Below are 112510 nucleotides of genomic sequence, written 5' to 3' on the forward strand. Positions count from 1 at the left end.
GGATCGGCGGCGCATCAGGTCGGCGACGGTGTCGGCCAGGACCATGGGCTCGATGGGCTGCGGGACGACGGCGTCGGCCTTGGACCACTCGGCCAGCCAGCGGTCGTCGCGCCTGGCGATGATCAGGCAGACGGGCGGGCAGTCGTAGACCTCGTCCTTGGCCTGACGGGAGACGCCCATGCCGCCGGCGGGCTGGGTCTCGCCGTCGAGGACCGCCACGTCGATCTCGCCGGAGCCGAGCCACTGGTGGACCTTGGGCTCGGTGGCGCACTCGATGATCTCGACGAGGGGCACGTCGGCCGCCGGCCGCCGGCCGATCGCCTGGCGGACCTCGGCCCGGGTGGTGGCGTCGTCGCTGTAGACGAGGACCCTCATCGTGTCGTCGGTGCTCCCAGAGGACGTCACTGTCGCGCTCGCTATCGGTCGAAGCTGTATGGTCACCTGGATCGTACCGTTGCGCCGGGATGCAATCCCAGGCCACCGGGTCTGACAGGCGTTTTGTCCCAATTATCCCAGGTTGATGGCCGGTTTGTTCCTCCTAACGGGGGGTCGTTGGCCGGACCGAACACCGGAGCCGCAATAATGCTGCCCGTGGCGACAGCATCCGCAATAACTTCGACGACGACAGCACAGTCGTACCGGCGGCCGAACCTGGTCAGTGTCGGGACGATCGTCTGGCTGTCCTCTGAGCTCATGTTCTTCGCGGCGCTGTTCGCGATGTACTTCACCATCCGGTCGGTGAGCGAGGGGAAGGGCATCGAGTGGGGCCCTGCCTTCCTTCCTGCAGGCGTAGAGGCAGAAGGCGCTCACCTGAACATCCCGTTCGCGACGGTCAACACGATCATCCTGGTCCTGTCGAGTGTGACGTGCCAGCTGGGCGTGTGGGCCGCGGAGAAGGGGCAGGTCGGCAAGCTCCGCTTCTGGTACATCGTCAGCTTCCTGATGGGCGCGGTCTTCGTCGCCGGTCAGCTGTACGAGTACGGCGAGCTGGCGTCAGAGGGCGCGACCCTGTCCGCCAACGCTTACACCTCGGTGTTCTACCTGACGACGGGCTTCCACGGCCTGCACGTGACCGGTGGCCTGATCGCGTTCCTGTTCATGCTGGGACGCACGTACGCCGCGAAGCGCTTTACGCATGAGCAGGCCACCAGCGCGATCGTCGTGTCCTACTACTGGCACTTCGTAGACGTCGTCTGGATCGGTCTTTTCGCGACCATCTACATCATTCGTTAAGGAACGGGATCTCTGTGACTAGGATCACCGCTTGGCGGCGGCATCCCCTCGCGAGATACGCCGTCCTGATTTTGGCGTTGGCGCTGGTCGGGATGGTATACGCCGCCTTTGTCCAGGCGGGCAAGCCTGCCGACGCGGCGCTGGCGGCAGGCAAGGTCGACGACGTGGCCGAGGGCAAGAGCCTGTTCGTGGCCCACTGCTCGAGCTGCCACGGCATGAACGCGGAGGGCACCAACACCGCCCCCACGCTCGTCGGTGTCGGCGCCGCGGCGGTCGACTTCCAGATGAGCACCGGCCGCATGCCCGCCGGCAACCCCGGCCCGCAGGCGCCGCGCAAGCCCCTGGCCCACTGGGTCAACGAGGAGTCGACCCGTCAGGTCGCCGCCTACGTGCAGTCGCTCGGCGGCGGCCCGCAGGTCCCGGGCAAGGAGCAGGTCGACCCGAAGCTCGGCGACGCCGGCAAGGGCGGCGAGCTGTTCCGGGCCAACTGCATCCAGTGCCACAACTGGGCGGGCGCCGGCGGTGCCCTGACGCAGGGCAAGTACGCGCCCAACCTCAACGAGTCCTCACCGACGCAGATCTACGAGGCGATGGTCACCGGCCCGCAGGCGATGCCGGTCTTCAACGACTCGACGATCACGCCTGAGGAGAAGCGCAGCATGATCGCGTACATCACCCAGGTCCGCGAGCAGAAGGACCCCGGAGGGTTCGGCCTCGGGCGCATCGGCCCGGTCACCGAAGGTCTCGTAGCGTTCGTGGTAGGCATCGCCGCCCTAGCCCTCGCCGCCATCTGGATCACCGCGAAGAAGCGACAGAAGTCATGACAGACAACGAGCACGAGATCGAGCAGCCGGACGAACGCGTGCCCAAGCGCGTCATCGGCACTCCCGCGCCGGGCACGTCGATGCTGGGCGCCGCGGAGAAGGAAGACGTCGCCGACCGCGACGTCCCGGGCGTGACGCTGCAGGACGAGACGAAGGCCGGCAAGGCCGAGAAGATCGTGGCGCTCTGCTTCGCGATCACCTTCCTGGCCGGCATCGCCTTCCTCATCTCCTACGTGGTGTTCCAGGTCGGCAGCCCTGAGGCAACGGGGGTCTCCAACCTCGCCCTCGGCGGCACGCTGACCCTGGCCGTCCTCGGCCTCGCGGTCGGCATCGTGGTCTGGGTCCGCCAGATCATGCCGAAGTACGCGCTGGTCCAGGAGCGCCACACGATGGCCTCCGACGAGGACGACCGCGAGGTCGTCTCCGAGACGTTCCTGCAGGGCGCCAACGAGAGCGGCTTCGTCAAGCGCAAGCTGATGCGCCGCACGCTGCTGCTGGCCGCCGCGCCGCTCGGCCTGGTGCCGCTGGTGCTGCTGCGTGACCTCGACAACTCCAAGATGCCCGCCGCGAAGTTCAACAAGCTGCTGCGCCACACGGTCTGGGGTGAGAAGACCAAGGAGGGCAAGCCGCTGCGCCTGGTCGTCGAGGGCACCGGCCAGCCGATCCGCGCGGCCGACTTCAACTCGCCCGGCGGCATCCTGTCGGTGGTGCCCGAGGGGTACGAGCACGACCTCAACGCGCTCGCCAAGGCCACGCTGATCCTGATCAAGTTCCGTCCGGAGGAGCTCAAGAGCGGCGTCAAGCAGAACTGGACGCACGACGGCATCGTCGCCTACTCCAAGATCTGCACGCACGTCGGCTGCCCGGCGGCGCTCTACGAGCAGACCACCCACCACATCCTGTGCCCGTGCCACCAGTCGACCTTCGACGCGGCCGACGGTGCGAAGGTCATCTTCGGCCCGGCCGCCCGGCCGCTGCCGCAGCTGCCCATCACCGTCGACGGCGAGGGCTATCTGATCGCCCAGGGTGACTTCAACGTGCCCGTCGGTCCCAGCTACTGGGAGCGCGGCGACGCCGAGGCCGAGGCCCGTGAGAAGGGAGGCCAGGCATGAGCGACCTGAACGCCGTACCGAAGGCCATCGCCGGGCCGTCGACCTTCCTCGACGACCGTCTGGGCGGGGCGAACTTCCTCAAGCGCAACCTGCGCAAGATCTTCCCTGACCACTGGTCGTTCCTGCTGGGTGAGATCGCGCTCTACTCGTTCATCATCCTGCTGCTCACGGGTACGTTCCTGACGCTGTGGTTCAAGCCGAGCATGGGCGAGATCGCCTACGACGGCTCGTACGCGCCGCTCAAGGGCGTCATGATGTCGGAGGCCTACGCGTCGTCGCTGGAGATCAGCTTCGACGTCCGGGGTGGTCTGCTGATGAGGCAGATGCACCACTGGGCGGCCCTGCTCTTCGTGGCCGGCATGACGGTGCACATGCTGCGGGTGTTCTTCACCGGCGCCTACCGCAAGCCGCGCGAGCTCAACTGGATCATCGGCGTGCTGCTGCTGACCCTGGCGCTCGCCGAGGGCCTGACCGGCTACTCCCTCCCCGACGACCTGCTCTCCGGCGCCGGTCTGCGGATCACCGAGGGTGTGGCGATCTCGCTGCCGCTGGTGGGCACGTACATCACGTTCTTCCTGTTCGGCGGGGAGTATCCGGGCGAGGACGTCATCTCCCGGTTCTACTCCCTGCACATCCTGCTCATCCCGGGCATCCTGCTGGCGCTGGTCTCGGCCCACATGGTGCTCATGTGGGTGCAGAAGCACACGCAGATGCCGGGCAAGGGGCGCAACAACAAGAACGTGGTGGGCGCGCCGTTCTACCCGGCCTTCATGGCCAAGGCGGGCGCGTATTTCCTGTTCACGCTCGCCGTGGTGTCGGGGCTGGCGACGTTCGCCCAGATCAACCCGATCTGGCTGTTCGGGCCGTACACGCCGGCGGACATCTCCGCCGGTTCGCAGCCCGACTGGTACATGGGCTTCCTCGAAGGCTCGCTGCGGCTCATGCCGCCGTGGGAGTGGAACCTGTTCGGCACGGCCCACGCGGGCACGTTGCCGATGAGCGTGATCATCCCGGCGCTGGTGCCGATGGGCATCATCATGACCGGTCTCGCGCTCTACCCGTTCATCGAACGGTGGGTCACCGGGGACAACCGCGAGCACCACGTCGCCGACCGTCCGCGCAACAACCCCCACCGCACCGCGATCGGCATCTCGGCGATGACGTTCTACGGTGTGCTGTGGCTGCTCGGCGCCAACGACGAGATCTCGGCCAACTTCCACGTCAGCCTCAACTGGACGACGTACATCGGCCGGGTGCTGGTCTTCGTCGGGCCGGCGCTGGCCTACCTGATCACCTACCGCATGTGCCTCGGCCTGCAGCGCAGCGACGCCGCGGTCATCGGGCACGGTGTGGAGTCGGGTGTCATCAAGCGGCTGCCGCACGGTGAGTTCATCGAGGTGCACACGCCGGCGTCCGACGACCTCGAGGCCCACATGCGGGGCAAGGAGGCGGTGCCGGCCCTGCCCGTGGACGAGGACGCCTCCGGCATCCCGCCCAAGGGCATGCGCGGCCCGCTCGGCAAGCTCCGCGGCCGGATGTCCAAGGCGTACGGCGGGGAGAAGATCCCGCTCGACGACGGGCACCACGGCGAGCACGGGGAGCACGGCGAGCACGCCGCGATCGGTTCCGGCGACGACCGGAGCCTCACCCACTAGGGTTTCGTCTGATCGAGATCGGCCCGGACGGGGTTTCCCCGTCCGGGCCGATCCGCGTTCCGGGCCGCCTGCCGACGGCTCGCCTGCCGAGGACGGCTCGGCCCCGGGAACGCGTCGGGCCCGGCCGTGGGACGGCTCGGGCCCAGAAGACGGACACACAAAAACGGACGCCGGAAGACGGACGCGGAAGACGGACGCGGAAACGGACGCAGGCGCAGAAGCGGATGCGGGGACTTACGGGGAAATCTACGCGGGGACCGCGGGGATCTCGGGGATCGCCGGGGAGCGGGTCAGTCGGACTCGGGGAAGCCGATCGAGAAGGCGGCGTCGAGGTCGTGCCTGGAGTAGGTGCGGAAGGCGATGTGGGTCTCGGTGTGCTCGACGCCGTCGACCTTGTTGACCCGCCCGGGGATGACCTCGGCCACCTCCTCGTAGCGGGCGACCCTGACCATGGCGAGCAGATCCCATTCGCCGGTGATGGAGTAGACCTCGCTGACCCCGTCGATCTCGGCGATCGTCTGGGCGACCTCCGGGATCCGGTCTACCTCGGCCTTGATGTGGACGATTGCCGTGACCATGCATTAACTGTATCCGGTCATCGCAAAGGCCGTCCCTCTCGGTCGCGCCGCTGATCAAGCCCGCGGTAGGCCAGGTCGATGCGGGCCTTGTGGCGGGCGGCGCCCCGGGCGGGCATCGACCACACGCCGTCGACCTCGACCAGCCGCACGCCCGGCGACTCCAGCCAGCGCAGGATGCACTCGGTCTCCTCGGCGCTGGCCGCGTGCACCGGGCCGGGGCCCGGGATGACGGCCTCCGCCATCGCCTTGAGCGAGGCGACGAACGGCGTGGGATGGGCGCCCTTCGGCATCACGCCCGCCGCGGCCAGCCGGCCGTAGCGGACGACGTGGATGTCCCAGCCGCCGTCGAAGGCAGGGCTGGCGGCCACGAGCTCGGGGATGCGGGTGATGGCGCTCAGGCGCTGCATGCGGGCCGCCGCCCGGACGAACGCGGCCAGCCGGTCACGGTCGACGGACGCCTCCTCGTAGCGCTGCTCGACCGACAGGCGCTCCATGCGGGCCGACACGGCGGTGTAGACGAGCGAGGCGTCGGAGGTCATGGCCCGGCGGGCGCTCTCGACGTGCGCCGCGTACTCCTCCGGGCTCTCCTTGCCCGCGCAGGGCGCGCCGCAGCGGCCCATCTCGTGCAGGACGCAGGCGGCCCGGCGGGTGCGCAGGCTGATCGGCTGGGTGCACTGGCGCAGCGGCACGGCCTCGTGCAGGGCGATGCGGGCCTCGTCGGCCAGGCGGGAGCTGCTGAACGGGCCGAGGTAGGTGGCGTCGTCGTCCTTCAGCTCGCGCACGATCGACAGGCGGGGGAAGGGGCCGGCGGTGAGCTTGAGCCAGACCATCTTCTCCGGGAAGCGCGAGCGGCGGTTGTAGCGCGGCTTGGCGCCGCCGATCAGCCGCAGCTCCCTGACCTCGGCCTCCAGCCCGGTGGCGCAGACGACGTGGCGCACGCGCTCGGCGATGCCGATCATCTCGCGGATGCGCGGCCGGGTCTCGCCGGCCGTGAAGTAGGAGCGCACGCGGTTGCGCAGGTTGGTGCTCTTGCCGATGTAGAGCACCTCGCCGCGGTCGTCCTCGAAGAAGTAGACGCCGGGGGCGTGCGGGACGGACTCGGCCAGGTGGCGCTTGCGCTGCTGCTCCGGCGTGGGGGCGCGGACGAACGACTTCAGCTCTTCCAGCGTGTGGACCTGGAAGGAGCCGGCTCGCTCGATCAGCCCGTGGAGCACGTCGACGGTGGCCCTGGCGTCCTGCAGGGCGCGGTGGCACGGCTCGGTGGGGCTGCGGAAGAACCGGGCCAGGGTGGACAGCTTGGCGTTGGGCGTCTCGTCGCGGGTCAGCACCCGCCGGGCCAGGTCGACGGTGTCGACGACCGGATTGGCGGGCGGGGGGTAGCCGTGGGCGGCGCAGGCGGCCTTGACGAAGCGGGTGTCGAAGCCCGCGTTGTGGGCCACCAGCGTGGAGCCCTTGATGAACTCGAGGAAGCTCGGCAGCACCGCCTCGATGCGCGGGGCGGCCACCACCATGGCGTCGGTGATGCCGGTCAGCACCGAGATGAACGGCGGGATCGGCCTCCCGGGGTCGACCAGCGTGGAGAACTCGCCCAGCACCTCACCCGCCCGCACCTTGACCGCGCCGATCTCGGTGATCGAGTCTTCGGCCGGCGAGCCGCCGGTGGTCTCGAGGTCGAACACGACGAACGTGACGTCGCTCAGCGGGGTGCCGAGCTCGTCGAGGGTGCCTTGTACCGCGTCCACGTTCCAAGACCATAGAGAGGGGGACCGACAGTTACTCCGGCGGACCACGCCGAAGCGCGGGGAAAGAGGCCGGGAGGACAAGGGGGGGTGAACGGGAAACGTGCTCGAATAACCATCCTTCTTGATCCTTAGTTACCCTTCCCTTTATGTCCGCGGGAAGACTTGCCGGCCGCTACGCCCTGCTGCGCCCACTCGGCGCAGGCGGCATGGGGAAGGTGTGGCTGGCCAAGGACGAGATGCTCGACCGCGAGGTCGCGGTCAAGGAGCTCACCCTGCCCGAGGGCATGCCGCCCAAGGACCGCGCCGACGCGGTCACCAGGGCCGTGCGCGAGGCGCAGGCCACCGCCCGGCTGCGCCATCCCGGCATCGTGGCGCTGCACGACGTCATCGTCGAGCACGAGCGGCCGTGGCTGGTCATGGAGCTGCTGCGGGGCCGTACGCTGGCCGACACCGTGCGCGAGTTCGGCCCCATGCCCCCGGAGTACGCCGCCCGTGTCGGCGCCGACGTGCTGGAGGCGTTGCAGGCCGCCCACACGCAGGGGCTGCAGCACCGCGACGTGAAGCCGGGCAACGTGTTCATCACCGACAGCGGCAGGGTGGTGCTGACCGACTTCGGCATCGCCCGGCAGGAGGGCCAGTCCACGCTCACCGAGCAGGGGCGCATGATCGGCTCGCCCGGGTTCATCGCGCCCGAGCGGCTGGAGGGCGAGCCCGGCGGCCCGTCCAGCGACCTGTGGTCGCTCGGCGCGACCCTGTTCGTCGCCGTGACTGGCGGGAACGCCTACCCGGGCTCGGTCGCCGAGCGGGTAAGGGCGACCGTGACGCAGCCGGTGCCGCTCGCGCCTGGGCCGCTCGGGCCGCTGCTGGCGGCCATGATGGCACGCGATCCGGGCGCCCGTCCCGATCCGCGCAACGTCGTGCACGCGCTCAGGCAGGTGGCCGCGGGCGGCCGGCCGCCGGTCCTGGGGGCCGGCGAGCAGGCGACCGCGCCCCGCCGGGTGGGGCGGCGCGGGCGGCCGCTGCTGCTGTGGGGCGCGGTCGCGGCCGTGCTCGTGGTCGCCGCCGGGGCCACCGGCTTCGTCGTGCTGCGCGACGACGACGGGCCGCCGGCCGCGTTCACCGTGCCGATGGACGTGTGCACCCTGCTCACCCCGCAGGACGTCGGCGGCCTGCTGCGCACCCAGAGCCCGCCCAAGGCCCAGCCGGACAGCAACGAGGTGGGCCCGGAGTGCGGCTGGCCGGCCGCCGGCACCGGCGTCGGGCTGCAGGTGCAGAAGGACTCCGACACCGTCGATCCCTGGTCGATGACCGCAGCCACCGCCCGCACCCTGTTCCAGAACCAGAAGCGCTACTGGGCCAAGTACGACCAGATCGACTGGACCTGGCCCGAGATCGGCGTCAAGACCAACATGCGCTCCACGCGCACCACCGTCCATGACCTGGCGGGCCTCGGCGAGGAGGCGTTCGCGTTCGAGCTGAAGGGCAGGACCGGCCGCGTCCACTCGGCTCACGTCTACTACCGGATCGCCAACCTGGTGGTGGCCGTCCAGTACGCCACCCTGGCCGACAAGCCGACCGACGAGGACGTCCGGCAGGCGGCGATCAAGGCGGCACGGGCGAGCGAGCAGGCGTTGCGCCGTGCGAAGTGACCACTACCTGCTGGCCGGCCGTTACCGGCTGGTCGAGCAGCTCGGGCAGGGCGGCGCGGGCACCGTGTGGCGGGCGCTGGACGAGACGCTCGACCGCGAGGTCGCCGTCAAGCAGGTGCGGGTGCCGCCGGGGCTGAGCCCCCACCAGCGGGCCGAGTTCGCCGGCCGCGCCATCCACGAGGCCAGGTCGGCCGGACGCCTGCGCGACCCGGCCATCGTGCTCGTGCACGACGTGGTGCTCGACGGCGACCAGCCGTGGATCATCATGGACCTGGTCACCGGCCGGTCCCTGGACAAGGTGATCAGTGAGAACGGCCCGCTGCCGCCCCCGTACGCGGCCCGCATCGGGCTGCAGGTGCTGTCGGCGCTTGAGGTCGCGCACTCCCACGGCATCCTCCACCACGACGTCAAGCCGGCCAACATCCTGCTCGACGCCGACGGCTCGGCGATGCTGACCGACTTCGGCATCGCCGTCCCCCTGGGCGGTCAGGGCGAGGGCGCCGGCAGCGGCGGCTCGCCCGGCTACATGGCGCCCGAGCGGCTCAACGAGCAGGCGCCGGGCCCGGAGTCCGACCTGTGGTCGCTGGGCGCGAGCCTGTACACCGCCGTGGAGGGGCGGGCGCCGTTCGAGCGGCAGCTTCCCGCGGCGGTCGCGGCGGCGGTGCTGCTGCACGACCCGCCCTTCCCCGCGCGGGCGGGCCGCGAGTTCGGCGGGCTGCTCATGGCGATGCTGGCCAAGGAGCCCGCCGCCCGTCCCACGGCGGCCCAGGTCCGGCAGGTGCTCAGCGGCGCGCCGGTGCGCTCTGGCCCGGTCCCCGGGCGTCGCAGGCGGTGGTTGCTGCCGGTGGCCGTCGCGTCCGGCGTCGCGGTGCTCGGCGCCGGCTGGTACGCCGTGGACGCCCTGGCCGGTCAGCCGGAGACCGGCCGGTACGCCGCCGCCCCCGACCCCTGCCGCCTGCTGACCGACGCCCAGGCCGCCGAGCTGGCGCAGGGCGTCGTCCGGCGCAGCGCCACGCGGGACGGCGAGTGCCAGTGGGTCGCGGGGCTGGAGGAGCGGCGGGGCCGGCGGATCACCGTACGCACCTGGATCGAGAAGCCCGACGGTGACCTCGGCGGGCCGCAGGTGGCCGCGCGCCGGTTCACCAGCGAGAAGGGCACCAGGAACGCGGCGCAGGGCACCCGGGCGCGGGCGGCCGCCGGCGAGGTCGTCGACGTCGCGGGGGTGGGGGAGGCGGCGTTCGTGCAGAACCGGTTCCAGCTGTTGATGTCCTCCAGCACGGTCGGCCGGTCCGACAGCACCGTGCTCTTCCGTTCCAGCAACCTGCTCGGCGAGGTGGTCTGGCACCGTGACGAGGTGTCGGTGAAGACGCCGGTCGACAAGGAGACGGCCCTGCGGATCGCCCGGCTGGTCTCCGGGGCGCTGCCGGGATGACCGTCAGGCGTGCCGCAAGGGGCGTTTCGCCATGTCTCACCGCAAGTCAGGGCAACCTCAGGAGTCGCAGTGAATCCCGGTAGCGAGTACGAGCCGCCGACCACCCCTCATCCGGTGCCGGGCCGGCGGTTCGAGCCGCAGGGAAGGCCGCCGACGCCGCCGCCCGGTTCGCCCCCCGCGCCACAACCGGGCCCGCCGCCTCGCCCGCAGTCGGGTCCCCAGTCCGGTCCCCAGTCCGGTCCGCAGCCCGGCCAGCAGTGGGGGCCGCCGGTGGAGCCGCGGTGGGCGCCGCCGGGGTCGCCGCCCACCGGGCCGACCGGGCCGATGGGCGGGCCGCCGGGGCCGCCCGCCGGTCGGCCAGGACGCCGCCCGGCGTGGTTGCCGCCCACCCTCGCCGCGGCGCTCGTGGTGGTCGTGGCCGGCGGCGGCGTGGGGGCCTACCTGCTGCTGTCCGGCAAGGGCGGCGCCGGGACGGCCGCCGGGCCGTCGTCGTCGGCGGCGCGGTCCGTGGTGCCGGTCGCCGCCGCGCCCGGCCCGGACGCCTGCTCGATGCTGCCCGTGGACGAGGCCGAACGGCTGGCGCCCGGCGCGACGGTGACCAAGTCCTCCAGGGACTCCGACTACACGGTCGCCTTCACCTGCAACTGGCAGAACCAGCGCATCTCGTTCGGCGAGTTCTGGCGCAGCAGGGAGATCGACGTCAGGATCGAGCAGCACAAGGGCGAGGGCGCCAAGACCGGCCGCTCGATGGCCCAGAACTCCTACGAGACGGACTACCGCGGCGCCAAGTACGGCGCCACCGCCAAGCCCTCGCTAGACCCCGACGAGAAGGAGTACGTCTCCCCGGTCAAGGACGTCCCCGGCGTCGGTGAGGGCGCGTTCGCCCAGTACACCTGGCGGCGCGACGGCAAGCTGCTGTGGTACTCCTTCGGCCAGGCCCACGCCCAGGTCGGGGACATGACGATCCGGGTCAAGTTCCAGGCCGGGCAGCAGCGGAAGGACGCGCGGATCCTGTCCAACGAGAGCACCAGGTCCATCACCGAGGAGAACGCGATCCGCGAGGTCGGCGGCCTGATCGCGTACTTCGCCAAGGGCGTGGCCGCCTGGCAGGCGCAACATCCCGGCGTGCCGGCCAAGCCCGACCAGGCCGCGGCCACCCAGAGCCCGACCGCCCGCCCGACGCCCTCGCCCACGGAGCTGGCCGCCTTCCCGCCCGCCTGCCAGGCCGTCACGGAGGCCGTCACCCGCCTGGTGCCGAAGCCGGCCACGAGGGCGCGCGCCACCGAGTCGGGCAACGACGACGAGACCGAGTGCCGCTGGCTCAACCTCGACCTGCCGGGCACCGCCGGGAACGTCAGGATCCGCAGCATGCTGATCACCACCCACCGCTTCACCAACCGGGCGGGCGCGATCGACCCGGGTGCGGCCAAGGCGTACTACGCCGGTGAGTACGGCGGAGACAAGAACACCGCCGGATCGTCCATCGGCGGCATCACCTGGGGCGACCTGAGTGACATCAAGGGGCTCGGCGACCAGGCCTACGGCCAGTTCGTGCAGACCAGGCAGGGCGAGGTGTCGGCCTCCAGCGGCACGGTGATCGCGCGTACCGGCGCGCTGGTGGTCAGGGTCGACTACTCCGGCGCCGAGCGGCCGAAGAGCGAGCCGGCGAACTCGCCCAAGGTCCGGCTCATGCCGCGGAAGGAGGCACAGGACGGCGCGCTCGCCCTGGCACGGGCGTACCTGGCCGAGCTGGCCAAGCAGCCCGCCGGCAGCTGAGCCCGCGCGGCGGAGGTCAGGGCGCGGGCGTCAGGCGGGGGGCGTCAGGCGGTCCTCACCCGCACGTCACGCGGGGGCCTCGCGCAGCCGTTCGACGCGGATGCCGCGCAGGAGCAGCTCCGACACCACGCCCGCGACCAGCAGGCTGACCAGCAGGGCCGCGCCGACGACAAGGGCGACGGGCACCGCACCGACCTCGTGCGGCAGCGGCGGCGTGCCCGGCGGCACGGTGAACTGCGGGATGCGGCCCAGCGCCACCTTGGCCGCCGTCAGCCCGGCGGCGAGCCCGGCCAGCGTGCCGGCGGCCACCGTGATCACCTGCTCCAGCAGCAGCGCGACCCGCAGCGCCGCCACCCGCGCGCCCGACGCCTCCAGCGCGGCCAGCTCGTACCCGCGCCGCTTGGCGGCCGTGTGCAGGGCCAGCACGGTCCTGCCGAGCGCCAGCACCGCCGCCGACAGGGCGGCCACCAGCAGCAACAGCAGGGCCAGGCCCGGCCCCTGACCGGCGAACGAGGTGGCCAGCTCCGCGGCGCTGCGGCGGGAGATCACGCTCAGCCCCTGCGCGCGCAGGGCCGCCTCCAGCGAAGCGGTGTCGGACTCGCGGGTCCAGATCTGGTACTCGGCCTTGGCGTGCACGCCGTAGGACATCCTGTCGGCCTGTTCGAGGTCGACGAGCACGCCGGTGTCGGTCAGGCCGGGCGCGGCGGCCGCGGCGACGGCGGTGCGCACGCCCGAGGCGAACGCGCCGTCCAGGCCGGGCACGACCCGGCGGCCGACGTCGCCGACGGAGATCGCCGGCAGCACGGGCGCGTACGTGGCCGGGCGCAGCGTCTGGTTGCCCGTCATCGTGATCGCGAAGACGCCGTCCTGCTTGTCGGGGGCCTCGTCCACGCGCCAGGGCGGCTGCTTCAGGGTCCGCCAGCGGCCGCCCTCGCGCACGGAGACCTCGGTGACCGAGGTGCGCACGTAGGCGGCCTCGACGTACTGCTCGGGCGGGATCGCCTCGCCGCGGAAGGCGCGCAGCTCGCAGCCGCCGTCCCGGCAGGCGGGCGGCAGGTTCCACTCGTGGGCGCCGCCGCGCCCGGCGAGCGTCCCGAGCGGCAGCGAGGAGGGCCGCAGCTCGTCGCGCACACGCAGGGTGGCGAACAGGCGCACGTCCCAGCCCTTGGGCGGCCGGTCGTGCCGGACGGTCACCCGCAGCCGCTCGCCCTTCAGCCACATGCGCGCGGTGTCCGGGCCCGCCAGCGCGGCGGCGGCCCGGGCCATCGAGGTGCCGCCCGCCAGGCCGGGCTGCCAGTTGGCGACCGCGGCCAGCCGCGCCGCGTCGGCGGCCACGAGCTGCGGGGTGCCCGGCACCCTGATCACCGGGACGGCCCGCCGGCCGCCGGGATCGGCCGCCTCGACCGCCGCCCGCAGCCTGGTGGGCTCGACCGGCCTGACGGTCAGGGCGGTGGGCGCGCCGTTGTGGAACGTCGCCGTCTGCCGGTAGTCGCCCTGCGTCGCGCTCCAGGCCGACACCGCGAACGTGGCCAGCCCGAACGCCGCCCCCAGCACGATCACGCTGCCCGCGGCCACCGGCCCCCTGGCCACCTGGCGCAGCGCGAGGAACGGCCCGAGTCCGCCGTGCCGCCTGGTCAGCCCGAACAGCCGCCTGGCCAGTACCGGCAGCGCCCGGCTGGCCAGCAGCGCCACGCCGAGCGCGATCAGCCCGGGGACGGCCATCGCGGCCGAGCTCTGCTGCGAGGCGTCGGTGATCACGTTCGTGGCCAGCAGCTCGACCAGGCCGATCGCGGTGATCGCCAGCACCACGGAGTCCAGCAGCCAGCCACGCGCCGATCTGCGCGGGGTGCGCCGCCACTCCTCGGTGACCGGCCGTGTCGCGGTGCGCCAGGCCGCCGACGCCGCGGCCAGCACGCCGCCCAGCATGGCCGCCACGCCCGCCAGCACGGCCTCCGGGGGGAACTCGACGGGCACGCCCTTCGACAGCAGCGCGGCGATCACCGCGCCCGCCGCGGCCCGTCCGAGCAGCAGCCCGAGCGGGACGGCCAGGGCCAGCAGCAGCAGCGGCTCGGTCAGCGCGAAGCGCCACACCCGGGCCCGGCCGTGACCGCGCAGCCGGGCCAGCGCGATCTCCGGGCCGCGCGCCCTGACCAGGTCGCCCACGGTCTGGAACAACAACATCCAGCCGAGCCCGACGAGCTGGGCGATGACCAGCAGCGTCGGCACCCCGAGCGAGCCGGTGTTGGCGGTCATGCCCTTGAGCGTGTCGCCGACGCGGGAGAAGACGATGTCCTTGGAGCCCCGGCCGGCGGCCTCGGCGGCGGCCTGCGCGGCGGCCAGCGTGCCGAGGTCGGCGCCGGTCAGCCGGTCGACGTCGAGGTAGACGATGCCGTAGTCGGTCCAGCCGCCCGCGCCGTCGGCGGGGTTGACGTAGTCGCCCGAGCCGGCGACCGCGTAGCTGTCCTGCCTGGTCTGCGGGACGGTGAACAGCGGGTCCACCCGGTCCTCGGCGGCGGCCGGGCCGGGCGCGGAGAACAGCGGCCGGCCGAACCAGTAGGGGTCGTCGGGCGAGCCGGGACGGTAGACGCCGACCACGGTCAGCGGCATCGGCGTACGCCTGGCCTCGCCGAAGCCGCCGCGGACCAGCGAGGCCAGCCGCACCTGGCGGCCGATCCGGAAACCGGACACCTCGCTGGCCATCACCTCGCCGGAGGCGGCCGGGCAGCGGCCCTTGACCACCTTCAGGTGGGCGCACTGGCCGTCCTGCCACATCAGCGAGTACGAGCGGCGGTCGTTCAGCCCGCCGCTGGTGGTCTCCATGCCGTAGATCGGCGCGCCGGTGAGGCCGGCGTTCCCCACCATGCCGGTGAGCCTGGCCTCGATGACGCCGTCGTGGGTGGTGTAGCGCCAGCCGCGGCCCTCGACCGGCGCGGCGCGCAGGGCGTCGCGGACGATGGTGGTGCGGGCGGCGGCCGAGTAGATCGGCCCGACGGCCGCCGAGGCGATCGGCACGACCGCGATGAGCAGCACGATCAGCGACAACGCACGGCGTGCCCACAGGCCGCGCAGGATCACGACTCGGCCCTCCTGAGCGCGATGCCGTCCTCCAGGGGCTCGATCCTGGCCATCGAGCCCGGCGGCAGCAGGTGGTGGTACTCGGGCGGCACCTGCACCGCGCCCTCCCTGCCGACGACCACGAAGTCCTCCCCGCGCCTGCCCTCCGCGCCGACCCGGCCGTCCCTGATCGTCACCGTGCGGCTCAGCGCCTCGCTCACCGTGGTGTCGTGCGTGACCACGACGGCCGTGGTGCCGTCGAGGGCGGCGGCCCGCTTGATCAGCTCGACCACGGCCCGGCCCGTCCCGTCGTCGAGCTGGCTGGTGGGCTCGTCGGCGAGCAGCAGCCGGGGCTTGTTGGCCAGCGCCACGGCCAGGGCCAGCCGCTGCTGCTCGCCGCCCGACATGCGCCCGGCGGGCCGGTCGCCGGCCTCGCCCAGGCCGACGCGGGCCAGCAGGTCCCTGGCCCGGCGGCGGTCGCGGCGGACCGCCCGCTGGGCGAAGGCGACGTTCTGGGCGGCGCTGAGGTAGCCGATGAGGTTGCGCGCGGGGTTCTGCAGCATGACGCCGATGCGGGCGGCGCGTAATCGGTCGAGGCGGCGCTGGCCGAGCCGGCCCAGGTCGGTGCCGTCCAGCCAGAGGCGGCCGGCGCTCGGGCGCAGCAGGCCGGCCAGCAGCCAGAGCAGGGTCGACTTGCCCGCGCCGCTGGGGCCGAGCAGGGCCACGGTCTCGCCCTCGTCGATCATCAGGTCCACGTCGCGCAGGGCGACGACCTCGACGTCCTGGGCCTTGTAGATCTGCACGATCCCGTCGCACCGGACCACGCTCATGGACGGCTCCCGGAGTGGTGGCGCACGGCCGAGCGCAGCCGGATCACGCGGTCGCAGCGCTCGGCCACCTCGGGGTCGTGCGTGGCCAGGACGAGGGTGGTGCCGTCGCCGGTCACCGCGAGCAGCTCGTCCAGGACGAGCGCGCGATGCGTGGCGTCCTGCTCGGCCGTCGGCTCGTCGGCCAGCAGCACCCGCGGCCGCAGCGCCAGCGCCCTGGCCACCGCCACCCGCTGCTGCTGGCCGCCGGACAGCTCCTCGACCAGATGGTCGGCGAACTTGGCCACGCCCACCCGCGCCAGCGCCGCCGCGGCCAGGCCGACGGCCTCCTTCGGCGCGCGGCCCGCGGCCCGCAGGGCGACCTCGACGTTCTCGGCGGCCGTCAGCAGGCTGAGCAGGCCGTAGGACTGGAAGACCAGCGCCAGCTCGGCGCGCAGGGCGGGCTGCTCGTCGAGGGGCACGCCCCTGACCATCACCCGGCCCCCGGCTGGGGGCAGCAGCCCGGCCAGCGTGGTGAGCAGGGTGGTCTTGCCCGAGCCCGACGGGCCCATCAGCGCCACCCGCTCACCCGGAGCCAGCTCGAGGGTGAGGTCTTCGATGATCGTACGTCCGCCGGCGCGGCAACTCAGCGCGCGGCACGACAACGCCGGTCCTGGCACCACGCGGGGATCATCCTCCCGGCAGGCGATCTACGTCAACGGTCAACAGGGCTGCAACTCGGTTGCAAGCGCGACAAATAGCGTTATTGACAAGCAAGCCGCCGGGCCGCGCGATCACGCTTGTCCGCTACAGGGGCATGGGCAGCCGTGGTGGATCACGCGGCCTGCCGCCCGCCGTGCGGGCCGCCGGTCAGGAACGGCTCCAGCAGTCCCGGCACCGCCCGCGCCGCCAGGTCGAGCCCGTCGCCGCGGCCCACGTCCAGCACCTCGTAGTGGCCACCGCCCGCGGCCGTGCAGGCCGAGACGGTCAGCAGGCCCGAGCGCCGCTGGAAGAACGACTGCCGGAACGTCCAGCCGGTGATGCCGGCCCGGTCCAGCGCCACCGTACGGCGGACCAGCGCGCCGCGCCGCATGACCAGGTGCCGCGGGCCCAGCGCGTGACCGAGACCGCGCCGGCTCTCGGCGGCCAGCCACAACCCCGCCGGGAGCGCCAGGACGGGCGCCGCCCACACCCACGCGCGCGGCCACGACGCGGGCAGCAGCCACCAGGCGAGCCCCGCGCCCGCCGCCAGCACGAGCGTGGCCGCCAGCGCCCGCACGACCCGCCGCCGCCCGGCCGCCGCCGGATGCGCGGTCAACGACGTGCCCGCCGCGCCGATCCCCACGCCGATCCCCACGCCGATCCCCACGCCGCCCCTCGCGCCGGCGCCCGCCCCGGCTCCGGCGTCGGCCGTCGTGTTCGCGATCGCGGCGGCGACGCGGGCGGCCTCGGCGCGGGGGAGCGGCGGGGTGAGGGCGGCCACGTCCTCGGTCTCGTCCTCCGTCCTGGCCAGGCCGGTCGCGACGGCCTTGACCCGGGCGCCGCCGCCCAGCCGCAGCAGCAGCGGTTCGCTGATCTCGACGCCGCGCAGCCGCCGTTCCTCCAGGGTCAGCGAACGCGTGGTCAGCAGCCCGCGGCGCAGCCGGAGCCGGCCGGGTTCGCGTTCCAGGCGGTAGCGGCCCCAGGACTCGGCGTACAGCAGGAACGCGCCGAGCGCGCCGACGGCCGCGTTGAGCGCCAGGACCAGCGGGACCGCGAGCCACGGCTGCGCGCTCACCCAGCCCCACAGGCCGATCGCCGCCCAGTCGGTGAAGTCCTTGAGCCCGACGGCGCCGAGCCCCTTGTAGGCCGCGCCCAGGACCACCGCCGCCCCGGTGAACGTCCAGATCGACAGGGGCGCGTACCGGATCCACGACCAGCGCAGCTCGGCGAGGGGGCCGTCCTCGGGCGCGGGCGCTTCCTGGCGCAGCAGCGTGCGGCGCAGCATCTCGGCCGAGTGCCGGTCGAGGGCGTCCAGCACCAGCTCCGAGCCCTCGGCCGCGCGTTCGCCCGTGCCGACCCTGACCACGGTCAGGCCGAACGCCCGGCGCACCGGATCGGCGCGCAGGTCCACGCTGCGCACCCGGTCCAGCGGGACCGAGCGGTGCTGCCGGACGGTCACGCCCGAGCGCAGTTCGAGCCGGTCGGAGGTGAGCCGCCAGGCGGTCGTCCGCAGCCGGGCCGCCTCGTAGGCCACCGCCCCCGCCACGATCAGCACGGCGGCCCCCGCGCACGCCGCGACGACGCCGCCCGGTTCCCAGTCCTGGCCCACCAGGAACCGCGCCAGCGCGGCCACGGCGCCGGCCACGAACGCCAGCGACCTGGCGGCCGCGTTCCACAGGCCCCGGCCCGACAGCGGCTGCCAGCCGGTCACGTCGCGTCCCCGGGCGTCGCCTGGGTGCGCGCGGTGAGCCGTTCGGCCAGGTCGGCGGCGAGCCGGTGGTCCAGCGCCGTGATCCTGACGGCTCCGGCGGAGGAGGCGGTGGTCACCGTGACGTCGGCCAGCCCGAACAGCCGCTGCACCGGCCCCCGCTCGGTGTCGACCCGCTGGATCCGCGACATCGGCGCCACCTTCCACGTGTGCGTCAGCCACCCCTGGCGCACGTAGACCGCCTCCTCGGTGACCTCCCACCGCTGCACCCGGTAGGCCGCCCGCGGCTCGGCCAGCGCCACCAGCAGGCACGCCGCCGCGAACGCCCCCGCCGCCACCCCGAGCCCCGGCGTACGCGGCGTGAACACCAGGTACGCGCCCACGGCCGCCGCCGCCACGGGGACCGTGAGGACGAGCCACTGCACCGTCCACCACGCCACCGCCCGGCGGTCGGGACGGTGCCGCGGCGGTCGCAGCGCGGTCCCGCTCATCGCCCCTCCTCCGCCCGGCCGGCCGTCCTGCCGACCGCGCCGGCCACCGCGAGCAGCGCGAACCCGAGCACCCCGATCACGACGGCCGCGAAGACCTCGTAACCGTCGAGGAAGGGCAGCACGTTGACCACGAGCAGGCCGTGCGCCCACCGCCACCAGCCGAACAGGGTGTTGATCAGGCCGCCGATCCCCTGCAGGACCAGCAGCCAGCCGAACGCCTCCAGCACCGCTTTCATGCCCTCCACACTCGCCGCCGCGGCGGCCCGCCCGCCTCGGCCATCGGTCTGCGGCGACATCGACTTTGGTCGCTGTCGCCGGCTCCCGCGCAGGGCATAACCTCGACGAATGTGAGGGAACTGCGGGGGGAGGGCGATCCGGCCCTGGAATACCGGTGGGCGTTGCCGTCCACGCTGCTCGGCGACGGGCGCGGGGGCCGGATGCGGCGCTCGACCCTCGACTGGGTCTCCGACATCGCGCTGTTCCTGCTGGCCTGCGGCGTGACGTTCGTCAGCCTGGAGGAGATCCGGAACGAGCCCGAGCCGCTGCTGGCCGTCGAGCAGATCGTGGGGGCGCTGGCGTGCGCGGGGGTGTGGCTGCGGCGGCGCTGGCCGGTGGGGTTCGCGCTGGTGACGATCCTGCTGTCGTCCTATCTGGAGCTGGTCGGCGGGGCCTCGCTGGTGGCGCTGTTCACCGTGGCGGTGCACCGGCCGTTCAAGGTGTCGGGGCCGGTCACGCTGCTGGCGCTGGTCACCCTGGCCCCGTACGTGCTGCTGCGGCCCCAGGAGGACCTGACGCCGCTGTGGGGGGCGGCGTTCGGGGTCACGATCGTGCTGACCATCTACGCCTGGGGCATCGTCATCCGGGCCAGGCGGCAGCTCGTCTGGTCGCTCAGGCAGCGGGCCGAGACCGCCGCCGAGGACGCCAAGCGGCTCGAACGCGAGCGCATCGCCCGCGAGATGCACGACGTGCTGGCCCACCGCATCTCGATGCTCAGCCTGCACGCCGGGGCGCTGGAGTTCCGTCCCGACGCGCCCGCCGAGGACGTCGCCAGGGCCGCCGGGGCGATCAGGAGCAACGCCCACCTGGCGCTCCAGGACCTGCGCGAGGTGATCGGCGTGCTCCGCCACACCCCGCCGGGGGCCGCCGACCCGGTGCCCGACCGGCCGCAGCCGACGCTCGCCGACCTGCCCGCGCTGGTCGAGGAGTGCCGCCAGGCCGGCATGGACGTGCGCCTCGACCTGGACGCCGCCGACGGCGTCCCGGCCGGGGTGGGCCGCAACGTCTACCGCATCGTGCAGGAGGCCCTCACCAACGCGCGCAAGCACGCGGGCGGCGCGCCGGTGGCCGTGGCGGTGGCGGGGGAGCCGGCCGAGGGGGTCTCGGCCGAGGTGCGCAACCCGGTGTGGTCGCGGCACGGGCCGCGCATGCCGGGGGCGGGCGCCGGGCTCATCGGGCTGACCGAACGGGCCGAGCTGGCCGGTGGCCGGCTGGAGCACGGCGTGACCGACGGCGAGTTCCGGGTGCGCGCCTGGCTGCCGTGGCCGGGAGACAAGGACGGGGACGGACGTTGAACGACGGAGGGCCGATGGACGCGCCGATCAAGGTGCTGATCGTGGACGACGACGCGATGGTGCGGGCCGGGCTGTCGATGATCCTGGGCGGGGCCGCGGACATCGAGATCGTGGGCGAGGCGGCCGACGGGGCCGAGGTGCCGTCGCGGGTGGCCGAGCACCGGCCGCACATCGTCCTGATGGACATCCGCATGCCGGGCGTCGACGGGCTCACCGCGACCGAGGCGCTGCGCCGCACCGCTTCGCCGCCCGAGGTCGTGGTGCTGACCACGTTCCACGCCGACGCCCAGGTCGTGCGGGCGCTGCGCGCGGGGGCGGCCGGGTTCCTGCTGAAGGACATCCCGCCCGGCGACCTGGTCGGCGCCCTCAGGCGGGTGGCCGCGGGGGAGCCGATCCTGTCGCCGGCGGTGACCCGGCAGCTCATCTCGCACGTGTCCGACGGGGGCGGGCGCGACCGCACCGAGCGGGCGCGCGGGCTGCTCGGACGGCTGAGCGAGCGGGAGCGCGAGGTCGCGCTGGCCGTGGGGCAGGGCAGGTCGAACGCCGAGATCGGGCGGGAGCTGTTCATGAGCGTGCCCACGGTCAAGGCGCACGTCTCGCGCATCCTGACCAAGCTCGACCTGAACAACCGGGTGCAGATCGCGCTGCTGGTCTACGACGCTAGCGGGTGAGCAGCTCCTCGATGGCGGCCCGGTGGAGCACCAGGTCGTCGGGGTCGTCCGGCATGGGCTGCTCGCCGAAGTGGATCCTGCGCTGCCACACCCGGGCCATGATGATGCCGTGGCGGAGGGCGGCGTACATCTCGTAGAAGTCGAGATCGCGGGGCTCGTAGCCAGTTATTTCACGATATTTCTGGCAAACGTCGTCGCGGCGCATGAAGTCCGGCATGCCGGGCAGGCCCATCGTCACCGCGAGGTCCTGGAAGAAGCGGTGCAAAAAGATCATCCAGGAGACGTCCAGCTCGCGCGGGCCCACGGCGGCCATCTCCCAGTCGAGCACCGCCACCGGCGTGAAATCGCGGTACATCACGTTGCCGATCCTGGCGTCGCCCCAGGTCAGGACGTCGGGGCCGGGGTCGTCCGGCCAGTGTGAGCCGAGCCAGTCGAAGGCCCGCTCCAGCACGGGGATGGGCCGCGCGCCGTGCGCCCACCGGTAGTAGGCGCGCTGGGCCTCGACGTGCGCGCGCAGGCCGTCCGTGCCGCCCGGGGCGAGCGGGCCGAGCACCTCGACGTCCCGTCCGGTGTACGGCGTCTCGTGCAGCGCCGCCATGAGCCCGACGCTCGCGTCCTGCAGCCGCCGCCGGTCGCCGGGGGCGGCGTCGTGCAGCCAGCCTTCGAACGTGTACGGCATGACGTCCGGCGGCACGTCGCCCTCGGCCCGCTCCATGACGAAGAACGGCGTCCCGAGCGGCGCGGGGTCGGGCTCGAACCAGAGCGGCTTGGGCGCTGGGATCCCAGCTTTCTCCCTGGCCAGCCGCATGACCTCGAACTGGGCCCGCAGATCGTAGGCGGGGAACACCGGGACGGCTTCCTCCGCAGGTGCGAGCCTGGCCACGCACCGCCGCGTCCCGGCGGCCCAGGTGGCGGTGAAGAACAGGGTCTCGCTCGACATGCCGTTGCCGGAGGGCCGCGACAGCTCCGACACCGTGGCGTCCCCGCCGACCCGGCCGCGCAGCCAGCGGGACGCCCGCTCGCGCAGTTCCTCCAGGTCACGCGTGGACGTGCGCATCTGTTCCGTCACCGCTCACCTCCACGCCGAACCGCTGCCCCGGCTCAGTCGTATACCCCCTACCAAGCGCTTGTCTAGGTTCAAGGGACCGTTACGGTCAGGTACGCAAGAGCCGTACCCTTGTCTGAAAGGGCATGTCACGAAGGGACAAGTGGGATGAGTTCAGCGGGTGAAGGCCTGTCTCGCCCGCTTCCCGAGCAGGTGCGCCTCAATGTCGTCGACCTGGCCGCGCAGGTTCTCGGCACGATGCCCGCCGTCTCCGTGCCGCCGCCGCTGCGCGGCATCGCCAAGTTCGACCCGCGCAAGCGCGCCAAGCTGGGCAGCGCGCCGATCGCCGCGCAACTGGAGAACGACAAGAAGTTCCGCGAGCTGGTCGCAGAATCAGTCGCCGCCGGATGGCCCGAGCTGGTCGCCGCGCTGGCCGAGGGCAGTGTGCCGCCCGCCGCCGACCCCGTGCTGGTGGCTGCCGCAGCCTATCTCACCAGGCCGCCCGGCTGGGCGGAGATGATCGAAACCGCCCGCGCCGACCTTGAGCAGTCCGCCGTGGCGGCCGAGGGGTCCGAGCGCGAGGAGGCGGTGACGCGGCTGCGCGAGCAGCTCGCCGCCCAGAAGACCGCCGCCAAGGAGGAGGCCGACCGGCTGCGCGAGCAGATCAAGGCGGCCCGCGCCGAGAACTCCGACCTGCGGCGCAAGCTCCACGACGCCCGCGAGCGGGCCAAGGCCGCCACCCGCAGGGCCGAGGAGATGGAGCAGGCCGCCGACGACGCCCGGCACGCCGCCTCCACCGCCGGCAACGCGGGCGAGGCCGAGCTGCGCCGTCTGCGCGAGCGCCTGGCCGACGTGGAGAAGCAGCTCGAAGCCTCCCGCCGGGCCGCCCGCGAGGGTCGCAGCATCGAGGACGCCCGCGTCAGGGTGCTGCTCGACGCCCTCCAGGACGCCTCGGCCGGGCTGCGCAGGGAGCTGGCGCTGCCCACCACGATCAGCAGGCCCGCCGACTCTGTCGCGGCCAGCACCGGCGAGCGTCCGGGGGTGCGCGGCGTGCCCGCGCGGGCCCTGGCCGACGACGACCCGCAGCTGCTCGACCAGCTCCTGGCGCTGCCGCAGGTCCATCTGATCATCGACGGCTACAACGTCACGAAGACCGGCTACGGCACGCTCACCCTCGCCGACCAGCGCAACCGGCTGATGACCGGCCTCGGCGGGCTGGTCGCCCAGACCCGGGTCGAGGTGACGGTGGTCTTCGACGGCGCCGAGCTCAACGCGCCGGTGCAGGTGGTGGCGCCGCGCGGCGTGCGGGTGCTGTTCAGCGCGCCGGGGGAGATCGCCGACGACCTCATCCGCCAGCTCGTCCGGGCCGAGCCGCCCGGCCGGGCCATCGCCGTCGTCTCCTCCGACCGCGAGGTGGCCGAGTCCGTCCGCCGCATGGGCGCCAGACCGGTTCCGTCCGGTCTGCTGCTGCGCCGGCTGGGCCGCGCATAAGTTACGAATTAGCACTATTGGCGAGACCCCACCCGCCACTTCTGTACTATTTCGCCCCAGGTGTAATCCCTGGGAGGCGACGCTGTGAGGTTTGGCCGGGTGACGGTGGCCGCGGGTCTCGCGATCGGACTGATGACGGTCCCGATGGGTGCGGCGCTCGCTGATCCCAAGCCCACTCTCAAACAGGCCAAGGCCAAGCTCGAGAAGCTCAACGACAAGGCCGACAAGGTCGTCGACCGGTACAACACGGCGACCGAGAACTACAAGAAGGCCAAGGACGCCTACACCACGCTGAACGACCGCTACAAGCGCAAGCTGCAGACGGTCGCCGACCTGCGGGCCGAGATCATCAGGGCGGCGGTGGACTCGTACAAGATGGGCGGGGACGTCACCTCCCTGCCCGGCATGGTCGGGGTCGACAACCCCGAGAACCTGCTGGCCGGGCTGGCCATGGCCGGGCAGCTCTCGCGCGAGCGGCTGGAGAAGCTGGCCGCCTTCGACCGCGAGAACAAGGGCCTCAAGGCCGAGCGCGACAACGCCGAGACCGCGCTGGCCGACGCCGACAAGGAGCGGGACGCCGTCCAGCGGGAGCGGGCCGAGGTGCTGAAGCTGGTCGGCCAGCAGAAGAAGCTCCTGGACAAGCTGGGGGCCTACAACCCGGGCAACCCCAACAGCACCGGCATCAAGTACACCGGTCCCGCCTCGGGCAGCGCGGCCGCCGTCCTGCAGTTCGCCTTCGCCCAGGTCGGCAAGCCGTACATCTACGGGGGCACGGGCCCGCGCGGCTACGACTGCTCAGGGCTGACACAGGCCGCCTGGCGCGCGGCCGGTGTCACACTGCCGCGTACGACGTGGCAGCAGTGGGCCTGGGGCGCCGGCCGGAAGGTGGACATCAAGGACCTCCAGCCGGGGGACCTCATCTTCAGCGAGGGGCTCGGGCACGTCAGCATCTACGCGGGCGGAGGCAAGATCGTCCACGCGCCGCAGACGGGGGACGTCGTGAAGGTCGTCCGCCTCGCCGACTACCGCCGCCCCCTGGTCGGAGCCATCCGCCCCTGACCCGCCCCCTGACCGCCCGGCGACCGGAATCGCGGGCGGCTTCGGGCTGTCCGCGACCCCTGAGGCGAAAGGGACAAACGGGGCGAAAGGGTCCTGACAATCGGGTGTGCCGCGAAGTGTGAGAAGGGTCACAAAGCGGTAACGGAACTCGCTGCTCGAGCAGGGATTTCCCCCTTTACTCCCACCTTTATCTGATCTTTACAGCCGGTGTCTCCCTTTGCCAAATCTTGACCCGTCCGCGTAGTTTCTGGCGTCGCGGTCAGCAAGCCATGCGCACCGCGGATCGACATCGGAACCCCCGATGCGGACCAGATGAAAATCCATCGGTCGCCGCCGATATCCCTATGCAGAGACAACCATCGGGCGGCGACCTGCCGAGTCCGTGCAGCCAGGAGGCACGGAGCCGGGGACCCAAAGATCCCGTAATCCCCCGGGATCAGGGGTGAATCGGCGCGTCATCGCGCCGTAGGGCGACTTCCAGGCCCGAATCCGTCAGCTAACCCGGTAGGCGTTCGTGGAAGACACAAGGAGAAATCCTGTCTACCTCCCTGCATAACCCCCGTCTGTCCCGTCTTGCCCTGAGGGGCGTCGCACTCACGATGACCGTGACGGCCGGAGGTGCGGCTCTCCATGCCGTGCCGGCCGGGGCGCAGACGGTGAGCGAATCGGCCGCCAGGCTCACCGCGGTGTCCAGCACCGCCAAGGCGGCCACTGCGAAGTCGGCCAAGTCGGCGAAGACCGCCAGGTCCGCCAAGTCGGCGAAGGCCGCGCGGCAGGCGTCGAAGGCCCGCAGGGCCGTCGCCGTCGCCAAGCATCAGGTCGGCGACCCGTACCGGTACGGGGCCACGGGCCCTGGTGCGTTCGACTGCTCCGGACTCGTCCAGTACGCCTGGAAGAAGGCCGGAGTGCGACTCCCGCGCGTGACGAACAGCCAGTTCGCCCGCATCAAGCGCAAGGTCTCCTGGCGCAATCTCAAGCCGGGCGACCTGATGTTCTTCAACGGGCTGGGCCACGTCGGCATGTATGTCGGCCACGGCAAGATGGTCCATTCGCCGCGGACCGGCGAACGGGTGCGCATCGACAAACTGGGCGGATGGCGGAAGTCGTCGTTCGTCGGCGCGGTGCGTCCCGGCGCGTGACAACGGGCCCCGCCCGGACCATCCCCGGTCCGGGCCGGGGCCTGTCGCATGCCCGGCTTCGTGAAGGGACCGGCCTCCTGAAGGGACCGGTCTGGCGAAGGGGCCGGCCTCGTGAAGGGGCCGGGAGCGTCCTGGGCCGACTAGCATCGGGCCGTGTCCTCGCAGGTGCGTCCGTCCCTCCGCAGTCCGCGTCTGCTCCTTTCGGTGCTGCTGCTGTCGACGGCGGTTCTCGTGGTCGCCGACGCGCCGCCCGCCGCCGTCCTGCCCGCCGGGGCGCGCGGGTTGTGGGGCGACGGCGGTCAGGTGGCCCGCGGCGCGCGGTCCGTGGTCGTGGGGCACCGCGCCGACCCCGGCGTGCTCGCCGACCTCGCCCGCCGGGCGGACCTCGCCGGACGGCGGGTGTCCGCGGTGCTCGGCCGGCCGGTACGCGCGCTGGTCGTCGTGCCGGACTCCGACGCCGAGGCGGCCGGGCTGGCGGGCACGGGCCCGCTGGACGGGCTGGCCGCGGTGGCCGACGGCGCCAGGGTGATCATCGTGCCGGGCTCCTTCGCGCGGCTCACCCCCACGGGACGCGACGTCGTCCTCACCCATGAGCTCACCCACGTCGCCGCGGGCACCGACCGGCTGCCCGTCTGGCTCTACGAGGGGTTCGCCGACTACGTGGCCTACCGCGACGCCGGGCTCCCCGTCGGGACGGCCGCCGCCGAACTCGCCGCCGACGTACGGGCCGGCCGGCTGCCGAGCGAGTTGCCCGGACCTGCGGCTTTCGCCCCCACGGCCGCCGATCCCGGACGGCTCGCGCGGGCGTACCAGGAGGCCTGGATGGCGTGTCGCTTCCTCGCAGACCGGTTCGGTGACGGGACCCTGGTACGGCTCTACCGTGATGCCCGCGTGGCCGGCGTCGATCAGGCGCTCGCCTCCGTGGGGCTCACCGCCGAGACGCTGGCGGCACGGTGGCGCGAGTACGTACGAGAGCAGCTCGCGTGAAGGGGAGGCAGATGAGCGAGCGGAACGACCCGCCCCGGGAAGGGGACGAGCCCGCCGGAGCGGTCGCCGGAGGGGCCGACGAGCCCGGCACGGCGGTCGCGGCGGCGCACGGCGGCGGTGTGGCCGTCAGGGACGACGGCGGTGACCGGCCCGGCGACGGTGGACCGCCGGAGCCGTCCGGCACGAACGAGCCCCCGGAATCCCCGGGACACCCCGACGACCCGGACGACCCGGACGCCCGCCCCGACGCGGACGCCGACCCCGACACCGAGGACCCCCGTCACCCCCAGCCCCCCACCCCCGACGACCGCCCCCACGCGACCCGCGCCGGCGCCCCCGCCGCCGAGGGCTCGGACGGCTCCGGGAAGGGCCCCGAGAACCCCGACGAGCACACGGACGACCCGGGCAAGGGCGGCAAAGGCCGCGGCAAGGGCAAGGGCGGCAAAGGCGGAGGCAAGGGCGGGGGCAAGGGCAAGGGCCGCGGCAAGCGCAACGGCGACCCCACCACCCCCCTCGCCGAGGACACCGAGAACGCCCCCGCCGCCGAGAACGCCGACGACGCCGAGCCCCGTCCCCGGCCCGGCAAGCTGACGGGAACGGCGGAGCACCTGATCGCCCGGGAACGGCAACGCGCGGAATCCCGCTCCAGGCGCGCGGCCGGCGCCGCCCTCGCCCTGGTCGGCGGCGTGATCCTGGCCGTGGCCGCGTTCACCACCCCCTGGCGGGTCCTGGCGGCGGGCGCGCCCGCCGTCGCCCCCGACCCCGCCCGCGACTTCAGCGCCGCCCAGATCGCCAGGGCGCAGGCGTTCGACGCGGCCACCACCCTGCCCGGCTACATCTCGCTCGGCCTCACGCTCCTGTTCGCCGGGCTGCTGGTCCTGACGCCGTTCGCGGCCAAGGTGCTGGGCGTGCTCAGGGGCCCGTGGTGGGTGCGGGTGGTCCTCGGCGTGGTGGTGCTCACCGCGATCACCGAGGTGCTGAGGTGGCCGCTCGGCATGTGGTTCGAGACGATCCTGCGCGACTACGGTCTGTCCACCCAGGACTGGGCGGGCTGGACCGCCGACCGGCTCAAGAACACCGGCGTCAGCGTGCTGCTGATGGCCGTCATGCTGCTCGCCCTCGTGGCGCTGGCGCGCAAGGTGCGCCGCTGGTGGATCCCGGCCGCCGTGGGCGCGTTCGCGCTCACCCTGGGGGTGTCGTACGTCTACCCGGTGGTGTTCGAGCCGCTGTTCAACGACTTCACCTCCATGCCGCAGGGCTCGCTGCGGTCGGAGCTGCTGGCCATGGCCGAGCGGGACGGCGTCCCGGTCGAGGACGTGCTGGTCGCCGACGCCTCGCGGCGTACCACGGCGCTCAACGCGTACGTGTCGGGCTTCGGGGCCACGCGCCGGATCGTCGTCTACGACACGCTGCTCAAGGCGCCGGAGTCGGAGGTCGAGCTGGTGGTCGCGCACGAGCTGGGCCACGCCAAGCACGCCGACGTGCTCGACGGCACGCTGCTCGGCGGCCTGCTGGCCGCCTTCGGCACGATCGGCCTGTTCCTGCTGGTGGGCCCGCTGCGGCGGCGTACGGGGATCGCCTCGGTGGCCGACCCGCGCGCGATCGGCGTGCTCATGGGGCTGATGACGCTGGCCTCGCTGGTCTCCGACCCGGCCCAGAACCTGATCACGCGGCACGTGGAGGCGCGGGCCGACGTGCACGCCCTCGACCTCACCAGGGATCCGGCCACGTTCGTCGCGATGCAGAAACGCCTCGCCATAACCAACATTTCCGACTTGTCGCCGGATGCGGTGGAATATGTGCTCTATGCCTCCCATCCCTCCAGCCCCGAGCGCATCGCCCTGGCCCGCTCGTGGGCGAGACTGAACGGCGTCCCAGAACCGTGACCGACGTGGTCTTCGTGACGAACGACTTCCCGCCCAGGCCGGGCGGCATCCAGTCGTTCGTGCACGGACTCGCGCTCCGCACGCCGGGGGTGGCCGTCTACGCCCCCGCCTGGCCGGGATGCGAGGAGTTCGACCGGCGTCAGCCGTACCGGGTCGTGCGGCACCCGACGCGGCTGATGCTGCCCACTCCGGCCGTCGCGCGCAGGGCGGCCGGGCTGGTGGCCGAGCACCGCGCCGAGACCGTGGTCTTCGGCGCGGCCGCGCCGCTCGGCCTGCTCGCGCCCCGCCTGCGCGCGGCGGGCGCGCGGCGGGTGGTGATGCTCACCCACGGCCACGAGGCGTCGTGGGCGGGCGCGCCGGGCTTCCGCTCGGTGCTGCGCAGGATCGGCGCGCACGCCGACGTGGTGACCTACCTGGGCGACTACACGCGCGAGCGGCTGGCCGCGGCGATCCCCCCGCACAAGCTCGTGCGCCTGGCGCCCGGCGTCGACGTCGACCAGTTCCACCCCCGGGCCGCCAAGGCGGCGCTGGGCCTCGACGGCCGGCCGGTGGTGGCCTGCGTGTCCCGGCTGGTCCCGCGCAAGGGCCAGGACCAGCTCATCCGGGCCTGGCCCCGGGTGCTGCGCGCGGTGCCGGACGCGGTGCTGCTGCTCGTGGGCGGCGGCCCGTACCGGTCGCGGCTGGAGCGCCTGGCGGGCGGGCACGAGTCGATCAGGTTCACCGGCACGGTCCCCGCCGCGAGCCTGCCCGGCTACTACGCGGCGGCCGACGTCTTCGCGATGCCCTGCCGCACCCGCTGGAACGGCGTGGACGTCGAGGGTCTCGGGATCGTCTTCCTGGAAGCGTCGGCGACCGGCCTGCCGGTGGTCGCGGGCAACTCCGGCGGCGCGCCGGACGCCGTACGGCCCGGGGAGACCGGCCTCGTCGTGGACGGCGCGGACGTCGCGGACGTCGCCCAGGCCCTCGTCGACCTGCTCTCCGACCCCGCGCGGGCGCGCAAGATGGGCGCCGGCGGCCGCGACTGGATCACCCGCGAGTGGACGTGGGAGCAGGTGGCCACCCGCTTCCACGCCCTGCTCCGGCCCGCCTAGCCCTTGGTCGAGCCCAGCGTGAGCCCGGCGACGAACTGCTTGTGCAGGAGCTGGAAGACGATCAGCGTGGGCAGCGCCACCAGCAGGGACCCGGCCGCCAGCAGGTTGTAGTCGGTGAAGAACTGGCCGCGCAGGTTGTTCAGCGCCGAGGTCACCGGCAGCTTGTCGCCCGAGGACATCAGCACCAGCGCCCACAGGAAGTCGTTGTACATCCAGGTGAACTCCAGGGTGGCCAGCGCCGCCAGCACCGGCCTGCACAGCGGCAGCGTGAGCCGCCAGTAGCGCTTCCACACGCTCGCGCCGTCCACGAGCGCCGCCTCGGTGATCTCCTCCGGGATCGTCCGCATGAAGTTCGCGATGACGAAGACGCAGAAGCCGAACTGGAACGCCACGTGGATGAGGATCAGCCCGAGGTAGGAGTCGTAGAGCGACTGGGAGTCCGACAGCCAGGCGGGCAGCGGCACCAGGGTGTAGAGGGTGTACAGCGGGGTGATGAGCACCTGCGGCGGCATCAGGTTCCCGGCGGTGAACACGATCAGCAGCGCCTTGCGCCCGGGGACGCGCACCCGCGCGACGGCGAACGCCGTGAACGAGGCCAGCGCCAGCGTGACCAGCACCCCGGGGACGACGATGATCAGTGTGTTCAGGTAGTAGCGGGGCAGCTCGGCCTGGCTCCACGCCTCGGCGTAGTAGCCGAGCGTGAGGTGCTCGGGCACCGACAGGTAGCCCAGCCGGGCCGTCTCCTCGTACGGCCGCAGCGAGGCGTAGACCGACAGGGCCAGCGGCAGGATCCAGCCCAGCGCGACCAGCGCGAGGAAGGCGTGCAGCAGGATCCGCAGCGGCCGCACGGGCCGGCGCGCGGGCGCCCGCCGGTCCTGGGCCGGGGGAGCGTCGGCGGGCGCGGTGAGCGTCATCGCTCCTCCTTGAACAGCTGCGACAGGTACGTGACGATGAACCCCAGCGAGATCACCAGCAGGATCACGGCGATGGCCGAGCCGAAGCCGATGCGGCCGGCCTCGCCCACGATGTTCTCGGTGACCAGCACCGACAGCAGCTCCAGGCCGTTCCTGCCCTTGTTGACGGCGTAGACGACGTCGAACGCGCGCAGCGCCTCGATCACGGTGATGACCAGCACGATCACGTTGACCGGCCGCAGCGTCGGGAACACCACGCGGAAGAAGGCCTGCGCCTCGGTGGCCCCGTCGATGGCGGCGGCCTCCTTCAGCGCCGGGTCCACCGCCTTGAGCCCGGCCAAATAGATGATCATGACGTAGCCGACGTGCCGCCAGCCGGCCGCGACCATCACGACCCAGATGTTGATCGAACGGTCGCCCAGCCAGTCCACGGTCAGGCCGGTGACCGCGTTAAGCACGCCGTAGTCGGAGGAGTAGACGAGCTGCGCGATGAAGCCCACCACGGCCAGCGACAACACGACCGGCAGGTAGAGCGCGCTCTGGTAGACCCGCGACCACCGCAGCCGCCGGTCCAGCAGCACCGCGCAGAACAGCCCGAACGGCGTCGCGACCAGCCCCAGGAAGCCCAGCCACAACACGTTGTTGCGCACCGCCGACCAGAACGGCGGGTACGCGGTGGCCAGGTCGTGGTAGTTGCGCCCGCCCACCCACTCGATCGGCCCGATGCCGTTCCAGTCGGTGCCGGACAGCGCGACGGAGGCCAGCGCGGGCCCCCAGATGAGGCCCACGTTGACGATGACGGCCATCCCCAGCCCGATGACCAGCACGGTCACGTCCCGGGCGGAGTAGCGACGGGTTTTGACGGTCATCAGCGGAAGATGTTGGCCTTCTGCTTCTCGATGCTCGCCAGCAGGGAGTCGATCTCGTCCGGCGCGCCGACGAACGCCTGCAGGGACGGGATCATCACGGTGGAGGCGAAGTCCGGCCGGGTGTCGCGGTCGAGGAACTGCGCCAGGTGGGTGGCCTGGGAGACCAGTTCGGCGCCGCGCTTCTGCAGGGTGCTGTAGCCGCTGGTGTCGGCCTTGGAGCTGGACGCCAGCGTGCCCGGGTCCAGCTTGGTCGCCTCGTTCTGGGACGAGCCCTTGGCCAGGTGCTTGAGCAGGGCCTTGGCGCCGTCCACGTTCCTGGCCTTGGCCGAGATCATGTAGCCGTCGATGGGGGCGTCGATCGAGTCGGTGCCGTGGGCGGGGTCGATCTCGGGGAAGGTGAAGAAGTCGATGTCGTCGCGGTCGGCCTCGGGGAACTGCTGGGCGACGAACATGCCGAGCAACATCATGCCGGTCTTCTTCTGCGCGAGCGACTGCCCGGCCTCCTGCCAGGTACGCCCGAGCGCGGCCGGCTGGTGGTACTCCATCAGCCCCCGCCAGGTGTCGAAGACCCGCCTGACCCGGGGGTCGGTCCAGGACTCCTTGCCGGCCATGAGCGAGATGTGGAAGTCGTAGCCGTTCGTGCGCATGTTCAGGATGTCGAACGTGCCCATCGCCGGCCAGCCGTCCTTGTCGGCGAACGCGATCGGGACCAGCCCGTCGGCCTTCATCCTCCTGGCCAGGGCGGTGAACTCGTCCAGGGTCCGCGGGGGCTCGTACCCCTTGGCCCGCCACAGGCTCCTGCGGTAGAAGACGGCCCACGGGTAGTAGGTGAACGGCACGAAGTACTGCTTGCCGTCGGTGCCGGTGGACTGGTCCTTGAACGCCTGCGTGTAGTCGCCGCCGATCTCCCGCCACACGTCCGAGATGTCGGTCGCCAGGCCCTGCTCGGCGAAGAAGCGCATCCGGTAACCGGCGAACCAGGTGAACACGTCGTCGGGCGTGCCCTTGAGATAGCGGTTGATGTTCTCCTGGAACGTGTTGTGGTCGACCGTGTTGACCTTCGGGACGCCCTGGGTGAAGCCCTTCAGCACGGTCTCCAGGGCCTTCTTGGGCACCTCGTCGGAGGCGTTCGAGCCGATCGTGACCGTGCCCGTCCCGCCGCCGGACGACCTGCCCGGCCCGGTGGAGGGGCTGCCGGACCCGCACCCGACGAGCACGGCGGGCACGCCGAACGCGGCGGTTCCGAGGAGCAGACGGCGACGGGAGATCGGCATGTGTCGGTCCATGGTGGTTCCTCCTTGCCGGACCCTTCAGATTCCCCCGAGTTCGCTCACACCCATTCATCGAAAGACGAAGCCCGACCGCTGTCAACGCACTGTTTCATGGCGTTTTCGACGCATTCACCAGGTCGGTGTCATGTCATGATGCGAACGGGATTGTGTCGGAACCTGTTGGGATCTGGTGATGCGATGCTCGCCCCGCAGCGTCAGCAGGCGATCCTGGACCTCGTCCGGCAGAACGGCGGCGTCAGGGTCGTGGACCTGGTGCGCGCGTTCGGCGTCTCCGACATCACGATCCGGCGTGACCTGGAGCTGCTGGCCGAGCGCGGCCTGCTGGCCAAGGTGCACGGCGGCGCGACCACCATCGGCGCCACGAACGAGCCCGGCTTCGCCGCCAAGTCCGTGCAGCAGGAGGAGGAGAAGCGGGCCATCGCCGGGCACGCCGCCGCGCTCGTACGCCCCGGCACGGCCGTGGCCCTGTCGGCCGGCACCACGACCTGGACGCTCGCCCACCACCTGGGCCAGGTCCCCGGCCTGACCGTTGTGACGAACTCCGTCCGCGTCGCCGACGTCTTCCAGCACGCCGGCCGCCCCGACCAGACGGTCGTGCTCACCGGCGGCGTACGCACCCCTTCCGACGCCCTCGTGGGCCCGGTCGCGGTCGCCGCGATCCGCCGGCTCAACGTGGACCTGCTCTTCCTGGGCGTGCACGGCATGACCGCGAGGACGGGCTTCACCACGCCGAACATGATGGAGGCCGAGACGGACCGCGCGCTGGTCGAGGCGGCCTCCAGGCTGGTGGTGCTGGCCGACCACACCAAGTGGGGGACCGTCGGCATCAGCACGATCGCCCAGCTCGACGAGGCCGACGTGGTCGTCTCCGACACCGGCCTGCCGCAGGCGGCCAGGCAGGCGCTGTCGGAACGGGCGGGCCGGCTCGTCCTGGCGGAGGCGCGGCCCGTCACGGGATGAGGCCCGTCACGAGATGAGGCCGTCACGAAGATGAGGCCCGTCACGGGGTGAGGGGCCGCGTCACGCCCCCGCTTCCGGACGGCGGCCTCAAGCGACCGCCGCCGACAGCCGGTCGTACTGCTCGTCGGAGAGCTCGACCGACAGCGACGCCACGTTCTCCTCCAGGTGGCCGATCGAGGAGGTGCCCGGGATCGGGATCACCGTGGGGGAGCGGCGCAGCAGCCAGGCCAGCGACGCCTGGGCCGGGGTGACGCCGATCTCGGCCGCCACCGCCGCCAGCGGCGTGCCGGGCCCGGCGTGGGAGCCCGCCGCGATCGGGAAGAAGGGCAGGAACGCGATGCCGTGCGCGGTGGCGTGGTCCACGACGTCCTCGTGCTGCCGGGTGGCCAGGTTGTACATGTTCTGCACGGCCGCGATCGGCGTGATCTCCGCCGCCTGGCGCAGCTCCTCGGTGCTCACCTCCGACAGGCCGATGTGCCGGACCTTGCCCTCGTCCCTGAGCTGCTTGAGCGCGCCGATCTGGTCGGGGAGCGGGTAGGCCGGGTCCAGGCGGTGCAGCTGGAGCAGGTCGATGCGCTCCACCCGCAGCCGGCGCAGGCTCAGCTCGGCCTGCTGGCGCAGATAGGCCGGATGGCCGAGCGGCACCCATTCGGCGGGCGAGGGCCGCAGCACGCCGATCTTGGTGGCCACCGCCACGCCGTCCCCGTACGGGTGCAGCGCCTCGGCGATCAGCTCCTCATTGGCGCCGAGCGCGTAGGAGTCGGCGGTGTCGAAGAGGTTCACGCCCAGCTCGGCCGCCCGGCGCAACACGGCCACGGCGCCCGCCCGGTCCGCCGGCGCCTCCCAGATGGGCGCCTCCAGCGCCGAGCGCGCGGGGTCGGGGGCGTCGGCCAGCCGCATCGACCCGTAGCCGATCCGGCGCACCTCCAGGTCTCCGCCAATGGTGAACGTCTGTACAGTTTCGCGAGGAATTTCTCTCATGGACGTCACGCTAGAAGCTCACATCGATGTGAGATGCAAGCGGGTGTGAGGAGCATCACATGAAGATCGGCGCGCTCTCCGCGGAGACCGGGGTCAGCCCCCGGCTGCTGCGCTACTACGAGGAGCAGGGGCTGCTGACCTCGTACCGGGCCGACGGCGGTCACCGGCGCTACGGAACGGACGCGCCCGTCGTGGTCCGGCGCATCCGCACGCTGCTCGCCGCGGGCCTGCCGACCAAAGTGATCAAGGACGTGCTCCCGTGCGCCTCCGGCTCCGGCGAGGTGCTGGACGCGTGCACCCTGGGCCGGCTCCGCGGCCGGCTCACCGACCTGGACGAGCAGATGGCCGAGCTCCAGGCCACCCGCCAGGCCCTGGCCGCGATCCTGACCGCGACCGAGCGGGCCGGTGACCTGGCCGGTGACCTGGCCGGAGCCGCCTGACGGCCTGGGCCTGTCCCGAAGTCCGGCTCATGCGACCTTGTGACAGGATCGCGGGATGCTGCGATTCACCGACTTCATCATCGACTGCCCGGATGCGATGAAACTGGCGGCCTTCTACGCCGAGGTGACGGGCCGCCCGATCAAGGACGGCAGCCACGCGAACTGGGCCGGCATCCAGTTCGGCGAGATCGAGCTGGCCTTCAACCCGGTGGCGGACTACCGCGCCCCGCGGTGGCCCGACAGCGAGCACCCCAAGCAGTTCCACCTCGACTTCGAGGTCGACGACATCGAGGCCGAACAGAGCCGCGTCCTGGCCCTCGGCGCGTCGCTGCGCCAGGACTCCATCGGCCCCGACGGCTACGGCTGGCGCGTCTACACCGACCCCGTCGGCCACCCCTTCTGCCTCTGCCGCAACAAGGGCGTCGTCTGGACCGACCAGGGCCTCATCTGGCCCGAGCGCGCCTAGCTAGTGGCCGTAGAGCTCGTCGATCTCCTTGGCGTAGTCGCGCATCACCAGGTTGCGCTTGACCTTCAGCGTCGGCGTCAGGTGGCCGCTCTCCTCGGTGAGGTCGGTTTCGAGGATCGTGAACTTCTTGATCTGCTCGGCCTTCGACACCATGCCGTTGGCCCGGTCGACGGCCTCCTGGACCTGCGCCAGGATCGCCGGGTCGGCACGCAGCTCGGCCGCGCTCCGGCCGGCGGGCGTCGCCTCGGGGTCGAGCGTGACCAGCGCGGCGACGAAGGGACGGCCCTCGCCGACGATCATGGCCTGGGACACCAGCGGGTGAGCGCGTAGGGCGTCCTCCAGCGGGCCGGGGGCGACGTTCTTGCCCGCGGCCGTCACCAGGATCTCCTTCTTGCGGCCGGTGATGCGCAGGTAGCCGTCGGCGTCGAGCTCGCCGACGTCGCCCGTGCGGTACCAGCCGTCGGCGTCGACCGCCTCGGCGGTGGCGGCGTCGTTCTTCCAGTAGCCGTCGAAGACGTTGCGGCCCTTGGCCAGGATCTCGCCGTCGTCGCCGATGCGGACCGAGACGCCGGGCAGCGGCTTGCCGACCGTGCCGATCTTGTTGGCGCCCGGCATGTTGACCGAGATGGGGGCGGAGGTCTCGGTCAGGCCGTAGCCCTCGAAGACCTCGATGCCGACGCCCCGGAAGAAGTGGCCGAGCCGGTCGCCGAGCGCCGAGCCGCCGGAGACCGCGGCCGACAGCCGGCCTCCGGTGGCCGCCCGCAGCTTGGCGTAGACCAGCCGGTCGAACAGCATGTGACGCAGCCGCAGGCCGAGCGGCGCGCCGCCGGACGCCTCGGCCTTGCTCCAGGCCACCGCCACGTCGACGGCGCGGGCGAAGATCTTGCCCTTGCCGCCCGCGGCGGCCTTCTGCTCGGCGCCGTTGTAGACCTTCTCGAACACGCGCGGCACGCCCAGCAGGAACGTCGGCTTGAAGTCCTGGAGGTCGGGGGCGACGTTCTTCATGTTCGGGGTGTGCGCCATGATCGCACCGGCCTCGACCAGCACCACCTGGATCATCCGCGCGAAGATGTGCGCGAGCGGCAGGAACAGCAGCGCCGCCGGGTCCTTCGAGCTGAACAGCCGGTCGAGCGGCCCGCGCAGCACGTTGAGGGCGGTGAACAGCAGGTTGTCGTGGGTGATCCGGCAGCCCTTGGGACGGCCGGTGGTGCCCGAGGTGTAGACGATCGTGGCCAGGTCGGAGGCGACGACCTTCTTCCTGCGCTCGTCCACGGCCGAGCCGGGCACGCCCTCCACGTCGAGCCGCCCCTCGACCCGCCAGACGGCCTTCAGCTCGGGCGCGGCCTCGCGGACGGTCTCCTCGTGCGTGTCGAGCTCGACGAAGGCCGCCTTGGCCTCGCTGTCGGCCAGGATCCATCGGACCTGCTCCACCGACGACGTCTCGTAGATCGGGACGGTGACCGCGCCGACGGACCAGAGGGCGTAGTCGATCAGCGTCCACTCGTAACGCGTGCGCGACATCAGCGCGACCCGGTCGCCGTGCTCGATCCCGGCCGCGATGAGCCCCCTGGCCACCTCGACCACCTGGTCGCGGAACTCGCCCGCGGTCACGACGGGCCAGCCGTCGTCGGTCTTGCGGCGCATGATCACGGTGCCGGGCTCCCGCTCGGCCCGGTCGAAGACCGTGTCGGGCAGGCTTGCTGAGGCAGGCACATCGACCAGGACGGGGACGCTGTACTCGCGCACGAACTTTCAACTCCTCTACGGGGACCGCCTGGACGTTACCGCCTTAAGTTACGCGCCGGTAGCATCGTCATGGGAGCGTTATGAAGGGCGTTCATCACGCTAGCAGCCGTCCCACCTAGGATTTCCCCATGAGGGTCCACGTGGTGAGTGACGTGCACGGCAGGGCCGACGCGCTGGCCCGGGCGGGCGAGGGCGCCGACGCGCTGGTGTGCCTGGGCGACCTGATCCTCTTCATCGACTACGACGACCACGCCAACGGCATCTTCGCCGACCTGTTCGGCGCGGAGCGGGCCGCCGAGTTCATCGCCCTGCGCACGGCCAAGCGCTTCGACGAGGCCAGGGCCATGTCGGCGCGCCTGTGGGCCACCCTCGACGGCGACCCGCGCGAGCACATCGAGCGCAACGTGCGCGCCCAGTACGCCACCCTCTTCGCCGCCATGCCCACCCCCGCCTACCTCACCTACGGCAACGTGGACATTCCCCGCCTGTGGCCCGACTACCTCAAACCGGGCCATCAGGTGCTCGACGGCCAGGTGGTGGAGATCGGCGGCCTGCGCTTCGGCTTCGTCGGCGGCGGGCTCAAGACCCCCTACCGCACCCCGTACGAGATCGGCGACGAGGAGTACGCCGCCAAGGTCGAGGCGATCGGCGAGGTCGACGTGCTGTGCTGCCACATCCCGCCCGCCCTGCCCGAGCTGCTCTACGACGTCGTGGCCAGGCGCTTCGAGCGCGGCAGCGAGGCCACGCTGGCGGCCATCCGGCGCACCCAGCCGCGTTACGCCCTGTTCGGCCACGTGCACCAGCCGCTCCACCGCCGCGCCCGCATCGGCCGCACCGAGTGCGTGAACGTCGGCCACTTCCGCGGAAGAGGTGAGCCGTTCGTCCTGGAATGGTGAGCCGGGCGGCCCGTGACCGGCGCTCCGCCGCAACGGGCGGATTCTGCATTACGGTGGTCGCATGGCTGATCGCACCACTTCGAGCACCACCATCGGCGCCGGCCGCGCAGAGGTCATGGCGGTCATCGCCGACTTCCCCGCCTATCCCGAATGGGCCGGATCGATCAAGCGCGCCGAGGTCGTCAGTACGGGCGCCGACGGGCGGCCCGAGCAGGTGCGGTTCGTCCTCGACGCGGGCGTGATCAACGACACCTACACCCTGGCCTACACCTGGGACGGCGACGAGGGCGTGCGCTGGCAGGTGGTCGAGCCGGGCAAGATGGTCGGCGACCTGCGCGGAAGTTACCAGCTCGCCGAGACGGGCAGTGGCACCGACGTGACGTACGAGCTCACCGTCGACCTCACGGTGCCCATGATCGGGATGATCAAGCGCAAGGCCGAGAAGGTGATCGTGGACACCGCGCTCAAGGGGCTGAAGAAGCGCGTCGAGGGCCGTCCCCGGTGAACCCCAGGGTCCTGCTCTTCACCGGCAAGGGCGGCGTGGGCAAGACCACCGCCGCCGCCGCGACCGCCACGCTGGCCGCCGAGCGCGGGCTCAAGACGCTGATCGTCTCCACCGACACCGCCCACTCGCTGGCCGACGCGCTCGCCGTCGAGCCCGGCGAGATCGCGCCGGGCCTCCACCTGCACCAGGTCGACACGCAGAAGACGCTGGAGCGCCACTGGGGGGAGCTGCAGCACTACGCCAGGGGCGTGCTCACCGAGCTGGGCCTCGACGAGATCACCTCCGAGGAGATCACCGTGCTGCCCGGCGCCGAGGAGGTCATCGCCCTGCTCGAACTGCGCGAGCACGCCCGCCAGGGCGCCTGGGACGTCATCGTGATCGACTGCGCCCCCACCGCCGAGACGCTGCGGCTGCTGGCCCTGCCCGAGGCGCTCGACTGGCACGTCACCAGGCTCATGCCGGTCGGCCGCAAGCTCGTCAAGGTCGTCTCGCCGTTCATGCGCAGCGTGGCCCGGGTCAGCGCGCCGGGCGACGACGTCATGAACGCCGCCGAGCGTTTCCACCGCGGGCTGATGGAGGTGCGCGAGCTGCTCACCGGCGACAGCGCGTCCGTGCGGCTCGTGCTCACCCCCGAGGCCGTGGTGCTCGCCGAGGCCAGGCGCACCCTCACCTCGCTCAACCTGTACGGCTACCGCGTCGACGCCGTCATCGCCAACCGCGTCTTCCCGGCCGGCGGCGCCGACGAGTGGCGGGCCAACTGGGTGACGGCCCAGGCCAAGCTGCTGGCCGAGGCCGAGGAGTCGTTCGCGCCGCTGCCCGTCCACACCGTCCCGTACCTGCCCGCCGAGCCGGTCGGCCGACGCGCGCTGGCCGAGGTGGGCGCCTCCGTCTACGGGGAGACCGACCCGTTCGCGGCGCCCGCCGTCGAGCCGCCGCTGCGGCTGAGCGCCGACGAGCTGACGCTCGCCCTGCCCGGCGCCGACCGCGACGACGTCGACCTGGCCCGCAAGGGCGACGAGCTCATCATCACCGCCGGCCCGTACCGCAGGATCCTGGCGCTGCCCGCGGCGCTGGCCCGCAGGAAGATCGGCTCCGCCGTGCTCCGCGACGGCGCGCTGAGAATACGGTTCAGTGTGGGGAGCGAATCCGGCTCCGAATGAGTTGAGCAGGATGAGCGAACCATACGCAGGGAGGGCCAGATGACCGAGAACAACGACAGAGACCCCATCGGCACCGTGGCCGACGAGGCGCGCAAGCTGTTCGAGACGATCCAGGGACGCGCCACGCGCCAGGTCGGCAAGACCGTCTACAACTCCTTCACGGGCGGCGGCGCCCGCAAGGAGCGGGACGTGTGGAGCGAGGCGGTGTCCGAGCCCCACGACGAGTACATCTGCCGCGCCTGCCCGGTGTGCCGGGCGATCGCGGCGCAGCGGGAGTCGGGCTCCGACGTGACCGGCCACCTGGTGGCCGCAGGCGGCGAGCTGTTCGCCGCGGTGCGCGGGGCCTTCGACGCGCTGAGCAGGCCCGCCCCCCGCGGGCCGCGCGACACCCGTGACCGCGACCGCGGCGACGTGGAACACATAGATCTGGGATAGGGAGACACGCGGCATGCTCACGATCGGTGTCGACATCGGCGGTACCAAGGTCGCCGCGGGCGTGGTCGACGACAACGGCGAGATCGTCGAACACACGCTCAGGCCGACCGCGGCCGACCGGCCCGACGTGGTCGCCGACACGGTCGCGGACGTCGTCCGCGAGCTGTCGGAGGGAAGGGACGTCGAGGCGGTCGGCGTCGGCGCGGCCGGGTTCGTCGACGAGACCCGCTCGATCGTGCGTTTCGCCCCCAACCTCGCCTGGCGCGAGGAGCCGCTGCAGAAGAAGATCGGCGACCTGGTCGGCCTGCCCGTCGTGATCGAGAACGACGCCAACGCCATGGCCTGGGGCGAGACCAGGTTCGGCGCCGGGCGCGGCCAGTCCCACGTGGTCTGCCTGACGCTCGGCACCGGCATCGGCGGCGGCATCGTCATCGACGGCGCCCTCTACCGCGGACGCTGGGGCATGGGCGCCGAGCTCGGCCACATGCAGGTCGTGCCCGACGGACGGGTGTGCGGCTGCGGCAACATCGGCTGCTGGGAGCAGTACGCCAGCGGCCAGGCCCTGGTCAAGGAGGCCAGGGAGATCGCCGCCCGGCAGCCCGACCGCGCCGAGATCCTGCTCGGCCTGGCCGGCGGCCGGATCGAGGGCGAAGAGGTGACCGAGGCCGCCCGGCTGGGCGACAAGGCCTCGCTGGCCGCCTTCCGCAGCCTGGCCGACTGGCTCGGGCAGGGCATGGCCGACCTGGCCGCCGTGCTCGACCCCGGCTGCTTCATCGTCGGCGGCGGCGTCTCCCGGGCCGCCGACCTGTTCCTCGACGAGGCCCGCGAGGTGTTCGCCAGGCAGCTCACCGGCCACGGCCACCGGCCGCTCGCCGAGATCCGGCTGGCCGAACTGGGCGCGTCCGCGGGCGTGGTCGGGGCCGCCGACCTGGCCAGGCGGCGCTAGCGCGTGCTGGTCAGGGTCGCCTCGTACAACGTGCGGAGCATGCGTGACGACGTGCCCGCGCTGCGCCGGGTGCTCGCCGCCATGCGGGCCGACCTGGTGTGCGTCCAGGAGGCGCCGAGGTTCGCCCGGTGGCGGGCCAGGCGCCGGGCCCTGGCCGAGGCCGGCGGGCTGCGGGTGGCCACGCCGGGACGCGCCGGCGGCGTGTGCGTGCTGGCCGGGCCGCGGGCCCGGGTGCTGGAGTCGCGGCTGCACCGGCTCAAGGCGTTCCCCGGCCTGGAACGGCGGGTGCTGGCCGTCGCCGTCGTCGAGATCGGCGGCGCGCGGCTGGCCGTCGGCTCGCTCCACCTCGACCTCCACCTCGCCGCCCGGCTGCGGCACGCGGGCGAGGCCGTGTCCCTCATGGAACGGGCGGCCGCCGCGCACGACGCCGCGATCGTGGTCGGCGCCGACGTCAACGAGCGGGGGCACCAGCCGGCCTGGCGTTTCCTGGCCGCCCGGCTGTCCGACTGCCACGCCGTCGCGCCCGCCGGCGACGGGCTGACCTTCCCCGCCGCGCGGCCCGCCGAGCGCATCGACGCGGTGTTCGCCGCGCGCGAGGCACGTGTCCTGTCCTGCGGGGGAGTGGCGGCCGGGAACGCCGATCTGGCCGGGGCCAGCGACCATCTGCCGGTGCTCGCCGAGTTGCAGGTTGGACTCTGACGGGCGAGCCGCCCGGGGCAGCCCGTAGCATTTGTTCATGACCCGTCGCTCTCAGCGGCGTGCGCTCTCCGTCCTTCTGGCGACGTCCGTGGCCTTGCCGCAGGTCACGCCCGCCGCGCATGCCGAGCCCCGTCCCGCCGCCGAGGCGTGGCAGAAGTCGACGAGCGCGCGTCTCGACGCGGACGGCTCGCTCTCCGACGTGCTCGCCGTCTCGCCGGGCGACGTGTGGGCGGTCGGCCAGCAGGAAATCTGGGACGTCTGGAAGAACCGCGGCACGATCCGCCACTGGAACGGCACGTCCTGGAACGAGGTGGCCGTGCGCGACGCCACCGCCGCGGGCAACCTGCGCGGCCTGGCCGCCGCCGGGGCCTCCGACGTGTGGGCCGTCGGCGACGGCCACGACGGCCTGCCCTACCTGGCCCACGGCGACGTCACGGGCTTCGACCGGGTCCGGCCGCAGGGGCTGCACGCCGGCGACTGGCTGGGCGGCATCGACGCCAAGCCGGGCCGGGTGGTCGCGGTCGGCAGCCGGGAGAAGTCCGGGCTCATCCTCACCGGCCAGGGCAACACCTGGACCGTCCAGGAGACCAAGGAGAAGGGCGCGCTCTACGCGGTCGCCTCGGGCTTCGCCGTCGGCGACACCGGCGGCGCGCCGCTGATCATGCACTACACGTCGGGGGCCTGGAAGTCGATGTCCGTGCCCGCCGTCCCCGGCGGCTACCTGCGCGACATCCAGGTCGACAGCTCCAAGCGGGCGGTGGCCGTCGGCGGGGTCTACCACGGCCCCGGCGAGATCTCGCCACTCGTGCTCACCTGGAACGGCAAACGCTGGCAGCGCCTGGCGATCCCGGCCACCGGCGCCCGCCTCTACGGCGTCACCGGCGACGGCAAGGGCCGCTACTGGATGACCGGCTACGACCCGGAGCAGGCGGCCCAGCCGTTCGTGATGCGCTGCGAGAAGGACGCCTGCCAGATCATCCGCGGCGCCGCGGAGAAGGGCCGCAGCAGCGTACGCCTCCAGGCGGTGGCCTACCTGGCCGGCAAGGGGGCGCTGTGGGCGGTCGGCCACGCCGTCGACACGGCCGACCGCTACACCGACGTCGTGGAGTCCTTCGCCCCCCGCACCACCACGGCCAAGTCGTAGCGGGCCGGCCTACAGCACGGCGCCGTCGTCCCAGCCCGAGTCGTTGGGCGGGCCGTCGCCCATGCGCACGACCAGCGCCACGAACCCGCCGATGAACGCCGCCACCGCGGTGAACAGCGCCCACCCCTCCATCTGCCAGCTCGCCATCGCCGCCACCAGCAGGTAGGCGGGCCCGCCGAACAGGGCCACCCACGCGAGCTTGGTGGGCAGGTCGAGCTTGGGCAGCGGCGGCGGGGGAGGCGGCTGGAAGTGCCCCTCGTCCTCGTCGTCGTCGCGGTCATGGTCATGGTCATGGTCATGGTCGCGGTCGCGGTCGTCGCGGTCGGGCTCGTCCTGGTCGAGTTCGAGCTCCTCGGACGGTTTGACCACCCTGCGGGTGGGCTCGGCGGGCACGTTCTCGCTGTCCGGCCATGGCTGGTCGGCCGAGTCGCGCTCGGCTGTGTCGTTGAAGGACGCGACGATCTGCCGCCAGACCTCGTCCTCGTCACTCTGGGGCGTCACCTAGATGGGCCTCTCCGCAGCGATCGCGACTTCCCCCTGGGTGCGATCAGTCCCTCTGCAAGGGTACCGAGGCATGTGTCCGGATGAAGTCGAGGCTACCGGCAAAGATCCTGTCGGCATCGTTGTCAAGCGTCGCAACATGGTAGCTGTCCGTGAGCTCCTCGATCGTGGCCTGCGGGACCTTCTGGCGAATGATCGCCACACTCGTCGGTTTCACCACATGGTCGTCGCGGCTGTGGAAGACCAGCAGCGGCTGGGTGACCTTCGCCAGGTCGGCCTGCACCAGCGACCACAGCCCCGGCAGCGACGCGGCCGCCTTGACGGGCGTACGGGCGTAGGCCAGCTCGGTCACGCCGGGCTTCTTGACGTCGTTGGCGACGCCGGGCACCGACGGCAGGAACCACTTCAGCAGCGGCGCCAGCCTCAGCAGCGGCACGTCGCTGGCGATGGACGGGTTGACCACCACCACGCCCCTGACCGCGTCACCGTGCACCTCGGCCAGCCGCAGCGCCAGGCAGCCGCCCAGTGACAGGCCCGCCACGAACAGCTCCGAGCAGCGCCCCTGGAGATCGGCGAACGCCTTCTCCACCTCGGCGTACCAGTCTTCCCAGCGGGTGCGGTTCATCTCCTGCCACGTGGTGCCGTGCCCGGGCTGGCGGGGCAGCGAGACGCTGACCCCATGGCCCGCCAGGTACTCGGCCCAGGGCCGCAGCGACTGCGGCGTGCCGGTGAACCCATGGCACAGCAGCACACCGACCTGACCCGCTCGGTGGTGGTAGGGCTCCGCGCCTGGCATGAGCGGCATAACAGCTCCTTGACGCAATTTCATCCCGGAACTGCCCGATCGTCGCACGTTCGGGGGTGATTGTGCGAGAGCTGGTGTAGTTGCATCTCGCCAAGGATGGGAAGATGACTCTGCTCAATCACGATGTCCTGGGGAAGAGGTGACCGGGTGTTCTACTGGGTGGTCAAGGCCATCTTGAAGCCGATCCTCATGCTCTTCCGTCCGTGGACGGAGGGTGGGGACAACGTACCCAAGCAGGGGCCCGCGATCCTGGCCGGAAACCACCTCTCCTTCGCCGACCACTTCTTCGGCCCGCTGCAGATCCGCCGCAAGGTGATCTCGCTCGGCAAGGCCGACTACTTCACCGGCACCGGCATCAAGGGCTTCTTCACCCGGCTGTTCTTCAGCGGCGTCGGCACCGTGCCGATCGACCGCTCCGGCGGCAAGGCCAGCGAGGCCGCGCTCCGCACCGGCCTGCGCATCCTGCGCGAGGGCAACGTCCTCGGCATCTACCCCGAGGGCACCCGCTCGCCCGACGGCCGCCTCTACAAGGGCAAGACCGGCGTGGCCCGGCTCGCGCTGGAGTCGCGCGTGCCGGTCATCCCGTGGGCGATGGTCAACACGTACGAGATGATGCCGCCCGGGCGGCTGTTCCCCAAGCTCGGCATCCGGCCGGGCGTCCGGTTCGGCAAGCCGCTCGACTTCTCCCGCTACTACGGCATGGAGGACGACCGGCTGGTCCTGCGCGCGGTCACCGACGAGATCATGTACGCGCTGATGGAGCTGTCCGGCCAGGAATACGTCGACAAGTACGCCGCCAGCGCCCGGGTCGAGATGGAACGCGCCCGCCGCGCCGCCGCCAAGGCCGGCTCCTGAGGGCGCTTGTTCGCTTCTTCGATCAGACCTGGGCCCGCTCGCCTTCGCGGTCAGCTCCTGAGGGCCTGTTCGCTTTTCGTCATCGCGCTGGTCAGTGAGGTCAGCTCCGCGCGGCTGAGCCGGTCGATCAGGTAGTCCCGCACGACCTCCACGTGCCCGGGGGCGACGCGTTCCAGACAGCGCTCGCCCGCGTCCGTGAGCACCGCCAGCACCCCGCGGTCGTCGGACGGGCACGTGGCGCGCTCCACCAGCCCCGCCTTCTCCAGCTGCGTGATCTGGTACGTCAGCGCGCTCTTGGACACCACCACGCCCCGGGCCAGCTCGGTCATGCGCATCCGGCGCTCGGGGGCGGCCGACAACCGCACCAGGATCTCGTACTGCGGGTGCGTCAGCCCGGCCGCGGCCTTGAGCTGCTCCTCGATACGCCGTTCGAGCAGGTGGGAGGCCGACAGGAAGGCGCGCCAGGCGGCCATCTCCGTCTCGTCGAGCCAGCGGGTGTCCGTCACGTCCCAAGTGTACTTGTTGTTCAGATTTGAACTACCGGTAGAGTGGTTGTTCAAATCTGAACGACTCCCTTGGAGGAGCCATGATCGACCAGGCGCGTCCCATCGCCCTGCTGCTGGCCAGGATCGCCATCGGGGTGATCTTCCTGGTGCACGGCTACCAGAAGTTCGCCGACATGGGCATCGCGGGCACCACGAAGTTCTTCGAGTCCGCGGGCATCCCCCTGGCCGGAGTGGCCGCGCCGGCCGTGGCTGTGCTGGAGGTGGTCGGCGGCATCGCGCTGATCCTCGGCGCCGCCCTGCCGATCGCGGGCACGCTGCTGGCCCTCGACATGATCGGGGCGATCGTGTTCGTCCACGGCTCCAGCGGCTTCGGGGCCGGTGAGGGAGGCTACGAGTTCGTCCTCGCGCTGGCGGCGGCGAGCCTGGCGGTGGGATTCACCGGCGGCGGCGCCCTGGCGCTCGACGCCCTCCTCGGCCGTCGCCGCACCACGGCTCCGGCGACCGCCCAGCTGTAGCGGCCCGCCCGTTACGGCCGCTCGCGACCCTCGCGCGCCCACGCCTCCGGCGCGGCGTGCGCGAGGGTCCCGCGGCTCGGCATGGCGTGCCTGCGGGCTCTCCCCTTTCGGACGCCGTTCGTAGGGGGCCGGGGCTTCCGGCGTGCCGGTGACGTCTCGCCGGGCGTCAGGTCAGGTGGGCGCGGATCTGCCTGATGTGCTCAGGCGTCGTACGGCAGCAGCCGCCGATCAGTGACGCCCCGGCGCGCTCCCACTCCTTGGCGGCCAGGCCGTACTCCACCGGGTCGGACAGGCCCAGCCAGCGGCGCCGCTCGGCGTCCCACGTCTCGCCCGAGTTCGGGTAGACCACGACGGGCAGTCCGCCGGACAGCCGGGCGACCAGCCCGGGGATGTGCCGCGGCGCCGTGCAGTTGACGCCGACCGCCACCACCTGCGGGTTTCCGGAGAACAGCGCGGCGGCCCGGTCGATCGGGGTGCCGTCGTTGATGTGCTCGGCGTCGCGGCAGGAGAAGCTCACCCACGCCTTGACCTCCGGCGTGGCGGCCAGCAGCCCGGCCAGCGCCCGCGCCTCGGCGTAGGACGGGATGGTCTCGCAGGCCAGCAGATCGGCGCCGGCGGCGGCCAGGATCTCCCAGCGCGGACGGTGCCAGGCCAGCAGGCCCTCTTCGTCGAGGTCGTAGTCGCCGGTGTACTCGGCGCCGTTGGCCAGATAGGCGCCGTAGGGGCCGACCGAGGCCGCCACCAGGCCGCGACCGGCCTCGTCGCGGGCCTGCCCGGCCAGCTCGACCGACAGCCTGATCAGCCGCTCGGCCTCGGACCGGTCGAGCCCGCGCCGCTGGAAGCCGGGGATGGTGGCCTGGTAGCTCGCCGTGGTCGCCACGTCGGCGCCCGCCGCGTAGTAGTCGGCGTGCACCCGCCTGATCAGCTCGGGCTGCTCCAGCAGCAGGCGCGCCGACCAGAGCTCGTCGCGCAGATCCGCGCCGAGCGACTCCAGATGGGTGGACAGGCCGCCGTCCAGGACGAGTGTGCTCACCCGTCCAGAATAGGAGGCCGCGGGGGATGGTGGCACATGGGAATGACACGCCTTTTCTTTGGGACGCCTGAATATCGCGGCTGAGATATCGCCGGGCGTGGAATTCATAATGGGTCGTGGGGGTGCGGAGCTCATTCGTGCGCCGGTACGCGGGTGTGCCGGGTCGTTCGCGGCGCGGGGGCTCGTCCTGGGATGCCGCCGGTCCTTGAGTGCCCACCGTAAGGCCCGTCACGTCGGGGATCGCGGGTTGTCGGGATGATTAAGCAGTAAATCGGCGAAGAATCCGGATTTCCCGCCTTTGATGGAAACGGTGTTTTTTGGAAACACCGATGCCGTCAAGTCCGGTCCAGCCCAACCGGCCCCGCTACCCGCCGAGTCGCCACACCCCACCAGCGCACCGCCGGACCGCTGGGCTGCTGGGCGGTTGAGCCGTTGGAGGGTGGGGCGCTGCGGTGCGCTTCCGCGTCGGGCCGTCTCTGGATGGTGGTGGCAGCGCTGCGGGGTGGCACAGCGCTGCCGGGGTCAGCTGAGCGTCAGCTGCGTTTCCAGAAGGGGCGGCGGCGCTTGCCGGGGTCGGGGTCGGCTGCGGGAGAGGAGCCCGGGATGTCGGGAGGGGTCGGGTCGCCTGGGGCCAGCGGGCCGTCCTTGGGGAGCGGGTCGCCTGGGGCGATGGGGTCCTCCGGCGGGGTGGGCAGAGTGGGGTCGGCGGGGGTGCCGGTGAGGGTGGCCAGGGTTTGGACGGCGTGGTCGTGCAGGGCGCGGATGTCCGTGCCGGGACGCTCGGCCGCTTCCAGGTCGCGGGCCAGCGCCGCCAGCACCTCGTTCCCGCCCAGATACGCCGCCAGCGCCGCCAGACGCGAGCCCAGGTCGGCCAGGTACAGCGCGTTCGGTACGCGCATCGCCTTGAGCCGGTCCAGTTCGACCTGCAGTTGCGGCCTGACCGACTCCAGCCGGTGCGCGGGGCGCGGCGACGACGGAGGCGCGAACTTGGGCGAAGCCCCGGACCCAGGGCCGCCACCGGAACCGGGCGCGGACGGCGTCCCGCCGCCGGGGACGGGAGGCGGGGGACCGGCAGGACCGCCCGCGAGGGGCGGGGCCGGGAAGGGGGCGTCGGCCGGGGAAGGGACGCCGAGCGGAGGCGGCGCAGAGAAGCCCTGGTCGAAGGAGGACGGGGCCGGCGGCATCATGCGGGGAGCGCTCGCGGGCCGCGCCATCGTCATCGCCTGCGCCACGAACCCCCCGCCCATGGACGGGTTCGGCGGCAGCTCCCACCCGCTGGGCGGCTCGACCGGCTGGATGACCCGGTGCTCGGGCGCGCCCTCCGCGACCTGCCTGGTGTCGATCGCCACGTACGCCGCGAACCGGCACAGCACGCCGTTCTCCAGCGAGACCTCGACGATCCGCGACTCCAGGCCGTGCTCGCCCATGGCGTACCGGTCCTCCAGCTCACGCAGGTGGGCGCGGGCCCAGACGGCACGGAGGGCTGGACTGTCGGTGGTCACCCCCGTGACCCGCTCCTCCCACGGCCCCTCGGCCGACGTGCCGCGCACGGTGACGGCCTCGGCGCCCTCGCGGCACCGTCCGTACACACGGAGCGGCACCCCCGGGAAGATCGAGCCGAGGTGGGTCACCGTGCCGGGCTCGGTCTCCAGCCCCTTCAGGGACAGGTCCGTCACCAGCGGCGCGCCGATCCTGCGGTGGATCTGCTCCATCGCCGCGTCGAGCCGGTCCTCGGACTCGACCAGCTCGCACCGGCCGGCGCCCAGCCCGGCGAGCCGGCCGAGGAACCCGGCGTTCACCGCCCGGTCGATGCCGACCGTGTGCACCCGCATCGCCGACAGCGCGCCGCCGGCCTGCTCCAGGATCTGGTCCTCGTTGCCCACCTGGCCGTCGGTGACCAGCACCACCACCCGCTCCCTGCCGCCGGGCGCGCCGAGGAGCGCGATGGCGCGGCGGAGCGGTTCGAGCAGCTCGGTGCCGCCGCGCGCGTCGACCCGCGCGAGGTGCTCGACCGCGCGGTACCGGTTGCGGTCGGACGCCTCCACCAGCCCCTCGAACGCCGCCTCGACCACCGAGTCGAACGTCAGCACGTTGAAGCGGTCGTGGGCGGTCAGCGTGTCGACGATGCGCGCCGCCGCCCGCCGCGCCGCGACCATCTTCCAGCCGCCCATGCTGCCCGAACGGTCGAGCACCAGCACCACGTCCCGCGGCGCGCGGGCGGCCTGGAGGGCGGGTGGGACGACGGTGAGCGCGAACGTCCCCCGCCCGTCGAACTGCAGGGACGTGGACGCCTCGAACGACAGGCGCAGGATGAAGTCGCGGTCGAGGCGCTCGCCCGGACGCAGGCGCACGGTGTGGCCGTCCTCCTCGACCACGTGCAGGCTGGAGGCCAGCTCCCGCAGGTCGAGCCCGGAGGCGTCGACGCGGGCGGTGAGCGAGAGCCGTACGGGGCTGGGGAAGCCGGGCAGCAGCACCGGCGGCGTGATCCTCGACGCGTCGGGCACGGCGTCGGTGTCCGGCGCCACCCCGGAGCCCGCCGGTTCGCCGTCGAGCGGGGTGCCAGGGACGTACCGCGGGGCCACGACGAGCGGGAACCGGAACGTCGCCGCGCCGTCCTCGTAGGGGAGGGGCTGGCTCATCGTCAGCCGGACCGAGACGCGTTCGCCGGGCAGGATGTTGCCCACCCTGATGGTGAACACGTCGGGCCGGTCCTCCTCGGCGATGGCCGCCCGCCTGCCCTCGCGCAGCGCCTGGTCGTAGTCGGCCCTGGCCTGGCCGCGCTCCTTCAGCACGCCCTCCACGACCCGGTCGTCGGCCTCCATCCTGAACCCCGTCACCGCCGCCCGGTCGGGCAGCGGGAAGACGTAGGTCGCCTCCAGCGTGACGTCGAACGGGTTGCGGAACCCCTGCTCGACCTCGACCCCGGCGACGAGCCCGGCGATGTCGGCGTGCACGTCCACGCTGTCCAGCGGCAGGTTTCCGCGCTCGGTCAGCAGCGCGCCGAACCCGGCGTCCGGCACCGGCAGGCACCGTGCGGGCTCCAGCGAAGTGATCTTCACAGCAGTCTCCTCTCTACGAGCACCGCGAGCAGCGGCCCAGCCGCCGCCAGCACCGCCTGAACGTCGTCCTCGGACGGAGGCCGCCCCCCGTCCCACATCACCCGCACACCGTCCGCGAGCACGACCCCCGCGACCGGCCCACCTCCGGCGCGCTCGCCTTCCGCGCCAGCGCCGCCGGGCCGTTCGCTCTCGGCCGGGGCGCGGCGGCCCGGCCGTTCGGCCCAGAAGCGTTCGCGGCCCGGTTCGCCTCCGGCCCGCCCGCCCGGCTGGCCGCCGAAGGTCCCGTTCGTCGTCGCGGTGACGGACGCGGGCCCCGCGAAGGGCGGGCCGTCCAGCGGAGGACGAGGAACCGCCCGCCCCTCACCCGCGGACGGCACGTCGGCGAGACCGGCGGCCGCCGCCAGCGTGGCGTTCGTCGCGCCGGCCAGCGCCGTCTGGATCTCGGCGATCGAGTGCCCTTCCGCCTGCATGCGCTTGACGGCCACCAGTTGCAGCAGGTGCCGCCGGCCGTAGCGGGCGATCCTGCCGCGCCGGGTCAGGGGCGGGTCCACGAGGCCGATGGTGGTGTACCACCTGATCAGGCGTTCCCCTGGCACGTCGCGGACCCGGCCGTTGACCGGCTGGGCGCCCGCGCGCAGCGCCTGCGCCGCGTGCTCGGCCAGCTCGCCGATGGTCCAGGTGTCGCTCATACCTCCACAATGACACTGTCACTATTACACTGTCAATGATGGAAAGATCGGAAGAATCCAGCTGCGGATGACGTTGTAACCAGGCATAAGCACCACTGAAGGGGAGGAAATACGACATGGCTACGATCACCGGTCCGCTCTCGGGTGAAGCCAAGAACACTGTCGCCGAAGCCCTGCAGGGCGCCCTGGTCGATCTGATCGATCTGTCGCTGATCGCCAAGCAGGCGCACTGGAACCTCGTCGGCGCCCATTTCCGCCCGATTCACCTCCAGCTCGACGAGCTGACCGACCTGGCCCGTACCCACATGGACACCATCGCCGAGCGGGCGGTCGCCCTCGGCGTGAACCCCGACGGGCGTTCGGCGACCGTCGCCAAGTCCACCCAGCTCCAGCAGCCCGAGCGCGGCTGGCTTGAGGACGGCAAGGTCGTGGCGACCGTCACCGACATCCTCGACGGCATCAGCAAGCGCATGTACGAGCGCATCCGCGCCACCGACGAGGCCGACCCCGTCAGCCAGGACCTGCTCATCGCCGTGACGCAGGACATCGACAAGCAGCACTGGATGTTCCAGGCCCAGCGCTGACCGCGCGCGGCCGCCGGCCGCACCATCCGAAAAGCCCGGGCACGACCACAGTGCCCGGGCTTTCGCGTGCCCGCCCCCAAGGTGGGCGATCTTCGCCCCAGTGGGTACGGACTGTCACGCATCGTCCAGGGGCCGCCGGCGATCCCGCGCCACGACGGAGCGCGGGGTTTGCGCAGAGTTTGATGTCACGAGTCCTTGCCATTCATGTCGGTGCGGTCGACTAGCGTGGCACCTAGAGGGAGGCCCCACGATGTCCCACAAGACTCTCCTCCGCACGGGCCCGCTCTTGCAGGGCGGCATCAGCCCGTACGGGCCGCTCACGCCGGCGTCCGCCGACGGGCTCGCGCTCCCGCCGGGCTTCACCGGCCGGGTGGTGGCCCGGTCGGGTGACAAGGTGGCCGGGCTCACCTGGCACGCCGCGCCCGACGGCGGCGCCTGCTTCCCCGACGGCGCCGGCTGGATCTACGTCTCCAACTCCGAGCTGCCCCTGCTCGGCGGCGCCTCCGCGGTGCGTTTCCGCGCCGACGGCACGGTCGCCGACGCGTACCGCATCCTGTCCGGCACCGACCTCAACTGCGCGGGCGGCGCCACGCCGTGGCACACCTGGCTGTCGTGCGAGCTCGGCGACCGCGGCCGCGTCTTCGAGTGCGACCCCTACGGCGCCCGCGCGGCCCGCCCCCGCCTGGCCATGGGCCGCTTCCGGCACGAGGCCGCCGCCTGCGACCCCGAGCGGCGCGTCGTCTACATGACCGAGGACGAGCACGACGGCTGCTTCTACCGCTTCCGTCCCGGCGACTGGGGCGACCTGACGGAGGGCACGCTGGAGGTGTTGTGCGCCTCGGGCGGATGGCGGCCGGTGCCGTCCCCGGCCGCGCTGCTCACCGCGGCCCGCCACCAGGTCGAGGACGCCCGCCACTTCGACGGCGGCGACGGCTGCCACTACGCGGGCGGCGTCTGCTACTTCACCACCAAGGGCGACACCGGCCTGTGGGCCTACGACGCGCAGACCTCCACGCTCGACCGGCTGTGCGAGGGTGTGCGCGCCATCACCGCCGCCCCCTCGGGCGACCTCTACGTGGCCAGGGAGACGACGGAGATCGACGTCATCGCGCCCGACCGGGCCGTCACACCGTTCCTGCGGCTCACCGGGCACGACGGGGCCGAGCTCACGGGGCTGGCGTTCTCGCCGAGGGGCGACCGGCTCTACTTCTCGGCCAGGCGCGGCCGCACCGAGGGCCACACCTTCGAGGTCCGCGGCCCCTTCCGCCCCTGACCACACCCTCTCGGGCGCAGACCGGGCCCCGGGCTCAGGTCAGGTAGCGGACCAGCATGAGCTTGAGCTCGGCCACGAGCTCCGCGCCGCGCTCCGGCGTCGCCGGTCCCAGCATGGGCAGCACCGCCTTGACCATGGCCAGCGCCATCGTCGCGTTGAGCAGCGCCCGCTCCTGCGGCAAGCCGGGCGAACGCCGCCGCAGCAGCGCCGCGATCCGCTGCGCCAGTGAGGCGTGCATACGCTGCCCGGCCGCCGCGAGCCGGTCGCCGGTGGCCGACCCGTACAGCAGCGACCAGTACGCCGGCGACTCGGCCTTGAACGCCACGCTCTCGTCCACGAGCTGCCCCACCAGTGCCTCCAGCGGGACGTCCGGGGTGACCGCGGCCAGCCGGGCCGCCCAGAACTCGTCCCGGTCGTCGGTGTAGCGGGACACCAGGCCGTCCAGGATCTCCTCCTTGTTCCGGAAGAACTGGTACAGCGACCCGGGGGAGAGCCCGGCCCGCGCGGCGACCTGGTTCGTCGTCATGTCCGGATAGCCGATCTCGGCGATCACCGACTCCGCGGCGTCGAGGATCTCGGCCATCCGCTTCAGGCCGCGCGCCTGCCTGCGGACCGCGCGTTCAGGCATGGGTCACCTCGTTGACAAATACGAGCATTTACTTGTATTTCTGGTCTCGACAGCGAAACACGAGCAGTTTACCGAGTTTCATCGGGAGATCCCATGCGAACCTGCCCATCGGGCCCTGCGCGGGCGGTGCCCGCGTGGCCGTGAACGTCGCCACCCGTGGCCCGCGCGCCGCCACCGAGCCGCCGCTGCGCAGGCTGGGCCACCTCCTCGTCCGCCGCCGCCGGATCGTGCTGGCGCTGGCCGCGCTCGTGCTCGTCGTCGCGGGCGTCCTGGCCGCCGGCACGGTGTCCCGTCTCTCCCTGGCCCGCTTCGAGGCGCCGGGCTCGGAGTCCGACAGGGCCCAGGCCGAGCTCGTCCGCCGGTTCGGCACCGGCAGCCCTGACCTGGTCTTCCTGGTCACCCCGAAGTCGGGCACCGTCGACGACCCCGCGGCCGAGGCGGCGGGCCGCGCCCTCACCGACCGGATCGGCCGCTCGGACGGCGTCGCGGAGTCCTCCTCGTACTGGACCAGGGGCAGGCCCGCCACCCTGCGCAGCCAGGACGGCCGGCACGCGCTGATCGTGGTGCGCGTCCCCGGCGACGCCGACCACGTGCGGACGCGGGTGCTGCCCGAGCTGGTGCCGCGGATCGTGGGCGAGCAGGGCCCGCTCCAGGTGCGGGCCGGCGGAGGGGAGGAGGTGTTCCGCGAGACCGTGCCGCTGGCCAGGCAGGACTTCGTCCGGGCCGAGCTGGTGATCTTCCCGCTGGCGTTCGTGCTGCTCTGGCTCTACCAGCGGCGCGTGATGGCCGCCCTGGCGCCGATCCTGGCCGGGGTGGTGGCCATGATGGTCGGCCTGGCCCTGCTGCGCGGCGTCCTGGTGTTCGCGGAGATCTCCACCTTCGCCCTGAACCTCACCCTCGCCATGGGCCTCGGGCTCGGCATCGACTACTGCCTGTTCGTCGTCCAGCGCTTCCGCGAGGAGGTGCGCGACGGACGCGACCGTGCGGCGGCCGTCGCCGGAGCCGTCGAGCACGCCGGGCGGACCGTGCTGTTCAGCGGCCTCACGGTGGCCGCCTCTCTGGCCGTGCTGTTCGCGCTGCCCTTCGACTTCCTGCGCTCGTTCGCCTACGCGGGCATCGCGGTCGTGGCCGGCGGCCTGTTCGCGGCGGTGGTCGTGCTGCCCGCCGTGCTGGCCTCGGCCGGCGGCACGATGCTGCCCAGGCCGGGGCGTCCCGGGCGCGGCGCGGGCGTCCGAAGCGGAGGACGGGCCGGCGGCGCCGGGTTCTGGCACGGCCTGGCCGTCCGGGTCATGCGCCGGCCGGTGGTGTCCGGCGGCCTGGCGGCGGCGCTGCTGCTGGTGCTCGCCTCGCCCTTCCTCGGCCTGCGCTTCGGCACGGCCGACGACCGCATCCTGCCGCCGGAGGCGTCCTCGCGGCAGACCCAGGAGGTCATCCGGCGGACCTTCCCGGCGGAGGAGACCGACGCCATCCAGATCGTCTCGGCGGGGGCGGCGCGGGCCGCCGACGTCTCGGCGTACGCGATGCGGCTCTCGCAGGTTCCCGGGGTCGCCCAGGTCGACTCCGCCGCCGGCGCCCATGCGGCCGGGCGGCGGGTGGGCGACGGCGACCCGGCCCGCTTCCGCGGGCAGGGCGCCTGGCTGTCGGTGGTGCCCTCCGCCGCGGCGCTGGCCGGCGACCCCGTCCGGCTGGTGGAGGCGGTACGGGCGGTGCCGCCGCCCTTCGAGGTCCTGGTCGGCGGCTATCCCGCCGAGCTGGCCGACTACCGCGCCTCGGTCGTGGACCGCCTGCCGCTGGTGCTGGCGCTCATGCTGGGCGTCACGTTCGCCGTGCTGTTCCTGATGACCGGCAGCCTGGTGCTCCCGCTCAAGGCGACCCTGCTGAACGTCCTCAGCCTCGGCGTCATGTTCGGCGCCCTCGTCTGGGTCTTCCAGGAGGGCCACCTGGCGGGCCTGCTCGGCTTCACCCCGACCGGCACGCTCGACCCGAGCATCCCGATCCTCATGCTCTGCGTCGCCTACGGCCTGTCGATGGACTACGAGGTCTTCCTCCTGTCCAGGATCAAGGAGGAGTACGACAGGACGGGCGACACCGAGCAGGCCGTCGCCACCGGCATGCAGCGCGGCGCGCCCCTGATCACCGCGGCGGGCGGCATCCTGGCGCTCACCTTCGCCGCCTACGCCACGGCGCGCGTGGCGTTCGTGCAGATGCTCGGGGTCGGCATGGCCGTCGCGGTGCTGGCGGACGCCACCGTGATCAGGGCGGTGCTGGTGCCGAGCCTGATGCGCCTGGCCGGGCCGCTCAACTGGTGGCCGCGAGGTCGAGCGACCACATCTCCTCGGTGACCTCGGCGCCGTTCTCCACGCCCTGCTCCGCCGACTCCAGCTCGAACCCGGACGCCTGGTAGATACGCCGCGCGCTCACCAGGCAGTCGCGCGTCCACAACGTGATCCGCCGGTAGCCCCTGGCCCTGGCGTGGCGCAGGCACTCGGCCACCAGGCGCCGGCCGATCCCGAGGCCCCTCGCCGACGGCTCGACCAGCAGCATGCGCAGCTTGGCCGTCGTGTCGTCCTGGTGCACGCAGAACACGCATCCGGCGCGCTCGCCGTCGACCTCGGCGATCCAGCCGGCGTCGCGGGCGGGGTCGTAGGCGCCCACGATCCTGGCCACGAGCTGCTCGAACTCGGTGCCCCAGCCGTACTCCTCGCTGTAGAGGGCGCCGTGCCGGTAGGCGACCCAGCCCAGGTCGCCCGTCCGCGGGGGCCTGATCACGTACGACCGGGCGGCGGGCTCGCCGAGCAGCCGCCTGATCGTCGCCATGCTGCCGACCAGCAGCGCCCGGTCCGCCTCGGGCAGGCCGCCGAGCAGCCGTTCGATCTCCTCGGCCGAGCGGCGGTCGAGCCCGGCGAACGTGGCGGCGCCCGCCTCGGTCAGCCGGACGAGCTGCTTGCGGGCGTCGGCGGCCGACCGCTCGCGGGCGATCAGCCCGTCGCCCTCGAAACGGGCGAGGATCCGGCTCAGGTAGCCCGCGTCGAGGTCGAGCAGGCCGCGCAGCTCGCCGGTCTCCATGCTCTCGGCGTGCGCGAGCTCGAACAGCACCCTGACTTCCGTCAGCGAGTAGGGCGAGTCGAGCATGCCTGCCTGGAGGACGCCGATCACTTTCGTATAGAACCGGTTGAAGGCTCTGATCTCAGAAACCCTTGCCTCCGTCAACGAACTCATTGCCCCAGTCAACCATAAGAAGGATCCCGTTGTGAACCTCTACATAGGCGGCTACGGCCCCGGCATCGTCACGGTGGGCGGCGAGCTGACCCGCGTGGCCTCGCCGTCGTTCCTGGCCGCCCACCCCACCCTGCCGGTGCTGTACGCGGCCGGCGAGCTGCAGCGCGGCTGGCTCACCGCCTTCACCACCGAGGGCGGCCTGTCCCCGCTGGACGAACGGTCCAGCGACGGCGACAGCCCCTGCCACGTCGCCGTCCACCCCTCGGGGAGCCTGCTGGCCGTGGCCAACTACGGCGACGGCACCGCCGGCCTGCACCACCTGGACGAGCGGGGCGCGTTCACCGGCGACCCCGTCGTCCTGCGGCACGAGGGCTCCGGCCCCGACCCCGACCGCCAGGCCGGATCGCACGCCCACATGTGCGTCTTCCACGGCGACGTCCTGCACGTCTCCGACCTGGGCACCGACGAGATCCGCCGCTACCGCCTGGACGGTTCCCCGCTCGACCCGATCGCGCTGGCCCCCGGCACCGGCCCCCGCCACTTCGCCTTCGCCGGCGACCGCCTGTACGTGGCCGGCGAGCTGGACGGCACCGTGACCCTCGTCGAGGGCGAGCGCCGCACCGTCGTGCCCGCCTCGCGCGCCGGGGGCGACAACGCGCCCAGCCACCTGCAGCTCGACGGCGACCTGGTCTACGTCGCCAACCGCGGGCCCGACACGGTCTCGGTGCTGCGCGCCGCCGACCTGTCCCCGGTGGCCGAGGTGCCCTCGGGCGGCGCCTGGCCCCGGCACTTCGCCATCGCCGGCGACCGCCTGTACGTCGCCAACCAGAACTCCGGCGAGGTGACCGTGTTCGCGCTGGAGGACGGGGTGCCCGTGCCGGCCGGTCAGTCGTACGAGGTGCCCAGCCCGTCCTGCGTGCTGCCCGCGTAGGAACGCCGGGAAGGGCGCGGCCCGGTGTAAGGATCTGGCCAAGTCGTGGCCCGGCCCCGTGGCGGGCCACGACGATGGCCGGGTGCGCAAGCTCCTGCTGCTCCTCGCCCTGCTGATCGCCGTCCTGCCGGCCGCCGGATGCGGCGGCGGTCCCGTGCGCCCGGCGCCGTCCGCGTCGCCCGCGCCGCCCGTCCCGCAGCCCTCGGAGACGGGCCGGCCGTCGCCGCCGCCGGTGAACGCGGGGGAGTCCTGGCGGATCACCACCCGCGGGGCCGACCACGAGATCGAGGGCTACGCCGACCACGTGAGCGTCCTGCCCGGCCGGCCCTTCGCCCTGCACGTCTCCACCACCGCCCCGCGCTTCACCGCCGGCGCGTTCAGGATGGGGGCGCATCCCGCCAAGGTGTGGGAGTCCCCGCAGGTGGAGGGCGTGCGCCAGCCTCCGGCCAGGACCGTGGACGGCACGGTGACCGCCGCCCACTGGAAACCCTCGCTCACCGTGGACACCCGAGGCTGGACGGAGGGCGCGTACCTGATCAGGCTCGACGCCTCGACCGGCGCCCAGCGGTACGTGCCGATCACCGTCCGCTCGGCCTCCACCCGGGGCCGCGTGGTGATGGTGAACGCGGTCACCACCTGGCAGGCGTACAACCTGTGGGGCGGCCGCAGCCTGTACCTGGGCCCCGGCGGTTTCGCCGGCCGCTCGCGCGAGGTCACCTTCGACCGCCCGTACGACGGCGGCGGCGCCCGCCTGTTCCTCGACTTCGAGCAGTCGGCCCTGGCCGTGGCCGAGCGCAGCGGCGTGCCCCTGGCCTACCTCACCAGCCTCGACCTCGGCCCCGGCGTGCTGGACGGCGCGCGGGCCGTGGTCTCGCTCGGCCACGACGAGTACTGGTCGCCCGCCATGCGCACGGCCGTCACCAAGGCCAGGGACAGCGGGACGAACCTGGCCTTCCTCGGCGCGAACGCCGTCTACTGGCGCATCGCGATCAAGGGCAGGACGGTCGCCTGCGACAAGGAACGGCTCTGTCCGCTGTGGCGGGACTCCCGCCCGGAGAGCGCCCTGGTGGGCCAGATGTACGACTGCTTCCCCGCCCAGGGCGCCTACACGGTCCGCAGGCCGGGCCACTGGATCTTCGCGGGCACCCGGGGCCGGCGCTTCCCCGGCATGGTCGGCCCGGAGACCGACAAGGTCTCGCGCGGCTCGCCGAAGGGCGTGGAGGTGCTGGCCGACTCGCCGTTCTCGTGCGGGGGACGGGGGACGACGTCGCAGAGCACGTACTACACGGCGCCGAGCGGGGCGGGGGTGTTCGCGTCGGGCACGATGCGCTGGGTGTGCGCGATGCGGGGCAAGCGCTGCGGCCACGGCGTCCCGGAGTCCGCGGCCGCCTTCACCCGCCGCGCCACGGCGAACGTGCTCACCCGGTTCGCCGCCGGCCCGGCCGGGCTCTCCGAGCGCCCCGCCCACCCTCCGCAGGGCCGCGCGGGCCCGCCGGAGAACGCCGCGCCCGGGAGCGGCCCGAGGGCGGCCCGGGGGCGCTATGAGTGGCGCTCGCGCAGGATCGCCGCCAGCCGGTCCCTGATCTCCCGCTCGGCCGCCTCCTTGTGCACGCCGAGGTCGGCGAGGGCCCGCACCACCGGGCCCTCATCCAGGGAGAGCACGCCGAGCAGCAGGTGCTCGGTGCCGACGTAGTTGTGCCCGAGCCGCAGGGCCTCGCGCAGGGTCAGCTCCAGCGCCTTGGTGCTCTGCGCGGAGAACGGCAGGGTGACGGGCGACTGCCCGCCGCCGGGCCCCATGGCCGCCGTGACGGCCTCCCTGACCGCCTCGGGAGAGGCCCCGAGCGTGGCCATGGTCGAGGCCGCCAGCGCCTCGGGCACGTGCAGCAGCCCGAGCACCAGGTGCCCCACCTCGATGTGGTCGTGCCCCGCCAGGCGCGCCTCCTCCTGGGACTTGACCACCGCGACCCGGGCCTTGTCGGTGTAGCGGGCGTAGTTGCGCAGGTCGTCGGCCAGGGAGCCGCTCTCCTTGACCACGAACCGCTTCTGCGCGGCCTGCTTGGTCACGCCCATGCTGCGGCCGATGTCGGTCCAGGAGGCGCCGGAGTGGCGGGCGTGGTCCACGAAGTGGCCGATCAGGTGGTCGGCCACCTCTCCGAGGTGCTCGCCCAGCGTGACGGCGTCGGAGAGCTGGCCGAGCGGGTCGCCGTCCGGATGACGGCTCTTGATGGCGGCGATGAGGTCGTCGAGACGTACGGATTCATCCATGCGTCAACCATAGGTTGACGGTGCTTCATCGTCAACCCTGGGTTGACGGTCTCTCCTGTCAGGAAATGATCGAGGGCCGGGCGTTTGGTCTAGACCACTGAGCGCCGCGGCAGGCACAATGCGAGCTGTCACCGAGCAATGGTTCGTGAACCCCATCGGGAGGAACCCGCCATGCGTATAGGAGTGCTCACCGGAGGCGGAGACTGTCCGGGTCTCAACGCCGTCATCAGGGCCGTGGTGCGTAAGGGGGTGAGCACGTACGGCCATGAGTTCGTGGGGTTCCGCGACGGCTGGCGCGGGCCCCTGGAAGGCGACACGATGCCGCTCGACATCCAGGCCGTACGAGGCATCCTGCCGCGGGGCGGCACCATTCTCGGATCCTCCCGCACCAACCCGATCAAGATCGAGGGCGGCGTCGACCGCATCAAGGAGAACCTCGCTGCCACCGGCGTCGACGCCCTGATCGCCATCGGCGGCGAGGACACGCTCGGCGTGGCCAAACAGCTCTACGACCGCGACGTCAAGGTCGTGGGCGTGCCCAAGACCATCGACAACGACCTGTCCGGCACCGACTACACCTTCGGCTTCGACACCGCGGTCAACATCGCGATGGAGGCCATCGACCGGCTGCACACCACCGCCGAGTCCCACCACCGCGCGCTGATCTGCGAGGTCATGGGCCGCCACGCGGGCTGGATCGCGCTGCACGCGGGCATGGCCGGCGGCGCGAACGTGATCCTCATCCCCGAGAAGCCGTTCGACATCGACCGGGTCTGCGAGTACGTAGAGTCCCGCTTCCGCACCCGGTACTCGCCGATCATCGTCGTGGCCGAGGGTGCCCACCCGATCGAGGGCCAGATGGAGCTGCAGACCGGCACCCTCGACGCGTTCGGGCACGTCCGGCTCGGCGGCATCGGCGAGGTGCTGGCCAAGGAGATCGAGAAGCGCACCGGCAAGGAGGCCCGGACGACCGTGCTCGGCCACATCCAGCGCGGCGGCACCCCGACGGCCTACGACCGGGTGCTGGCCACGAGGTTCGGGCTGCAGGCGATCGACGCCGCGCACGAGGGCGACTACGGCACGATGGTCGCGCTGCGCGGCACCGACATCGTCCGGGTCGGGCTCGACGAGGCGACGGCCGAGCTGAAGACCGTGCCGGCGTCCCGGTACTCCGAGGCCGAGGTGTTCTTCGGCTGAGGTGTTCTTCGGGGTGAGGCTCGCTACGGCTGGCTGAAAGCGGCTTGCAAGCGCCGGGCCGTACCTTCTGGGCAGCGGGGTTACCGCTTACAACCCCCCTCGGGGTACGGCTTGGGGCGCAGCGAGTCGGCGGCCCACTTTGCGCCGCAAGCCGTACCCAGGAGATAGCTCGATCGCGGGGCGCGCCGAGGTGATCCACCTCCGGCGCGCCTTCGTCGTGTCCGGCCCCGTCCGGACGCTCCACGCCGAGCGCTACCTGCGGCGCGTGCGCATCATCTGCTGCTGTTGGGGGCGGGCGCCGGCCGGCGGCGTGGGGTAGGCCAGGCGCTGCTGCTGCTGGGCGGTGCGCCGGCGCAGCTCCAGGCGGGCGACCATCTCGGCGTCCTCGTGCAGCTCCTCCTCCGAGGGCGCGAGGATCACCATGAGCAGCATGGTCAGCGTGATCAGGCTGATCACGGTCATGAGCGGGACGAGGAAGTCGAGGGCGTCGGCGCCGGTGACCATGCCGGGCTCGGCGTCGACGGTGACCCGCATGGCGTACATGCCGGTGTAGTGCATGCCCGAGACGGCCACGCCCATCACCATCGCCGCGCCGGTGATCCAGACCGGCTTCTTGACCCGCAGCGTGAACCAGAGCGCGGCGGTGGCGGCCACGACGGCGATCACCACGGACCCGGCCACGATCGTGCGGTCGTAGGAGACGTGGGCGCTCATGTTCATGGCGTACATGCCGAGGTAGTGCATGCTGGCCACGCCGAGCCCGGTGAGCAGGCCGCCGCCGAGCAGCGCCAGCGCCCGGCCGCGGCCGTAGGAGACCAGGAACAGCCCGGTGCCGACCACCACGATGGCCACGGCGGCCGAGGCGACGGTGAGCGGCACGTCGTACTTGATCTGCGTGCCCTCCACCGCGAAGCCCATCATGCCGACGAAGTGCATGACCCAGATGCCGGTGCCGCCGATGGAGATGGCCGCGCCGATCAGCCAGCGCACCCGCGACGCGCCGCGGCTGGCGTGCGCCTGTGCGGTGAGCCGCAGTCCGAGCATCGAACCCAGGCACGACATCAGGTACGCCAGCAGCGGTGTGAGCGGTCCGTGGGTGAAATGATTAACAGCGGTCATATATCGACATTCCTTGTGATTAGGGGTTGACGGATTGTGTCATCCGATCCGTCCCTTCCGCATGGATAACGCAACTATCTGTCAACCGGCGTGTCGGAAACGTGAGAGGGTCTCATGAGCATCGAGGGGCCCTTCTGGCGCGCGATCGCGGTCTTCCGCGCCGCGTCGTTGCTGTACGCCGCCGTGCTGATGGCCCAGTCCCGCGGGTACGAGCAGCCGGTCGCCGGCTGGCTGGTGATCGCCCTGATGGCGTTGTGGACGGCCGCGGCCACCTACGCGTACGCGTCCGAAAAGCTGCGCGGGTGGCCGCTGCTGGCCGTCGACCTGCTGGTGGCCCTGACCTGCCTGCTGACCTCCCCGTACGTGGAGGGCGCCCGTCAGGGCATGGCGGGCACCATGCCCGTGCCCGCCACCTGGGTCGCCGCCCCCGTCCTGGCCTGGGCCGTGTACGGCGGCAGGCGCGCGGGCGCGGTGGCGGCGGCCCTGGTCGCCGCCGCGGACCTGTGGCTGCGCGTGCGCGCCCCGGACGCACCCGTGATGATCAACGGCGCGGTCCTGCTGTTCCTGTCAGGAGTGGTTGTCGGACACGTGGCCCGGCTGGCCAAGGAGGCCGAGGAGCGCATGCAGCGCGCGGCCGAGATGGAGGCCGCCCAGCGCGAACGCGACCGGCTGGCCCGCGACCTGCACGACTCCGTCCTCCAGGTGCTGGCCCTGGTCCAGCGGCGCGGCCGGCAGATCGGCGGCGAGGCGGCCGAGCTGGGCCGGCTGGCAGGTGAGCAGGAGGCCGCGCTGCGCGAGCTCATCGCCGCCCGTCCCGCCCCGACCGGCGCCACGGACCTGCGCTCCCTGCTCATGCGGCACGGCTCGCCGCTGGTGACGGTCTCCACCCCGGCCACCCCGCTCGTCCTGCCCACGCCGGCGGCCGAGGGCGTGGCGGCCGCGGTCGGGGCCGCCCTGGACAACGTGCGCGAGCACTGCGGCGCGGACGCGCGGGCCTGGGTGTTCGCCGAGTCCTGCGACGACGTGGTCATGGTGACCGTCCGCGACGAGGGCCCCGGCATCCCGGAGGGACGCCTGGAGCGGGCCGCCGCCGAGGGCCGTATGGGCGTCGCGCAGTCCATCCGCGGGCGCGTCGCCGACCTGGGCGGGACGGTCGCCGTCGCCTCCACGCCGTCCGGGACCGAGATCGAGATCAGTCTTCCCTGCGGATAGGCGCGGATAGGCGGGGACCGGCCCGGTTAGAGTGACGTCATGGTGCGGGTCATGGTGGTGGACGACCATCCCATGTGGCGCGACGGCGTGGCCAGGGATCTGTCCGAGGCGGGCTACGAGGTCGTGGCCGTGGTGGGGGAGGGGCGGCAGGCGATCAGGGCGGCCGCGGCCGTACGCCCCCAGGTCGTCGTGCTGGATCTGCACCTGCCTGACATGTCCGGCGCCGAGGTGGCCGCCGGGCTGGCCGGGGCCGAGCCGGCGCCCAAGGTCCTGGTGTTGTCGGCCAGCGCCGAGCAGGACGACGTGCTGGCCGCCGTCAAGGCTGGCGCGTCCGGATATCTGGTGAAGTCGGCGAGCCGGGAGGAGTTCCTCGACGCCGTCCGCCGCACCGCCGAGGGCGACGCCGTCTTCACGCCGGGCCTGGCCGGGCTGGTGCTCGGGGAGTACCGGCGGCTGGCCGCGCGTCCCGCCGCCGGACGTGCCGCCGACGACGGCCCGAGGCTGACCGAGCGCGAGACGGAGGTGCTCAGGCTGGTCGCCAAGGGCCTGACTTACCGGCAGGTCGCCGACCGCCTGGTGCTCTCGCACCGCACGGTCCAGAACCACGTGCAGAACACGCTGAGCAAGCTCCAGCTGCACAACCGGGTGGAACTGGTCCGATATGCGATCGAGCAGGGCCTCGACGCGGACTAAACTCGACAGGTCGCGGCGTTGCCTTCCTACGGCCGCGCTTTTCCCCGTCTTCCCCGGAGGTTCCACCATGACGATGTCCGCCCTGGGCGAGCCATGCGTTCTGCTCAAGCTGGGCGAGATCGTTCTCAAGGGCAAGAACCGTGAGCTGTTCGAGCGCCGTCTGATCGACAACATCCGCTTCGCGCTCCAGGATCTCGGCCTCAAGACGGACGTGCGCAGGCGCCACGGCGTCGTCGCGATCTTCCTGCCCGAGGGGTCGGACGTCGAGCAGGCCGACGCGGTCGCCCAGCGGGTCGCCGACGTGCCCGGCCTGGTGTGGATCCACCGCGCCTGGCGGGTGGCCAAAGACCCCGACAGCGTGCTCAAGGCCGGCCTGGAACTGATCCGCGACCGTGAGGAGGTGGCGCGCAAGGCCAGCTTCGCGGTGCGCTCCCGCCGCCGCGACAAGCGCTTCCCGCTGCGCTCCAACGAGCTCGACCGGCTCGTCGGCGGCGCGATCAACGACGAGTACCAGCTGCCCGTCGACCTGAAGAACCCCGAGCTGACCGTCTTCATCGAGGTCGACCGGGACGAGGTGTTCGTCTTCACCGACGGCATCCCCGGCCAGGGCGGCCTGCCGGTCGGCAGCAGCGGCCGGGCGCTGGTGCTCATGTCGGGCGGCATCGACTCGCCGGTGGCGGCCTACCGGATGATGAAGCGCGGCCTGCACGTCGACTTCCTGCACTTCTCCGGCATCCCGTTCACCACCTCCGAGTCGATCTACAAGGCGTACGCGCTGGTCAGGAAGCTCGACAGGTTCCAGGGCAGGTCGCGGCTGTGGGTGGTGCCGTTCGGCAAGGCGCAGCAGTCGATCCGCAACTCGGGCCAGGACCGCCTGGCCGTGATCGCCCAGCGGCGGCTCATGCTGAAGACGGCCGAGGAGGTCGCCCACCGCATCCGCGCCGGCGCGCTGATCACCGGCGACGCGCTCGGCCAGGTCTCCTCCCAGACGCTGGCCAACATCACCGCCCAGGACAACGCGGTCGAGCTGCCGATCCTGCGCCCGCTCGTGGGCTGGGACAAGACCGAGATCATGGCCGAGGCCCGGCGCATCGGCACGCTGGAGATCTCGGAGCTGCCCGACGAGGACTGCTGCTCCCTGCTGGCTCCCAAGCGCGCCGAGACGCGGGCCAAGATCGACGACCTCAAGCAGATCGAGAAGCGGCTCGACGCCGAGGAGCTGTGCGTGCAGCTCGCCGACTCGATCCAGGAGTACACGCTGTAGCTCAGGCCGCGTCGACCTTGAACGGGTCGTGCTCGGCCAGCAGCTTGTCCAGCCTGGCCTGGTCCACGCGGTTGGTGACCTCCGCCAGCTCCTGCCGGTCGCGTACGACCTTGCACAGGTTGACCGTGGAGGTGACCACGTACAGCAGGCCGAGCGCGAGGAACGCCCTGATCCAGCCGGAGGCCGGCAGGTAGATCAGGGCGATCACCACGGACGACACGGAGACGGCGAACGACAGGACCGCCTGGACGTAGAACGCGGCGGTCTGCGTGGGACGGATGGGCTTGCTCATGAGTTCATGGTGATCTCGCAGGCCAGGCCGTCGCATGGGGTTTCGTACTCAAGTTACTCCTGAGTACGAAAGGCCCGTCCCCAGCCCCGGACGCGGGGCGCGGGCGGGCCGATGGCAGGATGGCCCAAGACGCGAGATCGGTGAGGGGAGTGATCGTGGAGGAGTCGCGCCTGCCTCCAGGCCAGTACGTCCCGCGCGGCCGCCCCGTGATCCACTACGGCAGGGTGCCCGCGTTCAAGCCCGACAGCTGGGACTTCCGCGTCTTCGGCGCCACGGCCTCCGGCGAGGAGCACTGCCTGACGTGGGCGGACTTCGAGCTGCTGCCCCGGGACACGCGCATCGCCGACTTCCACTGCGTCACCAAGTTCTCCCTCATGGCCAACGAGTGGCGGGGCGTCACCCCGGCCACGATCATGAAGCTGGCGCCGCCCGACCCCGGCGTGCGCCACGTCATGATCTGGGCCGAGTACGGCTACAGCGCCAACCTCCGCATGACCGACTTCGCCGCCCCCGACACCCTGTTCGCCACCGAGCTGGACGAGAAGCCGCTCAGCCCCGACCGCGGTTTCCCCGTGCGCATCGTGGTCCCCCACCTGTACGCGTGGAAGAGCGTCAAGTGGGTGCGCGCCGTCGAATACCTCCTGGAGGACCGGCGGGGCTTCTGGGAGGAGCGGGGATACCACAACCTGGCCGATCCCTGGCGCGAACAGCGCTACTCCTACCAGGAGGAACCCGGCGAGGGCCCCCCGTAGACTTCGCTCCGGGTTTCCACCCGAACACGACCGGTTATTGGCTACGGTTTGGCGCATGCAGACCACCGCATGCGTGGCGCTCTCCCTCCTGCTCTTCCTCCTCGGTTACGCCTGCGCCAGGACGCGCCGCCCTGCGCTCCCCGACGGCGGCAAGCACGAGGCCACCTTCACCGCGTTGCACGTCGCGGGGCTGGCCGCGCCCGCCCTGCGCGCCGGGCTCGACCGCGACTCGGCGCGCAAGGCCGTCCGTCACCTGCACGCGCTGCTCGGCACCCGCGCCGTCGCGATCACCTCCACCGACGCCGCGCTGGCCTGGGACGGCCCGTGCACCGACGACGTGCTCACCTACGCCCGCACCACCCTGGCCGCCGGGCGGGCGCAGGTGTTCGCCGGGCGGCCGTACGGGGCCGTGGTGGTGCCGCTGACCGTGGACGACACGGTCGTGGGCACGCTGGCGGCCTTCGACGAGGAGGTCAGCGCGGCGCTCGTGCGCACCGTGACCGAGCTGGGCCGCTGGGTGTCGGGGCAGCTGGAGCTGGCCGACCTCGACGCCTCCCGCAGGCGGGCGCTGGAGGCCGAGATGCGCGCGCTGCGCGCCCAGATCTCGCCGCACTTCGTCTACAACGCGCTGACCACGATCGCCTCGTTCGTCCGGACGAACCCCAAGCGCGCCCGCGAGCTGCTGCTCGACTTCGCCGACTTCTCCCGCTACGCCCTGCGCAGGGCCCACGACTTCACCACCCTGGCCGACGAGCTGACCTGCGTCGACCGGTACCTGCTGCTGGAGCGCGCCCGCTTCGGCGACAAACTGCGCTTCAGCCTGCAGGTCGCGCCCGAGGTGCTGCCGGTGCCGGTGCCGTTCCTGTGCCTGCAACCGCTGGTGGAGAACGCCATCAAGCACGGCATGCGCGGCCGGCGCGGCGGCGGCGAGGTGCGGGTCGTGGTCCGCGACGCCGGCCCCGAGGCCCACATCACCGTCGAGGACGACGGCACCGGCATGGACCCCGAGTGCGCCCGGCGCATGCTCGACGGCGAACCGGCCCGCGAGGGCGGCGGCATCGGCCTGGCCAACGTGGACCTGCGCATGCGCCAGATCTACGGCGACGGCTACGGCCTCGTCGTGGAGACCGCCCTCGGCGCCGGCACCCGGGTACGGCTGCGCGTACCGAAGACACAATTTAGCTCATTGTAGCCAATTCATTACCCTGGGCTGGCGTGTCGCTTGTGACCTTTGCTTTCATACGGCAGCGTGGAGGCCATGCTGAGGGTCCTGGCAGTCGACGACGAGGTGCCCGCTCTTGAGGAGCTCGCCTACCTGCTGCGCCAGGACACGAGAATCGAACACGTCGCGACCGCGGCCGACGGCGTCACCGCGCTGCAGGACATGGTGCAGATGATCGGCGGCGGTGAGCGGCTCGACGCGATCTTCCTCGACATCCGGATGCCGGGCCTCGACGGGCTCGACCTCGCCCGGCTGGTCGGCGGCTTTCCCAGCCCGCCCAAGCTGGTGTTCGTCACGGCGCACGAGGAGTGCGCGGTGCAGGCGTTCGAGCTGGAGGCCGTCGACTACCTGCTCAAACCGGTCCGGGCCGAGCGCCTGGCGGAGGCGGTCAGGCGGCTGGAGGCGGCCTCCGCGCCGCTCGCCGAGCCGAGCCAGGACGACGTGATCCCGGTCGAGCTGGGCGGGCGCACCAGGTTCGTGCCGCAGCAGGCCGTCTGGTTCGCCGAGGCCAAGGGCGACTACGTGCGGCTGCACACCGGCGACGGCAGCTACCTCGTCCGCATGTCGCTGGCCGCGCTCGAACGTCGCTGGTCGGAGGCGGGGTTCCTGCGCGTCCACCGCAGCACCCTGGTCTCGGCCCGGCACGTCAGCGAGCTGCGCTTCGAGGGCGGCCGGGTCACGCTCACCGTCGGCACCGAGACGTTGCAGGTCAGCCGGCGGCACAGCCGCCAGGTGCGCGAACAGCTCGTCCGCCAGCATCGCGGCGTCTTCTCCTGACCGCCCGCCCGCGGGCGTCCCTACGGGCTGGTGCCAATGGGTAGGCGTGAAGCTGGGCGTGTCCGGCCGGTGCCGGGCCCCGGCGGCCGGACGGTCGTGCCGCCGCGATGGTAAAGGATTTCCCAGGTCACGTCGGGGTCTGGCCCTTGGGGCCGGTTCCTGCGTTGCCCTTCGGGTACCCGCCGGGCTCTGGGGAGGACCCATGAACCTGCCGTTCGTCGCGCCCCGGTGACCGCTCGCCGTCCGGCCACCCTCCGTATGTCGATGACTACAGACCGTTCAGCGAGCTGGACGTGAACAGGGTTTCGCCCACAAGATCGCGACCGTAGTGTTTCGGCATCGGAAGCCACCCGGCGCATCGGGGGGGACGGGCCGCAAGGTCCAAGCAAGGGCCTGATGCGCCGGCTTCATCGGTGACCAGCCAGGTCACCACGGCTGTCGGGCCTTTGACCGGGGGGTAGGGCCCGCCTGCCGATCAGGTGAAGGGGCGCCTGCGGAGGCCACGGACCCCGGCCCCGCGATCCGGCCTTCGGGGGCGGCCGGATCGTGCGAGCAGGCGCCCCTCTCACGATCGACGACCAGGGCTTTCGCCCCCGTCACCGGGGACGGGGGCGAAAGCCCTCGTCGCGGAGCTTCTTCAGCAGCTCGATGTCCTCGCGGTGCTTGTCGGCCTTGCCGGGCGTCTCGATGCAGATCGGCACGCCCGCCACCGCCGGATGCCGCATGATCTCGGCGAACGGCCGCGCGCCGATGTGGCCCGCGCCGATGTTCTCGTGACGGTCCTTCTTGGCCCCGCACACGTCTTTGCTGTCGTTGGCGTGGATGAGCTTGAGCCGGCCGGGCGCGAGGGCGTGCAGGGCGTCGAACGTCTCCCGCACCCCGCCCTCGGCGGCCAGGTCGTGGCCGGCGGCGAAGGCGTGGCAGGTGTCGAGGCAGACGCAGGCCCGCGGGTGCCAGTCGAGCGCGGCGAGATAGGGCTCCAGGTCCTGGACGGTCGCGCAGAGCATCGCGCCCTGGCCCGCCATGGGCTCCAGCAGCAGGTCGGGGCCGCCCTCGGGGATCTCGTCGAGCAGCGGGAGCAGGGTCTCGTGGATCTGCCGCAGCGCGTCGTCGCGCGACTGGGTGACGGCCGAGCCGGTGTGGACCACGACGCCCTTGGCGCCGGTCTCGACCCCGCGCCGCAGCCCGTGGCGCACGACCGCGATGGAGTTGGCCAGCGTCTCGGGGTTGGGCGAGCCGAAGTTCACCAGGTACGGCACGTGGATGAACGCGGTGACGCCGGACTCGGCCAGCTTGGCGTCCTCGGCGGGCTTGCCGTCGTTGAGCGCCCAGCCGCGCGGGTTGGTGACGAACACCTGGATCATCTCGGCGCCGATCTCGGCCATGTACTTCAGGCCGCCGGTCGCCAGGCCGCCGGTGACGGACACGTGCCCGCCGATCTGGGATGTCAAGGTCATGATGGCTCCCAGTGTAGGCGCAGCTCAGGGGCGTCCCGGCCGGGGCCGGGTTGGAGCATGACACGAAAAGTCCTGGCCATCCCGTTGCGTACTTGGGAGTTCTCACGGATGGACCGGGAACCAGGCCCGTGTGTGTACTGCTGACATGTCCAACTCCCTGGCCGGGTTCAACCGGCGGCCGCGCGAGGAGGCGGAGGCGGAGCTGCTGGCCTGCTGCGCCTCCCGCGCGTTCGCGGCGGCGGTGGCCGCCCGCAGGCCCTACGCCGCCCGCGAACGGCTCGCCGAGGCCGCCGAGACGGCGGTGCGCGAGCTGAAGTGGCCCGACGTGCTGGAGGCGCTGGCGGCCCACCCGCGCATCGGGGAACGACCGTCCGGGGACGGCCGGGAGTCGCGCTGGTCGCGCCAGGAGCAGGCGGGCGCGCAGGAGCACGCGCCCGGCGGTGAGGACCTGCGGGCCGCGCTGGCCGCGGGCAACCGCGCCTACGAGGAGCGGTTCGGGTACGTCTACCTGGTCTGCGCCACCGGCCTCAGCGGGGCCGAGCTGCTGGCCCGGCTGCGCGCCCGGCTGGACAACGACGAGGAGACCGAGCGCGGGGTCGTCCGCGAAGAACTGGCGAAGATCACCCGGCTCCGGCTGGGGAAGCTCATGGAAGGGGAGGGGAGATGAGCTTCTCGACGCACGTTCTGGACGCGGTCTCGGGCCGCCCGGCCGCCGGGGTGGGCGTCCGGCTGGAGCACGAGGGCCGCGTGCTGGCCCGGGGCAGCACCGACGACGACGGGCGGATCAAGGGCTGGGACACCGAGGAGGGCGTGCACCGCGTCGTCTTCGACACCGGCGCCTACCTGGCCGACACCTTCTACCCCGAGGTCGTCATCGCCTTCACGGTCACCGACCCCGGAGCTCACCACCACGTGCCGCTGCTGCTCAGCCCGTACGCCTACTCCACCTACCGAGGGAGCTAGATGACCGTCAAGCTCGGCCCCAACCGCTACGGCAAGGCGGAGACCAGGCTGGTCCGCGTGGTCAGGGAGGGAGCCGTCCACCATCTCAAGGACATCAACGTCAGCACCTCGCTGTCGGGCGACATGGAGGAGGCGCACAGGAACGGCGGCAACGCCGCCGTCCTGCCCACCGACACGCAGAAGAACACCGCCTACGCCTTCGCCAGGAAGCACGGCGTCGGCGAGATCGAGGACTTCGCCCTCTTACTGGCCCGCCACTACGTCTCCGCGCACCCGTCCATCCACCACGCGCGGGTGGAGATCGAGGAGTACGCCTGGAACCGCATCCCCGGCGAGTCGCGGCACTCCTTCGTGCGCGACGGCGGCGAGGTGCGCACGTGCGTCGTCCACCACGACAGGGACGGCCGCACCACCGTCGTGTCCGGCCTGACGGACCTGGTCGTGCTGAACTCGACCGGCTCGGAGTTCCACGGCTACATCGTGGACGAGTACACCACCCTCCAGCCGACGACCGACCGCATCCTGGCCACCGCGGTCACCGCCCGCTGGCGGCACACCGGGACGGGCGAGCGCCCGCCGTACGCGCGGGTGCGCGCCTGCCTGCTGGACGCCTTCGCGCAGACGCACAGCCTGTCGTTGCAGCAGACCCTGTACGCGATGGGCGAGCGGGTGCTGACGACCTGCCCGCAGGTCTGCGAGGTCCGGCTCACGCTGCCGAACAAGCACCACTTCCTGGTCGACCTGTCGCCGTTCGGCCTGGACAACGAGAACGAGGTCTTCTACGCCGCCGACCGTCCCTACGGGCTGATCGAGGGCAGTGTGCTGTGTGAGGACGCACCCGACGCGGGATTCGCCTGGGAGTGAGGACGATGGACTTCTTGCGGCCCACCACGTGGGCTGAGGCGCTGGCCGCCAAGGCGGACCGGCCCGGAGCGCTGCCCGTCCAGGGCGGCACCGACGTGATGGTCGAGATCAACTTCGACGTGCGCAGGCCGGAGGCGCTGCTCGACCTCAACCAGGTGGCCGAACTGCGCGAATGGGGCATGACCGACGGGGTCTGCCGGATCGGGGCTGGGGTGACGTACGCCACGGTCGTCGACGAGCTGGGCGGCGTGCTGCCGGGGCTCGCGCAGGCCGCGCGCACGGTCGGCTCGCCGCAGATCCGCAACCGCGGCACCGTCGCCGGGAACCTCGGCGCGGCCTCGCCCGCGGGCGACAGCCATCCGCCGCTGCTGGCGGCGGGCGCGGTCGTCGAGGTCGAGTCACGAGAGCGCGGCACCCGGCTGATCCCCGCCGCCGAGTTCTACCTCGGGGTCAAGCGCAACGCCCTGGAGCCGGACGAGCTGATCAGGGCCGTGCGCGTCGAACCCGCCCAGGGGCCCCAGTACTTCTCCAAGGTCGGCACGCGCAACGCCATGGTGATCGCGGTGTGCTCGTTCGCGGTCGCGCTGCACCCGGGCGAGCGGCGGGTCGGCACCGGGATCGGCTCGGCCGCGCCCACGCCGCGCCGCGCCCTGGAGGCGGAGGACCTGCTGGCCGGGGAGCTGGACTGGCACGCCCCGCTCGACCCCGCGCTGCTGGCCCGCTTCGGCGAGCTGTGCGCGCGGGCCGCCGCGCCCATCGACGACGTGCGCGGCACCGCCGCCTACCGGGTGCACGCGATCGGCGTGATGGCCCGGCGCACGCTCACCTGGGCCTGGAACGACCACCTCGCGAGGAGGGCCGCCTGATGCGCCTGAACGTCACCGTCAACGGCCGCGCCCACAGCGTGGACGACGTCTGGGAGGGGGAGAGCCTGCTGTACGTCCTGCGCGAGCGGATCGGGCTGCCCGGCTCCAAGAACGCCTGCGAGCAGGGCGAGTGCGGCTCGTGCACGGTCTATCTCGACGGGCTGCCGGTCTGCTCGTGCCTGGTCGCCGCCGGGCAGGCCGAGGGGCGGCGGGTGCGCACGGTCGAGGGGCTGGCCGCGGGCGACCGGCTCGACCCGGTGCAGGAGGCGTTCGTCGAGTGCGGGGCCGTGCAGTGCGGGTTCTGCACTCCCGGGCTCGTCGTACAGGCCCATGACCTGCTCGAACGCGTGCCCCGGCCGTCCGACGCGGAGATCCGCGAGGCGCTGGCGGGCAACCTGTGCCGCTGCACCGGCTACGAGAAGATCCTGGACGCGGTCCGGCTGGCCGTCGCACGGAAGGCGCCTTGATGACCCTGCTGATCGAGAACGTGCACATCGCGCCCGTCGTCGGCCCCGAGATCCCCTCGGGCCACCTCGTCGTCGAGGGCGACCGGATCGCCGCGCTCGGCCCCGGCCCCGCGCCCGCCACCCCCGGCGTCCGGCGCGTGGACGGCTCCGGCTGCCTGGCCACCCCGGGCCTGGTCAACACCCACCACCACCTCTACCAGTGGGCCTCCCAGGGGCTGGCCCAGGACGCCACCCTGTTCGAGTGGCTGGTGGCGCTCTACGACGTGTGGGCGGCCATGGACGCCGAGGTCGTCAGGGGCGCGGCCACGGCCGGGCTCGGCTGGCTGGCGCTGGCCGGCTGCACCACCTCCAGCGACCACCACTACGTCTTCCCCAAGGGCCGGGGCGACCTGCTCGCGGCCGAGGTCGAGGCGGCGCGGGAGATCGGCCTGCGCTTCCACCCGGCGCGCGGCTCGATGGACCTGGGCCGCTCGCAGGGCGGGCTGCCGCCGGACGAGGTGGTCGAGGAGCTCGACGACGTGCTGGCCGCGACGGCCGAGGCGGTGGACGCCCACCACGACCCGTCGCCGTCCTCGATGGTGCGGGTCGCGGTGGCGCCGTGCTCGCCGTTCTCGGCCAGCGCGGAGCTGATGACCGAGTCGGCGGCCCTGGCCAGGGCCAAGGGCGTCCGCCTGCACACCCACCTGGCCGAGACCCTCGACGAGGACGAGCACTGCGTCGAGCAGTTCGGCGTGCGTCCGGTCGACTACATCGACAAGCTCGGCTGGCTGGGGCCCGACGTGTGGCTCGCGCACGCCGTGCACCTCAGTGACGCCGACATCGCCAAGCTCGCCCGCACCGGCACGGGCGCGGCCCACTGTCCCTCCTCCAACGGCCGCCTGGGCGCCGGGATCGCCCGCGTGTCGGAGATGCTGCGCCAGGGCGTGAACGTCGGCCTCGGCGTGGACGGCAGCGCCTCCTCCGAGCTGACCTCACTGGCCGGGGAGATGCGGCAGGCCCTGCTGTTCCAGCGGGCCAGGTACGGCCCCCGCGCGCTGTCGGCCCGCCAGGCGCTGGAGCTGGCCACCCTGGGCGGGGCGCGCAACCTGGGCCGCGAGGCCGAGCTCGGCTCGCTGGAGCCCGGCAAGCTGGCCGACGTCGTCCTGTGGCGGACCGGCGGGCCCTTCACCGCCGCCGTGGCCGACCCGGTGTGCGCGCTGGTGTTCGGGCCCCCGCCGCCGGTGGCCCGCGTCCTGGTCGGCGGCCGGACCGTGGTCGAGGACGGCGAGCTGCGGACGACGTCCCACGACGCGGCCGGACGGGCGGGCGCCGAGGCCCACCGCAGGCTGATGCGGCTGGCCGCCGAGCGCGGGCACTCGGCGGGCAGGGAGATCCAGCACTAGGGTGGTGAATGTCCGGAACGTGGCATTCAGTACCGAAAGGCGGTCCCGTGTCGGCAGAACTCCCCGGTGAGCGGCTGGCGCAGCTCAAGAGCACCTTCGCCGAGATCGACACCGACGGCGACGGCTTCGTCAGCGAGGCCGAGCTGAAGCGGCACTTCCCCGACCTGCCCGCCGAGGCCCTCGGGGCGCTGAGCCAGGAGGCCGACTCCGACCAGGACGGGCGTTACTCGCTGGAGGAGTTCATCCGCGTGGTCTCCTGACGGCCTACTCCGCGAGCGCGCGCTCCAGAGGCGTGCGGAAGCGGGGCGTGATCCGCACGCCGCCGAGCCAGGAGGCCAGACCGGCGATCTCGGCCTCCACGGCGGCCACGGCGTCCGAGCCCAGGTCGGTGAGCGCCCGCCACACGATCTCGCCGCCGGGCCGCTGCCCCCAGCCGCCGACGACCTGCCCGTCCCACCACACGGTCGGGCCGACGTTGCCGCTGCGGTCGAACAGCTCGGCCCGGTGCTCCTTCGGCAGGTACCAGTCGCGGCCCTGCCAGCCCATCGGCGTCGGGTCCAGGGCGGGCAGCAGCGCCGCCCACGGCCCGCGCTCGGGCGTCCCGTCCAGGTCGTCAGGCAGGACGTATCCCGCGCCCTCGTCCAGCTCGACCTCGACCGCGCCGACGGCGGCCAGCGCGGCGCGCACCTCGCGCAGCGTCCAGCCGGTCCACCACTTGACGTCGGCCTCCGTGCCGGGGCCGAACGCGGCCAGCCAGCGGCGCACCAGCTCCGCCTGGGCCTGCGGGACCGTGGTCTCGTCCATGGGCGGGGCGACGGCCCACAGGTGCTGCGTGCTCGTCCACGAGCCGGACGGGCGGCCCTGGCGGACGAGCCGGCCCTCCATGCCCATCAGCGTGATCAGCCGCTGACCGACGCTGTGCACGGCCTCGTACGGCTTGCCCACGGCCACCCGGAACTGCTCGCGCAGCCGCGGCTCCAGCACTCCCAGCCGGGCCGCCGTCGCCGTGCCCTCCTCCGCCAGGACGCGCAGCACCGACGACTCCACGTCGGCCAGCCACGGCTCGTCCCAGCCGCCGGCCGCGGTGAGCTCCTTGACCAGCGCCTTGCGCACCCTCGTGGCGACCGCGAGCGTGGAGGAGTGGTGCACGACGGGCACCAGCGCGGCCGGGACCACGAACACCGTGCGGCGCATCCCGTGCATGCGCACCAGCGTGCGGTCCTCGTACAGGGCCCGCTCGACCGGCTCGGTCCCGGGGGCGGTGAGCCGGGCGCCCGCCGACAGGAACACGGTCGCCGGGTCGGTGGCGTGCAGCGCCACCACGGACGCCGTCGCCTCCTCCGGGGTCGCCGCCTTGGCCGCCAGGCTGTGGCGCACGCCCAGCCGGCGCCGCCTCTCCCGCTCAGATATGCGCATGAAACGCCTCCTTACGGGATGTGAGCCTAATTGGAGGATCACACACCTCAGAACCCGTCAGAACCGCTCAGGTTCGTGCTCGCGGCCCATGGGCGGCGGGTGCGGGCGCCTGTTTCACTGAGGGCACCTTCTTTGAGGGCACCTTTCACTGAGGGCACCTACCCTCGGCCGCCGCCGGCCGGGGGGCTGATGTGATGATGAGTCACGCCTTCCTGCCCGCTCGCACCGGGCAGGAAGGCGTGTCCGGCCATTGTTCAGCATCTTGTGGGAGTTCGTAGTGGTAAAGCAGGTTCTGGTGGCACCCGACAAGTTCAAGGGCTCCCTCACGGCCGCCGAGGTCGCGGCGCGGGTGTCGGCGGGGCTCGGGGTGCCCACGGTCGAGCTGCCGGTCGCCGACGGCGGCGACGGCACCGTCGAGGCGGCCGTGGCCTGCGGGTTCGACCGCGTCACCGTGGAGGTCACCGGGCCCACCGGCGAACGCGTGAGCGCCGCGTACGCCTGGCGGACGGCCGGCGGCACGCCGACGGCCGTGGTGGAGCTGGCCGAGGCGTCCGGGCTGCGGCGGCTGTCCGCCGGGCCCGCCCCCTTGACCGCCACCTCCTACGGCACCGGAGAGCTGATCGCCGACGCCCTGCGCAGGGGCGCGCGGCGGGTCGTCCTCGGGCTCGGCGGCAGCGCCTCCACCGACGGGGGAGCGGGCATGGTCCGCGCGCTCGGCGCCCGCCTGCTGGACGGCGACGGCGCCGAGCTGCCCGACGGCGGCGCCGCGCTGCGCGGGCTGGCCCGCATCGACCTGTCCGGGTTCGCCGACGTCTCCGGGGTGGAGTTCGTGGTGGCGGGCGACGTGGACAACCCGCTGCTCGGCCCGCACGGAGCTGCCGCCGTCTATGGCCCGCAGAAGGGCGCCACCCCCGAGGACGTCAAGGTGCTGGAGGCGGGCCTGTCCCGGCTGGCCGCCGTCGCCACGCAGACCCACGGCCTGCTCGGCGCCGTCGAGCACGACGACACCCCGCGCGCCATGGGCGTGGCCGGAGCCCCAGGGGCGGGCGCGGCGGGCGGCGTCGGGTTCGCCGCGCTGGCCTTCCTCCACGCCGAGCTGCGGCCCGGCATCGAATACCTGCTCGACCTGCTCGGCTTCGGCGCGCTCGTCCAGGACGCGCGACTGGTGATCACCGGCGAGGGGTCGCTCGACGAGCAGTCCCTGCGCGGCAAGGCGCCGATCGGCGTGGCCCAGGCCGCGGCCAGGGCGGGCGTGCCGGTGGTCGCGGTCTGCGGCCGGCGCACCCTCGGCGACACCGAGCTCAAGGACGCCGGCATCGAGGCCGCCTACGCCCTGACCGACCTGGAGCCCGACCCGGCCCGGTGCATGGCCGAGGCCGGGCCGCTCCTGGAACGCCTGGCCGCCCGCGTGGCCGCCGAGCATCTGGAGGGCAGATGACCGACCACGACCTCGTCGTCCGGTCCCGCAGGGTGGTCACGCCCGAGGGGGAGCGGGCCGCGGCCGTGGTCGTACGGGGCGAACGCGTCCAGGCCCTGTACGACTACGCCGAGCCCCTCGACGCCGCCGAGGACATCGACCTGCGCGACCTGCCCCTGCTCCCCGGCCTGGTGGACACGCACGTGCACGTCAACGAGCCGGGCCGGACCCACTGGGAGGGCTTCGCCTCGGCCACCAGGGCGGCCGCCGCGGGCGGGGTGACCACGATCGTGGACATGCCGCTCAACTCCCTGCCGCCGACCGTCAGCGTGGAGGCGCTGGAGGCCAAGCTGCGGGCCGCCCGCGGGCAGTGCCACGTGGACGTGGCGTTCTGGGGCGGCGCGATCCCCGGCAACCTCAAGGAGCTGCGGCCGCTGCACGAGCGCGGCGTCCGGGGCTTCAAGTGCTTCATGTCCCCGTCGGGCGTCGAGGAGTTCCCGCCGCTCGCCACGGCCGAGCTGCGGGCGGTGCTGACCGAGGTCGCCGGGTTCGGCGGGCTCGTCGTGGTGCACGCCGAGGACCCTGAGCTGCTGGCCGAGCCGGGCGGGCCGACGTACCGGGAGTTCCTGGAGTCGCGGCCGGGAGCCGCCGAGCGCAGCGCGGTCGAGCGGGTCGTCGCGCTGGCCGCCGAGACCGGCGCGCGCGTGCACATCCTGCACGTCTCCAGCGCCGAGTGCCTCGACGTGCTGGCACGGGCCCAGGCCGGCGGCGTGGCGGTCACGGCCGAGACCTGCCCCCACTACCTGACGCTGGAGGCCGAGCAGGTGCCCGAGGGGCGCACGTCGTACAAGTGCTGCCCGCCCATCCGCTCGCGGGCCAACCGCGAGCTGCTGTGGGAGGGCCTGGCAGGCGGCGTGCTGAGCAGCGTCGTCTCCGACCACTCGCCCTCGCCCGCCGACCTGAAGGTGCCCGATTTCGCCGCCGCCTGGGGCGGTGTCGCCTCACTCCAGCTCGGCCTGTCCGCGGTCTGGACGGAGGCCGCCCGGCGCGGGCACACGCTCGCCGACGTCGTCCGCTGGATGTCGGCCGCGCCCGCCGAGACGGCCCGGCTCGCCGGCAAGGGCGCGATCCGCCCCGGCGGCGACGCCGACCTGGTCGCCTTCGACCCCGACGCCGACAACCCGGTGGACGCCGCCCGCCTGCACCACCGCAACCCCGTCACCCCCTACCACGGCCGCCTGCTCAAGGGCGCGGTGCTGACCACCTGGCTGCGCGGCCGTCCCGTGGACGGCGAGCCGCACGGCCGCCTCATCCTGGGGGAGCAGTAGATGCCCGGCTTCACCACCCTGCCCGACCTGGCCCTGCGCACCCTCGGCGGCGCGGTCGTGGCGGCCAGCGACGAGTCCTTCGCCGAGAAGGAGAGCCTGATCAGGCCGGGCCGCCCCGGCTTCCGCGCCGAGACGTTCGGCAACAAGGGGCAGGTGTACGACGGCTGGGAGACCCGCCGCCGCCGCACGCCCGGCCACGACTGGGCCCTGGTGCGGCTGGGCCTGCCGGGCGCGATCCGCGGCGTGGTGATCGACACGGCCTGGTTCAAGGGCAACTACCCGCCGTACGCCTCGGTCGAGGCCGCCGCCGTGCCCGGCCATCCCTCGCCCGCCGAGCTGGCCGCCGCCGACTGGACGGAGATCGTCCCGAGGACCGCGCTCAAGGGCGACGCCGAGCACCACGTCGAGGTCACCGGCGACGACACCCGCTACACCCACGTACGCCTGAACATGTACCCCGACGGCGGCATCGCCCGCCTGCGCGTGCACGGCGAGGTACGCCCCGACCTGTCCGTCTACGAAGGGCTGAGCCTCGACCTGGCCGCCCTCCAGAACGGCGGCCTGGTCACCGCCTGCTCCGACGAGTTCTACTCCGCGCCCAACAACGTCATCGCCCCCGGCCTGGCCCGCCACCAGGCAGAGGGCTGGGAGACCGCGCGCCGCCGCGAGCCGGGCAACGACTGGCTGCTCATCCGCCTGGCCGGGCCGGGCCTGGTGCGCCTGGCCGAGATCGACACCACGAACCTGATCTTCAACGCCCCCGGCCACGTCGCGCTCACCGGGCTGTCCGGCGGGCGCGAGGTCACGCTGCTGCCGAAGACCCGCCTGCAGCCCGACGCCCCCCACCGCTTCCGGCTCGGCCACCCCGAACCGGTCACCCACGTACGGGTCGACATCTACCCCGACGGCGGGCTGGCCAGGGTGCGCCTGCACGGCCACCTGGCCTGACCCGGCGGACTACTGCCAGAGGAAGACGGTCGCGCCGGGCGGCCGCTCACTGTTCGGTAACGGCCGCTGGTACTGCACGACGCCGCCGTTGGCCAGCCGCTGGATCCGCACGCGGAAACCCAGCGACTCCAGCTCCGACTTCGCGTCCTTGACGTTCTTGCCGATGACCGCGGGCACCAGGCGGAACTCCTGGTCGTCGCGGGCCTCGTTGTCGCCCTTGAACCAGTCCCAGAAGTCGGTCTGGCAGCGCGCCACCGTGATCATCGCGGGCGTGCCCTTGTCGACCTCGGACTTGGCCTTCGGCGCCTGGGCGATGACCGTGCACGGCTCGGCGTCGTCGTCGACCTCGTTGACCTGCACCTGGAAGCCCTGGCCGCCGAGGTAGGCGGCGGCCTCGTCCTTCGGCATGCCGGTCACGTCGGGCATCACCATGCCGGCGCTCACGAAGATGCCGACCTTGGCGCCCTCCTTGACCTTCTCGCCGGCCTCGGGGGAGCTGCGGATCACCTTGTTCCGCTCGACCTCGCCGTTGGGCAGGCGCTTGACGCTGCCCACGGTGAGCCCGGCCTCGGCGATCTTGATGCGGGCCTCGTCGCTGGTCAGGCCCTTGACGCTGGGGACGATCACCCGCTTGGGGCCGAGCGAGGGCACCAGCGTGATCGTGCTGCCGCTCTCCAGCTCGGTCTTGCCCTCGGGGTCGGTACGCAGCACCAGCCCCTCGGCGGTGTCCTCGTCGTACTCGCCGGCGACCTTGTGGACCTTGAAGCCCTTGCTCGTGGCGGTGCGCTCGGCCACCACCATGTTCTGGCCGACCAGGTCGGGCACCAGCACGTATTTGGTCTGGGAGAAGTACCAGCCGGTCAGCGCCACCGCCACGACCATGACCGCGGCGAGCGCGACCAGGAACCAGTTGGGCCTGAACGAACGCTTGGACGGCGGCGGCGGCGACCCCGGCGGCGTCACCTCGGCGCGCGGCTGGATCAGCGTGTGCGCCGGCGCGGCCAGCGGCATCGACGGGGCGCCCGCACCGCTCGGCCGCGGCGGCATCGACTGGTTGAACACGGCCGTCATGGCCGGCGGGGTGCTCAGCCGCGGCAGCATCCGGTGGGCGTCGACCGCCTCGACGAGCATCGCCGTGGCGTCGGCCGGGCGGTCGTGGGGCTCGCGGGCCGTGGCGTGCCCGACCAGCGTGTCGATCAGCGGCGGCACCTCGGGCACCAGCGACGACGGCGGCGGCACCGTGTCGTGCACGTGCCGGTAGGCCACCGACATCGGCGTCTCGCCGTCGTAGGGCTGCTGCCCGGTCACCAGCTCGAACAGCATGATGCCCGCGGCGTAGACGTCGCTGCGCACGTCGGCGCCGCCGGTGGTGACCTGCTCGGGCGACATGTAGCCGATCGTGCCGATCATCACGCCGGTACGGGTCTGGTTGGTCGCCTCGATCGCCCTGGCCAGCCCGAAGTCGACGACCTTGACCCGGCCGTCGTCGGTCATCAGCACGTTCTCGGGCTTCACGTCGCGGTGGACCATCCCGGCCTGGTGGGCCGCGCCCAGGGCGGCCAGCACCGGGATCATAATCTCCAGCGCCTCGCGGGCGGGCAGCCTGCCGCGCTCGCGCAGGATGTCGCGCAGCGTGCGGCCGGGCACGTACTCCATCGACAGGTAGACGACGTCGGTGTCGGTGCCCTGGTCGAAGACGTGCACCACGTTGGGGTGGGACAGGCTGGCCACCGACTTGGCCTCGCCGATGAACCTGCGGACGAAGGCCGGGTCCTCGGCGAGCGAGCGGTGCATGACCTTCAACGCGACAGTGCGATCCAGCCGGACGTCGAGCGCCAGGTAGACGGTCGCCATACCGCCCCGGGCGATCCGGCTCTCGATGCGGTAGCGCCCATCGAGGAGCCGCCCGACCAGGGGGTCCGCAGTCGTCTTATCCACCACCCCCCTGAGTTTACGGGCGTTTTGCCACCGGCAGGGCCCGCGCGCCCGAAACCGATGCGGAGACGTTCTCGCTAGGGCGGCCCCGACCGGCGGGAGGGCCGGCGCGAGCCGGCCCTCCAGTGGGTCTCAGGGGGTCGCTAGGGGGTCGTCGGCTCCAGTGGGTCAGGGGATCCCTACGGGGTCGTCGGCGAGGACGCCTCGGCGTAGCGACGGCGCGGGATCCGGCCCGCCTGCCGCGCCTGGCGTCCCGCCACCACGGCCGCCCTCATCGCCGAGGCCATGAGCTCGGGGCGCTGCGCCCGGGTGACCGCCGTGGCCAGCAGCACCGCGTCGCAGCCCAGCTCCATGGCCAGGGCGGCGTCGCTGGCCGTGCCGATGCCGGCGTCGAGGATCACCGGCACCTCGGCGGCCTCCACGATGAGCTCGATGTTGTGCGGGTTCCTGATCCCGAGCCCCGAGCCGATCGGCGCGCCCAGCGGCATCACCGCCGCGCAGCCGGCCTGCTCCAGCCGCCGTGCCAGCGCCGGGTCGTCGCCGATGTACGGCAGCACCACGAACCCGTCGGCCACCAGCCGCTCGGCCGCGTCGAAGGTCTCGATCGGGTCGGGCAGCAGCGTGCGCTCGTCGGAGATGACCTCCAGCTTGACCCAGTTCGTCCCCAGGGCCTCGCGGGCCAGCCGGGCCGTCAGCACGGCCTCGCCCGCGGTGAAGCAGCCCGCGGTGTTCGGCAGCACCTTGATGTCGCGGCGGCGCAGCACGTCGAGGACCGAGCCGCGGGCGCCGGGGTCGAGCCGCCGCATGGCCACCGTGGTCAGCTCGGTGCCCGAGGCGACCAGGGCCTGGTCGAGCACCTCGAGGGAGGGTGCGCCGCCGGTGCCCATGATGAGCCGGGAGGCGAACTTCTCCCCGGCGATGATCAGCTCATCCACCCTGCACCGCCGTCAGCACCTCGACGCGGTCGCGGTCGCCGAGCGCCGTCGTCTCCCACGTGCTCCGCGTCACCACCTCGTCGTTCACGGCCACGGCCACCCCGGTGGTGGCCGTGGTCAGCGTCCGTACGGCCTGGGCCACGGTGGTGCCGTCGGCCACCTCGTGCGGGGCGCCGTTGATCGTCACAATCATGAAATATCCCGAAATCTCGCGGGCGAGCACAGCGCGGCCAGCTCGCCCTCCTCACCCGTCAGAATCCCCGCGCCCGTCGAAAGCCCCGCCTGGGCCGCTGTCTGGGCCGCTGTCTGTGTCGCTGTCTGTGTTGTTGTCCGGGCCGTTGCCAAGGCCGCCGTCGAGGGCGCCTGCGGGGGCGCCGTCGTCGTCACCGGGGTCGTCGCCGGGGTCGTGGCCGGGGTCGTCACCGCCGCCGTGACCAGGGCGGCCGTGAGGGGCGCCAGCAGCACCCCGCCCCGGTGGTGGCCGGTCGCCAGCACCAGCCCGGGGACCTCGCCCGTCCCGATGATCGGCAGGTTGTCGGGGGTGCCCGGACGCAGCCCGGCGACCACGTCGGCGACCTCCAGCTCGGTGACGCCCGGCACCAGCTCCCTGGCGTCGCGCAGCAGCTCGTAGAGCCCGCCCGCGGTCACCCGGGTGTCGAACCCGAGCTCCTCCTGGGTCGCCCCCAGCACCAGCTCACCGTCGCCCCTGGGGACGAGGTAGACGGGCGCGCCGTGCACCATCCCGCGTACGCACCGCCCGAGCAGCGGCTGCGGCGAGCGCAACCGCATGATCTGCCCCTTCACCGGCCGGACGGGCACGTCGGCCAGCTCCCCGCTCCACGCCCCGGCGGCCAGCACCACCCGCTCGGCCGCGATCTCCCGCACCGCCGGCTCAGGCTGACCGGGTACGGGCTCGAGCCGCACACCGGTCACAGCACCCGCCGCAGCGCCTGCCGCACCGCCGGTCCCGCCGCCGGTCCCAGCGCCGATCCCAGCGCCTGTCACGACGCCTGGAGCGGTGTCGCCGTCGCGCAGCAGCCTGGTCACCCGCGCCCGCACCACGGGCACGCCCAGCCGGTCGAGCGCGGCCAGCAGCGCCGCCGTGACCCGGCGCGGATCGACCCAGGCGTCACCGGGGGCCAGCAGCCCGCCGCGCACCGAAGGCGCCAGCATGGGCTCCAGACGGCGGCACTCGCGCCCGGTCAGCCGCTCGACCCGCAGGCCCAGCTTGTCCATGAACGCCGCCAGGTCGTCGAGCGCCGCGAGGTCGTCGGCCCCGAAGGCGACGTCGAGCGTGCCGTCGGCGCGCAGGTCGAGCGCACGACCAGCGGCCCCCTCCGGCCCGATCATCCCGAACGTGCCCCCGAACGCCTCCCGGGACCTCGTCCCGGCCCCGCCGCCCAGGCCCGCGCCGAGACCTGGCCCGAGGCTCGCGCTGAGGCCCGCACTGCGGCCCGCGCTGAGGCCCGCACTGCGGCCCGCGCTGAGGTCCGGGCCGAGGCCCGCGTCGGCGGCCAGTTCGGCGGCGAAGGACGGCCACCGGCTCAGCGAGGCGGCCCCCAGCCGCAGCAGCGGCTCCTCGGTGTAGGCGACCTCGCTGACGGGCGCCAGCATCCCGGCCGCCGCGTAGGAGGCCCCGCGGCCCGGGGCCGGGTCGACCACCGTGACGGGCAGCCCCTCGCGGGCCAGCCGCCAGGCGATCGACAACCCGACGACCCCGCCGCCCACGATCACATTCATCCGCGCTCCCTTCGCCGGCATGATCCGGATCAGGTGTCTTGCGGTCGAAGGCCCGCTCAAGCCTTCCTCTCAGCCCGGTGACGGCCGGACTCCCGCGCGTCTTGCGCCTCCAGCCTACGGCCTCGGCGCGACGCACCGGCACCGCCCCCGTTATGGTCATGAACGTGAACCATGTCGTAGTGGTGGGAGCGGGCCTGGCCGGGCTGCGCAGCGCGGAGGCGCTGCGCGGGCGCGGCTTCACCGGACGGATCACGCTGATCGGCCAGGAGCGCCATCGGCCCTACGACCGTCCGCCGTTGTCCAAGGCCGTGTTGTCCGGCGCGGCCGACTCCAGCTTCCTGGAGGCCGACCTCGACGCGCTGGAGGTCGACTTCTGGCCCGGCGTCACCGCCAAGGCCCTGCGCGAGGGCGTCGTGGAGACCACCGAGGGCCAGCTCGGCTACGACGGCCTCGTGATCGCCACCGGCGCCGAGCCGATCACCGTGCCCGGCGACGGCCCCCAGCACGTCCTGCGCACCCTCGACGACGCCCACGAGCTGCGCGCCGGGCTCGTGGCCGGGGCGCACGTGGCGATCATCGGCGCGGGCTGGATCGGCGCCGAGGTCGCCACCGCCGCCCGCAAGGCCGGCTGCTCGGTGACCGTCATCGAGGCCGGCCCCACCCCGCTGGCCAACGCCGTGGGCCCGGAGATCGGCGCCCGCACCCGACACTGGTACGACGGCATCGACCTGCGCCTGAACACCATGGTCGACGAGGTGGACGAGGGCGGCGTGCGGCTGGTGGGCGGCGAGTTCGTCCAGGCGCACGTGGTCGTCACCGGCATCGGCGTGCGCCCGGCCATCGAATGGCTGGCCGGCTCCGACATCGACCTGCACAACGGCGTCGTCACCGACGAGCACCTGCGCACGTCCATGCCCAACGTGGTCGCCGCCGGCGACTGCGCGGCCTGGTGGTCGCGCCGCTACGGCGTCCGGCTCCGCGTCGAGCACTGGGACACCGCGCTCGGCTCGCCCGAGGTCGCCGCCGCGACCCTGCTGGGCGAGGAGGCCGTCTACGACCCGGCGCCCTACTTCTGGTCCGAGCAGTTCGGCCACATGGTCCAGTACATCGGCCACCACCCCTCCGGCGACCGCCTGCTCTACCGGGGCGAGCCCGAGGGCAAGTGGTCGGCCGTCTGGCTGACCTCCGGCGACACCCTCGCCGCCGTGCTGGCCGTCGACCGGCCTCGGGACTACGTGCAGGGCCGTAGGATCATCGAGGGCGGTCATCGCCTCGACACAGAACGCCTGGTAGATCCAGAGGTCCCCCTACGGGATTGTGTTGTTTGAGCAAGGACGGCATGTGGTAGTTGTGGTTTCGTGACGCTTTCTGTTGCACAGATCGACCGGGAGACCGACCAGCTCGTCGACGAGTGGCTCACTCTCCCCGAAGTGGCCTCACGCCTGGATCTCTCGATCGGGCGGGCCAAGCAACTCCTCAAGGACCACAAGCTGCTCGGCGTGCGCCGCGGCGGCGGCGGGCCACAGGTTCCCGCGGTGTTCATCGACGGGAAGGACGTGATGAAGGGCCTGCCCGGCACACTGACCGTGTTGCAGGACGCCGGCTACGACGACGTCGAGTCGCTGCGCTGGCTCTTCACCCCAGACGAGTCCCTGCCGGGGTCGCCCATCGAAGCGATCAAGGCCGGCCGTCACACGGAGGTCAAGCGGCGTGCCCAGGCCCTCGGTTTCTGAGGCCCGCCTCTATCTCTGCACCGACGGCCGCCGCGACCGCGGCGACCTGGCAGAGTTCCTCGACTCGGTGCTGGCCGGCGGCGTGGACATCATCCAGCTGCGGGAGAAGGGCCTGGAGGCACGCGAAGAACTCGCGCTCCTGGAAGTCTTCCGCGACGCCTGCGACCGGCACGGCAAGCTGCTGGCCGTCAACGACCGGGCGGACATCGCCTTCGCCGCCCGTCCCGACGTGCTCCACCTGGGGCAGGACGACCTTCCCGTGACGGTCGCGCGAGAGATACTCGGCGACGACATCGTCATCGGCCGGTCCACCCACTCCGTCGCCGAGGCGTCCGCCGCGGCCGTGGAGGAGGGCGTCGACTACTTCTGCTGCGGCCCGATCTGGCCCACGCCGACCAAGCCGGGCCGCCACGCGCCCGGCCCGGCGCTGCTGCGGCACGCGGCCTCACTGGGACCGGCCCCAGGGTCGGCCCCGGGGTCGGGCGCGGCGCGGCCGTGGTTCGGGATCGGCGGCATCGACCTCGCCAACCTCGACGAGGTCATGTCGTACGGCGTGAGCCGCGTGGTGGTCGTACGCGCGATCACCGACGCGGAGGACCCGGGGGCGGCGGCGGCCGAGTTCGCCAAACGCCTGACCCCCTGACACGACCGGGCGCCCGTCCACGACGGGCGCCCGAGCCCCGCGCCGAAGCCGCACGCCGAAGCCGGATGCGCGTGCCGGATGCCCATCCCCGGATGCCCGCCCCCGGAAGCGTGCTCAAACCGGACGCCCAGACCCGGGCGCGCGCTCAGGCCGGCCGCCGGTACCGGAGGCCGAGGTCGGAGGTCCGGAGCCAGAGGCCCGGGGTCAGGTCTTGCGGGAGGTCGCGGCGATGGCCAGCTCGGTCAGCGCCGTGCGCGACTCGGCGGTGACCGGCGCCTCGTCGAGCGCGGCCAGCGCGTCGGTGAGATAGCCGGCGATCAGGTCCTCGCACTCCCGCAGCGCGCCGCTGTCCGTGATGATCTCGCGCAGGGCGCTCACCCCGTCCTCGTCGAGCGCGGGGTCGCCGAGCAGCCTGCGCACCGTCGCGGCCGCCTCCGGGGCCGCCGCGGCCAGGGTGCGGGCCACCAGCATCGTGCGCTTGCCCTCCCGCAGGTCGTCGCCGGCCGGCTTGCCGGTCTGGGCCGGGTCGCCGAACACGCCCAGGATGTCGTCCCTGAGCTGGAAGGCGATGCCGACGCGGCGGCCGTAGCCGGTGCACAGCTCGTCCATCCACGGCTCCAGCCCGCCGGCCGCGAGCACCAGGCCGAGCCTGAGCGGCTGCTCCACCGAGTACTTGCCGCTCTTGAACAGCGCCACCCGCAGCGCCGACTCGAAGGTGTTCTCGCCGTGGGCCTGCTCCAGCAGGTCGAGGTACTGGCCGCACATCAGCTCGGTGCGCATGTGGTCGTGGACGGGCTGGGCGGCGGCCAGCGACGCCGGCGGCAGGCCGCTGGTGCGCCACATCTCGCCCGACCACACCAGCAGCAGGTTGCCCAGCAGGATGGCGGCCCCCTCGCCGAACTGCTCGGGCGAGCCGTGCCAGCCCTCCTTTTCGTGCAGGGACTGGAAGCGGCGGTGGGCGGCCGGCATGCCCCTGCGCAGGTCGCTTTTGTCCATCACGTCGTCGTGCACGAGCGCGCTGGCCTGCAACAGCTCCAGCGACGCGGCCGCGGTGAAGATCTCGGGCACGTCGGTGCCGCCCGCGCCGCGCCAGCCCCAGTAGCAGAACGCGGGACGCAGGCGCTTGCCGCCGGCCAGCAGGTCGCCCGCGGCGGCGCGCAGCGGTTCGAGCTCGGCGTCGCCCGAGGCGGGCAGCTGCCGTTCGACGAACTCCCCGAGGGCGCGCTCCACCTGGGTGCGCAGGGCGTCCATGCTCGCGGCGTCAGTGGTCATGCCTTGAGACTAGTGGGCGTGGACTCGGGGTCGGGTCCCCGGTCTAGGGGCGGCCGATCCGGACACCGGCCTGTACGCTTGCTCCATGGCGCTTGGTCGACCCTCCATCCTGCCCGATCGTGTCCCCACCGTCCGCGAGCTGCTCGCCACCGGTGGCCGGTCGTTCTCCTTCGAGTTCTTCCCGCCGAAGACCGACGAGGGCGAGCGGCAGCTCTGGAAGGCGATCAGGGAGCTGGAGTCCCTGCGCCCCACGTTCGTCTCGGTGACCTACGGCGCCGGCGGCTCGACCCGCGACCGCACGGTCGACATCGTCGAGCGCCTGGCCCACGACACCACGCTCACCCCAGTGGCGCACTTCACGGCCGTCAACCACTCGCTGCGTGAGCTGCGTCACCTGGTCGGCCGCTTCGCCGACGCGGGGGTGCGCAACATCCTGGCCGTGCGCGGCGACCCGCCCGGCGACCCGACCGCCGAGTGGGTGCGGCATCCCGAGGGCGTGCTCTACGCCGAGGAGCTGGTGCGGCTCATCCGGCAGGCGGGCGAGTTCTGCGTCGGGGTGGCGGCGTTCCCGTACAAGCATCCGCGCTCGCCGTCGATCGAGTCCGACACCGAATACTTCGTGCGCAAGTGCCGCGCGGGGGCCGACTACGCGATCACCCAGATGTTCTTCCAGGCCGACGACTACCTGCGGCTGCGCGACCGGGTGGCGGCCCAGGGCTGCGACACGCCGATCATCCCGTGCATCATGCCGGTCACCCAGATGAGCACGATCGCGCGATCGGAGCAGCTGTCGGGGGCGCCGTTCCCGGCCGAGGTGGCGGCCCGCTTCGAGGCGGTCGCCGACGACCCGGCCGCGGTGCGGGCGCTCGGCATCGAGCACGGCGCGGAGTTGTGCCAGCGGCTGCTCGACGAGGGCGCGCCCGGCATCCACTTCATCACGTTCAACCGGTCCAGCGCCTCGCGCGAGGTGTTCCAGCGCCTGACGCCGGTCGCCGCCACCGCCTGACCGGCCCCGCCACCCTGACCCCGCACGAGCGGATGCCCGTCACCCGCCCGCAGGGGGACCGGGCGGGTGACGGGCAGGGGGTGGTATCCAGTCGGTAACGTGTCCGTCACTTTCTGTCATGAAGATGCCCTCGGGCATGACCCGGCAAACCCTGCAAGTACGGGCTTTACCTGCGGTGATGTGCGGCGCCCTCAGTCGAGGGGGAGCGGGCGGCCCACGATCGCGTACTCCTCGTAGCCGCCGGGGAAGACGAAGCGGGTCAGCAGGTCGGTGAAGCCCATGTCGGCGTAGAGGTGGCGGGCGGCCGTGGGGCGGTCGTGCGTGGACAACACGGCCGAACGCTCGGCGCGGCCGGCGCACAGAGTCCGGATCATGGCCCGGCCGATGCCCTTGCCCTGGTGATCGGGGTGCACGTGGATCTCGGCCAGCTCGAACGCGTGGCCCATCCAGGCGCGCGCGACCTCCTCGCCCGCCTCGTCGGCCAGCGCCCTGATCACCACGTCGTGCCACCACTGGCCGGTCGCGCCGCGGAAGCCGTACGCGAAACCGACGATCTGGGGGCGCGCCACGCCGGTCGGGTCCCGCAACTCCGCGAAATAGCACTGAAAATGGGGATATGTGCCGTGGTTTCGCATGATGGTCTTGCGGCCGGAGATCTGCTCGGGGGGCGGGTTCATCGCCGCCGTGTAGACGTCGATCACCGTGTCCAGGCGTTCGGTGAACTCGGCCGGGCCCGCCCCGCGAAACTCGATCACCCGTCGCACATTACTCGACGTCACTCGACGTCGACCGGAGTGCCTCCGGTGATCGCCAGCAACTCCTCGAACGTCGTCGGGAAGACCGTCAGCGGGTGGCCGCCGGCCGCCCACACCACCTCGTGCTTGCTCAGCCAGTTGTCCACCAGGGTGCGGACCGGGGCCGGATGGCCGACCGGGGCCACCCCGCCGATCGGCTGACCGGTCGCGGCCCTGACGAACTCCGGCGTGGCCCGGCGCACCTCGGCGACGCCGGCCGTACGGGCGACGAGCTCGACGTCCACCCGGTGGGCGCCGCTGGTCAGGACCAGCAGCGGCGCACCGTCGGCGTCGAAGATCAGGCTGTTGGCGATCGCCCCCACCTCGCAGCCGAGCTGGGCGGCCGCGGTCGCCGCGGTCGGCGCCTTCTCGGGCAGGACGACGATCTCTCCGGTGGCGCCCGCCGCACGCAGGGCGGCCTCCACGACGACGGCGTTCGCCGGCAACTTCTCGGACATGAGGACACTCTAAACAGGTTGACCGCCTTATTACCTGTTCATGGTGGGTGGTGTAGGGTCCATCGATCCGGATAGTTCGTGATAAAAGAGGTGGTACCGGTGGGGGCTCGACGGCTGCCCGGAGTGGCTGCTCTGCTGACGGCTGGGGCCGTCGTACTCACGGGCTGCGGCGCGCGGACGGACACACTCGCCGCGACGACCGGCATCGCCGGCGCGGCGAGCACGCCCGGCACACCCGCCGCGGCGGGGGCCAAGGCGGGCCCGGCGGCAACAACCGTCACGGCGCCGCGCAAGACGCTGAAGCTGGGCGCGAAGGGCACGTCCGTCACCTGGCTGCAGCGGCGCCTGGCGGCTCTGGGCTACCTGCCCGGCAAGGCCGACGGCCGCTACGGCGGCACCACCCTCGCCGCCGTCTGGGCCTTCCAGAAGGTCAACGGCATCACGCCGACCAGCACGATCGCCCGCAGGACGTGGGAGGCGCTGGAGCAGCCGAAGACCCCGAAGGTGCTGGTGGGCAACGGCAAGCCGACCCGCGCCGAGGTCAACCTCACCAAGCAGATCATGGTCCTGTACGTCGGCGGCCAGGTGCGGCTCATCACCCACATCTCCTCCGGCAGCGGCGTCCCGTACTGCGAGACGACCACCTGGCAGGGCAAGGAGCAGCGCTTCTGCGGCTCGGCCCGCACGCCGACCGGCGACTTCCGCACGACGTGGCGGGCGAGCGGCTGGCACAAGTCGTACCTGGGGCAGCTCTACAACCCGATCTTCTTCAACGGCGGCATCGCCTTCCACGGCGCGCTGTCGGTGCCGCTCTCCCCGGCCTCGCACGGCTGCGTGCGCATGCCGATGAACGTCGCCGAGGTGCTGCCCGGCCTGCTCGGCAAGGGTGTGCCGGTGCATGTGAGAGGCGCGTTCAGGCGCGCGTAACGTCCGCATAACCGGATCCGGTGACGGCCGGGTTATTCGCCTCTTGCTGGACTTCCCCCGACTTCAGGGGGGATTCCATGACGACGACGTCGTTCGCCACTCGTGTTCCGGCTCCCACTCCGTACATGCGGCGCGGGGGCCGGTCGCGTTCGTGGTGGTTCCTGGCGATCGGGTGGGTGGCACAGGTCGCGCTGCGGATGTGGTTGTTCCGACAGCACGCCGGGCCCGTGGCCAATCCGGACGAGACCGGATACCTGATCGCCGCCCGGTGGCTGGCCGGCGGGCCCGGGGCGGATCTGACCGGCTTCACCTTCTACCAGGGCGGTTACCCGCTGCTGCTGGCGCCGGTGTTCTGGTTCACGTCGGATCCGGTGGTGGCCTACCGGCTGGTCGTCGTGGTGGGGGCGATGGTGGCGGCGGGGGCGTTCCCGCTGGCGTACCTGCTGCTGCGGCGGCTGGGGACGGGGCCGCGGGCGGCGATGGCGGCGGCGTTCGCGGGCGGGTTGTCGCCGTCGCTGCTGCTGTTCTCGGGGCTGGCGCTGGCCGACGCGGTCCTGCCCACCCTCGTCCTGGCCTGGCTGGTCGCGCTGCACGACCTCGTGGCCAGGGGGTCGGTCAGGGCGGGGGCACTGGCGGGCGGGCTGGCGGGGTTCGCCGTGGCGGTGCACCTGCGCGGCACCGTCGTCCTGGCGGTGACCGTGCTGGCGATGGCGGGGATGCTCGTCACGCGCCGCCGGGGCATGGCGGGGGTGTCCGGCGCGCGCGGCGGGGGCGCCGCGGCCGGGCTGGTGGCCGCTGTGGTGGTGGCCGGGGCTGCGACGGCGCTCAACCAGGTCCTGTCCGCGGCGCTGTACCCGGGCGGGGCGCGTGACCTGTCCGGCCTCCTGGCCGAGCGGGTGAGCGGGCTCGACGGGCAGGCGTGGGCGCTGGCGGGGGCGGCCGGGCAGCTCTGGTACCTCATCGCCGCGACCTGGGGGCTGGCCGGGGTCGGGCTCGCGGGCGCCGTCGCCGTCGTGGCCAGGCGGTCGGCACCGGGACCGCGGCGTGTGCTCGCGGCCGTCCTGCTGGCCACGACCCTGGGCATCGCCTACGCCTCCTCGGCCGCGCTTCCCGACGAGCACCGGGTCGGCAACTACGCCTACGGCCGCTACCTGGCCTGCGTGGCGCTCGCGTGGACCCTGGCCGGGCTGCTCGTACTGGCCAGGGCCGGCCGCGGGGCCGTCGTGCGGCACGTGCTCGCGGCGGCCGTGCTGCTCGCGGCGACCGGCGGCGTGGTGGTCCGGTACGCGGGGGACCGGCTCCAGCGGTACGCGTTCATCGCCTTCGACTTCCCCGAGGTGATCTTCCTCAGCCGGGTGCGGGACTCCTTCGACCTGGTCGCCGCCTCCCTCGCGGCGCTCGCCCTGCTGGCGTGCCTGGCGGGAGCGGCGCTGCTGACCGCCCGCCGGGGATGGCCGGCGGTCCTGACCGTGCTGGCGGCCGTCAACCTGGTCTTCGCCGCCGGCCTGGCGCCGAAGTCCGCGCCCGCCGCCGGGCCCGACTGGCTGCCGGTCCTCACGGCCCCGGGACGCGTGGCCGTGGATCGCCGGGTGCCGTGGAACGTCCGGGCCCCGCTGGCCTACCGCGTCTCCTGGACCGAGCTTGAGCACTACGACCGTACGCCGCCGGCCGGCGCCTGCACCGCAGTCGTCCCGCCCGACTCGGGGCCGCCGCCCGCGGGATGGGCCGCGACCGGCGCGGGCGGCACCCGGCAGGGCTGGACCACCTGGGTCAGCGACCGCTGCTCCGGCGGGTCATCCCGGGGGCGGTGACGCCGTCCGGGCCAGGGTATGCGCCCGGACCAGGCCCACGGCCTGGGCCAGGGCCGCCGCCAGCAGGAGCAGCGCCGAGAACGACTGCCATGGCGGGAGCGCGTCGGCGAAGGCCGGATGATCGTAGAAACCGGCCAGCCGCGGCACGGGGTTGTAGACGGCGACCGCGAGCCCGAGCGCGTACGGCAGGATGAGCACGCCCGACGACACCAGCAGCGCGCCGCGACCCCGGGCCGCGCGGCGCAGCAGCAGGCCCACCACGGCGATGCCCACGGCCGCGACGCCCGCCACCAGCGCGACGCCCCTGACGATCCACCAGAGGTCCGAGCCCAGCGACGACAGGCCGTCGGAGGTGATGCGACCGGCAGGGGCGTCGCCGCGCGCCCCGGACGCCGTGCGCAGGGCCGCGTAGTTGACGGCCGCGTACGCGGCCGCCAGTACCGGCCCGGACAGCAGCAGGATGAGAGTGCCCGTCCGTTCTCGCACCGATCCCCCTCGCGCGGCCGCCCTCGTACGGCCGGCCCGTCAGCTGCCCGCCACCCGCGCCGACAGCCTGCCAGACGCGTGCCGTCACCCGCCACCCGCGGGCGCGCCGGCCGGGGCGAGGGACGGGTCAGCGGGGGAGGCCGTGGAAGGCGACGTCGGCGGCCCGGCGGGCGGCGTCGCGGGCCTGCTCCACCGGGAGGCCGTCGATGAGCGTGGTCATCACGGCCAGCTTCACCGCGCCGATCAGCGACCCCACGGCCGCCGCCGCCTCGACCCGGCCGAGCCGGCCGGGGTAGGCCGCCGACAGCGCCTCAGCCAGCCGGAGCTGGCTGTCGAACAGCAGGTGCAGCGCCCGCGCCTGGAGGGGCGGCTCGCGCATGATGAGCTCCAGGCGCCGCGCCGACTGCTCCGACCAGGTGTCCTGGCCCTCGTGCGGCGTCGACAGCGTGTCCTCGATGAAGGCGCGCAGCAGGTCGGCAGGCGTCTGGCCGGGGGCGGGCGCGGACAGGAACGCCAGCGCGCGCTCGATCTGGTGCTCGGAGTCGTAGAAGAGCACGTCCTCCTTGCTGGCGAAATAGCTGAAGAAGGTGCGCGTGGAGACCTCGGCGGCGGCGGCGATCTCCGCCAGCGTGGTCTCCTCGTAGCCCTTCTCCCCGAACAGCCGGAGCGCGGCCTCGATCAGCGCCCGGCGCGTACGCTGCTTCTTGCGCTCCCGCAGTCCTACCATGACGGAACTCTACACCGATATACGAATTTCATACATTGAAGTTTTGCATCGGTTGAGGTTTTCTGGATGGTGAGCTCGGAAAGGAGCCAGCATGTCCGACCTGACCTTTCCCATCACCCGCCGGCGGCCGTTCGATCCGCCCGAGGAAGCCACGGCCCTGCGACATCAGGGCGCCATGCACCGCATGACCTTCGCCGACGGCCACCTCGGCTGGCTGGTCACCGGCTACTCGGCCGCCCGCGCGATCCTGGCCGACCCCCGCTTCAGCAACCGTCCGGAGCGGCTGCACCCCGTCGTGCCCGCCCGGGTGCAGCTCCAGCGGGAACTGCCGCCCGGGTTCTTCCTGCGCATGGACGCGCCCGAGCACACGCGTTACCGCAAGCTGCTCATGGGGCAGTTCACCGTCCGGCGGATGAAGGCGCTCGAACCCAGGATCGAGGAGATCACCCACTCCTGCCTCGACGCCATGCAGGCCGCCGGGCCGCCCGCCGACCTGGTGCAGTCCTTCGCGCTGCCGATCCCGTCGCTGGTCATCTGCGAGCTGCTCGGGGTGCCGTACGAGGACCGCGCGGTGTTCCAGGAGGAGACCAAGATCCTGGTCAACCTGGAGACCAAGGCCGACGACGCCCTGGCCGCGTTCACCAGGATCGGGGCGTACCTGGCGGAGCTGATCGGGCGCAAGCGGGCCGAGCCGGCCGACGACCTGCTCAGCGGGCTCGTCGAGGAGCTGAGCCACGAGGAGCTGACCGGGGTCGCGTTCCTGCTCCTGCTGGCCGGGCACGAGACGACCGCCAACATGCTGGGACTGGGGACGTACGCGCTGCTCACCAACCCCGACCAGCTCGCCGCCATGCGCGACGACCCCTCGGTGGTGGACAACGGCGTGGAGGAACTGCTGCGCTACCTCACGATCATCCACCTCGGCCCGGTGCGCAGCGCCCTGGAGGACGTCGAGATCGAGGGCCACCTGGTCAGGGCGGGGGAGTCGGTCGCCTTCCACCTGCCCACCGTGAACCGCGACCCCTCCCGCTTCCAGGACGCCGACCGCCTCGACGTCCACCGGCCGGTCGGCGGGCACCTCACGTTCGGCCACGGCATCCACCAGTGCCTCGGGCAGCAGCTCGCCCGGGCCGAGATGCGCATCGCGTACCCGGCGCTGCTGCGGCGCCTGCCTGGCCTACGCTTGGCCGTAACGCCTGAGGAGGTGCCGATGCGTTCGGACATGAGCGTCTATGGAGTGCACCGCCTCCCTGTCACTTGGTAGGTCACGATGAAGATCACAGCGGATACGACGGTGTGCATCGGGGCGGGCATGTGCGCCCTGACGGTGCCGGAGGTGTTCGACCAGAGTGAGGACGAGGGCACGGTGGTGCTGCTGCACGAGGTGCCCGAGGAGGGGCAGGAGGAGGCCGTGCGGCGTGCGGTGTCCCTGTGCCCGTCGGGGGCGCTCTCCGTCTCCTGAGCCGCCGTCTCGTCCGATCTGACCGTCCCGCCGCCGCCGCCGGCCCCGGTGGCGGCGGCTTCGTGCGCTCCGGGCCCCCGCGGGTGGCGATCTCATGCCCGAACGGAGGGACGTCGCGGGACGGATCGATCATTTCGCTCCATGGTCATCGAACCTGTGTTCGTGGAACAGGTTGACACCGAGCGTGATCGAAATTATGTTCGACCTAGTGGCGGTGAGGCTCGCGGCTCAACGTCACCCAAGGGCCTGGCCGCGGGCCGTTCGCTTCCCCAAGCGATTCCCACGGCCAGGCTCCACGGGCGAAGGGCGCGTCCTCGTCGTCGGCGGAGACGAGTGGGCGTGTCCTGGCCGGACGGGGAGAGGGGAAGCTCCTCGTCCGGCCGGCTCGGCGGAAATGTCGGTGGCGTCTGAGAGTGTTGGCCTCACCGGCGGAGACGCCGGCCGCCGCCCACGACTCCAAGGAGGCGCGCAAGATGGCACCACGGCCTAGAGAAACGCCCGGGCCCCGGCTGTCGCCTGCGGTTCGGGCACATTTAACCGATTCACGTTCCTGCCTGGCGGAGGCGACCGCCGCTCGCACCCCGGCATCCCGATATGTGGCCGCTCACCTGGCGGCTCTTCGTGCGGCTGCGGCGATCCTGGCCGCCCGTCCCCGTCCCATGGAGGGCCGCAGGCGTCGCCTGCGCAGCGCGTGGGAGCTGCTGCCCGAGGCCGAGCCGCACCTCGCCGAGTGGGCCGCCTACTTCTCCGTGAGCGCCGCCAAGCGCGCGGCCGCGGAGGCGGGCGTGGTCCGCGGCATCAGCGCGGCCGACGCCGCCGAGATCCTGGCCGAGGCCGAGACGTTCGTCTCGACGGTGGAAGACCTGCTCGGCGTCCCCGCCCAGCCCCAGCTTCCGGTGGACGTGCCGCTGGCGGGCTGACCCCGCCGCCCGGCTCTCCAGGCGACGCCGCCGCGCGGAAGAGCGCGGGTGGCGGGGTCTAGCAACGCCGATGACGTAGCGAGGCGGCTGTCGCTGACACGCGTGCCCAAAAGGGGCAGGGGACGGTCCGCATCGCCTGTGAGGGCGGAGTTCGGCTCCCGCGCTGCCCGGTAGCCACGCGCCCAGGCAGTGCTCCAGGCAGGCAGTCTCAGGGCGGGCCGTCTGCTCAGGCCCGGCGGTGTTCGGTTTCCCGACGGGTTGCCTGGGTGGCGTTCGGTTCGCGTAGTGCGGTTCCGAGGGGGCTCGTTCCGAGCTGCCTTCGCCGGCTCCCCGTAAGCGGATTGTGGTTCCGGCTCTTTGGTGGCGAAGGGGGGTAATGGTCGTGTTCGCCGAATAATTGAAAGTTCATTTTCGGACGAGTACGACGGAGGGCCCGCCAGGGGAATTGGCGGGCCCTTCGGGGGTGAAGCGGTGGTTCTAGAACGACTCGACGGCCCGGCGGGCCTCGGCGTCGAGCACACCCCAGCTGATGAGCTCCTCGGTCAACTCGCTGGGCGACTTGTCATAGATCACAGCCAACGAACGCAGGTCCTCCTGGCGGATCGACAGGACCTTGCCGTTGTAGTCGCCACGCTGGCTCTGAATGGTGGCGGCGTAACGGGCGAGCGCTCCGGCCTTCTCCTTCGGCAGTGTCGCCAGGCGCTCCAGGTCGATCACAAGCTTGGGAGTGGGCCCGAGCGGGCTCGGCGCGGCGCCTCCGGGCAGCAGCTCGGAGACGGGCACCCCGTAGAAGTCGGCAAGCTCGGCAAGTTTCTGCACCGTGACAGCTCGGTCGCCACGCTCGTAAGAGCCCACGACCACGGCTTTCCACCTGCCGCGCGACTTCTCTTCGACTCCATGCAGGGACAGCCCCTGCTGGGTGCGGATGGCGCGGAGTCGTGCACCCAGCGACTTTGCGTACTCAGACGGCATCGTGTGGCCCCCGGCTCTCGTATGTATCGCTCTTAGTAGATTGTGCTCCCTTGCGGCATATGCCCCAGCCACCGGGGGGTACGGTGCCAGGCTCGGCACCATCGGTAGCCGTGGCCCTGGGTTTACCCCAGAACGCCGCGCGGTGTGGTTACGCACAGTGACGGTAAAGGGGTGGGAGCCTAAGGTCAAGCTGATTGGAAAAAAGATGCCGAATCCGGTCCGGGAGGGAACGCAACAAACGCCCCTCTTGTACCGGTGGCAACACTACTTCGTCATAGTTTGACGAGTGAAATCGAGCGTCAGGTCTCGCGGGTCAGAATCATGACCGGGCAGGTCGCGGCCTGGACGATCTTGATGGACGTGTCGCCCAGGAAGACCCGGCGCAGCGGCCCTGCGTCGCTGGAGGCGCACACGAGCAGCTCTCCCGGCAGCCACGTGGTCGTGCCGAGCGCCTGTGCCACGTTCCGGCCCTCCAGGAGCTCCACCTCGACCTGGAGCCGGCGCCGCTGCCCCCGCGCCGCCGCGCGCAGGTCCGCGGCGGCCTGGTCGCGCAGCCGTACGAGCATGTCCTCCTCGACCTGGACGCGGCGGCCGGTCCTGACCACCAGCGTGACCAGCCGCAGCGGGATGTCCAGGGTGACCGCGGCCTTGGCCGCGCCCCTGACGGCGGCGTCGGCGCCGGGCCCGCGGCGGTAGGCGACGGTGATGCGCTCGAACGCGGCCGGCGGGTCGTCGACGTAGCCGCGCGGGGCGAGCAGCACGGGCACCGGCGAGGAGTGCAGGAGCTGGTCGGCGGTGCTGCCGACGGTGATGCGGGAGCGCGTGCCGCCGGGCGCGGAGCCGATGACCACGACGTCGGCGCCGCGCCTGCGGGCCACCTCCACCAGGCCGCGCCCGCTGGCCTTGTTGGTGTGGCGCACGTACTCGGCCTGGTCGCCGGCCAGCTCGCGGGCCTGCGCGAGCGCGGTCTCGGCCTGCTCGCGCAGGTAGGAGCGCCAGGCGCCCTCGTCGGCGCGGGCGGGGCCCGGCGTGGTCGTCACGGGCGGCTGGACGGTCGCGACCGTCAGGACGGCCCCGGTCTGCCGGGTCAGGACGACGGCCAGCGCGAGCCCGTCCCCGCCGCGCGGCTCGGCGATGTACCCGGCCAGCACCTTGTCGAACTTCATGTCACCGCACCTCGGCATTCAGCCGTGAATGCCCGTAGCCGTACAGGAAATAGCAGATCAGGCCGACCAGCATCCACAGGCCGAAGGCGGCCCACGTGACGCCGGCCAGCCCGGCCATCACGATGACGCAGAAGATCGCGCCGAGCACCGGGGTGAGGGGGAAGAGCGGCGTACGGAAGCTGCGCGGCAGCTCCGGGCTGCGGTAGCGCAGCACCAGCACGCCGACGTTGACGATGAGGAAGGCGAACAGCGTGCCGATGCTGGTGGCCTCGGCGAGCTGGCCGAGCGGCACCAGCCCGGCCAGGACCGAGATGAACAGGGCCACGATCAGCGTGTTGGCGACCGGCACCTGGTGGCGCGGGTTCACCCGCTGGAAGATCCGGGGGATGAGCCCGTCGCGGGACATCGCGAACAGGATGCGGGTCTGGCCGTAGATGACCGTGAGCACGACGCTGGCGATGGCGATCACCGCGCCGAAGGAGACGATCACGCCCGGCCAGGTGGCGCCGGTGGCCTGGTCGACGATCTGCGACAGGCTCGCCTCGGTGCTCTCCGGGTCGAACTCGGTCCACGGCTTGGCCCCGATGGCGGCCACGGCGACCAGGACGTACACGGCGGTGACGATGAGCAGGGACAGCAGGATGGCCAGGGGCAGGTCGCGCTTGGGGTTCCTGGCCTCCTCACCGGCGGTGGAGGCGGCGTCGAAGCCGATGTAGGAGAAGAACACCTGCGAGGCGGCCGCGGTGATCCCGGCCACCCCGAGGGGCGCGAACGGGGTGAAGTTCCCGGACTGGAACGCCGTGAACGCCACCACGCAGAAGAACACCAGCACCGCGATCTTGATCAGCACGAACACCGCGTTGGCCGTGGCCGACTCCGAGGCCCCGTAGAGCAGCAGCCAGGTGGCCAGGAGCACGATGACGATCGCGGTGACGTTGACCACGCCGCCGTCCTGGCCGGGGGAGCGGGTGATCGCCTCGGGCAGCGTCCAGCCGAACAGGCTGCGCAGGAACGCGTTGAGGTACTCGCCCCAGCCCACGGCCACGGCCGCGACCGACACGGCGTACTCCAGCATGAGGCACCAGCCGCACACCCAGGCCACCAGCTCACCCAGCGTCGCGTACGCGTAGGAGTAGGACGACCCGGACACCGGGATCGTCCCGGCCAGCTCGGCGTACGACAGGGCCGAGAACAGCGCCGTGACCGCCGCCAGCACGAACGCCAGCACCACCGCCGGCCCCGCCTTGGGCACCGCCTGGCCGAGGATGACGAAGATGCCGGTGCCCAGCGTGGCGCCCACGCTGAACAGCGTGAGCTGCCACAACGTCATCGTGCGCCGCAGCTCGCCGCCCTCGCCCTGCCCGCCCTCGGCCACGATGCGCTCGGTCGGCTTGGTGCGCAGCAGCCGTGCGGCCAGTGTCACGTCGGTCTCCTAGAGGGTGCTCGTCAACGGCCACATCCCGTTGGGCGTGACAATCGTGCCCGCGGAACCGGCGAGTATGTCCTGGGCCTCGTCGAGCCTGCCGATGGCGGCCATGTCGCCGGTCGTCTCGACGAACCGGCACACCGCCTCGACCTTCGGTCCCATCGACCCGGCCGGGAAGCGCAGGCCGCGCAGCTCGTGCGGGGTGGTGCAGGCGATCTCGCTCTGGCCCGGGGTGCCGAAGTCGCGGTACACCCGGGGGACGTCGGTCAGGATGAGGAAGGCGTCGCACTCCAGCGCCTCGGCCAGCATCGAGGCGGTCAGGTCCTTGTCGATGACGGCCTCGACGCCCGCCAGGCGGCCGCGCGCGTCCCGCACGACCGGGATGCCGCCGCCGCCCGCGCAGACCACCACGACGCCCTCGCGGATCATCTTGCGGATCAGCCGGGTCTCCACGATGCGCTGCGGCGTGGGGGAGGGGACGACGCGGCGCCAGTGGTCGCCGTCGGGCTTGACCGTCCAGCCGTACTCGGCGGCCAGCTTGCGGGCCTCGTCCTCCTCGTAGATCTGGCCGACGAACTTGGTGGGGTCGTCGAAGGCCGGGTCGACGGCGCTGACCAGGGTCTGGGTGACCATGGCGAGCACCTGCCGGCCGGGCAGGGCGTTCTGCAGCGCCTGCTGCATCCAGTAGCCGAGCATGCCCTGCGTCTGCGCGCCGAGCGTGTCGAAGGGGTAGGGCCGGCTCAGGTTCGGGTCCGCGGCGCTCTCCAGGGCCAGCATGCCGACCTGGGGGCCGTTCCCGTGGGTGATGACCAGCTCGTGCTCGCCGGCCAGCTGGGCCAGCGTCCTGACGGCGGTGGCGATGTTCTCCCTCTGCACGTCGGCGTCCGGCTTCTGGCCGCGCTTGAGCACCGCGTTGCCGCCGAGTGCGACGATGACCCGCATTCAGTCCCCCAGGGTTGCGACCATGACCGCTTTGATGGTGTGCAGCCGGTTCTCGGCCTCGTCGAAGACGATGGAGCGCGGCGACTCGAAGACCTCGTCGGTCACCTCCAGGGCCTCCAGGCCGGTCCTGGCGTAGATGTCGGCGCCGACGCCGGTCTCCCGGTTGTGGAAGGCGGGCAGGCAGTGCATGAACCTCACGTCCGGATTGCCGGTGGCCCGGATGACGTCGTCGTTCACCTGGTACGGCAGCAGCAGCTCGATCCGCTCGTCCCACACCTCCTTCGGCTCGCCCATCGAGACCCACACGTCGGTGTAGAGGAAGTCGGCGCCCCTGACGCCCTCGGCCACGTCCTCGGTGATGGTGATCCGGGCGCCGGTGGACCTGGCCAGCTCCTCGGCGGGCCGCACCGCGAGGTCCCGGTCGGGCCGCAGCGCCGCCGGGGTGACCAGCCGGATGTCCAGGCCGAGCAGCGCGCCGGTGACCAGCAGCGAATGGCCGGTGTTGTTGCGCGCGTCCCCCAGGTAGGCGAGGGACACCTCGCGCAGCGGCTTGTCGCTGTGCTCCTGGACGGTGAGCATGTCGGCCAGCATCTGCGTGGGGTGCCACTCGTCGGTCAGGCCGTTCCACACCGGCACGCCGGACAGCGCCGCCAGGTCCTCGACGTAGGACTGCTTGCTGCCCCGGTACTCGATGCCGTCGAACATCCGGCCCAGCACCCGCGCGGTGTCCCTGACCGACTCCTTGTGCCCGATGTGCGAGCCGGCCGGGTCGAGGTAGGTGACGTGCGCCCCCTGGTCGTGGGCGGCCACCTCGAAGGCGCAGCGGGTGCGGGTGGAGGTCTTCTCGAAGATGAGCGCGATGTTCTTGCCCTTGAGCCGCTGCCGTTCGATCCCGGCGTACTTGGCGGACTTCAGCTCCGCCGACAGGTGCAGCAGGAAGCCGAACTCCTCCGGCGTGAAGTCCAGTTCCTTGAGGAAACTGCGGTTGCGCAGGTTGAACGCCATGTCGCCCCTTCCCTGAAGCCGTTCCGGTGCCGGCCGGACGTCCGCTAGATGCCGTCGCGCTCCAGCGGGCAGCTCATGCACCGCGGGCCGCCGCGCCCTCTGCCGAGCTCGCTGCCCCGGATGGTGATGACCTCGATGCCGTTGTCGCGCAGGTGGTTGTTCGTGGTGGTGTTGCGCTCGTAGGCGATGACGACGCCGGGCTCGACGGCCAGGCCGTTGCAGCCGTCGTCCCACTGCTCGCGTTCGGCGGCGTACACGTCCTGGTGGGGGGTCAGGACGGTGATGTCGTCCATGTCCAGGGCGCGGGCGATGGCCTTGTGCATGTCCTCGGGCGGGTGGTCGGTGACCTTGAGCTCCTTGGAGGTCTCGCCCGGCTCGATGGTGTACGTCGGCAACATCCCGAGCCCGGCGTACTTGGTGAACACCCCGACGTCGAGCATGGTCATGACCGTGTCGAGATGCATGAACGCGCGCGCCTTCGGCATGTCCAGCGCCACGATCCGGGTCGCGGACCCGGCGCTGAACAGCCGCTGGGCCAGCATCTCGACCGCCTGCGGCTGGGTGCGCTCGCTCATCCCGACCAGCACCGCGCCGCGCCCGATGACCAGCACGTCGCCGCCCTCCAGGGTGGCCGGCGCCATCGCGTGGCCGGGCAGCCAGCAGTGGAAGCCGCCCTCGTAGGGCCGGTCGAAGCCGGCGGCGAACATCGGGTGGAACCGGTAGACGGCCTCCAGGTTGACCGTCTCGCGCATGCGGGCCTTCTTGCGCATCGCGTTGATCGACACGCCGTCGTAGATCCAGCAGGAGGTGTCGCGGGTGAACAGGTGGTTGGGCAGCGGCGGCAGGACGAAGTCGTCGTCGGCGGTGGTGTGGAAGGCCACCGACTTGGGGTCGCAGCCCATCGCGACCAGCTCGCGCTTGGTGATGCCGCCGGTCAGGTGCATCTGGAGGGTGCCGGCGTCCATGCCGTCGAGGGTGTTGCGGATGTCGTCGATGGCGGTCGGGCCGAGCCAGCGTTCGTCGATGACCGCGTCCAGGATGTGCTTGCGGGCCTCGGGGATGGCGACCACGTCGCGCAGGAGGTCGGCCAGCATGTGGACGACGATGCCGCGCCCGCGCAGCACCCGCTCGAACTCCTCGTGCTCCTCCACCGCGCGCTGCACCCACAGCACGTCGTCGAACAGGAAGGCGTCCTTGTTGCTGGGCGTCAGCCGCTTGAGGGCCAGCTCCGGCTTGTGCAGCAGGACCTGGCGCAGTCGGCCGACCTCTGAATCGACATGAAAGGTCATTTTTCAGATATCCCCTCAGCGCGCCGGACATCACGCGGGCCGTACTCGCCGTGCCTGGCCTTCAGCCAGATGTAGACGGGCACGCCGACCAACATCATCAGCGTCCCGCCGAGCACGGCGGGGGGCCCCGAGCCGTACGCCATCCAGAACGAGAACAGCAGCGCGAGCACCGCGACGGCCAGGTCGCGGGCCAGCCGCCCGCGGTTGATCCGCCGCTCCCGGGTGACCAGCCAGAACAGTTGCGCGGCCGCCGAGAAGAAGTAGGGGATGACGGTGGTGAAGGAGGCCAGCAGCACGATCGTGTCGAAGGCGTTGGCGGAGGCGTAGCCCACCAGCAGCATGAGCGAGGTGAGGACGGTCCCGGCCAGGATGCCCGTCAGGGGCGCGCCGCGGCGCGAGACCACGGAGAAGGCGGGCGGGAACATGCCGTCCTTGGCGGCGGCCAGCGGCATCTCGGCGACCAGCAGGGTCCACCCGTTCAGCGCGCCGATGCCGGAGACGACGGCGCAGGCCGCCATGAGCAGCCCGCCGCCGGTGCCGCCGAACATGTGGTCCAGCGCCGCGGCGAAGGGCGCGGTGGACCCGACGAGCTCCTCCTGCGGCACGGTGCCCATGACGGCGACCGTGCTGAGGATGTACATGACGGCGCAGGCCAGCACGCCGATGACGCTGGCCCGGCCGATGGTGCGGGCCGGGTCCCTGACCCGGTCGGCCGCGATGGCGGCGCTCTCCACGCCCGAGTAGATGAACAGCGTGACCGCCCCCGCCAGGGAGATGGCCGAGACCCAGCTGCCGCCGCTGGCGTTGAACGCCGGGTAGTTGGCCTTGTGTACGAAGAACAGCCCCACGATCGCCACGAACAGCAGCGGCGTGAACTTCAGCACCGTGGTGACCACCTGGAAGGCGGCCGCGTTGCGCACTCCGGCCAGGTTCACCACGGCCGGGATCCACAGCCCGGTCAGGCCGATGAGGGCGGCGCTGAGCGTGCTGCCCCAGTCGAGTCCGAACAGCCCGTGGGCCAGGTACTGGACGTAGCCCACCCACGCCACGGCGATGGCCGCGTTGCCGATCCACGCGGTCAGCCAGAACGACCAGGCGATCCAGAACCCGGCGAACTCCCCGAACGCCTCGCGGGCGTAGGCGTAGGGGCCGCCCGCCGCCGGGATGCGCCCGCCCAGGCGGCCGAAGACGATCGCCATCGCGAGGGCGCCCGCGGTGACCAGGACCATGGAGACCAGGCTCACCGTGCCGAACGCGGCCAGCGAGGCGGGCAGCAGGAAGATGCCGGTGCCCACGACGTTCCCCATGACCAGCGCGACGGCCGCGCCGAGGCCGAGGCCGCCGGCGGGCCCCGGGCGCGTCCCGCGCGCCGCCGTGGTCACGCCTTCCGAGGGCGGACGTGGTTCCCCCATGCGTGCCCCCCGCGCGAGTCCCCAGGAAGAGCCGCCGCCGAGCGCGTACGGCCCTCGGGGACGTGCCCTACGCGGAGGACGCCGACACGGGGAGTGGCGGGGGTTTTACCTGATCACGGCGTGCGGCAGGGGGTCGGGTGAACCCGTCACCAGCAGCACGACGGCGAACACCGCCAGGCACAACGCCATCAGCGCCAGCGGCCAGGCCAGCGATGCGGGGGCGCCGTGCCGGGACATGGCCGCGTACAGCTCGGGGTCCTCGTCCCTGACCTGACGGGCGATGGCCTTGAGCACCGACCGCTCGCGTGCCGACTGCGCCATGTGAAACCTCCCCCGAGAAGACTTAGAGCAGGTTTTATACCGATATGTCGGCAATTGCCAAATTCGCCGGGCCGGCCGGGACGAACGACCGGCCAGGACGCCCGCCACACCCGGACGGCAGGGCGGGGCGCTCACGTTGTACCAGGTAGCCCCTGGTACTGTGTGTCCCGACCAACACCCTTTTAAGACCCGTCCCGTGAGGCGGGAAAGGTGGTGAGATCCCTCCATGTCCGATTCCAGGGCCGTGCTCGAAGGCCCGGACATCCACCGGGCGCTGACCCGTATCGCGCACGAGATCCTCGAACGCACCAAGGGCGCCGGTGACGTCGTCCTCCTCGGCATCCCCACCCGCGGCGCCACGCTCGCCCGCCGGCTCGGTGACCGCGTCGAGCAGTTCGAAGGGCTCAAGATCCCCGTCGGCTCGATCGACATCACCATGTACCGCGACGACCTGCGCCGCGGCCCCGTCCGCCCGCTCGGGCGCACCGAACTGCCGCCCGACGGCATCGACGGCAAGGTGGTCGTCCTCGTCGACGACGTGCTCTACTCCGGCCGCACCGTCCGCGCCGCGCTCGACGCGCTCAACGACCTCGGCCGCCCGACCGCCGTGCAGCTCGCCACGCTGGTCGACCGCGGCCATCGCGAGCTGCCCATCCGCGCCGACTACGTGGGCAAGAACCTGCCCACCGCCAAGAGCGAGAAGGTCAAGGTCTACCTCTCCGAGATCGACGGCCGCGACGCCGTCCTGCTCATGAAGGAGGACGACAGGTGAACCGGCACCTCATCTCGGCGGGCGACCTCACCAAGGACGACGCGCTGCTCATCCTCGACACCGCCGAGGAGCTGGCCAGGGTCTCGGAACGATCCATCAAGAAGCTGCCCACGCTGCGCGGCCGCACGGTGGTCAACCTGTTCTTCGAGGACTCCACCCGGACCAGGATCTCCTTCGAGGCGGCGGCCAAGCGGCTCTCGGCCGACGTCATCAACTTCTCGGCCAAGGGGTCGAGCGTCTCCAAGGGCGAGTCGCTCAAGGACACCGCGCTCACCCTGGAGGCCATGGGCGCCGACGCCGTCGTCATCCGCCACGGCTCCTCCGGCGCGCCGCACCGGCTGGCCGGCTGGGTGCGCGGCAGCGTCGTCAACGCCGGCGACGGCACCCACGAGCACCCCACGCAGGCGCTGCTCGACGCCTTCTCGATGCGCCGCCGCCTCGGCGGGCTCGACGGCCGCCGGGTCACCATCGTCGGCGACGTGCTGCACAGCCGGGTCGCCCGCTCCAACGTGCTGCTGCTCAACACGCTCGGCGCCGAGGTCACCCTGGTCGCGCCGCCCACGTTGCTGCCCGTCTCGGTCGGCACCTGGCCGTGCGAGGTGTCCTACGACTTCGACGCCGTGCTGCCCAAGTCCGACGCGGTCATGATGCTGCGGGTGCAGAAGGAGCGGATGAACGCCGCCTACTTCCCCAGCGAGCGCGAGTACTCCCGGCGCTACGGCCTCGACCGCGACCGCTTCGCCAAGATGCCGGACGAGGCCATCGTCATGCACCCCGGGCCGATGAACCGGGGCATGGAGATCGCCGCCGAGGTGGCCGACTCACCGCGCTCCACCATCGTGGAGCAGGTCGCCAACGGCGTGACCATCCGCATGGCCGTCCTGTACCTGCTGCTCGGGGGAGAGATCCAGTGATCATCAAGAACGTGCGGATCCTCGGCGGGGAGCCGGTGGACCTCCGGATCGCCGACGGGCGCATCGCCGAGATCGGCACCGGCCTCGAGGCCGGCCCCGGCGGCGAGACCGTCGACGGCGGCGGCGCGATCGCGCTGCCCGGCCTGGTCGACCTGCACACCCACCTGCGCGAGCCCGGCCGCGAGGACGCCGAGACCGTCCAGACCGGCACCCGGTCCGCGGCCCGCGGCGGCTACACCGCCGTGCACGCCATGGCCAACACCTCGCCCGTCGCCGACACCGCCGGCGTGGTCGAGCAGGTGTGGCGGCTCGGCCGTGAGTTCGGCCACTGCGACGTGCAACCGGTCGGCGCGGTGACCGTCGGCCTGGAGGGCAGGCAGCTCGCCGAGCTCGGCGCGATGGCCGACTCGGCCGCCCGGGTCCGGGTCTTCTCCGACGACGGCAAGTGCGTCAGCGACGCCGTGCTGATGCGCCGCGCCCTGGAGTACGTCAAGGCGTTCGACGGCGTCGTCGCCCAGCACGCCCAGGAGCCCAGGCTCACCGAGGGCGCCCAGATGAACGAGGGCGTCGTCTCCGGCAGGCTCGGCCTGACCGGCTGGCCGGCCGTGGCCGAGGAGGCGGTCATCGCCCGCGACTGCCTGCTGGCCGCGCACGTCGGCTCCCGCCTGCACGTCTGCCACGTCTCCACCGCCGGCTCGGTCGAGATCATCCGCTGGGCCAAGTCCAAGGGCTGGAACATCACCGCCGAGGTCACCCCTCACCACCTGCTCCTCACCGACGACCTCGTCGAGGAGTCCCCGGTCGGCGCCTACAACCCGATCTACAAGGTCAACCCGCCGCTGCGCACGCACGCCGACGTCCAGGCGCTGCGCGCCGCGCTGGCCGACGGCACGATCGACGTCGTCGCCACCGACCACGCCCCGCACCCGGTCGAGGACAAGGAGACCGAGTGGCCGGCCGCGGCCATGGGCATGATCGGCCTGGAGACCGCGCTGAGCGTCGTCCAGGAGGCCATGGTCGAGACCGGGCTGCTCGACTGGGCCGGGGTCGCCGAGCGCATGTCGATCACCCCCGCCCGCATCGGCCGCCTGGCCGGCCACGGGCGGGCGCTGGAGCCGGGCGCGCCGGCCAACATCACGCTGTACGACCCGTCGGCCCGCACCGAGGTGGACCCCTCCGCCTACGCCTCCAAGAGCAGGAACACCCCGTACGAGGGGATGACGTTGCCCGGCCGGGTGGTCGCCACGTTCCTGCGCGGCACGCCGACCGTTCTCGAAGGGAAGCTGGTTTGAACTCCGCGGTGCTCGTCCTGGAAGACGGCCGCGTCTTCCACGGAACCTCTTACGGCGCCGAAGGCGAGACGTTCGGCGAGATGGTCTTCAACACCGGCATGACCGGCTACCAGGAGACCCTCACCGACCCCTCCTACCACCGGCAGATCGTCGCCATGACGGCCCCGCACATCGGCAACACCGGCGTCAACGACGAAGACCCCGAGTCGGGCCGCGTCTGGGTCGCCGGGTACGTCGTGCGCGAGCCGTCCAGGATCGTCTCCAACTGGCGGGCCGACCGCTCGCTCGACGACTACCTCAAGCAGCAGGGCGTCGTCGGCATCGCCATCACCGGCACCCGCGCCCTGACCCGCCACCTGCGCGAGCGCGGCGCGATGCGGGCCGGCATCTTCTCGGCCCCCTCCGCGACGGTCGAGGAGCTCGTCGAGCGGGTGCGGCGCGCGCCCGCCATGGAGGGCGCCGACCTGGCCGCCGAGGTGGCCACGGCCGAGCCCTACGTCGTGCCCGCCGCCGGCGAGCGGCGCTTCACGGTCGCCGCCGTCGACCTCGGCATCAAGGGCATGACCCCGCAGCGCATGGCCGAGCGCGGCTGCGAGGTGCACGTGCTGCCCGCCACGGCCACGTACGAGCAGATCATGGCCGTCGAGCCCGACGGCGTGTTCTTCTCCAACGGCCCCGGCGACCCCGCCACCGCCGACGTGTCGGCGCTGCGGAGCGTCCTTGCGGCCAGGGTGCCGTTCTTCGGCATCTGCTTCGGCAACCAGCTGTTCGGCCGGGCGCTCGGGCTGTCCACGTACAAGCTGCGCTACGGCCACCGCGGCGTCAACCAGCCGGTCCAGGACGTGCGCACGGGCAAGGTCGAGATCTCGGCCCACAACCACGGGTTCGCCGTCGAGGCGCCGATCGGCGAGCCGTTCGAGACCCCCTACGGCCCGGCCGAGGTCAGCCACGTCAACCTCAACGACCGCTGCGTGGAGGGCCTGCGCCTGCTCGACGGGCGCGCCTTCAGCGTCCAGTACCACCCCGAGGCCGCCGCGGGGCCGCACGACGCCGCTTATCTCTTCGACGAGTTCTGTGAGGTCATGAGCCGTGCCCAAGCGTGAGGACATCCGGTCGGTCCTGGTGATCGGCTCCGGCCCGATCGTGATCGGCCAGGCGTGCGAGTTCGACTACTCGGGCACCCAGGCCTGCCGCGTGCTGCGGGCCGAGGGCTTCCGGGTCATCCTGGTCAACAGCAACCCGGCCACGATCATGACGGACCCGGAGTTCGCCGACGCCACGTACGTCGAGCCGATCACCCCCGAGTACGTCGAGAAGATCATCGCCAAGGAGCGCCCCGACGCGCTGCTGCCCACCCTGGGCGGCCAGACCGCGCTGAACACCGCGGTCGCCCTGCACGAGTCGGGCGTGCTGGAGAAGTACGAGGTCGAGCTGATCGGCGCCGACTTCGACGCGATCCAGGCGGGCGAGAACCGCGAGAAGTTCAAGGAGATCGTCGCCAAGGTCGCCCGCGAGCACGGGCTCAACGCCGAGTCGGCCAAATCAGTCATCTGCCACACGATGCAGGACTGCCTGGCCGCCGCCGGCGAGCTGGGCTACCCGCTGGTCGTACGGCCCAGCTTCACCATGGGCGGCGTCGGCTCCGGCTTCGCCTACGGCGAGGACGACCTGCGCCGCATCGCCGGCGCCGGCCTCGACGCCTCGCCGACCACCGAGGTGCTCCTGGAGGAGTCGATCCTCGGCTGGAAGGAGTACGAGCTGGAGGTCATGCGCGACAAGGCGGACAACGTCGTCATCGTGTGCTCCATCGAGAACATCGACCCGATGGGCGTGCACACCGGCGACAGCGTCACCGTCGCGCCCGCGCTGACCCTGACCGACCGCGAGTACCAGAACATGCGCGACGTGGCCATCGCGGTCATCCGCGAGGTCGGCGTCGACACCGGCGGCTGCAACATCCAGTTCGCCGTCGACCCGCGCACCGGGCGCATGATCGTCATCGAGATGAACCCGCGCGTCTCCCGCTCCAGCGCCCTGGCCTCCAAGGCCACCGGCTTCCCGATCGCCAAGATCGCCGCCAAGCTGGCCATCGGCTACACCCTCGACGAGATCCCCAACGACATCACCAAGGAGACCCCGGCCTCCTTCGAGCCGACGCTCGACTACATCGTGGTCAAGGTGCCGCGCTTCGCCTTCGAGAAGTTCCGCGGGGCCGACCGCACGCTGACCACGCACATGAAGTCCGTCGGCGAGGCCATGGCCATCGGCCGCTCCTTCACCGAGGCGCTGCAGAAGGCGCTGCGCTCGCTGGAGAAGAAGGACTCCGCCTTCACCTGGGCGGGGCCCGTCCAGGACAAGGACGAGCTGCTGGCGGCCTGCCGCACCCCGCACGACGGGCGGCTGCGCACGATGCAGCAGGCCGTGCGCGCGGGCGCGACCGCGGCCGAGCTGTTCGAGGCCACCAGCGTCGACCCCTGGTTCCTCGACCAGCTCCTCCTGCTGGACGAGGAGGCCCAGGAGATCGCCGCCGCGCCCGAGCTGACCGCCGGCGCGCTGACCCGCGCCAAGCACCACGGCTTCTCCGACGCGCAGATCGCCGAGATCCGCGGCGTCGAGGAGGCCCACGTGCGCGCCCTGCGCCACGCGCTCGGCGTGCGGCCGGTCTACAACACCGTCGACACCTGCGCCGCCGAGTTCGCCGCCAGGACGCCGTACCTGTACTCCACCTACGACGAGGAGACCGAGGTCCCCTCCGGCGAGCGGGAGAAGGTCATCATCCTCGGCTCCGGGCCCAACCGCATCGGTCAGGGCATCGAGTTCGACTACGCGTGCGTGCACGCCTCCTTCGAGCTGTCGCGGGCCGGGTTCGAGACCGTCATGGTCAACTGCAACCCCGAGACCGTCTCGACCGACTACGACACCTCCGACCGGCTCTACTTCGAGCCGCTCACCCTGGAGGACGTCCTGGAGGTCGTGCACGCCGAGCAGCAGACCGGCCCGGTCGTGGGCGTGATCGTGCAGCTCGGCGGGCAGACGCCGCTCGGCCTGGCGCAGGCGCTGAAGGACGCGGGCGTGCCCGTGGTCGGCACCTCGCCCGAGTCCATCCACCTGGCCGAGGAGCGCGGCGCGTTCGGGCGGGTGCTGGCCGAGGCCGGGTTGCCCGCGCCCAAGCACGGCACCGCGCTGACGGTGCCCGAGGCGCTGGAGATCGCCGGGGAGATCGGCTACCCGGTGCTCGTCCGGCCCTCGTACGTGCTCGGCGGGGCCGGCATGGCCATCGTCTACGACGACGAGACGCTGACGACGTACATGGCGGCCCAGGAGGGCGGCCACCCGGTGCTGGTGGACAAGTTCCTCGACGAGGCCATCGAGATCGACGTCGACGCGCTCTACGACGGCCAGGAGCTGTTCCTCGGCGGCGTCATGGAGCACATCGAGGAGGCCGGCATCCACTCCGGCGACTCGGCCTGCGCGCTGCCGCCGCTCACGCTCGGCAGCCACGACGTCAAGCGCATCCGCGCCGCCACCGAGGCCATCGCGGCCGGGGTGGGCGTGCGCGGGCTCCTGAACGTCCAGTACGCCATGTCCGCCGGCGTCCTGTACGTCCTGGAGGCCAACCCGCGGGCCAGCCGTACCGTGCCGTTCGTGTCCAAGGCGACGGCCACGCCGCTGGCCAAGGCGGCGGCCCGGGTGATGCTCGGCTCCTCGATCGCCTCGCTGCGCGCGGAGGGCATGCTGCCGGCCACCGGCGACGGCGGCACGCTGCCGCTGGAGGCGTCCATCGCGGTCAAGGAGGCCGTGCTGCCCTTCAACCGCTTCCGGGGCGTCGACACCGTGCTCGGGCCCGAGATGCGCTCCACGGGCGAGGTCATGGGCATCGACGCGTTCTTCGGCGTGGCGTTCGCCAAGTCCCAGGCCGGGGCCTACGGCGAACTTCCGACCAAGGGACGCGCGTTCGTGTCCGTGGCCAACAGGGACAAGCGTGCGATGATCTTCCCTGTGAAGGCACTGGCCGACCTCGGCTTCGAGATCCTCGCCACCGAGGGCACGGCCGAGGTGCTGCGCCGCAACGGTGTCCATGCCAAGATCGTGCGAAAGCACAGCGAGGGGACCGGGCCCGGAGGTGAGCCTACGAGCGTGCAGGCGATTCTCGACGGCGAGGTGGACCTGATCGTCAACACGCCGTTCGGCAGCCCCGGCCAGTCCGGGCCGCGTCTGGACGGCTACGAGATCCGCACCGCGGCGGTGCTGCGCGGCATCCCGTGCATCACCACCGTCGCGGGGCTGGCCGCCGCGGCGGCCGGGATCCAGGCGATCGTCCGCGGCGACGTCGGCGTGCGTTCACTCCAGGAGCACGCACAGGCACTACGCGGCTGACCCCGCGGGAGGTGAAGACGACTGGCCGGCACACCTGTGCAGGTGACGGGCACGGTGCTGACGACGCGCCGGGTCGACGCCTACCATGCGCTCACGGTGGTGGCGCCCGGCATCGCCGA

General features: G+C 72.4%; 108 protein-coding genes, 1 pseudogene and 2 riboswitches (2 of these 111 only partly in view). Of the genes and pseudogenes, 64 read left to right on the plus strand and 45 right to left on the minus strand.

The window, feature by feature from the left end:
• A protein-coding gene (locus ABZ459_RS08780) for a hypothetical protein (RefSeq protein WP_357967698.1) crosses the window boundary here: on the minus strand, window positions 1-375 show its 5' portion. Its footprint begins 24 nt before the window's first position; the window shows 375 of its 399 coding nt (coding positions 1-375); the start codon lies at window positions 373-375; its stop codon lies off the left edge, out of view.
• 207 nt (window positions 376-582) lie between these two features.
• On the opposite strand from ABZ459_RS08780, the gene ABZ459_RS08785 reads away from it, so the two are divergent.
• Genes ABZ459_RS08785 through ABZ459_RS08800 form a run of 4 tightly spaced genes read left to right on the plus strand, consistent with a single transcriptional unit; the run spans window position 583 to window position 4824 of the window.
• Window positions 583-1233, plus strand: coding sequence for a heme-copper oxidase subunit III (locus tag ABZ459_RS08785; protein ID WP_357967700.1), 651 nt, complete (start codon window positions 583-585; stop codon window positions 1231-1233).
• Between the two features lie 14 nt (window positions 1234-1247).
• Window positions 1248-2057, plus strand: coding sequence for a c-type cytochrome (locus ABZ459_RS08790; RefSeq protein ID WP_357967702.1), 810 nt, complete (start codon window positions 1248-1250; stop codon window positions 2055-2057).
• Window positions 2054-3169 carry a Rieske 2Fe-2S domain-containing protein gene (locus ABZ459_RS08795; RefSeq protein WP_357967705.1) on the plus strand — a complete coding sequence of 372 codons (1116 nt, stop codon included), beginning with the start codon at window positions 2054-2056 and terminating at the stop codon, window positions 3167-3169. The genes ABZ459_RS08790 and ABZ459_RS08795 overlap by 4 nt, the downstream gene beginning before the upstream one ends.
• Window positions 3166-4824, plus strand: coding sequence for a ubiquinol-cytochrome c reductase cytochrome b subunit (locus ABZ459_RS08800; protein WP_357967707.1), 1659 nt, complete (start codon window positions 3166-3168; stop codon window positions 4822-4824). Before ABZ459_RS08795 ends, ABZ459_RS08800 begins: the two co-directional genes overlap by 4 nt.
• 290 nt (window positions 4825-5114) lie before the next feature.
• On the opposite strand, the gene ABZ459_RS08805 is transcribed toward ABZ459_RS08800, so the two are convergent.
• Both ABZ459_RS08805 and ABZ459_RS08810 read right to left on the minus strand, forming a co-directional pair.
• The gene (locus ABZ459_RS08805; RefSeq protein WP_125630767.1) at window positions 5115-5402 is read right to left on the minus strand and encodes an Lrp/AsnC ligand binding domain-containing protein; all 288 of its coding nucleotides are present in this window, start codon (window positions 5400-5402) and stop codon (window positions 5115-5117) included.
• A 17-nt stretch (window positions 5403-5419) separates the two neighbouring features.
• Window positions 5420-7144, minus strand: a complete 1725-nt coding sequence (locus ABZ459_RS08810) for a DEDD exonuclease domain-containing protein (RefSeq protein WP_357967709.1) — start codon at window positions 7142-7144, stop codon at window positions 5420-5422.
• Window positions 7145-7290: 146 nt separating this feature from the next.
• Between ABZ459_RS08810 and ABZ459_RS08815 the strand changes: the two genes are divergently transcribed.
• The 3 genes from ABZ459_RS08815 (at window position 7291) to ABZ459_RS08825 (ending at window position 12001) form a co-directional block, all read left to right on the plus strand.
• The gene (locus ABZ459_RS08815; protein ID WP_357967711.1) at window positions 7291-8793 is read left to right on the plus strand and encodes a serine/threonine-protein kinase; all 1503 of its coding nucleotides are present in this window, start codon (window positions 7291-7293) and stop codon (window positions 8791-8793) included.
• On the plus strand, window positions 8783-10225 hold the full coding sequence (locus ABZ459_RS08820) for a serine/threonine-protein kinase (RefSeq protein ID WP_357967714.1): 1443 nt from the start codon (window positions 8783-8785) through the stop codon (window positions 10223-10225). Before ABZ459_RS08815 ends, ABZ459_RS08820 begins: the two co-directional genes overlap by 11 nt.
• Before the next feature lie 270 nt (window positions 10226-10495).
• A complete protein-coding gene (locus ABZ459_RS08825) occupies window positions 10496-12001 on the plus strand; it encodes a hypothetical protein (RefSeq protein ID WP_357967717.1) in 1506 nt (501 codons plus the stop codon).
• A 66-nt stretch (window positions 12002-12067) separates the two neighbouring features.
• Here the strand turns inward: ABZ459_RS08825 and ABZ459_RS08830 are convergent, their stop codons facing one another.
• The 6 genes from ABZ459_RS08830 to ABZ459_RS08855 form a co-directional block, all read right to left on the minus strand.
• Complete coding sequence (locus ABZ459_RS08830; RefSeq protein ID WP_357967720.1) at window positions 12068-15076, minus strand: FtsX-like permease family protein; 3009 nt, start codon at window positions 15074-15076, stop codon at window positions 12068-12070.
• The gene (locus ABZ459_RS08835; RefSeq protein WP_357967723.1) at window positions 15073-15885 is read right to left on the minus strand and encodes an ATP-binding cassette domain-containing protein; all 813 of its coding nucleotides are present in this window, start codon (window positions 15883-15885) and stop codon (window positions 15073-15075) included. Before ABZ459_RS08835 ends, ABZ459_RS08830 begins: the two co-directional genes overlap by 4 nt.
• The gene (locus ABZ459_RS08840) at window positions 15882-16544 is read right to left on the minus strand and encodes an ATP-binding cassette domain-containing protein (protein WP_357967725.1); all 663 of its coding nucleotides are present in this window, start codon (window positions 16542-16544) and stop codon (window positions 15882-15884) included. Before ABZ459_RS08840 ends, ABZ459_RS08835 begins: the two co-directional genes overlap by 4 nt.
• 152 nt (window positions 16545-16696) lie before the next feature.
• A complete protein-coding gene (locus tag ABZ459_RS08845; protein ID WP_357967728.1) occupies window positions 16697-18274 on the minus strand; it encodes a PH domain-containing protein in 1578 nt (525 codons plus the stop codon).
• On the minus strand, window positions 18271-18762 hold the full coding sequence (locus tag ABZ459_RS08850) for a PH domain-containing protein (RefSeq protein WP_357967731.1): 492 nt from the start codon (window positions 18760-18762) through the stop codon (window positions 18271-18273). Before ABZ459_RS08850 ends, ABZ459_RS08845 begins: the two co-directional genes overlap by 4 nt.
• Complete coding sequence (locus tag ABZ459_RS08855; RefSeq protein ID WP_357967733.1) at window positions 18759-18998, minus strand: hypothetical protein; 240 nt, start codon at window positions 18996-18998, stop codon at window positions 18759-18761. Before ABZ459_RS08855 ends, ABZ459_RS08850 begins: the two co-directional genes overlap by 4 nt.
• Before the next feature lie 111 nt (window positions 18999-19109).
• Between ABZ459_RS08855 and ABZ459_RS08860 the strand changes: the two genes are divergently transcribed.
• Both ABZ459_RS08860 and ABZ459_RS08865 read left to right on the plus strand, forming a co-directional pair.
• Entirely contained in the window at window positions 19110-20333 is a 1224-nt protein-coding gene (locus ABZ459_RS08860) for a histidine kinase (RefSeq protein ID WP_357967736.1), read from the plus strand.
• A gap of 14 nt (window positions 20334-20347) precedes the next feature.
• Window positions 20348-21004, plus strand: a complete 657-nt coding sequence (locus ABZ459_RS08865) for a response regulator transcription factor (RefSeq protein ID WP_357967738.1) — start codon at window positions 20348-20350, stop codon at window positions 21002-21004.
• Here the strand turns inward: ABZ459_RS08865 and ABZ459_RS08870 are convergent.
• On the minus strand, window positions 20994-22073 hold the full coding sequence (locus tag ABZ459_RS08870) for a phosphotransferase family protein (RefSeq protein ID WP_357967741.1): 1080 nt from the start codon (window positions 22071-22073) through the stop codon (window positions 20994-20996). The two genes, ABZ459_RS08865 and ABZ459_RS08870, sit on opposite strands and share 11 nt — an antisense overlap.
• Before the next feature lie 189 nt (window positions 22074-22262).
• On the opposite strand from ABZ459_RS08870, the gene ABZ459_RS08875 reads away from it, so the two are divergent.
• The 6 genes from ABZ459_RS08875 to ABZ459_RS08900 all read left to right on the plus strand — a co-directional run bounded on the left by ABZ459_RS08875 (window position 22263) and on the right by ABZ459_RS08900 (window position 29702).
• Window positions 22263-23540, plus strand: a complete 1278-nt coding sequence (locus ABZ459_RS08875) for an NYN domain-containing protein (RefSeq protein ID WP_357967744.1) — start codon at window positions 22263-22265, stop codon at window positions 23538-23540.
• 132 nt (window positions 23541-23672) lie between these two features.
• Complete coding sequence (locus tag ABZ459_RS08880; RefSeq protein ID WP_357967746.1) at window positions 23673-24599, plus strand: NlpC/P60 family protein; 927 nt, start codon at window positions 23673-23675, stop codon at window positions 24597-24599.
• 362 nt (window positions 24600-24961) lie between these two features.
• Window positions 24962-25125: riboswitch (cyclic di-AMP (ydaO/yuaA leader) on the plus strand.
• Between the two features lie 130 nt (window positions 25126-25255).
• Window positions 25256-25738 (plus strand): C40 family peptidase, encoded by a 483-nt coding sequence (locus ABZ459_RS08885; protein ID WP_357967749.1) that lies wholly within the window; start codon window positions 25256-25258, stop codon window positions 25736-25738.
• Window positions 25739-25891: 153 nt separating this feature from the next.
• The gene (locus tag ABZ459_RS08890) at window positions 25892-26725 is read left to right on the plus strand and encodes a hypothetical protein (RefSeq protein WP_357967752.1); all 834 of its coding nucleotides are present in this window, start codon (window positions 25892-25894) and stop codon (window positions 26723-26725) included.
• 11 nt (window positions 26726-26736) lie between these two features.
• On the plus strand, window positions 26737-28611 hold the full coding sequence (locus ABZ459_RS08895; protein ID WP_357967754.1) for a M48 family metalloprotease: 1875 nt from the start codon (window positions 26737-26739) through the stop codon (window positions 28609-28611).
• Window positions 28608-29702, plus strand: a complete 1095-nt coding sequence (locus ABZ459_RS08900) for a glycosyltransferase family 4 protein (protein WP_357967757.1) — start codon at window positions 28608-28610, stop codon at window positions 29700-29702. The genes ABZ459_RS08895 and ABZ459_RS08900 overlap by 4 nt, the downstream gene beginning before the upstream one ends.
• Here the strand turns inward: ABZ459_RS08900 and ABZ459_RS08905 are convergent.
• Genes ABZ459_RS08905 through ABZ459_RS08915 form a run of 3 tightly spaced genes read right to left on the minus strand, consistent with a single transcriptional unit; the run spans window position 29699 to window position 32771 of the window.
• Window positions 29699-30616 carry a carbohydrate ABC transporter permease gene (locus ABZ459_RS08905; RefSeq protein WP_357967759.1) on the minus strand — a complete coding sequence of 306 codons (918 nt, stop codon included), beginning with the start codon at window positions 30614-30616 and terminating at the stop codon, window positions 29699-29701. The genes ABZ459_RS08900 and ABZ459_RS08905 overlap by 4 nt on opposite strands.
• Window positions 30613-31485 (minus strand): sugar ABC transporter permease, encoded by an 873-nt coding sequence (locus tag ABZ459_RS08910; protein ID WP_352322927.1) that lies wholly within the window; start codon window positions 31483-31485, stop codon window positions 30613-30615. The genes ABZ459_RS08905 and ABZ459_RS08910 overlap by 4 nt, the downstream gene beginning before the upstream one ends.
• Complete coding sequence (locus tag ABZ459_RS08915) at window positions 31485-32771, minus strand: extracellular solute-binding protein (protein WP_357967762.1); 1287 nt, start codon at window positions 32769-32771, stop codon at window positions 31485-31487. The genes ABZ459_RS08910 and ABZ459_RS08915 overlap by 1 nt, the downstream gene beginning before the upstream one ends.
• A 183-nt stretch (window positions 32772-32954) precedes the next feature.
• Between ABZ459_RS08915 and ABZ459_RS08920 the strand changes: the two genes are divergently transcribed.
• Window positions 32955-33737, plus strand: coding sequence for a DeoR/GlpR family DNA-binding transcription regulator (locus tag ABZ459_RS08920; protein WP_357967765.1), 783 nt, complete (start codon window positions 32955-32957; stop codon window positions 33735-33737).
• A gap of 87 nt (window positions 33738-33824) precedes the next feature.
• Here ABZ459_RS08920 and ABZ459_RS08925 read toward each other — a convergent pair whose 3' ends face one another.
• Entirely contained in the window at window positions 33825-34718 is an 894-nt protein-coding gene (locus tag ABZ459_RS08925) for an aldo/keto reductase (protein ID WP_357967767.1), read from the minus strand.
• A 59-nt stretch (window positions 34719-34777) separates the two neighbouring features.
• Between ABZ459_RS08925 and ABZ459_RS08930 the strand changes: the two genes are divergently transcribed.
• Both ABZ459_RS08930 and ABZ459_RS08935 read left to right on the plus strand, forming a co-directional pair.
• Window positions 34778-35158, plus strand: coding sequence for a MerR family transcriptional regulator (locus ABZ459_RS08930; protein WP_357967770.1), 381 nt, complete (start codon window positions 34778-34780; stop codon window positions 35156-35158).
• A 55-nt stretch (window positions 35159-35213) separates the two neighbouring features.
• The gene (locus ABZ459_RS08935; protein WP_357967773.1) at window positions 35214-35624 is read left to right on the plus strand and encodes a VOC family protein; all 411 of its coding nucleotides are present in this window, start codon (window positions 35214-35216) and stop codon (window positions 35622-35624) included.
• On the opposite strand, the gene ABZ459_RS08940 is transcribed toward ABZ459_RS08935, so the two are convergent.
• The gene (locus tag ABZ459_RS08940) at window positions 35625-37370 is read right to left on the minus strand and encodes an AMP-dependent synthetase/ligase (RefSeq protein WP_357967775.1); all 1746 of its coding nucleotides are present in this window, start codon (window positions 37368-37370) and stop codon (window positions 35625-35627) included.
• 128 nt (window positions 37371-37498) lie between these two features.
• Here ABZ459_RS08940 and ABZ459_RS08945 point away from each other — a divergent pair, with 128 nt between their 5' ends.
• From ABZ459_RS08945 to ABZ459_RS08975, 7 genes are all read left to right on the plus strand, one after another.
• Window positions 37499-38266: a metallophosphoesterase gene (locus ABZ459_RS08945; protein ID WP_357967778.1), complete on the plus strand. Its 768-nt coding sequence runs from the start codon at window positions 37499-37501 to the stop codon at window positions 38264-38266.
• Between the two features lie 61 nt (window positions 38267-38327).
• Window positions 38328-38771: an SRPBCC family protein gene (locus ABZ459_RS08950; RefSeq protein ID WP_357967781.1), complete on the plus strand. Its 444-nt coding sequence runs from the start codon at window positions 38328-38330 to the stop codon at window positions 38769-38771.
• Complete coding sequence (locus tag ABZ459_RS08955; RefSeq protein ID WP_357967783.1) at window positions 38768-39931, plus strand: ArsA family ATPase; 1164 nt, start codon at window positions 38768-38770, stop codon at window positions 39929-39931. Before ABZ459_RS08950 ends, ABZ459_RS08955 begins: the two co-directional genes overlap by 4 nt.
• Before the next feature lie 39 nt (window positions 39932-39970).
• Window positions 39971-40366, plus strand: a complete 396-nt coding sequence (locus ABZ459_RS08960; protein WP_357967786.1) for a DUF5304 family protein — start codon at window positions 39971-39973, stop codon at window positions 40364-40366.
• A 13-nt stretch (window positions 40367-40379) separates the two neighbouring features.
• A complete protein-coding gene (locus tag ABZ459_RS08965; protein WP_357967789.1) occupies window positions 40380-41312 on the plus strand; it encodes an ROK family glucokinase in 933 nt (310 codons plus the stop codon).
• Window positions 41313-41351: 39 nt separating this feature from the next.
• On the plus strand, window positions 41352-42011 hold the full coding sequence (locus tag ABZ459_RS08970) for an endonuclease/exonuclease/phosphatase family protein (protein WP_357967791.1): 660 nt from the start codon (window positions 41352-41354) through the stop codon (window positions 42009-42011).
• Between the two features lie 37 nt (window positions 42012-42048).
• Entirely contained in the window at window positions 42049-43155 is a 1107-nt protein-coding gene (locus ABZ459_RS08975; RefSeq protein ID WP_357967793.1) for a hypothetical protein, read from the plus strand.
• A gap of 9 nt (window positions 43156-43164) precedes the next feature.
• Here the strand turns inward: ABZ459_RS08975 and ABZ459_RS08980 are convergent, their stop codons facing one another.
• Together ABZ459_RS08980 and ABZ459_RS08985 are read right to left on the minus strand one after the other, a co-directional pair.
• Window positions 43165-43656: a hypothetical protein gene (locus ABZ459_RS08980; protein WP_357967796.1), complete on the minus strand. Its 492-nt coding sequence runs from the start codon at window positions 43654-43656 to the stop codon at window positions 43165-43167.
• Between the two features lie 46 nt (window positions 43657-43702).
• A complete protein-coding gene (locus tag ABZ459_RS08985) occupies window positions 43703-44461 on the minus strand; it encodes an alpha/beta fold hydrolase (RefSeq protein ID WP_357967798.1) in 759 nt (252 codons plus the stop codon).
• A 147-nt stretch (window positions 44462-44608) separates the two neighbouring features.
• Here ABZ459_RS08985 and ABZ459_RS08990 point away from each other — a divergent pair, with 147 nt between their 5' ends.
• A complete protein-coding gene (locus ABZ459_RS08990) occupies window positions 44609-45316 on the plus strand; it encodes a lysophospholipid acyltransferase family protein (RefSeq protein WP_357968483.1) in 708 nt (235 codons plus the stop codon).
• 50 nt (window positions 45317-45366) lie between these two features.
• Here ABZ459_RS08990 and ABZ459_RS08995 read toward each other — a convergent pair whose 3' ends face one another.
• On the minus strand, window positions 45367-45822 hold the full coding sequence (locus ABZ459_RS08995) for a MarR family transcriptional regulator (protein ID WP_357967800.1): 456 nt from the start codon (window positions 45820-45822) through the stop codon (window positions 45367-45369).
• Window positions 45823-45902: 80 nt separating this feature from the next.
• Between ABZ459_RS08995 and ABZ459_RS09000 the strand changes: the two genes are divergently transcribed.
• Window positions 45903-46337 (plus strand): DoxX family protein, encoded by a 435-nt coding sequence (locus ABZ459_RS09000; RefSeq protein ID WP_357967802.1) that lies wholly within the window; start codon window positions 45903-45905, stop codon window positions 46335-46337.
• Between the two features lie 166 nt (window positions 46338-46503).
• On the opposite strand, the gene mmuM is transcribed toward ABZ459_RS09000, so the two are convergent.
• The 3 genes from mmuM to ABZ459_RS09015 all read right to left on the minus strand — a co-directional run bounded on the left by mmuM (window position 46504) and on the right by ABZ459_RS09015 (window position 51118).
• On the minus strand, window positions 46504-47370 hold the full coding sequence (gene mmuM, locus ABZ459_RS09005; RefSeq protein ID WP_357967805.1) for a homocysteine S-methyltransferase: 867 nt from the start codon (window positions 47368-47370) through the stop codon (window positions 46504-46506).
• Window positions 47371-47903: 533 nt separating this feature from the next.
• Window positions 47904-50429, minus strand: coding sequence for a VIT domain-containing protein (locus tag ABZ459_RS09010; RefSeq protein WP_357967807.1), 2526 nt, complete (start codon window positions 50427-50429; stop codon window positions 47904-47906).
• The gene (locus ABZ459_RS09015; protein WP_357967810.1) at window positions 50426-51118 is read right to left on the minus strand and encodes a helix-turn-helix domain-containing protein; all 693 of its coding nucleotides are present in this window, start codon (window positions 51116-51118) and stop codon (window positions 50426-50428) included. Before ABZ459_RS09015 ends, ABZ459_RS09010 begins: the two co-directional genes overlap by 4 nt.
• A gap of 116 nt (window positions 51119-51234) precedes the next feature.
• On the opposite strand from ABZ459_RS09015, the gene ABZ459_RS09020 reads away from it, so the two are divergent.
• Window positions 51235-51702 carry a DNA starvation/stationary phase protection protein gene (locus ABZ459_RS09020; protein WP_357967813.1) on the plus strand — a complete coding sequence of 156 codons (468 nt, stop codon included), beginning with the start codon at window positions 51235-51237 and terminating at the stop codon, window positions 51700-51702.
• 250 nt (window positions 51703-51952) lie between these two features.
• The gene (locus tag ABZ459_RS09025; RefSeq protein ID WP_357967815.1) at window positions 51953-52975 is read left to right on the plus strand and encodes an alkaline phosphatase PhoX; all 1023 of its coding nucleotides are present in this window, start codon (window positions 51953-51955) and stop codon (window positions 52973-52975) included.
• 34 nt (window positions 52976-53009) lie between these two features.
• On the opposite strand, the gene ABZ459_RS09030 is transcribed toward ABZ459_RS09025, so the two are convergent.
• Entirely contained in the window at window positions 53010-53603 is a 594-nt protein-coding gene (locus tag ABZ459_RS09030) for a TetR/AcrR family transcriptional regulator (RefSeq protein ID WP_357967818.1), read from the minus strand.
• Window positions 53604-53737: 134 nt separating this feature from the next.
• Here ABZ459_RS09030 and ABZ459_RS09035 point away from each other — a divergent pair, with 134 nt between their 5' ends.
• Window positions 53738-55945: an MMPL family transporter gene (locus ABZ459_RS09035; protein WP_357967821.1), complete on the plus strand. Its 2208-nt coding sequence runs from the start codon at window positions 53738-53740 to the stop codon at window positions 55943-55945.
• Here the strand turns inward: ABZ459_RS09035 and ABZ459_RS09040 are convergent.
• Window positions 55902-56759, minus strand: a complete 858-nt coding sequence (locus ABZ459_RS09040) for a helix-turn-helix domain-containing GNAT family N-acetyltransferase (RefSeq protein WP_357967823.1) — start codon at window positions 56757-56759, stop codon at window positions 55902-55904. The genes ABZ459_RS09035 and ABZ459_RS09040 overlap by 44 nt on opposite strands.
• 94 nt (window positions 56760-56853) lie before the next feature.
• Here ABZ459_RS09040 and ABZ459_RS09045 point away from each other — a divergent pair, with 94 nt between their 5' ends.
• Both ABZ459_RS09045 and ABZ459_RS09050 read left to right on the plus strand, forming a co-directional pair.
• The gene (locus tag ABZ459_RS09045; RefSeq protein ID WP_357967826.1) at window positions 56854-57753 is read left to right on the plus strand and encodes a beta-propeller fold lactonase family protein; all 900 of its coding nucleotides are present in this window, start codon (window positions 56854-56856) and stop codon (window positions 57751-57753) included.
• A gap of 382 nt (window positions 57754-58135) precedes the next feature.
• A pseudogene (locus ABZ459_RS09050) lies at window positions 58136-59095 on the plus strand (N,N-dimethylformamidase beta subunit family domain-containing protein); the annotation flags it as partial.
• Between the two features lie 197 nt (window positions 59096-59292).
• Here the strand turns inward: ABZ459_RS09050 and ABZ459_RS09055 are convergent.
• The gene (locus ABZ459_RS09055) at window positions 59293-60018 is read right to left on the minus strand and encodes a Clp protease N-terminal domain-containing protein (protein WP_357967827.1); all 726 of its coding nucleotides are present in this window, start codon (window positions 60016-60018) and stop codon (window positions 59293-59295) included.
• A 171-nt stretch (window positions 60019-60189) separates the two neighbouring features.
• Between ABZ459_RS09055 and ABZ459_RS09060 the strand changes: the two genes are divergently transcribed.
• Window positions 60190-61215 carry a 6-phosphofructokinase gene (locus tag ABZ459_RS09060; RefSeq protein ID WP_352331196.1) on the plus strand — a complete coding sequence of 342 codons (1026 nt, stop codon included), beginning with the start codon at window positions 60190-60192 and terminating at the stop codon, window positions 61213-61215.
• Between the two features lie 252 nt (window positions 61216-61467).
• Here ABZ459_RS09060 and ABZ459_RS09065 read toward each other — a convergent pair whose 3' ends face one another.
• Window positions 61468-62334: an MHYT domain-containing protein gene (locus tag ABZ459_RS09065; protein WP_357967829.1), complete on the minus strand. Its 867-nt coding sequence runs from the start codon at window positions 62332-62334 to the stop codon at window positions 61468-61470.
• Between the two features lie 114 nt (window positions 62335-62448).
• Here ABZ459_RS09065 and ABZ459_RS09070 point away from each other — a divergent pair, with 114 nt between their 5' ends.
• The 3 genes from ABZ459_RS09070 to thiI all read left to right on the plus strand — a co-directional run bounded on the left by ABZ459_RS09070 (window position 62449) and on the right by thiI (window position 65503).
• Entirely contained in the window at window positions 62449-63546 is a 1098-nt protein-coding gene (locus ABZ459_RS09070; protein WP_357967832.1) for a DUF5931 domain-containing protein, read from the plus strand.
• Between the two features lie 39 nt (window positions 63547-63585).
• Window positions 63586-64239, plus strand: coding sequence for a response regulator transcription factor (locus tag ABZ459_RS09075; protein ID WP_357967835.1), 654 nt, complete (start codon window positions 63586-63588; stop codon window positions 64237-64239).
• A gap of 67 nt (window positions 64240-64306) precedes the next feature.
• The gene (gene thiI / locus ABZ459_RS09080) at window positions 64307-65503 is read left to right on the plus strand and encodes a tRNA uracil 4-sulfurtransferase ThiI (protein ID WP_357967838.1); all 1197 of its coding nucleotides are present in this window, start codon (window positions 64307-64309) and stop codon (window positions 65501-65503) included.
• 1 nt (window position 65504) lies between these two features.
• Here thiI and ABZ459_RS09085 read toward each other — a convergent pair whose 3' ends face one another.
• Window positions 65505-65795, minus strand: a complete 291-nt coding sequence (locus ABZ459_RS09085; protein ID WP_352330712.1) for a YiaA/YiaB family inner membrane protein — start codon at window positions 65793-65795, stop codon at window positions 65505-65507.
• Window positions 65796-65950: 155 nt separating this feature from the next.
• On the opposite strand from ABZ459_RS09085, the gene ABZ459_RS09090 reads away from it, so the two are divergent.
• The 3 genes from ABZ459_RS09090 (at window position 65951) to ABZ459_RS09100 (ending at window position 68546) form a co-directional block, all read left to right on the plus strand.
• Window positions 65951-66547: a molybdopterin-dependent oxidoreductase gene (locus ABZ459_RS09090; RefSeq protein ID WP_357967840.1), complete on the plus strand. Its 597-nt coding sequence runs from the start codon at window positions 65951-65953 to the stop codon at window positions 66545-66547.
• Window positions 66548-66602: 55 nt separating this feature from the next.
• Window positions 66603-67739 (plus strand): histidine kinase, encoded by a 1137-nt coding sequence (locus ABZ459_RS09095; protein WP_357967843.1) that lies wholly within the window; start codon window positions 66603-66605, stop codon window positions 67737-67739.
• Window positions 67740-67805: 66 nt separating this feature from the next.
• Complete coding sequence (locus tag ABZ459_RS09100; RefSeq protein WP_357967846.1) at window positions 67806-68546, plus strand: LytTR family DNA-binding domain-containing protein; 741 nt, start codon at window positions 67806-67808, stop codon at window positions 68544-68546.
• 596 nt (window positions 68547-69142) lie between these two features.
• Here ABZ459_RS09100 and ABZ459_RS09105 read toward each other — a convergent pair.
• Window positions 69143-70003: a deoxyribonuclease IV gene (locus ABZ459_RS09105; RefSeq protein WP_357967849.1), complete on the minus strand. Its 861-nt coding sequence runs from the start codon at window positions 70001-70003 to the stop codon at window positions 69143-69145.
• Window positions 70004-70148: 145 nt separating this feature from the next.
• On the opposite strand from ABZ459_RS09105, the gene uraD reads away from it, so the two are divergent.
• From uraD to ABZ459_RS09140, 7 genes are read left to right on the plus strand one after another with little or no spacing between them, the layout of a single operon-like run.
• Window positions 70149-70670 carry a 2-oxo-4-hydroxy-4-carboxy-5-ureidoimidazoline decarboxylase gene (gene uraD, locus ABZ459_RS09110; protein ID WP_357967852.1) on the plus strand — a complete coding sequence of 174 codons (522 nt, stop codon included), beginning with the start codon at window positions 70149-70151 and terminating at the stop codon, window positions 70668-70670.
• Window positions 70667-70966: a hydroxyisourate hydrolase gene (gene uraH / locus ABZ459_RS09115; RefSeq protein ID WP_357967854.1), complete on the plus strand. Its 300-nt coding sequence runs from the start codon at window positions 70667-70669 to the stop codon at window positions 70964-70966. Before uraD ends, uraH begins: the two co-directional genes overlap by 4 nt.
• A complete protein-coding gene (pucL, locus tag ABZ459_RS09120; RefSeq protein ID WP_357967857.1) occupies window positions 70967-71830 on the plus strand; it encodes a factor-independent urate hydroxylase in 864 nt (287 codons plus the stop codon).
• Window positions 71831-71835: 5 nt separating this feature from the next.
• Window positions 71836-72696, plus strand: a complete 861-nt coding sequence (locus ABZ459_RS09125) for a xanthine dehydrogenase family protein subunit M (protein WP_357967859.1) — start codon at window positions 71836-71838, stop codon at window positions 72694-72696.
• Complete coding sequence (locus ABZ459_RS09130; protein WP_357967861.1) at window positions 72696-73163, plus strand: (2Fe-2S)-binding protein; 468 nt, start codon at window positions 72696-72698, stop codon at window positions 73161-73163. The genes ABZ459_RS09125 and ABZ459_RS09130 overlap by 1 nt, the downstream gene beginning before the upstream one ends.
• Complete coding sequence (locus ABZ459_RS09135) at window positions 73163-74545, plus strand: 8-oxoguanine deaminase (protein WP_357967864.1); 1383 nt, start codon at window positions 73163-73165, stop codon at window positions 74543-74545. Before ABZ459_RS09130 ends, ABZ459_RS09135 begins: the two co-directional genes overlap by 1 nt.
• A 47-nt stretch (window positions 74546-74592) precedes the next feature.
• Entirely contained in the window at window positions 74593-74805 is a 213-nt protein-coding gene (locus ABZ459_RS09140) for an EF-hand domain-containing protein (protein WP_357967865.1), read from the plus strand.
• Window positions 74806-74809: 4 nt separating this feature from the next.
• On the opposite strand, the gene ABZ459_RS09145 is transcribed toward ABZ459_RS09140, so the two are convergent.
• Window positions 74810-75961 (minus strand): winged helix DNA-binding domain-containing protein, encoded by a 1152-nt coding sequence (locus ABZ459_RS09145; protein ID WP_357967868.1) that lies wholly within the window; start codon window positions 75959-75961, stop codon window positions 74810-74812.
• A gap of 295 nt (window positions 75962-76256) precedes the next feature.
• Here ABZ459_RS09145 and ABZ459_RS09150 point away from each other — a divergent pair, with 295 nt between their 5' ends.
• From ABZ459_RS09150 to alc, 3 genes are read left to right on the plus strand one after another with little or no spacing between them, the layout of a single operon-like run.
• Complete coding sequence (locus ABZ459_RS09150) at window positions 76257-77399, plus strand: glycerate kinase (RefSeq protein WP_357967871.1); 1143 nt, start codon at window positions 76257-76259, stop codon at window positions 77397-77399.
• A complete protein-coding gene (allB, locus tag ABZ459_RS09155) occupies window positions 77396-78706 on the plus strand; it encodes an allantoinase AllB (protein ID WP_357967874.1) in 1311 nt (436 codons plus the stop codon). Before ABZ459_RS09150 ends, allB begins: the two co-directional genes overlap by 4 nt.
• Window positions 78707-79654, plus strand: coding sequence for an allantoicase (alc, locus tag ABZ459_RS09160; RefSeq protein ID WP_357967876.1), 948 nt, complete (start codon window positions 78707-78709; stop codon window positions 79652-79654). It begins immediately after the preceding gene.
• A gap of 9 nt (window positions 79655-79663) precedes the next feature.
• On the opposite strand, the gene pknB is transcribed toward alc, so the two are convergent.
• The 4 genes from pknB to ABZ459_RS09180 form a co-directional block, all read right to left on the minus strand.
• On the minus strand, window positions 79664-81592 hold the full coding sequence (gene pknB / locus ABZ459_RS09165) for a Stk1 family PASTA domain-containing Ser/Thr kinase (RefSeq protein ID WP_357967879.1): 1929 nt from the start codon (window positions 81590-81592) through the stop codon (window positions 79664-79666).
• 176 nt (window positions 81593-81768) lie between these two features.
• The gene (locus ABZ459_RS09170; protein WP_357967882.1) at window positions 81769-82524 is read right to left on the minus strand and encodes a thiazole synthase; all 756 of its coding nucleotides are present in this window, start codon (window positions 82522-82524) and stop codon (window positions 81769-81771) included.
• Complete coding sequence (gene thiS, locus ABZ459_RS09175) at window positions 82517-82717, minus strand: sulfur carrier protein ThiS (RefSeq protein ID WP_357967885.1); 201 nt, start codon at window positions 82715-82717, stop codon at window positions 82517-82519. The genes ABZ459_RS09170 and thiS overlap by 8 nt, the downstream gene beginning before the upstream one ends.
• The gene (locus ABZ459_RS09180; protein WP_357967887.1) at window positions 82714-84264 is read right to left on the minus strand and encodes an FAD-dependent oxidoreductase; all 1551 of its coding nucleotides are present in this window, start codon (window positions 84262-84264) and stop codon (window positions 82714-82716) included. Before ABZ459_RS09180 ends, thiS begins: the two co-directional genes overlap by 4 nt.
• A riboswitch (TPP riboswitch) is annotated at window positions 84254-84370 on the minus strand. It overlaps the preceding gene by 11 nt.
• A 52-nt stretch (window positions 84371-84422) precedes the next feature.
• Here ABZ459_RS09180 and ABZ459_RS09185 point away from each other — a divergent pair.
• Genes ABZ459_RS09185 through thiE form a run of 3 tightly spaced genes read left to right on the plus strand, consistent with a single transcriptional unit; the run spans window position 84423 to window position 86640 of the window.
• Window positions 84423-85592 carry an FAD-dependent oxidoreductase gene (locus tag ABZ459_RS09185; RefSeq protein ID WP_357967889.1) on the plus strand — a complete coding sequence of 390 codons (1170 nt, stop codon included), beginning with the start codon at window positions 84423-84425 and terminating at the stop codon, window positions 85590-85592.
• Between the two features lie 30 nt (window positions 85593-85622).
• Window positions 85623-85997, plus strand: a complete 375-nt coding sequence (locus ABZ459_RS09190; protein WP_357967892.1) for an Rv2175c family DNA-binding protein — start codon at window positions 85623-85625, stop codon at window positions 85995-85997.
• A complete protein-coding gene (thiE, locus tag ABZ459_RS09195) occupies window positions 85975-86640 on the plus strand; it encodes a thiamine phosphate synthase (protein WP_357967895.1) in 666 nt (221 codons plus the stop codon). Before ABZ459_RS09190 ends, thiE begins: the two co-directional genes overlap by 23 nt.
• Before the next feature lie 204 nt (window positions 86641-86844).
• On the opposite strand, the gene ABZ459_RS09200 is transcribed toward thiE, so the two are convergent.
• Entirely contained in the window at window positions 86845-87912 is a 1068-nt protein-coding gene (locus ABZ459_RS09200) for a polyprenyl synthetase family protein (protein WP_357967897.1), read from the minus strand.
• 85 nt (window positions 87913-87997) lie between these two features.
• On the opposite strand from ABZ459_RS09200, the gene metF reads away from it, so the two are divergent.
• A complete protein-coding gene (gene metF / locus ABZ459_RS09205; RefSeq protein ID WP_357967900.1) occupies window positions 87998-88918 on the plus strand; it encodes a methylenetetrahydrofolate reductase [NAD(P)H] in 921 nt (306 codons plus the stop codon).
• 191 nt (window positions 88919-89109) lie between these two features.
• Here the strand turns inward: metF and ABZ459_RS09210 are convergent, their stop codons facing one another.
• Together ABZ459_RS09210 and ABZ459_RS09215 are read right to left on the minus strand one after the other, a co-directional pair.
• Window positions 89110-89673, minus strand: a complete 564-nt coding sequence (locus ABZ459_RS09210; RefSeq protein WP_357967903.1) for a GNAT family N-acetyltransferase — start codon at window positions 89671-89673, stop codon at window positions 89110-89112.
• Window positions 89674-89693: 20 nt separating this feature from the next.
• Entirely contained in the window at window positions 89694-90170 is a 477-nt protein-coding gene (locus ABZ459_RS09215; RefSeq protein WP_357967906.1) for a YbaK/EbsC family protein, read from the minus strand.
• Window positions 90171-90269: 99 nt separating this feature from the next.
• On the opposite strand from ABZ459_RS09215, the gene ABZ459_RS09220 reads away from it, so the two are divergent.
• Both ABZ459_RS09220 and ABZ459_RS09225 read left to right on the plus strand, forming a co-directional pair.
• Complete coding sequence (locus ABZ459_RS09220) at window positions 90270-91097, plus strand: L,D-transpeptidase family protein (RefSeq protein ID WP_357967909.1); 828 nt, start codon at window positions 90270-90272, stop codon at window positions 91095-91097.
• 77 nt (window positions 91098-91174) lie between these two features.
• Window positions 91175-92908: a hypothetical protein gene (locus ABZ459_RS09225; RefSeq protein ID WP_357967910.1), complete on the plus strand. Its 1734-nt coding sequence runs from the start codon at window positions 91175-91177 to the stop codon at window positions 92906-92908.
• Here the strand turns inward: ABZ459_RS09225 and ABZ459_RS09230 are convergent.
• Together ABZ459_RS09230 and ABZ459_RS09235 are read right to left on the minus strand one after the other, a co-directional pair.
• Window positions 92891-93394 (minus strand): hypothetical protein, encoded by a 504-nt coding sequence (locus ABZ459_RS09230; protein WP_357967913.1) that lies wholly within the window; start codon window positions 93392-93394, stop codon window positions 92891-92893. The two genes, ABZ459_RS09225 and ABZ459_RS09230, sit on opposite strands and share 18 nt — an antisense overlap.
• Before the next feature lie 127 nt (window positions 93395-93521).
• The gene (locus ABZ459_RS09235; RefSeq protein WP_357967916.1) at window positions 93522-94121 is read right to left on the minus strand and encodes a helix-turn-helix domain-containing protein; all 600 of its coding nucleotides are present in this window, start codon (window positions 94119-94121) and stop codon (window positions 93522-93524) included.
• Between the two features lie 91 nt (window positions 94122-94212).
• Here ABZ459_RS09235 and ABZ459_RS09240 point away from each other — a divergent pair, with 91 nt between their 5' ends.
• The 3 genes from ABZ459_RS09240 to ABZ459_RS09250 all read left to right on the plus strand — a co-directional run bounded on the left by ABZ459_RS09240 (window position 94213) and on the right by ABZ459_RS09250 (window position 96503).
• Window positions 94213-95385 carry a cytochrome P450 gene (locus tag ABZ459_RS09240; protein WP_357967918.1) on the plus strand — a complete coding sequence of 391 codons (1173 nt, stop codon included), beginning with the start codon at window positions 94213-94215 and terminating at the stop codon, window positions 95383-95385.
• A 6-nt stretch (window positions 95386-95391) separates the two neighbouring features.
• A complete protein-coding gene (locus ABZ459_RS09245; protein WP_352353196.1) occupies window positions 95392-95583 on the plus strand; it encodes a (4Fe-4S)-binding protein in 192 nt (63 codons plus the stop codon).
• Between the two features lie 473 nt (window positions 95584-96056).
• Entirely contained in the window at window positions 96057-96503 is a 447-nt protein-coding gene (locus ABZ459_RS09250; RefSeq protein ID WP_357968486.1) for an SAV_6107 family HEPN domain-containing protein, read from the plus strand.
• Window positions 96504-96980: 477 nt separating this feature from the next.
• Here ABZ459_RS09250 and ABZ459_RS09255 read toward each other — a convergent pair whose 3' ends face one another.
• The 8 genes from ABZ459_RS09255 to ABZ459_RS09290 all read right to left on the minus strand — a co-directional run bounded on the left by ABZ459_RS09255 (window position 96981) and on the right by ABZ459_RS09290 (window position 105036).
• Complete coding sequence (locus ABZ459_RS09255; protein WP_026214021.1) at window positions 96981-97475, minus strand: transcriptional regulator; 495 nt, start codon at window positions 97473-97475, stop codon at window positions 96981-96983.
• Between the two features lie 299 nt (window positions 97476-97774).
• Window positions 97775-98641: a universal stress protein gene (locus tag ABZ459_RS09260; protein WP_357967920.1), complete on the minus strand. Its 867-nt coding sequence runs from the start codon at window positions 98639-98641 to the stop codon at window positions 97775-97777.
• Between the two features lies 1 nt (window position 98642).
• Window positions 98643-100064: an amino acid permease gene (locus ABZ459_RS09265; RefSeq protein ID WP_357967922.1), complete on the minus strand. Its 1422-nt coding sequence runs from the start codon at window positions 100062-100064 to the stop codon at window positions 98643-98645.
• 9 nt (window positions 100065-100073) lie between these two features.
• The gene (arcC, locus tag ABZ459_RS09270) at window positions 100074-101009 is read right to left on the minus strand and encodes a carbamate kinase (protein ID WP_357967925.1); all 936 of its coding nucleotides are present in this window, start codon (window positions 101007-101009) and stop codon (window positions 100074-100076) included.
• Window positions 101010-102014 carry an ornithine carbamoyltransferase gene (gene argF / locus ABZ459_RS09275; protein WP_357967927.1) on the minus strand — a complete coding sequence of 335 codons (1005 nt, stop codon included), beginning with the start codon at window positions 102012-102014 and terminating at the stop codon, window positions 101010-101012.
• Window positions 102015-102058: 44 nt separating this feature from the next.
• On the minus strand, window positions 102059-103303 hold the full coding sequence (locus ABZ459_RS09280; protein WP_357967930.1) for an arginine deiminase: 1245 nt from the start codon (window positions 103301-103303) through the stop codon (window positions 102059-102061).
• Window positions 103300-104715, minus strand: coding sequence for an amino acid permease (locus tag ABZ459_RS09285; protein ID WP_357967932.1), 1416 nt, complete (start codon window positions 104713-104715; stop codon window positions 103300-103302). The genes ABZ459_RS09280 and ABZ459_RS09285 overlap by 4 nt, the downstream gene beginning before the upstream one ends.
• A gap of 105 nt (window positions 104716-104820) precedes the next feature.
• The gene (locus tag ABZ459_RS09290) at window positions 104821-105036 is read right to left on the minus strand and encodes a DUF3040 domain-containing protein (protein WP_357967935.1); all 216 of its coding nucleotides are present in this window, start codon (window positions 105034-105036) and stop codon (window positions 104821-104823) included.
• A 226-nt stretch (window positions 105037-105262) separates the two neighbouring features.
• On the opposite strand from ABZ459_RS09290, the gene pyrR reads away from it, so the two are divergent.
• The 6 genes in view from pyrR to ABZ459_RS09320 are tightly spaced (at most 21 nt apart) and all read left to right on the plus strand, a layout consistent with a single transcriptional unit that may run on beyond the window.
• Window positions 105263-105808 (plus strand): bifunctional pyr operon transcriptional regulator/uracil phosphoribosyltransferase PyrR, encoded by a 546-nt coding sequence (gene pyrR, locus ABZ459_RS09295; protein ID WP_352322601.1) that lies wholly within the window; start codon window positions 105263-105265, stop codon window positions 105806-105808.
• Window positions 105805-106722, plus strand: coding sequence for an aspartate carbamoyltransferase catalytic subunit (locus ABZ459_RS09300; protein ID WP_352353188.1), 918 nt, complete (start codon window positions 105805-105807; stop codon window positions 106720-106722). The genes pyrR and ABZ459_RS09300 overlap by 4 nt, the downstream gene beginning before the upstream one ends.
• On the plus strand, window positions 106719-108014 hold the full coding sequence (locus ABZ459_RS09305; protein ID WP_357967939.1) for a dihydroorotase: 1296 nt from the start codon (window positions 106719-106721) through the stop codon (window positions 108012-108014). The genes ABZ459_RS09300 and ABZ459_RS09305 overlap by 4 nt, the downstream gene beginning before the upstream one ends.
• Entirely contained in the window at window positions 108011-109117 is a 1107-nt protein-coding gene (gene carA / locus ABZ459_RS09310) for a glutamine-hydrolyzing carbamoyl-phosphate synthase small subunit (protein ID WP_357967942.1), read from the plus strand. Before ABZ459_RS09305 ends, carA begins: the two co-directional genes overlap by 4 nt.
• Window positions 109104-112391: a carbamoyl-phosphate synthase large subunit gene (gene carB / locus ABZ459_RS09315; RefSeq protein WP_357967945.1), complete on the plus strand. Its 3288-nt coding sequence runs from the start codon at window positions 109104-109106 to the stop codon at window positions 112389-112391. The genes carA and carB overlap by 14 nt, the downstream gene beginning before the upstream one ends.
• 21 nt (window positions 112392-112412) lie before the next feature.
• A protein-coding gene (locus ABZ459_RS09320) for a dihydroorotate dehydrogenase electron transfer subunit (RefSeq protein ID WP_357968488.1) crosses the window boundary here: on the plus strand, window positions 112413-112510 show its beginning. Its footprint extends 769 nt past the window's final position; only the first 98 of its 867 coding nucleotides appear in the window; it begins with the start codon at window positions 112413-112415; its stop codon lies off the right edge, out of view.

It is taken from the genome of Nonomuraea sp. NPDC005692 (genome assembly GCF_040631115.1).
In the GTDB taxonomy this organism is placed as follows: domain Bacteria; phylum Actinomycetota; class Actinomycetes; order Streptosporangiales; family Streptosporangiaceae; genus Nonomuraea.

Excerpts from the sequence above, each read along its gene's own strand:
- ABZ459_RS08785 (WP_357967700.1), top strand. The coding sequence starts at position 583 with ATGCTGCCCGTGGCGACAGCATCCGCAATAACTTCGACGACGACAGCA.
- ABZ459_RS08795 (WP_357967705.1), top strand. The coding sequence starts at position 2,054 with ATGACAGACAACGAGCACGAGATCGAGCAGCCGGACGAACGCGTGCCC.
- ABZ459_RS08800 (WP_357967707.1), top strand. The coding sequence starts at position 3,166 with ATGAGCGACCTGAACGCCGTACCGAAGGCCATCGCCGGGCCGTCGACC.
- ABZ459_RS08805 (WP_125630767.1), bottom strand. The coding sequence starts at position 5,402 with ATGGTCACGGCAATCGTCCACATCAAGGCCGAGGTAGACCGGATCCCG.
- ABZ459_RS08815 (WP_357967711.1), top strand. The coding sequence starts at position 7,291 with ATGTCCGCGGGAAGACTTGCCGGCCGCTACGCCCTGCTGCGCCCACTC.
- ABZ459_RS08835 (WP_357967723.1), bottom strand. The coding sequence starts at position 15,885 with ATGAGCGTGGTCCGGTGCGACGGGATCGTGCAGATCTACAAGGCCCAG.
- ABZ459_RS08850 (WP_357967731.1), bottom strand. The coding sequence starts at position 18,762 with ATGAGCGGGACCGCGCTGCGACCGCCGCGGCACCGTCCCGACCGCCGG.
- ABZ459_RS08855 (WP_357967733.1), bottom strand. The coding sequence starts at position 18,998 with ATGAAAGCGGTGCTGGAGGCGTTCGGCTGGCTGCTGGTCCTGCAGGGG.
- ABZ459_RS08865 (WP_357967738.1), top strand. The coding sequence starts at position 20,348 with ATGGACGCGCCGATCAAGGTGCTGATCGTGGACGACGACGCGATGGTG.
- ABZ459_RS08880 (WP_357967746.1), top strand. The coding sequence starts at position 23,673 with ATGACGGTCCCGATGGGTGCGGCGCTCGCTGATCCCAAGCCCACTCTC.
- ABZ459_RS08895 (WP_357967754.1), top strand. The coding sequence starts at position 26,737 with ATGAGCGAGCGGAACGACCCGCCCCGGGAAGGGGACGAGCCCGCCGGA.
- ABZ459_RS08905 (WP_357967759.1), bottom strand. The coding sequence starts at position 30,616 with ATGACGCTCACCGCGCCCGCCGACGCTCCCCCGGCCCAGGACCGGCGG.
- ABZ459_RS08910 (WP_352322927.1), bottom strand. The coding sequence starts at position 31,485 with ATGACCGTCAAAACCCGTCGCTACTCCGCCCGGGACGTGACCGTGCTG.
- ABZ459_RS08915 (WP_357967762.1), bottom strand. The coding sequence starts at position 32,771 with ATGGACCGACACATGCCGATCTCCCGTCGCCGTCTGCTCCTCGGAACC.
- ABZ459_RS08920 (WP_357967765.1), top strand. The coding sequence starts at position 32,955 with ATGCTCGCCCCGCAGCGTCAGCAGGCGATCCTGGACCTCGTCCGGCAG.
- ABZ459_RS08925 (WP_357967767.1), bottom strand. The coding sequence starts at position 34,718 with ATGAGAGAAATTCCTCGCGAAACTGTACAGACGTTCACCATTGGCGGA.
- ABZ459_RS08930 (WP_357967770.1), top strand. The coding sequence starts at position 34,778 with ATGAAGATCGGCGCGCTCTCCGCGGAGACCGGGGTCAGCCCCCGGCTG.
- ABZ459_RS08935 (WP_357967773.1), top strand. The coding sequence starts at position 35,214 with ATGCTGCGATTCACCGACTTCATCATCGACTGCCCGGATGCGATGAAA.
- ABZ459_RS08945 (WP_357967778.1), top strand. The coding sequence starts at position 37,499 with ATGAGGGTCCACGTGGTGAGTGACGTGCACGGCAGGGCCGACGCGCTG.
- ABZ459_RS08950 (WP_357967781.1), top strand. The coding sequence starts at position 38,328 with ATGGCTGATCGCACCACTTCGAGCACCACCATCGGCGCCGGCCGCGCA.
- ABZ459_RS08960 (WP_357967786.1), top strand. The coding sequence starts at position 39,971 with ATGACCGAGAACAACGACAGAGACCCCATCGGCACCGTGGCCGACGAG.
- ABZ459_RS08965 (WP_357967789.1), top strand. The coding sequence starts at position 40,380 with ATGCTCACGATCGGTGTCGACATCGGCGGTACCAAGGTCGCCGCGGGC.
- ABZ459_RS08970 (WP_357967791.1), top strand. The coding sequence starts at position 41,352 with ATGCGTGACGACGTGCCCGCGCTGCGCCGGGTGCTCGCCGCCATGCGG.
- ABZ459_RS08975 (WP_357967793.1), top strand. The coding sequence starts at position 42,049 with ATGACCCGTCGCTCTCAGCGGCGTGCGCTCTCCGTCCTTCTGGCGACG.
- ABZ459_RS08985 (WP_357967798.1), bottom strand. The coding sequence starts at position 44,461 with ATGCCGCTCATGCCAGGCGCGGAGCCCTACCACCACCGAGCGGGTCAG.
- ABZ459_RS09000 (WP_357967802.1), top strand. The coding sequence starts at position 45,903 with ATGATCGACCAGGCGCGTCCCATCGCCCTGCTGCTGGCCAGGATCGCC.
- ABZ459_RS09015 (WP_357967810.1), bottom strand. The coding sequence starts at position 51,118 with ATGAGCGACACCTGGACCATCGGCGAGCTGGCCGAGCACGCGGCGCAG.
- ABZ459_RS09020 (WP_357967813.1), top strand. The coding sequence starts at position 51,235 with ATGGCTACGATCACCGGTCCGCTCTCGGGTGAAGCCAAGAACACTGTC.
- ABZ459_RS09025 (WP_357967815.1), top strand. The coding sequence starts at position 51,953 with ATGTCCCACAAGACTCTCCTCCGCACGGGCCCGCTCTTGCAGGGCGGC.
- ABZ459_RS09030 (WP_357967818.1), bottom strand. The coding sequence starts at position 53,603 with ATGCCTGAACGCGCGGTCCGCAGGCAGGCGCGCGGCCTGAAGCGGATG.
- ABZ459_RS09055 (WP_357967827.1), bottom strand. The coding sequence starts at position 60,018 with ATGGATGAATCCGTACGTCTCGACGACCTCATCGCCGCCATCAAGAGC.
- ABZ459_RS09060 (WP_352331196.1), top strand. The coding sequence starts at position 60,190 with ATGCGTATAGGAGTGCTCACCGGAGGCGGAGACTGTCCGGGTCTCAAC.
- ABZ459_RS09065 (WP_357967829.1), bottom strand. The coding sequence starts at position 62,334 with ATGACCGCTGTTAATCATTTCACCCACGGACCGCTCACACCGCTGCTG.
- ABZ459_RS09070 (WP_357967832.1), top strand. The coding sequence starts at position 62,449 with ATGAGCATCGAGGGGCCCTTCTGGCGCGCGATCGCGGTCTTCCGCGCC.
- ABZ459_RS09075 (WP_357967835.1), top strand. The coding sequence starts at position 63,586 with ATGGTGCGGGTCATGGTGGTGGACGACCATCCCATGTGGCGCGACGGC.
- thiI (WP_357967838.1), top strand. The coding sequence starts at position 64,307 with ATGACGATGTCCGCCCTGGGCGAGCCATGCGTTCTGCTCAAGCTGGGC.
- ABZ459_RS09085 (WP_352330712.1), bottom strand. The coding sequence starts at position 65,795 with ATGAGCAAGCCCATCCGTCCCACGCAGACCGCCGCGTTCTACGTCCAG.
- ABZ459_RS09095 (WP_357967843.1), top strand. The coding sequence starts at position 66,603 with ATGCAGACCACCGCATGCGTGGCGCTCTCCCTCCTGCTCTTCCTCCTC.
- ABZ459_RS09100 (WP_357967846.1), top strand. The coding sequence starts at position 67,806 with ATGCTGAGGGTCCTGGCAGTCGACGACGAGGTGCCCGCTCTTGAGGAG.
- ABZ459_RS09105 (WP_357967849.1), bottom strand. The coding sequence starts at position 70,003 with ATGACCTTGACATCCCAGATCGGCGGGCACGTGTCCGTCACCGGCGGC.
- uraD (WP_357967852.1), top strand. The coding sequence starts at position 70,149 with ATGTCCAACTCCCTGGCCGGGTTCAACCGGCGGCCGCGCGAGGAGGCG.
- uraH (WP_357967854.1), top strand. The coding sequence starts at position 70,667 with ATGAGCTTCTCGACGCACGTTCTGGACGCGGTCTCGGGCCGCCCGGCC.
- pucL (WP_357967857.1), top strand. The coding sequence starts at position 70,967 with ATGACCGTCAAGCTCGGCCCCAACCGCTACGGCAAGGCGGAGACCAGG.
- ABZ459_RS09125 (WP_357967859.1), top strand. The coding sequence starts at position 71,836 with ATGGACTTCTTGCGGCCCACCACGTGGGCTGAGGCGCTGGCCGCCAAG.
- ABZ459_RS09130 (WP_357967861.1), top strand. The coding sequence starts at position 72,696 with ATGCGCCTGAACGTCACCGTCAACGGCCGCGCCCACAGCGTGGACGAC.
- ABZ459_RS09135 (WP_357967864.1), top strand. The coding sequence starts at position 73,163 with ATGACCCTGCTGATCGAGAACGTGCACATCGCGCCCGTCGTCGGCCCC.
- ABZ459_RS09145 (WP_357967868.1), bottom strand. The coding sequence starts at position 75,961 with ATGCGCATATCTGAGCGGGAGAGGCGGCGCCGGCTGGGCGTGCGCCAC.
- allB (WP_357967874.1), top strand. The coding sequence starts at position 77,396 with ATGACCGACCACGACCTCGTCGTCCGGTCCCGCAGGGTGGTCACGCCC.
- alc (WP_357967876.1), top strand. The coding sequence starts at position 78,707 with ATGCCCGGCTTCACCACCCTGCCCGACCTGGCCCTGCGCACCCTCGGC.
- thiS (WP_357967885.1), bottom strand. The coding sequence starts at position 82,717 with ATGATTGTGACGATCAACGGCGCCCCGCACGAGGTGGCCGACGGCACC.
- ABZ459_RS09180 (WP_357967887.1), bottom strand. The coding sequence starts at position 84,264 with ATGAATGTGATCGTGGGCGGCGGGGTCGTCGGGTTGTCGATCGCCTGG.
- ABZ459_RS09185 (WP_357967889.1), top strand. The coding sequence starts at position 84,423 with ATGAACGTGAACCATGTCGTAGTGGTGGGAGCGGGCCTGGCCGGGCTG.
- ABZ459_RS09200 (WP_357967897.1), bottom strand. The coding sequence starts at position 87,912 with ATGACCACTGACGCCGCGAGCATGGACGCCCTGCGCACCCAGGTGGAG.
- metF (WP_357967900.1), top strand. The coding sequence starts at position 87,998 with ATGGCGCTTGGTCGACCCTCCATCCTGCCCGATCGTGTCCCCACCGTC.
- ABZ459_RS09215 (WP_357967906.1), bottom strand. The coding sequence starts at position 90,170 with ATGTCCGAGAAGTTGCCGGCGAACGCCGTCGTCGTGGAGGCCGCCCTG.
- ABZ459_RS09225 (WP_357967910.1), top strand. The coding sequence starts at position 91,175 with ATGACGACGACGTCGTTCGCCACTCGTGTTCCGGCTCCCACTCCGTAC.
- ABZ459_RS09235 (WP_357967916.1), bottom strand. The coding sequence starts at position 94,121 with ATGGTAGGACTGCGGGAGCGCAAGAAGCAGCGTACGCGCCGGGCGCTG.
- ABZ459_RS09240 (WP_357967918.1), top strand. The coding sequence starts at position 94,213 with ATGTCCGACCTGACCTTTCCCATCACCCGCCGGCGGCCGTTCGATCCG.
- ABZ459_RS09245 (WP_352353196.1), top strand. The coding sequence starts at position 95,392 with ATGAAGATCACAGCGGATACGACGGTGTGCATCGGGGCGGGCATGTGC.
- ABZ459_RS09250 (WP_357968486.1), top strand. The coding sequence starts at position 96,057 with ATGGCACCACGGCCTAGAGAAACGCCCGGGCCCCGGCTGTCGCCTGCG.
- ABZ459_RS09255 (WP_026214021.1), bottom strand. The coding sequence starts at position 97,475 with ATGCCGTCTGAGTACGCAAAGTCGCTGGGTGCACGACTCCGCGCCATC.
- ABZ459_RS09260 (WP_357967920.1), bottom strand. The coding sequence starts at position 98,641 with ATGAAGTTCGACAAGGTGCTGGCCGGGTACATCGCCGAGCCGCGCGGC.
- arcC (WP_357967925.1), bottom strand. The coding sequence starts at position 101,009 with ATGCGGGTCATCGTCGCACTCGGCGGCAACGCGGTGCTCAAGCGCGGC.
- argF (WP_357967927.1), bottom strand. The coding sequence starts at position 102,014 with ATGGCGTTCAACCTGCGCAACCGCAGTTTCCTCAAGGAACTGGACTTC.
- ABZ459_RS09280 (WP_357967930.1), bottom strand. The coding sequence starts at position 103,303 with ATGACCTTTCATGTCGATTCAGAGGTCGGCCGACTGCGCCAGGTCCTG.
- ABZ459_RS09285 (WP_357967932.1), bottom strand. The coding sequence starts at position 104,715 with ATGGGGGAACCACGTCCGCCCTCGGAAGGCGTGACCACGGCGGCGCGC.
- ABZ459_RS09290 (WP_357967935.1), bottom strand. The coding sequence starts at position 105,036 with ATGGCGCAGTCGGCACGCGAGCGGTCGGTGCTCAAGGCCATCGCCCGT.
- pyrR (WP_352322601.1), top strand. The coding sequence starts at position 105,263 with ATGTCCGATTCCAGGGCCGTGCTCGAAGGCCCGGACATCCACCGGGCG.